This window comes from Marinobacter sp. SS5-14b, assembly GCF_030541005.1.
Classification (GTDB): domain Bacteria; phylum Pseudomonadota; class Gammaproteobacteria; order Pseudomonadales; family Oleiphilaceae; genus Marinobacter.
The window spans coordinates 230,220-345,562 of record NZ_JASSVM010000001.1 but is presented as its reverse complement, the minus strand read 5'-3'; the positions used below and the strand labels follow the sequence as shown (position 1 = coordinate 345,562).

Genomic DNA, 115,343 nt, shown 5'->3' with positions numbered 1-115,343 from the left:
CAGCCAATCCTGAAAATAAAGTGGCCAACAGTGTATCAGCCCTGGAGCAACAGGCCATAACCCTGATAAAAATGACATTGGAGCGAGCAATGTATTACGCCATCATGAGCGAAGACATCACCGACAGCCTGCCCCTGCGCAAACAAGCCAGGCCTGCCCATATCGCCCGGCTCGAAGCCCTCAAGGCAGAGGGCCGTTTGCTCGTCGCCGGCCCTCACCCGGCGATCGATTCGGAAGACCCGGGCGAATCCGGCTTTACCGGCAGCCTTGTGATTGCCGAGTTTGATTCACTGGAGCACGCCCAGGCCTGGGCCGATGAAGACCCCTACATCGAGGCGGGCGTCTACAAGGCGGTCGTCGTGAAACCCTATAAAGTGGCTCTACCCTGAACAACCAGAGACTGGCGCTTTTTTTGCGTCAGATCAGTCAGTATGAGCGGATTGTAACCCGCCGCTGCTTGAATACCGGTCACTCTGTGACAAAATTGCTGCCTTGTAAGATCAAACAACCGCCTAAACCGGGGAACGCAATCAGTGACACCGCTTCGTCTTGCTCTAAGCTTTCTGCTTATCATCAGCTCTATTTCCGTGGCACAGGCCCGAACCGTGTGGGTAGACGACCAGCTTTACCTTCCCGTCAGGTCCGGTGCCGGCACCCAGTTCCGGATTATCGAGAACGCCGTGCCCAGTGGAACACCACTGGAGGTGCTTGAAACGGGCGAAAGCTATACCAAAGTTCGCACCCCGAAAGGCACTGAGGGTTGGGTTTCCACTCAATACCTCAGCAATACCCCGATCGCCAGAGACCAGCTCACCCGGGCAACCCGTGAACTGGAACAAGCCCGTGAAGACCTCACTTCCCTTCGCCAGCAGCTTTCATCGGTTACCGAAGAGCGGGACAACCTCCAAAATGCAGAGAACAACCTGACAGGGCAAACCGAAAACCTGCAGGATGAGCTGCGCAAAATCAAATCCATTGCGGCAGATTCCATCAACCTGGAACGCCGTAACCGGGAACTACGTGAAGAAAATCAGAGGCTGCACAACGATCTGGAAGTGCTTACAGCGGAAAATGAACGACTGGAAGCCAGTAAAGAATCCGACTTCATGCTTTTGGGTGCAGGACTGGTTCTTGGTGGCGTAATGTTGGCGCTGATCATTCCGATGCTCAAGCCAACGAGAAAAACCGACAACTGGGCGTAAACATGAAAGACTATTCGGAAAAGCGCGATTTTTACCGGATGCAGGTTAACAGCCAGATCGAGATTACCGGCAGCAATGGTGAAACCATCACCGGCATCTGTCGAGATCTCAGCGCGGCTGGCATGCAGTTACATGTTGATAAAGCCTTCCCGCTTGGTGAAGAGCTGAAAACCAGAATGGAGGCTGCGGGCGACCAATTCCCGCCTCTCGAAACGGTTGGGGAAGTCCTGCGCTGCGAACCGGACGGCGACGGCTACCTGCTTGGCATCAATATTATTGAGGTTACTCAGTAACAGACAACCCCATAAAAAAACGGCGGCTGAATAGCCGCCGTTTTTTTATGTCTGCTGCATGCCAGACCCCGGAATTAAACCAGGGGCTTCTCGGACACAATGATGCCGTTGTTGTCGGCATAGACGTACTGCCCCGGGCGGAACGTTACGCCGTGAAAGGTCACGGGTACATTAAGGTCGCCAATACCGCGTTTGTCTGTCTTACGCGGAACGGTTCCCAGCGCCTGAACGCCCAGGTGCGTCTTCCCGATCTCATCCACATCGCGAATACAGCCATAGATGATCAAGCCTGCCCAGCCGTTCTCAGCTGCCTTCTCCGCCAGCATATCGCCCAGCAGTGCATTACGCTTTGAAGCTCCGCCGTCGACGACCATCACCCGGCCATTGCCCGGAAGACCCACCTGCTCTTTAACCACAGAGTTGTCTTCAAAGCACTTTACGGTCACGATCTCGCCACCAAACTGGCGTACGCCACCGTAGTTATTAAAGCCAGGCTCTACCACCTGAACTTCCGGAAACTCGTCACACAGATCCGGAGTAATAATGTTACTCACGTTGCTACTCTCCTTTTTCCGAAATGCTCGCGCTCAATCAATCTTTTCATCGGCCAGGAAGAACCAGGTATCCAGCACGGAGTCCGGGTTCAGCGAGACCGTATCAATACCTTCATCCATCAACCATTTGGCCAGATCCGGGTGATCAGACGGCCCCTGCCCGCAAATACCAATGTACTTGCCCGCCTTCTTACACGCCTGAATGGCATTGGACAGCAGCGCCTTGACCGCGTCATTACGCTCGTCAAACAGATGAGCGATGATACCCGAATCCCGGTCAAGGCCCAGCGTGAGCTGAGTCAGGTCATTAGAGCCGATAGAGAAGCCGTCGAAGTGCTCAAGGAACTGCTCTGCGAGAATCGCATTGGCCGGCAGTTCACACATCATGATGACCCGCAGGCCATTCTCGCCCCGTTTGAGACCGTTCTCTGCCAACAGGCTCACCACCTGCTCTGCTTCGCCGACGGTACGTACGAAAGGCACCATAACCTCAACGTTGGTCAGGCCCATGTCGTTACGCACTTTTTTGAGTGCCCGACACTCCAGCTCGAAGCAATCACGGAAAGTCTCAGAAATGTAGCGGGACGCACCCCGGAAGCCCAGCATCGGGTTTTCTTCGTCCGGTTCGTACAGCGTGCCACCAATCAGGTTAGCGTATTCATTGGACTTGAAATCCGACAGGCGAACAATCACCTTCTTAGGGGCAAATGCGGCTGCCAGTGTGGAGATACCTTCAACCAGCTTGTCCACGTAAAAGTCCACCGGTGACTCGTAGCCGGCTATCCGCTTGTCGACCGTCTGCTTGATGTCACGAGGCAAACCTTCGTAATTCAGCAATGCCTTCGGATGCACACCAATCATCCGGTTGATGATGAACTCCAGTCGGGCCAGGCCCACACCTTCGTTGGGCAACGCCTGGAAATCAAAGGCGCGGTCCGGGTTACCCACGTTCATCATGATCTTGAACGGAATATTGGGCATGGAATCGACGGTATTTTCACGCAGTTCGAAGTCCAGGGCACCTTCGTAAATCATGCCGGTATCGCCTTCGGCACAGGACACAGTGACATTCTGCCCGTCACTGAGAACTTCGGTGGCGTCACCACAGCCGACTACAGCCGGGATACCCAGTTCACGGGCAATAATGGCCGCGTGACAGGTACGGCCACCACGGTCGGTAACAATGGCGGAGGCTCGCTTCATGACCGGTTCCCAATCCGGGTCGGTCATGTCGGTGACCAGAACGTCACCCGGCTGCACACGGTCCATTTCGTTAATGCTGGTGATAATCTTCACCGGGCCGCTGCCGATTTTGTGGCCGATACTCCGCCCTTCCACCAGCACCTTGCCGGTCTCTTTCAGCAGATAACGCTCCATCACGTTGGCCGACGCACGGCTCTTGACCGTTTCAGGGCGGGCCTGAACGATGTAGATCCTGCCGTCATCACCGTCTTTGGCCCACTCGATATCCATCGGGCGCTGATAGTGTTTCTCGATAATCATGGCCTGTTTGGCCAGCTCTTCCACTTCGGCATCCGTAATGGAGAAACGGTTGCGTTCTTCGTGGTCCACCTTGACGGTCTCGACAAATTTACCTTCGCCAGGCTCTGAGTGGTAAATCATCTTGATGGCTTTGCTACCCAGGTTGCGGCGCAACACGGACGGGCGACCGGCTTCCAGGGTGGGCTTGTGAACATAGAATTCGTCGGGATTAACAGCACCCTGAACAACGGTTTCACCCAGGCCGTAGGACGAGGTAATAAACACCACGTCACGGAAACCGGATTCGGTATCCAGCGTAAACATCACGCCACTGGAGGCGGTCTCGCTGCGAACCATTTTCTGGATACCGGCAGACAGTGCCACCAACTTGTGGTCAAAGCCGTGGTGAACCCGGTAGGAAATCGCGCGGTCGTTGAACAGAGACGCAAACACTTCTTTAACCGACGTGCGAACCTGCTCCAGGCCCACCACATTCAGGAAGGTTTCCTGCTGCCCCGCGAACGAAGCATCCGGGAGGTCTTCGGCCGTCGCAGACGAGCGCACGGCCACAGCCATAGTCTCGTTACCGTCTCTCAGTGTCGCATACGCCTCTTTCAGAGCATTTTCGAGCACATCGGGAAACGGCGTGTCGATCACCCACTGGCGAATTTGTGAGCCAACCCGGGCCAGCTCGTTAACGTCGCTGACATCCAAGGCATCCAGAGCTTCATCGATGCGGTCTTTCAGACCGTCGGTCGCCAGAAACTCCCGGTAAGCGTGCGCAGTTGTGGCAAAACCGCCAGGGACGGTAACACCTGCGTTGGCGAGATTACTGATCATTTCACCGAGGGAAGCGTTCTTGCCCCCGACACGGTCAACATCGGACATTCCCAGGTGGTCAAACCAGATAATGTAATCTTCCAAAGCGTGGTCTCCCTTGTATCTGTGTGGCGCGGAGTCTCGAATCTGGCGTGTATGATACTGTAAGCTGCGGGAATTACCTAGGGACTCGCCTTAAACCAGAGTGGATGACACCATGAAAAGAACCGCTTTTTTTATCTCTGACGGCACAGGCCTGACGGCCGAAGCACTGGGCCACGCACTGCTGGCACAATTTGAAAAGATCGACTTCGAGCGCATTACTGTGCCCTACATCGATGATGAAGAAAAAGCCCGGGAGATGGTCAAGCGCATCAACAAGGCAGCCGAGACAGATAATGAACGTCCGCTGATATTCGACACGATCGTGAACAGCACCATCCGGGAAATCATCAGCGACGCCGAAGGGTTTATGGTCGATATCTTCGGCACCTTTCTGAATCCCCTTGAGCTGGAGCTGAGCTCATCATCTTCTTACTCGGTAGGCAAATCCCACGCAATCAACAATGCAGGCAGTTACGAACGCAGAATACATGCGGTCAACTTTGCTCTGGACAACGATGATGGCGCCAGAACCCGCCATTACGACGAAGCAGACCTCATTCTGATCGGTGCTTCTCGCAGTGGCAAAACCCCTACCTGCCTGTACCTCGCACTGCAGTATGGTGTCAAAGCAGCGAATTACCCCATCACCGAAGAAGATCTGGACGACCAGAAAATGCCTGCGGCCCTCCGGCCCCACAAAGAAAAACTGTTCGGCCTGACCATCGAGCCCGAGCGCCTGGCCACCATTCGCAATGAGCGGCGGCCAAACTCGCGCTATTCCTCGATGCAGCAATGCATGCACGAAATCGAGGAAATCGAGCTGATGTACAAACGGGAACGCATTCCCTACCTGAACACCACCGCTTATTCCGTTGAGGAAATTTCCACGCGGATCATGGTCACAACCGGACTGAAACGCCACCGATAAACAAACACAAAAAAGGGCGGAAGATCTTCATCTTTCGCCCTTTTTTGTGGTTCACAAAGCTCGTCAATGCGACCGCGTTAAAGCTCCTGAATACTCAGGCCAAGCTGCTCCGCCGTTTCGCGATTGTCAGGACTGGTCACCACGGCAATACTGGCACTCTCTGGCTTCAGCCAGGTATCGGCCACCCGGCGCAGCTCATCCATGGTCACCCCGAGAACGCGCTCACGGAACCTTGCACGCTGCTCGGGCGAACGGCCAAACAGGTTGTTGTGGAACGCATGGCGGGCCGCACCCGACGGTGAGCGGGGCCGGTCCAGCTGACCGATCACACCGAGAATGGCTTCTTCCAGCGACTGCTCATCATGATCTTCGGTACGCAACCAATCCAGAGCTGCATCAAAATCATCCAGCGTTTCAGCAAAGCGCGGATCACGATAGGAGAAAAAGCGGAATACGCCGTTCACGCTGTCCTGCCCGGCTCCGCCGCCATAGGCGCCGCCCTTCTCACGAATCGCACGGTGCAGATAGCCGTTGCGGAGAAAACCACCCAAAACCGTGAGTGCCCCAGCATCCGGGTGATCCACGGCCACCGTTGGGTAGGCTTTCGCACAGAAATTCACCTGAGTTGAGGTAAGCCAGGCTTCGCGCGTGCTGTAGCTTACAGGCTCCATCGACCAGACACCGTCAGACCGCCCTTTATCCCCCTGCCAACAATGCTTCAGATCTTCCAGCATGGGCGCCAGCTGGGCGTCCTCAGCGATCAACAGGAACTGACGGTTTTGATTGCGAATCCTGTTGTGCAATGCTGCCAGGCTCGCACAGAAATCGGTCAGGGCCTTGTCATCCTTCAAAGACTTGTCCAGCTCCTTCGTGCCCCGAATACCAGCCAGACCGCCCAGACGGAAGCTCAACCACGAACCCGCACTCAGGCCCTGGGCCGCAGCACCCATAGCCAGGCCGTGGCCGCTGCCCGTCACCGCCTGCTCACGACGGGCGCGCACCTGAGCAATAATTTCACGAATGCGCTCTTTTTCATCAAACCGGGCACCGGTGTAAACATCTTTCAACAATTGGGTCAGCGCCTTGCTGTTGCGCGCCAAAGCCTTGCCGCTGAAGATCAGGTAGCCCGACATGGCCTGTACATCATCAATGCGCCCCTTGGCACTGAACGAGGCACCAATTCCACCAGACTCTGCTGAAATACGGTCCTGCATCTGCAGATAATCCAGCTCACCGCAGCCTACCTCTGAGATCAGCGTTGTGTAGTAAGGCAGCAACAGCAATTCTTCTTTACTCAGTGCCGGAACCGGTAACACAACCTGCTGATAAATCAGACCATTGGTGCCACGGGCGTAGAGCGTTGCGCCTGTCTCGGCATCATAAGTGCCTTCTGGCTCCGGCATCTGCAAGGGCACGTCTGAAAGACCGACTTTGGGCAGGATGGAGTCGTCATCCTTGCGCAATTGCCTCTCCTCAAGCGCCGCCGCCCGCTCAACAATCGCTTTCACCTCATCGTCCGTCAGGCTTGCCTTACGCTTGGCCAGAGCCTCCCGAACAGCGGCCTGGTGATGGCCTTCCAGTTTTTCATCCGGCCTCAGGGTCAGGGTTACACGGTGCGGATTCTCCAGCAACTTCCGGCGAATCAGGTTCGGCACATAGGCCGGGTCTTTGATTTTTTCTCTCAACGTTGCCAGAACCGGCTCGAGATCCAGCAGTTCCACCGGGTCACCGCCATGAACCATGGGCGCGATCGCGTGCATGATCAACTGCAATCCATAAGGGAAACTGTCCCCGGCAATCTCTCGCTGGTGCAACTCCAACTGATGCAGAATCGCTTCCAGCCGCTCCTGACTCACGCCCTCTTCAACCACCTTCTGCAAGGTGGACTCGACGAGCGCCTCAAGGTCCTCTCGGCGCGCCGGCTCGGTACCTTCAATACCGCAAACAAAGGTCATTTCCCGGTTAGAGTCTTCCAGGCCGCACATGGGCGACGGCGCATGCCCGATATCAGTCGTTTCCAGGGCCCGCATCAGCGGTGACGCACTGTTCTCAAGCAGAACGGAAGACAGCAGCTGCCCCTCAAGGTTCTCTTGCAAATCAAAGCTGTGGCCCAGCAACCAACCCATCACGATGTGGGTTTTATTTTCGGTGCCTTCGCCCTCACTCACCGCGTAACCCTGTTCAACCCGCATCGGGGCGAACAAGCGCTTTTCATCACGCACGGGCAGTTCAATCTCCAGGCGATCAAAGCGCTTGAGAGCCAAAGTCTCAAACTTTTCATGATGCTCGTAAGCGGGAATATTGCCGTAGGTGGCAAATATCGCGTTGCTCGGGTGGTAATGATGACGATAGAACTTCACGAGGTCGTCGTAGCTCAGATCAACAATGTGATCCGGCTCGCCACCACTGTTGTAATGGTAAGTTGTGGTCGGAAACAGATGGCTGGTCAGGTTCTGCCATAACTGAGACGTCGGTGCGCTCATGGCACCTTTCATCTCGTTGTAGACCACACCGCGGTATACCAGATCGCTCGACGGATCGTCCGGCTTGTCAAATTCCAACCGGTGCCCTTCCTGAGCAAAGTCCAGCGGGTCAAGTTTGGAGAAAAACACCGAATCCAGATAAACCGACAACAGGTTATCGAAATCTTTTCGATTCATGCTGGCAAATGGATAGGCGGTCCAGTCACTGCTGGTAAAGGCGTTCATGAAGGTGTTCAGTGATCGCCGGATCATCATAAAGAATGGATCGCGGACCGGATAACGCTCACTGCCACACAGGGCGGTATGCTCCAGTATGTGAGCAACCCCGGTAGAATCCATCGGGAAGGTTCTCAGGGCCACAAAGAAGACGTTTTCATCGTTATCCGCCGCCAGGTGCAGATGGCGCGCACCGGTTTTCTTGTGGCGATACTCTTCAACCTCAAGGTTAAGGGTACTGATCCGGTGACTGCGAATTTTCTCGAAAGCCGGATGGATTGCGTTGTCAGTCACTGCAGCCATTAAAACGTTCCTGTGTATTGAACAATTGGAGAATTACAGGGTAACACGTACTATCAGATATGATGCATGGAACGGATCCAACAAGGTAGCCTGCCGATCAATGACAGACAAAACCAGCAACTCAAAGCACATAGACGCCCCCGAAGTCGCCGCCTGGTGGGCCGAACGCCGCCAGTATCTGGAGCGTATCCGCCGGGTTCCGGAGATTCGCCAGCGCTTCTGGCGGGAAGTGGCCGTTTACCTTCTTCGGCGATTGTTATGGTCTTACGGCTTTTTCCCGATATTCATTGCCTTCTGGCTGCCATTCGTGATGTCCAGCTTCAACCCGGTTGTCATGGCAACCGACCTGATCCCGGTGCTGCAAGAGTTTGTCGATTCCAATCCCGAAGAACAGGCCACCGCCATCAGTACGCTTATGATCGCCTGGTTTTCAATCGGTTCCTTTTTTCTGGTCTTTGATTTTGTGTTAACGCCGTTCAGGTCGCCCTATCAATATGAAGCGGATGTATACATGAAGTCCTGGGAGCAGCTCAATCATGACCAGCTTCCGGACAAAGTGTGATTTGGCCAGCATTCTGGCCAACTTCAGTGACTTTCTGTTACATAACGTTGCAGACAGTGGTTAAGATGAATCCATAACAAAAGTATCCGGGAAGTTGGGATAAGAGGTTTTACCATGGTCGATTTCAGACCGCTGCTGTTCGTCAACGCGCTTGCACTTATGTTACTGGTTACCGCCGGCTTTGCCTCGGTCCGTCATGACCTGACGATACCGGAAGCCGCCGAGCCTGCTATTACCGCAACCATTGAAGAAGCTGCAGCCCCAAAAGAAGCACCCGCAGTCCTCGAAGAGCCAGCCCCTGCTCTGGTTCAGGCTGAGGCTGAAGTCGCCACCAACACCCCTGAACAACCCCCAATGACCGTGCAGGCCGAAACACAGGCACCCGAGGCCGAAACCTTTGAGGTTGAGCCCATGCCTGAGGAACCGGAAGTGCTCGCTTTTGCCGAGCCGGTATCTGCCATCGCCAAAACCCGAGACGTGCCACCGGTAAAACAACCTGAACAGCCAAAAACAGGCACCCTGGTGCTGCGCTCCAACGTGGTGGATGATCAGGTAACCATCAATGGAAAAGCCTACGGCGCCACAAGACTGGACCTGGAACTCAACCCGGGCCGCTACGAAGTCACCATAGAAAAGCCCGGCTATAAGCCCTGGACCAACGCTGTTGCGCTGGAAGCCGGCCAGGAACTGACTCTGGTAGGCAAGCTGGAAGAATACACCACCGTTAACTATCGCGACGGGGAATGGATTGGCGGCGTCAAAACCGGCGACGGAACCTGGCAGGACAACACGGGCCTGCGCTATGAAGGCCACTTTGTCAGCGGTGAATTCCACGGCAGCGGCACCGCCTGGTATCCGGACGGCAGCCGTTACGAAGGCGACTGGGAAGCCGGGCAGCCGCACGGCGAAGGTCAATGGCGAAGCGCAGACAGCACCGAATACACCGGCCGCTTTGAGCGGGGCGAATTCCATGGCAAAGGCACACTCACCAAAGCCAACGGCGACATATTGACCGGCAACTGGGCGCAAGGGCGCATGCACGGCCATGGCTCACTGACAACCGCGGATGGCATGCTCTACGTTGGCGGCTTCCGCAATGGCGAATTCCATGGTCAGGGTGCCCTAACCTACCCGGACGGCCGGTCTTACAAAGGCGAGTTCTCCAGCGGTACATTCCATGGAAAGGGCTCGGAAGTCTTTGCCGACGGAAAGAAATACGATGGTCAGTATATGGAAGGCAAATTCCATGGCAGCGGACTGCTACGCAACCCGAATGGCAGCTCCATCGAAGCGACGTTCCGCCATGGCGAACCCTACGGACAGGTTCGCCTGACGACAGCGGCCGGTGAGGTATTCACAGCCCGCACCACAGAGCCCGGCGTGTGTTATCGGGACAAGAGTTACAGGGCAACACAATGCCCGCAACTGGAAGGCTGGTAATGACAACCCGGTCGCCGTACCCACGAGTTTTGCAGTAACAGGTTGAGGTAGTGACATGGCAATCAAAAATGCTCTGCTGGTTGACGACTCCAAGGTAGCCCGGTTTGCACTGAGCAAACTGCTTGAGAGCCGGAACATGGAAGTGAACATGGCAGGCTCTGCCGAAGAAGCCCTGGATTTTCTCAAAAGCCACAATCATCCGGATGTGATCTTTATGGATCACCTGATGCCCGGCATGAACGGCGTTGAAGCAACCAAGGCCATCAAGGGCAACCCGGATACCGCGGGCATCCCGATTATCATGTGCACGTCCAAAAAATCCTCGTCCTTCATGGAAGAGGCAAAGAACTTTGGCATTTACAGCATTCTCACCAAGCCACCTCAGACCGACGGCCTCAGCCTCATGCTGGAGCAACTGGCCACCGACGTGGAACACGGCACCCTGCCAGCATCCGAGGATATGCCCGAAGGCTTCGCTCTGGCACCCGACGAAGACGCCATGGATCTGCCGGCCGACGTTTCGGTCGAGATGTCGGCAAAATCGGAAAGCGGCCTCAACGGTCACTCAGGCCCACAGGTTGTTCCGCTGACCAGCGATCTAATCGAGCAGATTGCACGTTCGGCGGTAAAGACTCACATCAACAACCGCCTGCACGAGCTGTTGAGTGATCTGTTTGATGAGCAGTTCGACCACCTCAAGCGTGCACTGGATGAAACCAGAAACAAGCAGGATGCCGCCATTGAAGAGCGTCTTGACGCGGTATCCCGACTGATAGACGAACGTACGAGCAACCTGAGAGACGAAGTGGCGGCTGAGGTGAACATGAACCTTGGCCGAGAACTGGCCCACCTTAAGAAAGAACTGGCAAAGAGCTCCGGCTTTACGGCTGACCATATGGCCGAGATGAAAGACCACATCACCAGCGTGCAAACCATTGACACCGAGTTCTGGCAAACGCTGCAGTCGGAAGCCATCCAACAGGCCCACGAAATCTCCCGGGAAACAGCCGAAGACATCGCCCAGCGCACGATCGACCTGTACGTTTCGCAACAGAAATCGGCCAACTCCCGCATTTACACTCTCGGGCTGGCCCTGAGCCTGGGCATATTCAGTGTTGGCATCGCCTGGCTGTCAGGTCTGTTCGGCTAACATCCGCTTTATCTTCAGCCAATCGCCGGGGGTGTCAGCATCCAGCTCCACCCCCGGAACATGCAACCGGTTTGCCCCGGCCCGGTTCAGAATTCTCCCTGCCCCTGCATCCCCTTCAAGCCTGAAAACCTCTGGCCATAACGCTCTCGGTATCCACGCTGGCACACCGGCCCGCTTGCCATACTCCGCCGCCCACGGCCGCCCGGGCTCACTGCGCGCACGAAAAGCCAGCTCAGAGAGGCCTTCTCTCGCCAGCAATGGCTGATCACCAAGCATTACAAACACACCCAGAGCCCGGGGGCCAAGCGCATCAATACCGGCCTTCAACGATGCGGACTGGCCCGTTCTCCAACCGGTGCAATAGAGCCAGCGTGAGGGCTGCCTGGCACACCGGAACCGCACCAATGGATAACCTGCACCCGCAACCACCAGAACATGGCCCGACAACACTCTCGCCTGATCAACAGCAGCGCCAAGTAAGGTGTCACCGCACGGCAGCACCAGTGTTTGTTTAGCGCGCCCCATGCGGAGGCCGCAGCCAGCAGCCAGCACCAATGCCGGAAACTGCTGATCGAGCTGAACACTCTTCGTGGTTATGATGCCGCCTCCTGTTCGCGGTTCGCTGCAGTAAACTGCTGAATGTCGCGATTTTTGCTAGAATTCCGCCACCATGCAACCAAATCAGCCAGGCCGATCATGAACCATCTCTTCGTCGACAACCTCACCGTGATTGATTTCGCCTATCTGGACCCCAAGCGGGGCCTGGTGGGTGAAAGCTGGATTTCCGACGTGGTACTGGGCGGGGAGCTGGACGACCAGGGCATGGTGTTCGATTTCAGCAATGTGAAACGCACCATCAAGCGCATCATCGATGAACGCGTTGACCACCGCCTGGTGATCCCCCGGGGCTACGAAGGCCTGCACTGGAACGAAGAAACCCCGGACACTTTCGCCTGGGATCTGACCGACGGCAGCCGTATTGAGCACCGCTCACCTGACGAAGCCGTGGTGTGGTTGTCTTCAGACCGGGTCATGCCTTCCGCAGTGGCTGCCCTGCTGGAAAAAGAACTGATGGCAGTGCTGCCGGGCAACGTCACCTCCGTGGAAATCAACCTGCGGGAAGACATTATCGAAGGCGCTTACTACCACTACGTACACGGTCTGAAGAAACACCTGGGCAACTGTCAGCGCATCGCCCACGGCCACCGCTCCCCCATCCGCATCGACCGCAACGGCCACCGGGACTACGACCTGGAAAACCGCTGGGCCAAACTGTGGAAGGATATTTACGTAGGCACGGAAGAAGACGTAACCCGCCGCTTTGTAGGCGATGACGGCGTGGCCTACATCACCTTCGAATACGAAGCCAACCAGGGTGAATTCACCCTCACCCTGCCGGAAAACCGCGTGTACATGCTCGACACCGACACCACCGTAGAGCTGATTGCTGCGCACATTGCCAACGTGCTGAAGGCGGAGTTTCCGGAGGACGAGATTCGTGTGAAGGCTTATGAGGGTGTGGGCAAGGGAGCCATTGCCGCCCGCTAGGGGACTAGGGGGCAGCCCCCAGGGGTCAGACTCCCCAACGGGGGTCTGACCCCTTTTAACTCGGAGAATCGGGCGAACCGGGGAGTCACTTCAGAACTGGGGGTCAGACCCCCGTTGGGGAGTCTGACCCCGGGCCTAAATTCCGGACACAAAAAAACCGCCCGAAGGCGGTTTTTTTGATGGCTATCCGGTGGACTAAACCGTCAAGCCGTATTGGCGTCCCCTAGGGGGTTCGAACCCCTGTTGCCGCCGTGAAAGGGCGGAGTCCTAGGCCACTAGACGAAGGGGACTAGAAATTGGTGGAGCCAAGCGGGATCGAACCGCTGACCTCAACACTGCCAGTGTTGCGCTCTCCCAGCTGAGCTATGGCCCCTCAACGGATGCGTATATTAAGGATCCGCCCTTGGGGCGTCAACACTTGCATCCGCTTTTTTTAAAGTTTTTTGAACATCCCTGTCCGTGTCGTTCAATTATCCAGCAAACCGCTTACTAAATATCCAGGGCAGCGTATTCCTTCTCCACTTTCTTGGTTTCCTTCTTGGAAAACCCACCCATCACATCCAGCGCGGTGCGCAAACGGGCGCGGGTCATATCCGGACCAAGCAACGCCATGGAGTCCATAACGGACCAGGAATTCGGTGTGCCGGCAATTGCCACAAAGATCGAGAACATGAAATCTCCCATCTTCAGGTCCATGGCTTTGGCCAGGGCCTTGATGTCGGCAAAGATGGTTTCCTTGCTCCAGTGGCGCTGGGCTTCCAGCTTCCAAAGGGTGAATTGCAGAACACGCCGAACCTGGCTTTCATCCAGTTTATTGTGAGCGAAATCTTCCGGCTTCAGGTTCAACATGCCGCTGAACATGAACTGGGCCATGGGGGCTACGTCAGAGAACACCTCTGCCCGGCCCTTGATGTGCGGCACCAGAGCTTGCAGGTCATCACGGTTGAACCACCACTGGTGCATGCGCTCCATGAACTGCTCGTCGCTCAGCTCATCGCGAATCCACTGGCCGTTCAGCCAGCGCAGCTTCTCCACATCAAACACCGGGCCACCGAGGGACACACGCTGGATATCGAAGTTCTCGATCATCTCATCCAGGGTGAACTTCTCGCGCTCGTCCGGCATGGACCAGCCCATGCGGCCCAGGTAGTTGGTTACCGCCTCCGGCAAAAAGCCCATGCGCTCATAGAAGTTGATGCTGGTGGGGTTCTTGCGCTTCGACAGCTTGCTCTTGTCCGGGTTGCGCAGCAGCGGCAGGTGACACAGCTCCGGCATGTCCCAGCCGAAGTACTGGTACAGCAGCTTGTGCTTGGGTGCGGAGTTGATCCACTCCTCGCCGCGCAACACGTGGGTGATCTCCATCAGGTGGTCATCCACCACGTTGGCCAGGTGGTAGGTAGGCATGCCATCGGATTTCAGCAGAATCTGGCAATCCACCTGGGCCCAGTCGATTTCGATGGTGCCCCGGAGCATGTCCTGAATCTCGCACACACCCTCATCCGGCACATTCATACGGATGACGTAAGGGTCGCCCGCTTCCAGGCGGCGCTTCACTTCTTCCTGGGATAATTCCAGATCACCCTTGATACCCGGATTCAAACCCTGGGCCTTGCGCTCTTCGCGAATCGCATCCAGCTCTTCCGGTGTACGGAAGCAATAGAACGCATGGCCGGCAGTAACCAGGTCTTCGGCATACTGGCCGTACATGTGCTTACGCTCGGACTGGCGATAAGGGCCATGGGGGCCGCCCACATCGGGGCCTTCATCCCAGTTCAGGCCAAGCCAGCGCAAAGCTTTGAGAATATCCTGCTCGGATTCCGCTGTGCTGCGGGCCTGGTCGGTGTCTTCAATGCGCAGAATGAACTGGCCACCGTGCTGGCGCGCGAAACACAGGTTGAACAGAGCCACGTAGGCGGTACCAACGTGTGGATCGCCAGTAGGCGACGGAGCAATTCGGGTGCGTACTGTCATGAAACCATCCTGAAAATATGTGGCCGGTAAATTAGCCACGCATTATAGCGGCCCTCAACCGGTTTCGCATGAACAGGTTTTGCACCGCGATCACTTTATGTAATATTATAACGTTTCAGTAAATCATCAGGACGCACCGCACCATGAACTTCAGCACCTCTGCCTTTACCCTTGGCTTGACCGCAGCCATTGCCACATTTCCTGCGTCAGCCGCCAACGTTGTCACATCGATCAAACCGCTGGAGTTGCTGGTGAAGGCGGTCGCAGGCGACAGCGTCAGTGTGTCCACGATCGTCCCTCCGGGGTCCAGCCCCCACAACTACAGCATGAAGCCTTCACAACGGCGGGCACTGGAGCAAGCAGAAGCCATCTTCTGGGTTGGGCCGGAGATGGAAACCTTCCTCAGCCGCCTGCTCGGTGGCCATGAATTTGACGGCAGGGTGGTGGCCTTTACCGAAATATCGGAAGGTGAAGACAATCATCGAGAAGACGAACACAGTGGCCACGACGACCATGGCCACGACCACGGAGACGGCGAAGACCCGCACATCTGGACAGACCCGCAACTGGCCCTGAACATGGCACGGGACATCCACGCCAGGCTGATCACGCTGGAGGATATGAAGAAAGAAGAACTGGACGCCAACCTGGCCCGGTTCGAGCAAGACCTGAATGCGGCAGAACGGGACATCAAAGCCAGCCTGGCACCGCTTCAGGGCATCAGCCTGTTCGCTTACCATAGTGCCTTCGAGCGCTTTGCCGAGCACTATGAACTGCAGCTGGATGGTGTGCTCACCCTGAACCCGGAGCTGTCCCCCGGCGCACGGCACATTGCCGAAGTGCAGGACAAACTGCGCCAGGCCAACCAGCCCTGCCTGCTGACCGAACCCCAGTTCAACCGCCAGTGGTGGCGTTCCATCACTGAAGGCCTGAACGTGACCTTCAGCACCTGGGACCCGCTGGCCACCGATATCGAATCGACCAGCGAAGGCTACATCCAGTTCCAGCAATCCATTGCGGACGCTGTACTGGAATGCCTACCAGAACAGGCTCAGCATTAACGGAATGGTGACCATCGCCAGCAAGGTCTGCCCGCTGATGATACCCGCCATCAGCGGCGCGTCACCGCCCAACTGGCGTGCCAGGATGTAAGCCGAGGTGGCGGTAGGCAACGCTGCCAGCAACACCGCTACCTGCACCAGCAAACCACTCATTCCCAGCGCCCAGGCCAGCCCCACCACCATGGCGGGGAAGGCCAGCAGCTTCAACCCGGACGACACCAGGAACGGTGCCGAAGCTCCTCGCAAGGCACTGAGCTGTAAGCCTGCGCCGACTGTCATCAAGCCCATGGGCAGCGCCAGGTTACTCAGGGGTGCCAGAATACCCGCCAACAGCGGATGGAAACCGATCTGGAACCAGCTCCACAACACCCCCAGCACCGAGCCGACAATCAGCGGATTGGTCACAATTGCCCGCAACACCTGAACTACGCTGACCTTATCCTGCCCCGCCACCAGCGAGAACATCAGAATGCACAGCAGGTTCAGCAACGGCACCATAATGGCCACCGCGATGGCCGTCAGCGACAGCCCATCATCCCCCAGCAGCATTCCGCCCGCCGCCAGGCCCACATAGGAGTTAAAGCGAATAGCGCCCTGATACACCGAGGAAAACACCGGCCCGCTCCAGCGCCAGAACATCTGAACCGCCACCAGCACGGCCGTCATCGCCAGCAGCATGGCCACAATCAACAACGCGGTGTCGGCATAGGCCGAGGCCGGCAACCTGGCCTGCCCCAGCTTGAACACCAGCATGGCCGGGAAAAGAATGTAATAGGTAAAGCGCTCCGCCTGGGGCCAGAAATCCCCGCCCGGGAAGTTCAGCCGCCGTAAAACATGGCCCAACATGATCAATACGAAAACCGGAAACAGGGCCTGTACAACTACCGGCATGCCATCATCCTTTTAACCGTTGCCATTTTGCTCTTTGGGGGTTAGATTCAGCCTATAGCATCCTATAACGGACTGATTCGAACAACGTGAACAGCCAGATTTCCTGTATTCACACATCCTCTTTGGCACTGCGGTCTTCCTCTGCGAATACCGGCAGGGCTGCTATCCGCCTCTGATTTCGCTGAATCCACCTTACAACCCCTCCGGATTCAGCGCTTAAAACCAAACATTGTTGAACCATTTTTCCGGAGATTTCTATGTCTGAATTACCCTCTATTACTGTTGCCGAAGAAGATTACAACCGCCTGAGCACGCTGCTCGAGCGTATGGCCGGCAAGTCCGACGTCGCCGACGGCCTGGAAGACGAGCTCAGCCGGGCAGACCTCGTGCCCCTGGCAAAAATGCCCGAAGGCGTGGTCACCATGAACTCGCTGGTGCGCTTTGTGGATGAAGACGCCGGCAAAGAACACGAAATGATGCTGGTTTACCCACACGAAGTGGGTGATGCAGACCACAAGGTGTCCATCCTGGCGCCGGCCGGTGCCGCCATGCTGGGCCTGAGCATTGGCGACAGCATCGAATGGCCCATGAAAGGCCGCAAGCCCATCCACCTGAAGGTGGTGAGCGTTACCCGCGGCGCATAAGCAATTTCCTTTACAAATGTCATAAATTGACATTTCTCCAAATGGCCAGCGGCCTCCGGTGTTAGCCTGAAAGCAAGCTAACGAGACCATCAGGAGGCCGTATGACCGAACAGCGCCACGAAGACTGGGACCCAAGAGCCGCCAGCGTACAGAAAGACCAGATCGGCGCGTACGACGACATGCGCGAACGCTGCCCCGTGGCCTGGAGCGACTACCAGCAATGGACGCTGTTCCGCCATGCAGACGTCATGGCCGTACTGGAAGACCACGACACCTTCAGCAACGCCGTGTCTGCCCACCTGTCCGTTCCCAACGGCATGGACCCGCCCGAACACACCCCCTATCGCAAAGTGATCGAACCCTACTTCGCCCCGGAACCCATGGCCCGGTTCGAACCAATTTGCCGTGAGATTGCCCGTGGGCTGGTAAGCCAGTTGGCCAAGGGGGAAACCGTGGATGTGGTCGATGCCCTTAGCCGCCCCTTCGCCCTGCATATCCAGTGCGCCTTTATGGGCTGGCCTGAACGCCTGCACGAACCCCTGGCGGAATGGGTACGCAAGAACCACCGCGCCACCCTCGCCCGGGACCGGGACGCCATGGCCGCTGTGGCCCAGGAATTCGACGGCTACATTACCGACATGCTTGAAACCCGCCGCCTGGCTGGCGACCAGGCACCGGATGACGTCACCACCTCGCTGATGCGTGAACAGGTGAACGGCAAGCCCATGACCGATGACGAACTGGTCAGCCTGATGCGCAACTGGACCGTGGGCGAACTGGCCACCATCTCGGCCTCCGTCTCCATACTGCTGAACTACCTGGCCCGGCACCCGGCCTTAGTGGCCGACCTGAAAGCCGCACCGGAGCTGCTGCCCGAAGCCATCGACGAAATCCTGCGTATGGACGCCCCGCTGATCTCCAACCGCCGGGTAACCACCCGCGAAGTCGAAATCGGCGGCCGCACCATTCCTGCCGGCGAGAAAATCACCATCCTCTGGGCCTCCGCCAACCGGGACGAAGCCGAATTCGGCAACCCGGACAGCTACTGCCCGCACCAGAACGCCAGCAAAAACCTGCTCTACGGCGCCGGCATCCACATATGCCCCGGCGCCCCCCTGGCCCGCATGGAGCTGCAGGTATTCATGGAAGAATTCCTGAAACAGATTGACTCAGTTCAGGCTGTCGAAGGCCAGCAGCCCGAACGGGCCATGTTCCCCACCGGCGGCTTCAACCACCTGCCCCTCCAACTTGTGGGGTCAGACCCCAATAAAAAGCCGCGCCAGGCTTGAGACCGGGCACGGCTTTTTGAGTTTTGGAGCGGTGATCAGTCTTCGATGAACACCAGACTCTCTTCAGAACCGGCAGCTTCCAGACGACCCAGCGGCTGAAGCTCAAGCCCTTGTTCACGGGCGATCGCTTCAAAAGCTTCGCGGCTGCTTTCCGCCACGCTCACCATCAGGCCGCCACTGGTTTGCGGATCGCAGAACAGCAGCTTGTCGGCCTCGGTCATGCCGGAGATGGCCTTGCCGAACGCCGCAGCGTTGCGGTGGGTACCGCCCGGAATGCAGTCAGCATCAATGTATGGCTGCAGGTTTGGCAGGGTGGGAATCGCCTTGCGGCTGACGATAGCTTTCAAACCACTACCCCGACAGATTTCCAGCAGGTGGCCAGCCAGACCAAAACCGGTGACGTCAGTCATGGCATTCAAGCCGTCTACTTGAGCGAATACCTCACCCACCTTGTTCAGGGTAGACATGCTCTCTACAGCAACGGCCAAGTCTTCCGGCGTCACTTTACCTTTCTTGGAGGCACTGGTCAGAATGCCCACGCCCAGCGGCTTGGTCAGATACAGCAGGTCGCCCGCCTTGGCAGTGTCGTTGCGGATAATGCGGTCTACCGCCACCTGGCCGGTCACCGCCAGCCCAAAAATCGGCTCCGGGGAATCAATACTGTGGCCACCGGCCAGGGCAATCCCCGCCTCGGCGCACACCGCACGGCCGCCATCAATCACCTTCGCCGCAATCTCCGGCGCCAGCTCATTCACCGGCCAGCCCAGAATCGCAATCGCCATCACCGGCTTGCCGCCCATGGCATACACATCACTGATGGCGTTCGCCGCCGCAATCCGGCCGAAATCGTACGGATCATCCACCACCGGCATAAAGAAATCGGTGGTGCTGATCACACCAATACCGTTACCGATATCCGCCACTGCGGCATCATCCCGGCTGCTGTTACCCACCAGCAGTTTCGGGTCATGAAAATCCGGCATATCGGTGTGCAGAATCCGGTCCAGAACATCCGGCGCAATCTTGCAACCACAGCCCGCGCCGTGGCTGAATTCAGTCAACTTGATAGACAAAGCGTCTTCCTTCTTTGGGGTGAAGCAACTTGGTTATCCTCTCAATACGCAACAGTCTACAATGCGGCCTACTCCCCGGCCAATAAAACCACCGGGGTCTGACCCCGAACTTTTTATCCCGCCAAGAGGATAAATGGACTTTATCCTCTGCAGGGTATATGGTTAAGAAAATCCGCTTAAGGGGATAAGTGTGAGAATCACATCACCGGAAATGCTGGCGCAGGCATTGAAGAACATCAGGAAGGAACGTCAGCTCAGCCAGAGCGTGGTTGCTGATAATGTTGGCCTGAAGCAGGCGACCCTATCTGGCTTCGAGAACAAGCCGGAGGCGTCTCGGGTTGAAACGCTGTTCAAGCTGCTTACCGCCCTCGATCTGGAGCTGCACCTGAGCGAGCGCGATGCAAAAAATGCCGAGGCTGGCTGGGACCAGGAGTGGTGAGATGTCACAACTGCTGGTAGCCCTCAACGGAATTGAGGTTGGCATTCTTGAAAAGGCCCGCTCCGGCGCGATGACTTTTCAGTACCTAAAAGAGTGGGTAAACCGGCCTGGCGCGCGGGCTATCTCGTTATCCTTACCGCTCACACTCGCCCCCTACAAGGGTGAGAAAGTCTATAACTTCTTCGACAACCTGCTGCCGGATTCCGATACCCTTCGAGCCCGCATGCAAGCCCGCTTTCGTGTTGCCAGCAGTCACCCCTTCGATCTCCTTGCCAGCGTTGGCAGGGATTGTATTGGAGCCATCCAGCTTTATCCCAATGGTATGGCACTGCCTGACGTTACACAAACCAGAGCCCGGCCGCTAACCAACCGGGACATCGAGAACCTTCTGGAAGGCTACCAGGACGCACCGCTGGGCATGGCCAAAGATCACGATTTCCGCATATCACTGGCCGGCGCTCAGGAGAAAACCGCACTGCTGTGGCACCAGAATCAATGGCAACTCCCTCTGGGGTCGACGCCTACTAGCCACATCTTCAAACTACCGATTGGTTTTCTCGAACACAGCAACATTGATCTGCGCGAAAGCAGCGAGAACGAATGGCTCTGCCTTCAGATTCTCAAAGCCTTCGGCCTGCCAACCGCCAATGCAGACCTGGCGCGTTTCGGGAACCAATGCATCCTGATTGTCGAACGTTTTGACCGGAAATGGTCAAGCGATGGTTCCTGGCTGATGCGTCTGCCACAGGAAGACTTCTGCCAGGCACTGGGCATTTCGCCCGCGCTGAAATACGAAAGCGATGGCGGGCCAGGCCTTCGCCAATGCGTGAAGATTCTTGAAGGCTCGCAGAATGCCAGCCAGGATCGGGACACGTTTTTCAAAACCCAGCTGGTGTTCTGGCTTCTGGCGGCCATCGATGGCCACGCCAAGAACTTCAGCCTGTTCCTTGAACCCGGCTCGGCCTACCGCATGACGCCACTGTACGACGTCATCTCAGCCTATCCGCTGATAACTCAAGGAAGCCTGGCACCGGCACGCGCCAAGATGGCCATGTCTCTTAAAGGCCGAAACCGGCATTATCACTGGGCCAGAATGCTTCCCCGGCACTTTCTCTCAACTGCAAAGGCCATGGGCTTTTCGCCGACGCGGGCCGCCGCCATAATGGAAGAAACCGTGGCTCAAACCGAAGCCGTCATCGAATCCGTCAACGCGCGGCTACCCGATGGATTTCCGGCGAAAGTGGCTGACCCGATTCTCTCCGGCCTTCGAGCACAAGCCCAGAAGCTGGGGTCTGACCCCAATCATTTTATCCCTTTCAACGGATAAGCCGAATCTCCTCCGCACAAACAGGAACCACCATGAACCACAAAGGCCCCGCCACCCGCATCATCCACAACCGACGCCACAAGGATCAGTTCGGCAGCCCCTACTCGCCGGTGTACAACACCACCACCTACCGGTTCGAGAACACGGCGGCCTTGCTGGATGTGATTGAAGGGCGCAGCGAAGGCAACCTGTACACGCGCTGGGGCACCAACCCGAGCATTCGTGAAGTGGAACAGGGACTGGCCGGGCTAGAGCAGGCGGAAGCGGCACTGGCGTTTGGCTCGGGCATGGCGGCGATTTCCGCGACCTTGCTGGCCCACGGCCGCAACGGCATTGTCTGCGTGGGGGACCTGTACGGCGGCACTCAGGAATTGCTTAAGAATCACTGCATGGCACTGGGCATTCCGGTCACCTTCCTGTTCCGTGAAGAACAGAACCGGCTGGCACACGAGCTGGGCGAATCGGGCAAACTGGTGTATTTCGAAACCCCGGCCAACCCGAACATGGCCATTCTGGACATTCGCGCCATCGCCGAAACCGCCCACCAACACGGCGCCCTGGTGGCGGTAGACAATACCTTCGCCAGCCCCATCAACCAGCAACCGCTGGAACTTGGAGCAGACCTGGTACTGCACAGCGCCACCAAATACCTCAGCGGCCACAGCGACATCACCGCCGGCGCCCTGATGACCTCAGCCGAACTGGCCAAACCGGTCGCCGCCTGGCGCAAAAACCTGGGCCAGCTGATCGCCCCGGAAACCGCCGCCCTGCTCTCCCGCAGCCTGCGCACTCTGCCGGTACGAATCCGCCAGCACAACGAAAACGCCATGGCGGTAGCTGAAGCCATGGAACAGCACCCGAAAATCACGAAGGTCTACTACCCCGGCCTGCCCTCCTTCGAAGGCCACGACCTGGCCAAGCAACAGATGACCGGCTTCGGCGGCATGCTCAGTATTGAAGTGGAAGGCGGCCAGCAAGCAGCTGAAAAAGTGGCAGATTCCCTGAACATCTTCCTGCTCGCCACCAGCCTGGGCGGCGTCGAAAGCCTGGTCAGCCAACCCAGCGCCACCAGCCACCACGGCCTGAGCCGTGAAGAACGCCTGAAACGCGGCATCGGCGACGGCATGCTGCGCCTGTCCGTCGGCCTGGAAGACGCCGAAGACCTGATCGCCGACCTCAACCAGGCCATCTCCTGATTCGGGGTCTGACCCCAGATTGCGGAATATCGACTACGCTTTAAGAAACCCTTCAACGGACGAAAGGGGAGCCCAATGAGGCCCACAGCCATTATCACGTTTGTTTTTGCCTTTTTGGCACCACCAACCAGCTTTGCGGACACCCACTCGAGCACCCTTAAGGTGGCGGTCATCGACGACGTTCCCAGCACTCAAATGGCTACCCAGCTGATGGAAACCGCCTACAAACAGCTCGGTATCGACATGACGACCATTGTGGCCCCGTCGCGCAGAGCATTGCTGCTGGCTGACTCTGGCCAGGTAGACGGGGATCTTTTCCGCATCCATAGCGTTGCCGAGGAATACCCCAACCTGGTTCAGACTCCCTATCCGCTGCTGCAAGGCAAGCTCTATGCTGTCGTTCACGATCCCGGCATTCGTACTTTGCCGAAAGCCAAGGACGCTCCGCTGCTGGTCGCCGTGCGAAGAGATATCATCATCTCGGAAATAACGGCCAAGTCCCTTGGCATGGAACCTGTCCCGGCAGAAGACTATGAGCAGATGCGCAACATGCTGGAACAGAAACGGGTAGCCCTGGCACTGGTGGCCGATGTTGAAGGCCTGTCACCGCTGACCCGAAGCGACTGGAAGCACCTGACAGCACTTCCGGAGCCGGTTGCCGAGTTCCAGCTCTATCATTACCTCCACCGACGGCACGAAAAACTCGCACAATCATTAGCCGAGGTGTTGGAGCGATTGGACCGGGAGGGTGTAAAAGAGGAGATTCGGGAGCGCGTTGTCGGAGATTTTCAGCAGGCAAACAATTGAGGCCGGGCTGCCCTGAGGCGGCCCGGCACTACACACTACATCAGGAAGCTTTCTTCAGCTTCTTCTTGAGAGACTTGATCTTGCTCTCATGCTTCTCGACCTTTGCCTTACGGGCATTGATCTTTTTCTTCAGATTCTTCGCATCTTTCTTGGACATAATCTGCCTCCTGGGCATTATCGCGGCTAGTCCTTGGGCTTATGCTTTTTGATAAACCCACGAATGAACTGCCTGATTTCGCGAGCAGCGCTGGTATCCAGCTCTTCACACAACTCAATGAACTGCTCGCGCTCGGTGCTGCTGATACGGATCAGCAACTGACTATCTTTCTTGTTGGGCTTCACCTTTTTTGGCTTATCGGACACTGCGGATACTCCCGAGAAAAGTGAATCTCAAAACTGAAAGATATTTACATTGTATATACGTTTTTGAGGAAAGCAAGGTGGCTTTCGGCTACACACCCAGCCACTCCGCCAGCTGCAGATTGGTCTTCAACCGCAAACGCTGCTGCAGCATACTCTCAAAAACGCTGTCCACCGTGCGACTTTCCCCAAGCAACGGCAGTGCGGCTTCTGCTTCAGAGAAGAACTGTGCTTCGCGCTCAGTATTGATAATGGCTCGCTGCCACCACTCGATCCGCCTCATTGCGAATAGTCACTCTGCTGGCGCCACCCTCGAAAACCTGGCGATTGGTGCCCGGCCACGTGGTTAAATGGGCGGGATTCTTGAGAATGTTCGAAGCCGCCAGTTTGATCGCCCGCATAACCACAGGCGCAAACTCCGCCGATAGTGACAAACCAACCCGGAAATCCAACGGCGACAGTTTACCCAGCTCGAAGAAATCATCCCCGGCAAAGCCCAAACCACGGGAACCCGGAGCCTGCCGTAAATGATGCTTCAGCACCAGCGGGTGGTACAGCATGATCCAGAACAGCCCCACTGCCCCAAGCGGCAGCTCTACCCAGTCATCCGAGCGGTGCAACACCAGTCCCGGCGCACTGTCTGCCATGCGCACCAGGGTTCGCAGCAAGCCCAATTTGTACGTGGAGGATTTGTTGTCATTGATGATGATATGCCGCAGCGTGGGCAATGCTCCCGTGCCATCATCCGGCAGACGGTATACGGCGGTTTCCCACCACACATCCTGGCGTTTCAGCTGATCCGCGCGCGGCGTATCCGGCAGAGGCACAGGCATAACCGCCCGGTGGCGGGCAAAGCTGTCCAGCTCGGATTTTGAGACTTCATAGAACTGCCGCTCGCCATCACCCGGCCCATGGCGAAGGGTAATCACGAGCATGCCAGACGGTGCCAGCAGCTCCGTTAAAATCCGGAACGCCCGCTCCCTGGAAGTTGGAGGAAGGTGCATCCACACCGCCGACACCAGAACCAGATCAAACCGGTAACTGAGTTTGCGGATCTCGCTCAGATCCGGCAGAGAGTCATCTATCCACTGGATACTGCGATGTGCCGTTGCCGCCTCACCCAAGCGACGCAATTCCGCCGCGGGCTCAACCGCCACCACATCCCAGCCACGCTCTGCCAGGGCAAGTGCATCTCGTCCACTGCCGGCGCCCACGTCCAGCGCGAGGCCCGATTTCTTGTCCAAATGAGGGAGCCAATCCTTGTGGACCTGTTCGAAGGTCAGGGACTGGTATTGGGTGAAGAATTTTTCGGCGTGCTTGTTGTAGGGGCCGTAACTCATGCCACCGCCAACTTAGCCGCTTGCTGCCACATAAAGTTCGGCATCGGCGTTCGGAGTTGCCAGGTAATACTCATGGGTTGGGAACCGGTGTGAGACACGTAGTCCACCTCACCGTAATTCACAAACCCCATCGTGCGACCATATTCGTCTTTCGCCTGCTCTCTTACAAACAGGAACAAACGTTTGTTGATGGCTTGGTGTTGAATGTAGTCCTTACCTTTGCCGCGGTCAGGCCGCGCGCTGTTCTGCGACTGCCAGTGGAATAACTGCTCGTTGATGGCGTAGTCGTGGTACATGGTGGTCGGAGAGAACTGCTTTTCGTTTTTTTCCAGGGTGACAAACAGCAGCTCGATATTTTGATCCTGAATGAGATAAACACCTTCCCTCGATGGTGGCTGGTGCTCGAACGTCATGGCACCAAAGCCAACCAGAATCTGCTCTCGGGAATAACGGGCGTGTAATCGCAACGGTACGCCATGTAACTCCGGCATGGCCGGCTGTTCGTGCTTGGTTTTCGCCAGTTTCCAGTCGAGAACGTCCACCAGCTCCTGTTCCAGCCCCAACTTGCTGAGTTCTGCCAGGCTTTGTGCCAGCGAACCAAACTCCAGCTCCGGTCCGGCTTTCTGCCAGAAGTCGTAATGGCACATCAGGGCTTGGCGATTGCTGGCGTCGCCCCAGCTAAACCCGGCCTGGCATAGTTTCTTGAGGAACAGCAGGTACTGGTGATCGTCGCAGATCAAAATCCGGTTATAGATGGCCTTCTTCGCTAGTTTGAATGGCGAGTCATCGGCGACGTCTTCATCTTTCGCTTTGCTCACCAATTCGGCCCAGCTGCCCCGTTTGTATAGCTCGTTCAGGTCGATATGGGGATGATGGGTTATAAAATTCTTCAGCGTGAGTGGCTGAGTGGAGTGCTGTGGGAACTGCCGAACAAGTGTCACCAGCCGCTTCATGGTCAGCGTGGCTTGCCGGATGTTGCTCAGCACCATTTCCTGGGTTTTCTTGGTGAGCTCAATTCGGCAACCCAGTGGCGCATGGGGAAAGCCCTGCTTTAGTTCTTCCGTAATTGAGCGTTCTGACTTACCCACCAGTGCCCGGAATTTATTGGCGAAATCATACTCAGGCCGGGAGTTGCCCACGAAATCCAAAACCGTGCAGCAGTCTTTGTCGTCTGCCAAGCGCAGTCCACGGCCGAGTTGCTGCAGGAAGATGGTCAGGCTTTCCGTTGGGCGCAGGAACAGCAAGGTATCCACTTCCGGGATATCGACGCCTTCATTGAAGATGTCGACCACACACAGAACATTAATTTGCCCGGAACGAATGGCTTGCTGCTTTTGTTGGCGCTCGTGGCTGTTGTCACTGGTGAGCACATCGGCCTTGATGCCGTGTAACAGGAGCTGCTCCACCATGAAGGTCGCGTGTTCACGGCTCACGCAGAAAGCGAGCGCCTTCATGCAGGTTATGTCGGTGACGATTTCCCGCAGGCTGCGCAGGATCTTATCTACCCGGCTCTGGTTGTGGGTGTAGAGGTTGGTGAGCTGAACCACATCGTAACGGCCACGATTCCAGGGAATGGTGCGCAGGTCGGTATCGTCATCTATGCCAAAGTATTGGAAAGGGCAAAGGTGGCGTCGGTTGATGGCCTCCGGCAACCGGAGTTCGGCGGCAATCACGCCTCCAAAATCACTGAGGATATCGCCACCGTCGTGCCGCTCTGGCGTCGCGGTCAGGCCCAGAAGTATCTCAGGCGAGAAGTGCTCCAGTACCGCCCGGTAACTGGAGGCGGCAATGTGGTGCACTTCGTCAATTACGATGTAGTCGTAATAGCCTTCCGTCAGTTTCAGCTGATCCAGCTGGTTGTTCAGGGTCTGAATCGAGACGAACAACTGGCGGTAGTGTTCCGGCAACTGGCCGCCTACCCAGAGTTCTCCGAAGGCGTTATTACGCAGCACGCCACGATAAGCTTCGCGGGCTTGGCGCAGAATTTCTTCCCGGTGCGCCACAAACAGAAAATGGGCGCTTGGCTTTGCTTTCAGGAACCGCTGGAAATCAAAAGCCGAAATCAGCGTCTTGCCAGTACCGGTGGCGGCCACCACAAGGTTACGGAAACGCTGGTGAACGCCCCTTTCCACAGAGAGCTGCTCCAGAATGTCCTTCTGGTGCGGGAACGGCGTGATTTCGAAATAGTGTGAGACGCCTGGTGCATCCAAGCCTTTTTGCTGCTTCAGAGCTCGATTGAGCTTTTCGGTACTCTCAGCCTGACCATCAAACCGCTCAAAATCATCTGAAGCCCAATAAGTCTCAAAAGTGCTGAGAGATTTGTTGATGATGTGGGGAATTTCCTGAGAGGTGATTTTCAGGTTCCACTCAAGGCCGTTGGTCAGCGCCGATCGGGACAGGTTGGATGAACCGATGTAACCGGTGTGAAAGCCTGTATTCCGGAGAAACAAATAGCTTTTGGCGTGCAGCCTTTCACGCTCTGTGTTGTAGCTCAGTTTCACTTCCGTGTTTGGCAGGCTCGCCAGGTACTCAACGGCTTTTGCATCCGTTGCCCCCATGTAGGAGGTGGTGATGATTTTCAGCTCACGGCCACTGGCGGTGAAGGCTTCCAGCTCTTTCCGGAAAATGCGGATGCCGGCCCATTTGATAAACGACACCAGCCAGTAGATTTTATCTGCCGACAAAATTTCGCGCTTGAGTTCCGATTCCAGCGACAGGCCGGCATTGCTGCCTGAGAACAGCTCGCTTTGGGTTAAGCCCGTAAGAGGGAAGATATCTTCAACGTACTGTTTCAGGTTGGCAGCAACCGGGTTTTCCAACTCGTAGAGCGCTGTGAGGATTTTGCCTTGACTATCGAGCAGGTTCTCTTCCAGAAAGCCCTCGTCTGAAATCTGGCTCTTGAGCCACATCAGCAGCTGGTTGGAGAGTTCGATTTGCTGCTGAAGCCGGTCGTCTCCCGACGGCACGGCTTCAATGGCGAATTCCAGAATGTTGGAGAGGAATCGTGACAGCCACACCGAGGCTTCGGCGCTGTTGAGCTGGCGTTCACCAACGTAAAACTTGTCTCTGTCGAGGCGGCTTTCGATGAGCTTGGTGATTAGCTGTTCGTAGATTCCGGTTTGTTGCATTACCTACGTTCCATGTTGATGGCACATCTGGCAAGAACCGTAGCGTTCAACGTCCCGGTTTCCAAGGAAATCTTAAGACTTTCTATCCGGCTCGGCTGAATTTTGCATTTGTTTACGAACCCCACTCCCTACTCACACACTAAATTCCCCAACGCATCCTCCCTGCACCGCCGCCCTTCCCGGTCCCGCCAGTTCCCCAGCGAATCCTTGCGCCACACGTCTTCGCCATCGGAAGACCGATAGTTTCCAAGGCTATCTTTGCGGTAGCGGTTGCCGGTGCGGTTGTCGTTCCAGTTGCCCAGTGCATCTTTGCGCAGGGTGCCCTGTTCGCCGCTGTCGCACTGGTAGCGCATGTTGCCCAGGGCGTCTTTGCGGTAGGTGCAGTTTTCCTGTGCGGGCAACCAGCCGGAGGCCAACACCAATAGTGCTATGGCCAAGGCGATCATCAGGTGTTTCGCCATGGTATTCGCTCGCATGGTGCGCCCTCCTCTGGCGTTGGCTTTCTTCCAGTGTAGTCACGGGGGCGACAGGTAGCGTCGTGCGGTGGTTTTTTTGTGAGTGGGTTCAGGTATTGGCCAGCCAGGCCGCACCGCGCACGCCGCTGGAGTCGCCGTGGGCGGCTTTTACGATGGGTGTGTCGCATTCGCCGCCGAAGACGTAGCCGGGCAGGCGGGCGGGGAGTTCCTGGTAGAGCTGTTCGGCGTTACTCATACCGCCGCCCAGTACGATCACGTCTGGGTCAATCACGTTGATGATGGCAGCCAGGCCCCGGGCCAGGTGTTCCAGGTATTGGTGCAGGGTTTCGGTGGCTTGCGGGTCGCCATCCCCGGCATGCTCAACAATGGCATGGGCGGGCAGTTGCTGGCCGGTGCGCAGTTTGTGGGTGAGTGAAAGCCCGGTTCCGGACAGGAAGGTTTCGTTGCAACCGTGGCGGCCGCAGAAGCAGGGGCGCTGTTGCAGTTCAGCTTCCGGCGTCCACGGCAGCGGGTTGTGGCCCCATTCGCCGGCTACGCCGTTGGGGCCGGTAAGCAGCTGGCCGTTCACGCTTATGCCAGCGCCGCAGCCGGTGCCCAGTATGGCGGCGAATACGGTGTGGTGGTTGCGCCCTGCTCCGTCTGTGGCTTCGGAGAGCGCCAGGCAGTTGGCGTCGTTAGTCAGGGTTACGGGCCGTTGCAGTAATTCTTGCAGGTGTTGCTGCATGGGTTGGCCGTTCAGCCAGGTGGAGTTGGCGTTTTTGATACGGCCGGTTTTGCGGGAAATGCTGCCGGGTATGCCTACGCCTACCGGTATGCCGGTGGTGCCGGCGTGGGCTTCGGCTTGTTGTACCAGGGCGTGGATGGTGTGCAGGGTGGCCTGGTAGTCGCCGGCTGGGGTGGCTACCCGTTTGCGGAAGTGTTCGTTGGATTGGTTATCCAGCAGGATCACTTCGGTTTTGGTGCCGCCCAGATCTATGCCTATCAGCCAGTTTTCCATGAGGAGTGTTTCTCGCGTTGTGGTTACGGGCGCCCAGGCACAACGCTAAAGGAGAGCCGTCCATGGAGCAATGCTAGCTGCCATCAATCTACAGCAGCGCTGCCCGTCAGAATCATATGAGCACCCTTCTCGGCAATCATAACCGTCGGGCCATGGATGTTGCTGCCGGTAATGGTTGGCATGATCGACGAGTCGATAACACGCAAGCCCTTCACGCTATGCACCCGCAGTTCCGGATCCACTACGGCCATGGCGTCCACCCCCATCTTGCAGGAACCTGCGGTGTGGTAAACGGTTTCAATCCGGTTTCGGAGAAAAGTCTGCAGCTGTTCGTCGGTCGTTACGTCTGGCCCCGGAAGTTCCTCGCGGCCAAGGTACGGCTTCATGCCTGGCTGTGAAAGTATCTCTCGGCCAATCCGGATACCTTTGACCAGCGCCGTCCGCTCCTTCTCAGCAGCCAGATAGTTGGCTTCAATTCTGGGTGGGGAGAATGGATTGCTGTCTCTGAGCAGCACCCTGCCCCGGCTTTGTGGCCGCAGATGGCAAATGTGCAGAACATACCCGAACCGGGCCGGTGTGAAGAGGCCCCGGCCGTGCGGTTCCATTCGCAACGCCGCAAACTGAAGTTGCAGGTCGGGAATGGGCTCTTCGGGATCCGATTTGATGAACCCACCGCAGTCGGTCGGGGTGAAGACAAACGGTTCTTTGCGACTGAAATATCGCTGCAGGAAGGTCTTTGTGTAGGGGCCAGGAATGGTAGCGAAGGAGGTTTTACTTGGGTCAAGGCAGCGGATCATGATGTCTGGGTGATCCTGAAGATTCTCGCCAACACCCGGCAGGTCTTTGACGACCGGTATGCCATGTTCTTCCAGCTCCTGCCTGGGGCCAATACCAGACAATTTGAGCAATTGCGGCGAATTGATCACCCCGGCGCTGAGAATGACTTCTTTGCGCGCGAGCAGTGTCTCCGGAGAGCTGCCCGCAGGCCTGGCGCCTTGATATTCCACGCCTGTGGCCCGATTGCCCTCAAACAGAATTCGGGTAACGTGCACGCCGGTCATTACCGTCAGGTTCGGGCGTTCCAGTGCTTCGTCAAGGAAGGAGTATGCAGCGTTACACCGGTGGCCGTCCGGGGTTTGGGTAACCTGGAAGAAAACACAACCCTCCTGGCTGACGCCATTAAAGTCAGGGTTAAACGGGTAGCCGGCCTGCTGGCAAGCTTCGACGAAGGCATGGCTGACCGGAAACCGGAATGTGGTATCCACCACGTGCATGGTGCCCTGATCACCGTGATAGGCATCGGCACCTCGCTGCTGGCGTTCAGACACTTTGAACCAGGGCAGAACGGAGGCGTAATCCCAACCTTTATTGCCCAGCTCTGCCCAGTGATCATAATCCCGAGGGTGACCGCGGGTGTAGATCATGGCATTGATGGAGCTTGAGCCTCCCAGTGCTTTGCCGCGGGGCCAGAAAAAACCCCGCTGGCCATTGGCAGGCTCCTCTTCGGTTCTATACAGCCAGTTGTACTTTCGGCTGTTCATCAAGTACAGCATGTTCAGCGGGTTACAGTTGCGTATCCAGTAATTGCGGTCCGAAGGGCCTGCCTCCAGCAGGCATACCCGGTTGGCAGGGTCTGCCGATAAACGATTGGCCAGCAAGCAGCCTGCCGAACCTGCTCCAACGATAATAAAATCATACATCTGCAATTACCCGGAAGCCGTGAACACCATTATGGCAATCCTGAAGTCTGCCCCAGCGCACTTTCTGTTGCTATTGCATAATTTGCTGCGGGCCAGTGCGTTTCAGTCAACGGGTTATCCAGAATGCTCTTAAGCCTTATCGAATATACCTGTTTGCCTTGATATTGATCAGTGTTTACTATCGCGCACCTTTCAATGCACCAATTCAGGGCGCTTAACCGGTTATGGGATTCAGGAACGAACAACTGCGCTGGCAGTTGGCGAAGGGGCTTCTGCGCGCACTGCACCTGGAGCGCCTGGCTAGCCGATACAGCCGAACCACGGTTATGGCGATCTTCAATCTGGTCAACGGTGGGTTCAGCATCGCCCTGGTGTCGTTTGTGGCACTGGTTACTCAGGAAGCGTTTATTTTTCCGTCACTGGGGGCAACCGCGTTTATTCTTTTTTATGTGCCACTGGCCCAACCCGCATCTCCGAGGAATACGTTGTGCGGGCACCTGATCGGTGCGCTTACGGGCCTGCTCAGCTTGTACCTGTTCGGTCTGCAGGAGCAGCCTTCGGCCTTTATGACCGGGGTTGATCTGCCAAGGGTTGGCGCAGCATCGCTTTCGCTGGGGCTGGCAGGGTGCCTGATGGTGCTCCTCAAAGTAGCCCACCCGCCGGCTGGCGCAACGGCGCTGATCGTCTCGCTAGGTTTGATGCCAGACCCGGCACAACTACCGGTGTTGATGGCCGGTGTCGGCTTGCTGCTGGTTCATGCGTTTCTGATGAACCGCCTCGCGGGCATTCCCTACCCGCTGTGGTCGGTTAACTCTACTGCACCTCAGGGCCAAAAGGTGGCCGCAGCGGACTGAGAAACGTAACGCAGGCGCTATTTCTTCACCCACTGCCCGTCAATCAACACGAACTGGCCACCGGGCGTTTTTTCTATCGCTTTTTTACCCGCCACTGTCTCTACCTGAGTGACCGGGATATCGTGTTTTTCAGCAATGCGGGTGTATTCTTCCCGGCGGGCGCTGTTGATGGCTTCTACCACGGCGCGGGCGTCGCCTTCTGCACGCACGACGTCCAGGTAACCGGTTGGCGTTTCACCCACCAGCCCTTGCTGTTTCGCAGGCTCGAGTTTCTGTTTGGCTTCATCCAGTCCCATGGCGAGTGCTGGCAGCGCCATCGCCAATGCCAGCATAAAAGCACTCAGTTGCATCAATCGTTTCATCGTCAACTCCTTGATCAGCCTTTGGTCATGCCTGGTTCCATTCAGAACAGGCCCTTCTCGCTGAACAGTTCATCCACGTCTTTATCCACTTTCACATAGATTTCGTGCTGAATCTTGACGTTCAGGTTTACCGTAATCGGTTCTTTCGGTGCCGCCATCTGCACCGTTGGTGTACAGGCAATCAATGCCAACGGAAGCATCGCGATGAGCAATGCTCTTATCACAAGCGGCCGGCGCGACCGCGATACATTCGTCATGGCTCTGCCTCCTGTCCGGATTGCTTCAGTCGTTCCTGAACACGTTCAGTCACGGCTTCGTTTACCCTGCCACTGAGCTGCAGGCTGGTTAACAGGGCGGGGATATCTTCTTCAAGATTGATGTTGAGCACCACAGGCCGCCCGCCTCTAACCTCCGGGTTTTGCCCCTCAAGCCTCAAACCCAGTATCAACCTGCCCTTATCATCGTAGTCTATCGTGCTGTCGAGCACCGAATAGTGAAAGTTTTGCAAAGCATCGACCACCTGCGCCATGGCTTCGCTGCTGCCGAGCATGGCCTGCAAGCGTTCCGCCGGCAACCGCAACAAACCTCCGGGAGCAATGGCCGAGATCGTCCCCTGATGAACCTCTATACCGGCACTGCTGACCTGGATGGGAACGAGGCCGGTGAGTTCACCCGTTCCTGAGAAGCCCTCGGCCGGGTATACCTGCAGTAATCGCTCAAGGGAAACTTCGTAGACATCAACAGGCAATGTCCAGGGTTCTGCGCCCAGGTCTATGGCTCCAGGTGCTACACGTAAACGGCCATCAAGAAAATCTGCGTTTGCCTGTTGGACGCTGAGAATTCCGCCGAATACATTGCCCCGGGGAGCACGGTAATCCGCAAGAAAACGAATGGGGCCAATTCCGATGCCGGAATTGATCTGGGCAACTGCCAGGTCACGAAAATGAGCGGTCAGAGTGTCATCTTCCAGGTTAACCAGCAGCCGCCCATTGAGTCCGGTCAGGGCCGTTCGATCCATCAGGCCATCAACGCCGTCCGCATTAAAACTGGCATCCAGCACTAGCGGTTCGTCCGGCTCGATGCGCAATGATGCTTCAGCTTTTACCCGCCCTGCGGTCAGCTCCAGTAACTCAGGCCAATCGGCCAGCGTGCTTGCCAAAGCCTTGCCTCCTGCCCCGCCAATAACCTCCGTGGCAACCCGGGCCGCGAGGAAGTTCCCGAGGACATTATGTATGACGACATCGGCTGCGAGCCCGGAGGCGGATTGCGCCCGACCCTCAATGGTCAGATCGGTAAAAGCGCCAGCTACTTTCCCCTCAAAACGCCAGCTCTGGGGTTTCAGGTACGGATGTCGAACTTCGCCAACGTCGATGATGACATTCCCGGTTACCGTGCTCCGATCTGCCAAGGAACCGGTGCCACCGAGGTTTATCACCAGAGTGACAGCGGACAATTCCACTTGCACTTGCGCAAGCTGAGTGGGCTCGCCATTCGCGTTATGAACCAGGCTTTCAGCCTGCAACACGGAGCCGGTTTTGAAGTGAACGGTAATATTTCGGTTATCCGCCTCCACGGCGTTCACCAGGTCAGCCCGAATGCCAGTGACTTGCCAGTCCCCGGACTGGATATCCGGGAGCGCCAGGCCAATCCGGCCCTGCTGCAGCGCCAGCGACCAACTGAAGGCCAAGGCCGACTGCGACAACACGGAGGATGCCAACAGAATGGCCAGACTGGTCCATCGAACCCACGAAAGAGCGCGGAGTGAGCGCACAACGGGAAACCCAGACCACTCTGGAGGCACTTAGTTTTCCGGTAGTCGCTGAGGCAAGCGAATGAACTCAGCCAAAGGCACTGGCCTGGAGAAGTAGAAGCCCTGCAGCAATTCACAGCTGCGTTGAATCAGATCGCTCTGCTGGGCCTGGTTTTCTACACCCTCTGCCACAACTTGCAGGCCAAGGTGATGCGCCATGGTAATAACGCCCTGAACAATCGCCGCGTTGTCGCGATTGGTATCGATTTGGTTGATAAAACTGCGATCTATTTTCACTTTGGTGATGGGTAACTGGCGCAGGTAACTGAGGCTGGAGAATCCTGTACCAAAATCATCAATAGCAACTTTCACACCGAGGTTGCGCAGGTTTTGCAGTAAGTCGATCGCTTTTTCAGTACCAGACATCAACAGGCCTTCAGTCACCTCCAGTTCCAGCAGGCATGGAGTGACCCCACTTTCCTCGAGTGCCTGGCGAATTTCCTCAAAGAATCCGGTTCGGCGGAAATGCACGGGAGAGATATTCACGGCCACGGTCAGCGGCTCGGTGCGGCCTGCGTTTATGGCTGGCAGGTCTTTGCAGGCCTGCCGGAGCACCCAACGGTCGATATCAATGATCTGCCCGGTTTGTTCGGCCAGCGGAATGAACACCCCCGGTGGCACCAGGCCCCGCACCGGGTGTTGCCATCGCACCAGGGCTTCCATTGCTTTCAGCTCTCCGGTGCAGGCGTCGACAACAGGTTGGTAATGGAGAACCAGTTGGTCGTGCTCGACGGCTTCGAGCAGTTCCCGGCGAAGCGCGATGTGTTCACGCACGGAGGTGCTGGCATCGCTGGCATACCACTCCCAGGTGTTTCGGCCCTGAGCTTTGGCTTCGCGCACGGCGATGTGGGCATGCTGAATCAGCTCACTGCTGCTCTGGGCGGTTCCGCTACCAAAGGCTATGCCAATGCTGGCACTGATGTGCAGGACGTATTCACCTATCTCGAACGGGCGGGATAACACGCCAAGCAAGCCTTCCGCGGCCTGAAGCACCTGCTCTTCCGTAACCTGACCGCTCAATAGCACGCCGAACTCGTCGCCTGCGAAGCGGGCAAGGAAATCGCCGGGTTGAAGCCAGTCAGATAACCTGTTTGCGACCGCCTGAAGCAGCTGATCACCGACTGCATGCCCCAAACCATCGTTGATAGAGGTGAAGCCGTCCAGGTTAACAAGCAAAACAGCAACGCGCCGTTTGGACAGCGGGTAATCCTCTGCCAACCGGGCCTCAAAGCCGGAGCGGTTGGCAAGCCCCGTAAGAAGATCGTGGGTGCGCTGAAAGCGCAGTTTTTGCTCGTTTTCTTTCTGGCGGGTTACGTCCCTCGCGATGCCGTATACCCCCACAATTTCATCATCAACCACGATGGGCAGGTTGGTTACTTCCATCCGGTACTGTTCGCCGCTGGCATGATAAGCGCCCACTTCGTAAGTGTGCGGCAGGCCCTTGCGAGCCTTGCGGAACGCCTGGTGGGTCATTTCCAGGTCTTCAGGGCTGACAAAGCGAGAGTAATGCAAGCCCAGGATACTCTGCTCGGAGAACCCGGTTATTTTTTCAACGCTTGGATTGGCCGCAATGAAGCGACCCTCGAGGTCAAGCTCATACACCGCATCCGGATGGTGCGTGAACAGTGACTGGTATCGTTGCTGGTTAACTCGCAGTGCGTGGTGATCACGCTGTCTTGCCAACGCCAGAGCCAGAAGGCCCGCGGCCCGTTGTGAGAGCACCAACTGGCTCTCCTCCGGCGTATAGGGATAGCGATGGTAGGTCGCAAAGGTTCCAAGCAGTTCATCATCGGTGGTGAGCACCGGAATAGACCAGCAGGATGCCAGGCCTTCCGCAAACGAATAGTCCCGGTAGGGCGCCCAGTTTACGTCGTCTGCAATGCTTCTGGTAATGATGATCTTGCGGAAAAAGGCTGCGGCACCGCAGGTGGCCACTTCGGGGCCTATTTTTCGCCGCTGCATGGCCAGTTTATAGGCCTCTGACAAGCCCTCTCCGGCCACCAAACTGATCGTGTCGTCCGCCGGATCATAGAGCATGAAAGTGACCAGTGCGTCCGGCATTTGCCGGGCCACCATGCCAGTGACGGCTGCGAGAATGTCACTAAAGGGCGCATGATTGGCGATCATGTCCTGAATTTTTTGCTGGTCTGCCAGCTCGACAAGTGTGTTGATCATGCGGTTGCCTGAGAATAAAGCGTTTTGATTTGAGACTATCTTTGGTTAAGGGAAAATGCCAGTTATTCGTGCGAGCCACTCTGGTAAACTACTGCCTTTAGAGCCACTTGATCGTCAGTCCACGCAATGCACCACTGTTGTATACAGGTAATAAACTGAATGCCGACCTCCCCCTCACTGGATGCCAAAACCGGCCACCAAGGCCCCTCCCGCCGCTTTTGCGTGGCCCCGATGATGGACTGGACCACCAGTCACTATCGTTATCTGGCGCGGCAACTGAGCCGGCACACCCTGCTCTACACCGAGATGGTGACCACTGGCGCCTTGATTCATGGCGATACCGCGCGATTTCTGCGCCACGACGAGACCGAATACCCGTTGGCACTTCAACTGGGCGGCAGCGATGCGAAAGAGCTGGCTTATTGTGCAAAGCTCGCACAGCAATACGGGTTTGATGAGGTCAACCTGAACGTGGGTTGCCCCAGCGACCGGGTACAGAACAACATGATCGGTGCCTGCCTGATGGGCCACCCGGACAAAGTGGCCGAAGGGGTAACGGCGATGATCGAGGCCACAGAGCTGCCGGTCACCGTAAAGCACCGCATTGGCATCAATGGCCGGGAATCCTGGGAAGAGCTCTGCGAGTTTATCGAGAAGGTGTCAGCCGCAGGCTGCAAAACGTTCATCGTGCATGCCCGCATTGCCATTCTCGAAGGCCTGAGCCCGAAAGAAAACCGGGACATTCCACCCCTGAAGTATGATTGGGTGTACCGTTTGAAACAGGCCTATCCGCACCTGGAAATCATCATCAACGGCGGCATTAAAACCTTCGATGAGTGCCATGACCACCTGGCCCACACCGACGGCGTAATGTTAGGCCGGGAGGCGTACCACAACCCCTGGCTGCTGGCTGGTGTGGACAACGAATTCTTTGGCCAGCCAGCTCCGGTTGCCAGCCGCCACGAGGCTTTACAAGCCATGTTTCCGTTTATTCAGCAAGAGCTGGATCGTGGTGTGTACCTCACCCACATTACCCGCCACATTATGGGTTTATTTCTGGGCATGCCGGGTGGTCGACAATTTCGCCGGCACCTGAGCGAAAACGCCAACAAGCCGGGCTCCGGCCTTGAAGTGATCGAACAGGCTCTAGCTAAAGTCCGTGAGCCGGTCGGCATCACTGAAAGCTGAGGGCCTACAGACCTTTGGTTGTCTTGTTCCCGCCGTAAGCTGCCGTTATTGTAGTGGGCAGGAAGGCATTCGGGAGCTGGGTGCCGCGATAACATCTGACAACCGGGACGACACAACGAATGACGAGCAAGCTGGACCAACTGAAAACCATGACCACCGTGGTGGCCGACACCGGCGATATAGACGCCATTGCCCAATGGCGGCCGGAAGATGCGACCACCAACCCTTCTCTGCTTTTGAAAGCCGCCGCCTCGGAAGCCTATCGCCCGATGCTGGACAAAGCCGTTGCCTTTGCCGCCAAGCAGGGTGGGTCCCGTGCAGAACAGTTGACCGTCGCCACCGATATGCTTGCCGTCCTGGCTGGTAAAGAAATACTGAGCCTGATTCCCGGTGTGGTTTCCACCGAAGTCGATGCTCGTTTGTCATTTGATACCTCAGCTACATTGAAGCGTGCGCGCCGGCTGGTGGAGTTCTATGACCAGCAAGGTGTCGATACCAGCCGTGTGCTGATCAAGATTGCGTCTACCTGGGAAGGCATTCGGGCGGCCGAGCAGCTGGAAAAGGAAGGCATTCGCTGCAATCTCACCCTGCTGTTCTCATTCGTGCAAGCGGTGGCCTGTGCCCAGGCTGGGGCGCACCTGATCTCACCGTTTGTTGGCCGCATTCTGGACTGGCACCTTGCCAACTCGGGCCGCGACAGTTACCCGCCGGCCGAAGATCCGGGCGTACAATCCGTCACCCGCATCTATAATTACTACAAGGCCAACGGCTACAACACCGTTGTGATGGGGGCCAGTTTTCGCAATATCGGCGAGATTGAGATGCTGGCCGGTTGCGACCGCCTGACCATCAGCCCTGCCCTTTTGCAGGAACTGAAAGATGACCAGGGCGAGCTGACCCGGCAATTGAATGCCGATACAGCCGCTGGTAGCGACAGGCTGGGCACTGTGGATGAAAAGCTGTTCCGCTGGGAGTCCAATGAAGACGCCATGGCTACAGAAAAGCTGGCCGATGGTATTCGCCGGTTTGCGGCGGACCAGATTGAACTGGAACAGCGGGTTCGCCAGATGGCAACCGCAGCCGCGTAATTCACAACCGCATTGAGGCACTGGTTACTGAATGATCGATCGCCTGAAGAAACTCTTCGCCACACCGGCTTCCGAGCCGGTAAAACCGGATTCCCACCAGCTGGCTGTTGCTGCGACGGCGCTGATGGTTCAGTTGTCCCGGGTGGATAACCACGAGGACAGCAGTGAGCTGCAAACCATTGTCGACTGCGCCGTTAAAGCACACCAGGTAACCCGGGAAGAAGCCAAAGAGATTCTTGAAGATGCGCTGTCCCATGCTGAAGACGCCACGTCCATGTATGAGTTTACCGGCCAGATCAACGATCACTTCGATCAGGACCAGAAACAGGCTCTACTGGAAAGCATCTGGCGAGTTGCCTTGGCAGATGGCCGCATCGACAAATACGAAGAACACCTTATTCGCCGCATGGCAGACCTGCTGCATCTTAATCACCGTGAATACATGCAGGCTCGGCACCGGGCGGAAGCCGCCGCCAACTAACTTCAAGGAGACGCCATGTTAGCCATTCTTCACCCCAATACCTCACTGGACAGCGAAGCCTACCGCCAGACCCTGCACTATCTTGAAAACCTGCCAGGGGTCACCCTGCGTGTTCATGAGATTCAGGGTGCCAGCCAGCGACTGACCGAAATCTACCTTCTGGGCGACACCAAGACCCTCGATAAAGAAGAAATCGAAGCCTTGCCAGCGGTGGAGCGAGCCATCCGGATCTCCGAAGACTACCGGATTCTGGGCCGCCATAAAGACGACAACCGCCAGAGTGGCTTCACCTACAACGGCGTGGAGTTCAGCCAGAACAACCTGAACATATTTGCCGGGCTGTGCGCAGTAGATGTGCCAGAGCATGTTGAAATCATGATGAAGGCGCTGGAAGACAGTGGCGAAGTCTGTACCCGCATGGGCGCCTACAAGCCCCGCACCAACCCCTACTCATTCCAGGGGCATGGCAAGGGATGTCTGCCCTGGGTATTCGAAAAGGCCGGGAAACATGGCATCAAAGTGATTGCCATGGAAATCACCCACGAAAGCCACATCGAAGAAATCGACACCTGCCTGGAAAAACTGGGCCGGCCAACTGGCGTGATGCTACAAGTGGGCACCCGCAACACCCAGAACTTTGAACTGCTCAAAGCCATTGGTCGCCAGAGCACCTACCCGGTGCTGCTGAAGCGAGGCTTCGGCATTACCCTGAACGAATCCCTGAACGCCGCCGAATACCTGGCGAGTGAAGGCAATGCCAACGTGATTTTCTGCCTGCGTGGCATGAAAACCGAAGCGGGCCAGCCACACCGTAACATGGTGGATTTTGCCCACGTACCAGCGGTTAAACGCCTCACCCGAATGCCGGTGTGTGTCGACCCCTCCCACTCTGTAGGCACCCGGGAACGCTCACCGGACGGTATTCTGGATGTGATGCACGCGACCGCTCAGGGCGTGATAGCCGGCGCTAACATGGTGTTGGTGGACTTCCACCCGAAACCGGAAAAAGCCCTGGTCGACGGCCCACAGGCACTTCTGATGAACGAGTTGCCAGCCTACATGGAAGATATCAGGCTGTGTCACGACACCTGGAAGAAGCGCCAGGCCATTTATCAACGCTTGAAGGGTAGCACTGCAGAATGATCGTTTATGGTCACCGGGGGGCCAAAGGTGAGGCCCCCGAAAACACGCTACCGGGATTTATCCATGCCTACCGGCATGGGATACGACATTTTGAGCTCGATCTGGTGCTTTCAAAAGACGGCATTCCCGTGCTGGTACACGACCTGACGGTAGACCGTACCACCGGGCAGAAAGGCAGCGTGGCCCGCTACACCGCCGCTGAGCTCGAAAACATGGATGCCCGGCGCAACACCAGTGCGTGGCCCAGGAAGATCGGCATTCCAACGCTTGAAACCCTGCTTCAGCAGTTTGATGACATCGAACACCTGCAACTGGAAGTGAAAAAAGACTCTCGCTCCCGGCTGAACGTTCTTTGCAACCGGCTTACCGAAATTATCCAACGCCGGAATCTGTACCAAACCGCTGCGATAACCTCGACCGACCCCTGGTTTCTCCGGGAAATCCGCCGGCGCGACAAAAACATCCGGATTGGCCTGGTGGCAGAGCGCAGGTTCCCAAAGCCGCTGAATCTGGCGACCCGGCTGGGCTGTGAATACTTCTGTGTAAACTGGAGGATTCTCAACAAGGAAATGGTGGATATGGCGCATAAGCGCAACATGCATGTGTCGACCTGGACGGTCAATCGCATTCACGACATGCTGGCGCTGGAAGATATGGGCGTAGACAGCATCATTACCGACTACCCGACCAGCACCCGGATGTATTTTGATAACCGTGCAAGGTCGCTGCTGAATTTACCCATCAAAGAAACCCCGGAGCCAGCCTGACGCCTGGCCCCCCGGGAGAACGCCTGAATCAGAAAATCCGGTTCAGGCCATTCAGTGCGGCTACCCGGTAGGCTTCCGCCATGGTCGGGTAATTGAACGTGGTGTTTATGAAGTAGTTAAGGGAGTTGGCCTCCCCTTCCTGGTTCATGATGGCCTGCCCGATGTGTACAATCTCGGCAGCCTGGTCACCAAAGCAGTGGATACCCAGAATTTCCCGCGTCTCCCGATGGAACAGCAGTTTCAGCATGCCCACCGCCTCGCCAGTGATCTGCGCACGAGCCAGATCTTTGAAGAACGCCTGACCAACATCGTAAGGCACCTTGGCTTCCGTCAGTTCGCGCTCGGTTTTACCCACTGAGCTGATTTCCGGGATGGTGTAAATGCCGGTCGGCACATCGTTCACAAACCGGAAGTACTGATCCTGCACGATATCAGAGGACGCAGAGCGCCCCTGGTCGTATGCCGCACTCGCCAGACTGGGCCAACCGATAACATCGCCTACGGCATAGATGTGCTCGATATCGGTACGATAATGTTCATCCACAGCCAGCTGGCCTCGACCATTGGGCACAAGACCAATGTTGTCCAGCCCCAGGTTTTCCGTGTTGCCGCTGCGGCCGTTACACCACAGGAAGGCATCCGCACGGATCTTCTTGCCAGACTGAAGGGACAGCACCACCCCGTGGTCGTCGCCCTTGACCGACTCGTACTGCTCGTTGTGACGCACCAACACACCATTGCTGCGCAAATGGTAGCTCAGAGCGTCCGAGATTTCGTCATCAAGGAATGACAGCAGTCGATCACCCGGGTTAATCAGATCAACCTTGACACCCAGCCCGGCAAATATAGACGCGTACTCGGAACCGATAACGCCCGCACCGTAGATGATCAGGGTGCGCGGTGTGTGTGACAGGTTCAGGATGGAGTCGGAGTTATAGATGCGATGGTGCCGGAAATCGACATCGGGTGGCAGGTAAGGCCGGGAGCCCGTCGCGATCACCGCCTGTTTGAAATGAATCGTTTCAACGGACTTGTTTCCACGAATCTCGAGGCGATTCTGGTCGACAAAGGCCGCTCGACCGGTGATCAGATCCACCCGATTTCGGGAATAGAACTGGGTGCGTAACTTGACCTGTTTACCAATCACCTTCTGGGCATTTTGCAGCACCCGCGGAAAAGAAAACCAGCGGGGCTCGCCGATGTCCCGAAACATTTGATTGGTATTGAAGGTGATGATCTGTTTAACGGAATGCCGCAGCGCCTTGGAAGGAATCGTGCCCCAGTGTGTGCAGTTACCACCGACTGCGGGCTTATCCTCAATGATCGCAACACGCTTGTTGTGTTTTGCCGCGTTCATTGCTGCCCCTTCACCGGCTGGGCCGGCGCCGATAACAACTACGTCGTAATGATGCTCTGCCATGCGCGCAGTGACTCCTTATCTACGTCTCTTGAGCGTAGCTTTAGTTATTGAATGTGTGACCGCTTGCGGTTATTGATCTGTTTTGCTGGCGTCGTAGGCCAGATCTTTTGCCTGCTCGGCGTCTCCCGATTCACTCCGGCTTTCTTCACACTTCTGGGTGTTGCCACCACAAATATCACAGGAAGCGCTAATACCCAGAGCACCAATGCCCCCGCAGGTACCGCTGATGGGCTTTCGACCGAAAATCACGCCAACCGACATGCCGGCAATCAGCAAAACAACTATGAACAAAACTAAAAGAAAGGTGCTCATGATGGCCCTCCTTTACTGGACAACGTAAGACGAGAAAGCTGGCGTCTGGTGTACTTCAAAGCCCATCTCCCCTCTTACAATGAAATATGCGGGAATGTTTTCCCGGGTAGCCAGGCTCATCGCCCGCTCAAACCCCATAACATTAAAACCTGTCGCCAACGCATCGGCTGTCATGCAGTCATCGGCGATTACGGTAACCGATGCCAGATTATGACTTATCGGCCTTCCCGTATCAGGATCAATTGTATGGGAATACCGCTGCCCTTCCGATTCGTAATAGTTACGATAGTCACCGGAGGTCGCCATCGACCGATCATCCATCGCCACGATCTTGTTCACCTGCCGCGCCTGCTCGGACGGCTCCTCAATCGCCAGGCGCCACGCTTCGCCACCCGGCTTGCGGCCCCTGGTGCGAACTTCGCCCCCGATTTCCACAAGGTAAGCCTGGACGCCTTCCCCGTCGAGGTATCGGGCAACGACATCCACCCCATACCCTTTAGCAATGCCGGACAAATCGATGTACTGCGGGGGCGCACTGCGAACAGAGCGGGTATCCGCATCGAGTTCCAGAAACTCCCAGCCGGTCACCGCCATCAGCTCAGCCAGCTGAGCTGTCGAGGGAGTGGATTCCGGCCTCGCTTCCGGGCCGAACCCCCAGAGATTAACCACTGGCCCAACCGTAACGTCAAACGCGCCGTCCGTCAGGGCGGACACATCCTGTGCGCGACTGATCACCTCAAACAAGGGAGCTGACAGCTCCATCCAGCTGGACTGATCCTGCTTTCGGTTCAGCTGCGAAAGCTCGGAATCGGGCTTCCAGGTCGACATTGCGCCGTCAACCCGTTCCAACTCGTTCTGAATCCCCTGAGCAAGAGTCTGCAGCTTCGATTCATCTTCTGGCAATACGACGTTTATGTGATAGGTCGTTCCGAAGATCCCACCGGAGATCTCCCAGATTTGTTCATCGTCCTGAAACGAGCAACCCGCCAGGGCAGCCACAGCCAGCGCCAAAAAGGCACTGGCCACAACCACCCTGACGGGTTGATACACGCGGAATGTCATCTGAGTTGATTAACCTCCGAAGTCATCCAGCATGATGTTTTCGTCTTCGACACCAAGGTCTTTCAACATCTTGATCACAGACGCGTTCATGATTGGGGGCCCACACATGTAGAACTCACAATCTTCAGGCGCCGGATGGTCCTTCAGATAGTTTTCGTACAACACGTTGTGGATAAAGCCGGTCGGGCCTTCCCAGTTATCGGTTGGCAATGCGTCAGACAAGGCCACGTGCCACTCGAAGTTTTCGTTCTCTGCAGCCAGACCATCAAAGTCTTCAACATAGAACATCTCACGCACACTGCGCGCACCGTACCAGAAGCTGATCTTGCGTTTGGAGTTCAGGCGCTTGAGCTGGTCAAAGATGTGGGAACGCATGGGCGCCATACCGGCACCACCGCCAACAAACACCATTTCAGCATCGGTCTTCTTGGCGAAGAACTCACCGAACGGCCCCATTACGGTCACCTTGTCACCAGGCTTCAGGTTGAACACGAAGCTGGACATGATTCCTGGCGGATGATCGGTGCCAGGAGGCGGTGTCGCAATACGGATGTTGAACTTGAGAAGACCCCTTTCTTCCGGGTAGTTCGCCATGGAATAGGCCCGGATGGTGTCTTCCTTGTTGATCGCCTTATAGCGCCAGATATCGTGCTTGTCCCAGTCTTCGTGGAACTCTTCCTCGATATTGAAATCTTTGAAATCAATTTCGTAGGGAGGGCACTCGAGCTGAACGTAACCACCGGCACGGAAATCGACTTCCTCACCTTCTGGCAGCTTCAGAACCAGTTCTTTGATGAAGGTAGCCACGTTGTGGTTGGACACCACTTCGCATTCCCACTTCTTCACACCGAAGAACTCTTCCGGCACTTCAATCTTCATGTCCTGTTTCACAGGCACCTGGCACGACAAACGCCAGCCTTCCTTCTCTTCACGGTTGGTGAAGTGAGTTTTTTCGGTGGGCAGCATGGCGCCGCCGCCGTCGAAGACTTTGCACTTGCACTGGGCACAGGTACCGCCGCCACCACAGGCAGAGGACAGGTAAATACCACTGTTGGCCAGGGTACCCAGCAGCTTGCCACCGGCACTGGTTTTCACCGTGTGCTCGGGGTCATCGTTGATCTCAATGGTCACATCACCGGTGCTTACCAGCCTGGAGCGGGCCGCGAGGATAATCGCCACCAGCGCCAGAACGATAACGGTGAACATGACCACGCCGAGAATAATTTCTGTATTCATGGTCTCGCCTTTTCGTTAAACCGAATCACCGGGTGAATTACAGGGAGATGCCCGAGAACGACATGAAGCCCAGAGACATCAAACCAACAGTCACGAAGGTGATGCCAAGGCCACGCAGTCCGTTCGGGACATCGCTGTATTTGAGCTTTTCACGGATACCTGCCAGGGCGATGATAGCCAGGGCCCAGCCAATGCCGGCACCGAAGCCATACACCACACTCTCACCAAAGGTGTAGTCACGCTCAACCATGAACAGTGACGCACCCATAATGGCGCAGTTAACGGTGATCAGCGGCAAGAACACACCCAGGGCGGAATACAGGGCCGGGATGTATTTATCCAGCACCATTTCCATGATCTGTACGATCGCTGCAATGACACCGATGTAGGTCAGCAGACCCAGGAAGCTCAGATCCACGTTTGGCAGGCCAGCCCAGGCCAACGCGCCTTCACGTAATACGCTGTTGTACAGGAGGTTGTTCACCGGCACGGTGATCGTCAGCACGACCACCACGGCAATGCCAAGACCGGTTGCGGCCTCGATCTTCTTGGAGATGGCCAGGAAGGTACACATCCCCAGGAAGAAGGCCAGCGCCATGTTTTCAACAAAAACAGCCTTCAGAATCAAGCTGATATAATGCTCCATCAGAAGGCCTCCTTGGCGACATGGCGAGACATTTTATAGTCCGGCTCTTCAACCTGCTCCGGCTTCCAGGTCCGCAGACCCCAGATCGCCAGGCCGATAATAAAGAACGCACTCGGCGGCAGCAGCAACAAGCCGTTAGGAATGTACCAGCCACCTTCGTTCACCACCGGCATCAGGGAGACACCGAACAGTGAGCCGGCGCCCAGCAATTCACGGAAGAAGGCAACGAAGATCAGGAGTACCGAGTAGCCCAGACCGTTACCAACGCCGTCCAGGAAGCTCAGCCAGGGGCCGTTCTTCATGGCAAAGCCTTCCGCGCGGCCCATAACGATGCAGTTGGTGATAATCAGACCAACGAACACTGAGAGCTGCTTGGAAATCTCGTAGGCATAGGCCTTGAGCACCTGGTCAACCACGATTACCAGGGAGGCGATAATGGTCATCTGCACGATGATCCGGATACTGCCCGGAATCTGGGTGCGTACCAGGGACACGGCCAGGTTGGAAAATGCGGTAACGGCAATAACCGCCGCGCACATAACAAGTGTAACGTTCATGCTGGTGGTAACCGCCAGCGCTGAACAGATACCCAGGATCTGCAGGGCAATCGGGTTATTGCTGAAGATCGGTTCGAAGAGAACCTGTTTGGCTGATGCATCTGCCATGATCAGACCTCCCCTTCACGAAGTTTTTGCAGGAACGGCGCGTATCCGCGGTCGCCCATCCAGTAGTTAACCAGTTGCTCAACGCCGCGACTGGTCAACGTTGCCCCGGACAGAGCATCCACTTTATGCTGCCTTTTTTTTGCATCAACGTTTACGCCACCTTTAACCAGTTTGATCTGCGGTTCAGTGCGATCACCATCATAAACTTTCTTCCCCACCCACTGCGACTTCCAGCGTGGATTGTCTACCTCCCCACCGAGGCCCGGAGTTTCGGCGTGGGAGTAAAAGCCAAGCCCTTCAATGGTGTTCAAATCACCTTCCAGCGAAATGAAGCCATACAATGTAGACCAGAGGCCATAACCATGAATTGGCAGTACCACACGCACTAGCTCTCCGTTCTCGCTCAGCGTATACACCCTGGCAACATTCGGCCGGCGCTTGATGCCAGCCTTGTCTTCCGAGGAAGGAATATCCGTAGACAACTGAGGGTCCGAGGCAGCCTTGTACATATCATATTTCATGGGCTCAGCAACACCAACGGCGGAAGGCTTTACAAATTTACCAGTATCCAAATCCACCAGGCGAACATCGAAACTCTCGAATTTCTGCAAAATCTGCTCTGCAGTATCGCCTTGATCCAGCATACCTGCGGCAGAGAGAATGTTCGTTGTCATATCAAGATGCTGATTCTTGACCTGGGCAGGTCTGAGCATGACCGCCGCGGTGGATACCACGACAGAGAACACGATACTCAGCACCAGCGCAACGATCAGCGTGCGGGAGACGGTTTCTTTAGCTTTAGCCACGAGCAAGCCTCCGTTTGATGTTGGCCTGAACCACGTAATGGTCCATCAATGGCGCGAACAGGTTTGCGAACAGGATGGCAAGCATGATGCCTTCCGGGAACGCCGGATTGATCACGCGGATCAGCACAGTCATCACGCCTACCAGAATACCGAAACACCAGCGACCCGTGTCAGTCATCGCGGCGGACACCGGATCCGTCGCCATGAACATCATGCCAAAGGCAAACCCGCCCATGACCAGATGCCAATGCGCCGGAACCGCGAACATCGGATTGGTCTCGGAACCTATGATGTTTAGCAGCAGCGACATGCCGATCATACCGATCAACACACCTCCGACGATGCGATAGGAGGCAATCTTCATCCCCAACAGGATCAGGCCACCAATCAGAATGGCCAGTGTCGAGGTCTCACCCATCGAGCCCTGAATGGTGCCCATGAAGGCGCTCATCCAGCCAATTTGAGCTTCCAGAGCTTCCAGACCACCACTGGCGGCCCAGCTCAGCGCCGTGGCGCCACTGAAGCCGTCAACCGCAGTCCAGACGGTGTCGCCGGAAATCTGCGCCGGATAGGCGAAGTACAGGAAGGCACGACCGGTCAGGGCCGGGTTCAGGAAGTTTTTGCCGGTACCGCCGAACACTTCCTTACCGATCACCACACCGAAGGTGATACCCAGGGCCACCTGCCACAGCGGGATGGTGGGCGGGCAGATCAGTGCGAACAGTACGGAGGTCACAAAGAAGCCTTCGTTCACTTCGTGCTTGCGCACGGTGGCGAACAGGACTTCCCAGAAGCCACCCACAATAAAGGTAACCGCGTAGATGGGCACAAAGTACGCCAGGCCATATACGAAGTTATCCCAAAGGCCGGCTCCGGCTCCGGTTACCGCCAGGGCGGTAATGAAGGCTTCACGCAGGCCGCCGTCGGCAATCTGGGCGCCGGCATTTTCTGCCAGGAAGCTGTTGGCCTGGAAACCGATGTTCCACATACCGAAGAACATGGCCGGGAAGGTACACAGCCACACAGTGATCATGATGCGCTTGAGGTCTACGCCATCACGCACATGGGAGGTGGTCTTGGTTACGCTCGCAGGCGAGTAGAAAATTGTATCAACGGCTTCGTACAGGGCGTACCAGCGCTCGTACTTGCCGCCTTTTTCAAAGTGATGCTCGATTCCATCGAGAAACTGTCGGATTGCCATCGTATTAGCCCTCGATCTCGATTCGGGTCAGGTTCTCGCGGAGAATCGGACCGTATTCATATTTGCCGGGGCACACGAAGGTGCACAGCGCCAGATCTTCTTCGTCCAGCTCCAGGGCACCCAGTTTCTGTGCCATTTCAGTGTCGCCCACAATCAGTGCGCGCAGCAGCTGGGTTGGCAGGATATCCAGCGGCATAACCTGTTCATACGCACCTACCGGCACCATGGCTCGCTCACTGCCATTGGTGGTGGTGGTAAAGTTGAACAGCTTGCCCGGGTTAAGCTTGGACAGATAGATATTCAGCACCGAGAACTTGTTGGGGCCCGGAGACAACCAACCCATGAACTCACGCTTGCTCTGCTCTTCCAGCACGCTTACCTGGTTGGCAAAGCGGCCGAGGTAGGCGCAGGGGCCTTCGCCGCGACGGCCACCAAACACAGAACCGGAAATAGCACGAACCTGACAGTCAGTCGCCACTTCGCCGTCCAGCAACTCCTGCAGGCTGGCACCCAGACGGGTACGAACCAGGCGGGGCTTGGAGGCTTTCGGGCCAGCAATCGCCACAATGCGGTCTACCGGCACTTCACCGGTTTCGAACAGCTTGGCGATATCGATGACGTCCTGGTAGTTGATGGACCAGACAGTCTTGCTGGCAGATACCGGATCCAGGTGATGGATATGGGTACCTACGTTGCCGGCCGGGTGCACACCGTCAAACTGGTGTACTTCGATATTGTCAGCCTTGGGCACAGAAACATTCGCGCCGGGCTTGCCGGTTACAAATACCTTGCCGTTGGTCAGGCGGGAGATGATGGTCAGGCCTTTTTCAAAAGCCTTGCTGTTCTCGCCGATGATAACGGTGGGGTCTGCCGCCAGGGGGTTGGTGTCCATCACAGACACGAAAATGGAATTCGGTGCGGAATCGATTTCCGGAACTTTGCTGTATGGCCGCGTGCGGAAAGCTGTCCACAGGCCGGACTCTACCAGGTTGTCGACCACCTGCTGGCGTTCCAGGCCGGCAAGGTCCGAATCGTTGTAACGGGCATAGGTTTCCGCATCGTTGCCATCGATTTCGATAACAACAGACTGGAATACACGACGCTCACCGCGATTGATTTCTTTCACCACGCCTGCGGCTGGTGAAGTATAACGAACGCCCTCGGTCTTCTTGTCCGTGAACAGCAGCGTACCGCGCTTGACACGGTCTCCCTCTTTCACAGCCATGGTCGGCTTCATGCCGTGATAGTCAAAACCGATCAATGCCACGTGGCGAATCGGCTTGCCATCTGTAATGGTCTGTTCGGGAGCGCCGCTGATGGGAAGATCCAGGCCTTTTTTGATCTTGATCATTAGCCTCATCCAATCATCAGAAACTATTCTGTGGATTTTAACGTCCGGCCCCCAGTGGCCCAGGAAAGGTGAGAAACGGGGTGCCAGACATACCCAAAATCGCGCTAATTATAGAGATTAAGGAAACCTATTTCCACCGGTAACCAAAATGGTTTTGTCACTCGAAAGTACGAAAAAACCCCGGTAACTCGCGTTGCCGGGGTTTTCTTGAGCATACTGCCCGAGGGCAGCCTACGACTCTAGTCGCGAGCGCGTTTCGGAAAAATCGGATAGGTCACGCCAGCCATCTGGTTAACACAACGGATAACCTGAGCACTGTAACCAAACTCGTTGTCATACCATACGTACAGGATCAGGCGCTTACCATTGGCGATCGTAGCCTGGGCATCAACAATACCGGCATGGCGGGAGCCAACAAAGTCGGTGGAAACCACTTCCGGCGAGTTCACGAAATCGATCTGCTTCTGCAGCTCGGAATGCAGCGCCATATCGCGCAGATAGTCATTAACCTTCTCCACTTCAACCTCTGATTTGAGGTTCAGGTTGAGAATGGCCATGGATACGTTTGGCGTCGGTACGCGGATGGCGTTGCCGCTCAGCTTGCCTTTCAGCTCTGGCAGAGCCTTGGCTACCGCTTTGGCCGCACCCGTTTCGGTAATCACCATGTTCAGTGCGGCACTACGACCACGACGACTGCCCTTGTGGTAGTTATCAATCAGGTTCTGGTCGTTGGTGTACGAGTGTACGGTTTCAACGTGACCGTCCTCAATGCCGTATTCGTCATTGATCGCCTTCAGCACCGGGGTGATGGCGTTGGTGGTGCAGGAAGCGGCCGACAGGATCTTGTCCTCGTCGGTGATCCAGTCATTGTTGATTCCATAAACAATGTTCTTGATATCGCCTTTGCCCGGCGCTGTCAGGATCACCCGGCTGACACCTTTGGACTTCAGGTGCAGGCCCAGGCCAGCTTCGTCACGCCAGATGCCGGTGTTATCCACCACAATGGCGTTGTTGATTCCGTACTCTGTGTAATCCACCTTGTCCGGACCGTCAGAATAAATCACCTTAATGAAGTTACCATTGGCAATCAGTGCGCTGTTTTCCTGATCGACCGTGATACTGCCATCAAAAGGACCGTGTACGGAGTCACGACGCAGAAGGCTCGCTCGCTTTTCCAGATCATTTTCCGCGCCGCCCTTGCGAACAACGATAGCGCGCAGGCGCAAATCATTACCGCCACCGGCCTTTTCCACCAGAATACGGGTCAGCAGACGACCGATCCGACCAAAACCGTACAAAACAACGTCTTTGGTTTCGTTGCGGGCATCACGCTCCGGCTGGCTCGAATATTGACCAACTACCGGTCCGATTTCACGCTTGAGGAATTCGGTCAGGTCGCCGCCTTCCGCCTTGAATTTAACCGCCAGCTTGCCAATATCGACGTGGGCACGACCCAGTTCCATTTCGTCCATTGCCTGCAGGATGGGCAGGGTGTCGTGAACGGACAGCTCGCTATTCTCAACCTGACGAACAAAACGGTGGGCGCGGATAATATCAATGACCGACTGATTAATGATCGCCCGGCCGTAAACAGACGTAACAACGTTGTTCTTGCGGTACAGACGGCCAATCAGCGGGATCATGGCTTCCGCAGTGGACTCTCTATCCATCCAGTTGGACAGGTGCTCGTTGATTTGTTCGTGACTCACGGTTGGAACCTCGTATAGCACTGGGAATAATTTGAGGCGCACATTATCCAACTTAACAGGCCCGACGGCAAATAGGTTTCTGACCCACCTTTGGCTACCCGGCCATGACACTGGCACCACCGGGCGCTAGAATAACGCCGCTGTCGATCCCAGATACGCTAACTCAGGAGATGTCCCCGCCCATGCCCCAAGGTTCAGCCCGCCCGTTTGCAACCAAACCCCTGATTGCACCTGCGGCACCGGAACAACCTGCGGACCACAAAAAGTGGGGGCAACTGCACGGTTGCAGCGATGCGCTGGCCGTTTGCGAAAGCGCCCGTGTGCACAACGGGCTGACACTCGTGGTTACCCGAAGCACAGCGGACGCCATCCGGCTGGAACAGGCCATACGGTTTTTCCTGAACCTGCCCCCCGAAGAAGACGGCGCCACGATCAGTGAAGACGGCCTGGAACTGCTGTCCCTGCCCGATTGGGAAACGTTGCCTTACGATCTGTTCTCGCCTCACCAGGACATTACCTCCCAGCGGATTCGCACGCTTCATCGATTGCCGTCCACCCGTCACGGCATCCTGGTAGTACCGGCCCGCACACTGATGCACCGGCTGGCACCACCCAGTTACCTGCAAGGCAACACGTTGCTGCTGAAAACCGGCCAGACCCTGGACATCGAAAGTTGGCGCCTGCAGCTGGAGGCTGCCGGCTACCATCACGCCGAGAACGTATACGAGCACGGGGAATACGCTGTTCGCGGAGCGATTCTGGACATCTACCCCATGGGCTCAAACCTGCCCTACCGGATCGACCTGTTCGATGATGAAATCGACACACTGAGAACGTTTGACCCGGAAACCCAGCGTTCGATAGACCGCATTGAACAAGTTGAACTGCTCCCGGCCCACGAATTCCCCTGGCACAGAGAAGCCCGATCCGGTTTTCGCAACCGGTGGTTCGAACACTTCCCCCATTCGGACAAGGACTCACCTGTTTATCAGGACGTGAGCAACGGCATCACGCCGCCAGGCATCGAGTACTACCTGCCCCTGTTCTTTGATGAAACAGCCACCCTGTTCGATTATTTACCTGCATCAACACTCCTGTTTACCGCCGACGGCCTGAACGATGCGGTCGAAGCCTTTGACGCAGAAACCCGGGCCCGGCACGAAGACCGCCGGCACGACCGCCTGCGCCCTATTTTGCCGCCTGGCAAACTGTTCCTGCAGCAGGACGAAGTGTTCGGACAATTCAAGCGCTACCCCCGCGTCACCTGCACGCCTGAGCCCATGACGGGTGCAGGCACGTCCAATTGCGGCACCGATACGCTTCCGGACATCGCCATGGATGGCAGAGCAGCCGACCCGGCCGGTCGACTCAAACGCTTCATCACCGAGTTTCCGGGGCGCGTATTGATCTGCGCGGAGTCGTCCGGGCGCCGGGAAGCTCTGATCGAGAATCTGGGTGATCACAAACTGAAACTGGCCACCGTAGCAAACTGGCAAGCCTTTCTGGAGCAAGACAAGACCACTCTGGCGATCACCATTGCGCCGATGGAACAGGGCATGGTGTTACCGGAACAGAATCTGGCGCTGATTACCGAAACCGCATTGTTTGGTGAGCGGGTACTGCAGCGCCGCAGACGAGACAAACCCACCGAGGTGGACGACGCCGGCTACCGGGACCTGTCAGAACTCAGGGTTGGCTCACCGGTGGTTCATATCGACCATGGCGTAGGCCGCTACAAAGGCCTTGAAACCATCAGTGCCGGTGGCGAATCAAACGAGTTTCTGACCCTGGAGTACGCCGGTGGCTCCAAACTCTATGTGCCGGTATCCAGCCTGCACCTGATCTCCCGCTATGCCGGGACAGACGAAGAACACGCCCCACTGCACAAACTGGGCACCGATCGCTGGAGCAACGCCAAACAGAAGGCGCTGGAGAAAATCCGCGATACCGCGGCAGAGCTGCTGGATGTCTACGCCCGCCGTGAAGCCCGCAAAGGATTCCAGTTTGAAGACCCGAAAGAGGCTTACCGGGCCTTTGCCGCCGGTTTTCCATTTGAAGAGACTCCGGATCAGCAGGTCGCCATTCAGTCTGTGTTCGAAGACATGACCAGCGAACAGCCCATGGATCGCCTGGTGTGTGGTGATGTCGGCTTCGGCAAAACCGAAGTGGCAATGCGCGCCGCGTTCCTGGCCACCTGGTCTGGCAAGCAGGTGGCTGTGTTGGTGCCCACCACCCTGCTGGCACAGCAGCATTACGAATCCTTCCGGGATCGTTTCTCCGACACACCGGTATCGATCGAACTGCTCAGCCGCTTCCGCAGCAGTACCCAGACCAGCAAAGCCATGGCCGCTATTGAAGAAGGCCAGGCCGATATCGTCATCGGCACTCACAAATTGCTGCAGGGCGACGTGAAGTTCAAAAACCTGGGCCTGGTGATCATCGACGAAGAACACCGGTTTGGCGTACAGCAGAAAGAAAAGCTGAAATCCCTGCGCGCGGAAGTCGACATGCTTAACCTCACCGCCACGCCGATTCCACGCACCCTGAACATGGCCATGGGTCACCTGCGGGACCTGTCCATCATCGCCACGCCACCAGCCCGACGTTTGTCGGTCAAAACCTTTGTGCGCCAACGCGACGATGCCATGGTCAAAGAAGCCATTCTCCGGGAGATTCTGCGGGGTGGTCAGGTGTACTTCCTGCACAACGATGTGTCGACCATCGAGAAGACCGCCGAAGACCTGCGCCGACTGATTCCGGAAGCCCGGGTGGGCGTGGCCCACGGCCAGATGCGCGAGCGCCAGCTGGAACAGATCATGTCGGACTTCTACCACAAGCGCTTCAATGTGCTGGTGTGTACCACCATCGTGGAAACCGGGATCGACGTACCCAGTGCCAACACCATCATTATCGAACGGGCGGACAAATTCGGCCTGGCCCAGCTGCACCAGCTCCGGGGTCGGGTTGGTCGCTCGCATCACCAGGCTTATGCCTACCTGCTGACACCGCCACCGAAGAGCATTTCAGCCGATGCAAAAAAACGTCTGGATGCCATTTCGGAAGCTCAGGACCTGGGCGCCGGCTTTATGCTGGCCACCCACGACCTGGAAATCCGGGGTGCCGGGGAGCTTCTGGGCGAAGAGCAAAGCGGGCAAATCGAGAGCATTGGCTTCACCCTGTACATGCAGCTTCTGGATGAAGCGGTCAAAGCCATTCGGGAAGGCCGCACACCCAATGCAGAGCTGCCGTTAAGCCACGGAACGGAAATGAATCTGCGTATTCCTGCATTGATTCCGGATGACTACCTGCCGGATGTGCATAACCGACTGATGCTGTACAAGCGCATTGCCAGCGTCAAAGACGATGACGCATTAAAAGAACTTCAGGTTGAGATGATTGACCGCTTCGGATTATTACCGGAGCCGGCCAAGAATCTGATCCGGCAAACCCAGCTGCGATTGACAGCCGAGGCTCTGGGCATCGTAAAAGTGGACGCTGGCAAGGAATGGGTGCGCCTGGAATTCGGTGCGACCACACCGGTTGACCCCCTGGTGCTGGTTAAAAAAGTGCAATCCGCACCGGACACCTATCGGCTTGAGGGGGCCAACAGCTTTCGCTTCCGGCTGAATGATGACTCAACCGGTGGTAAACTCGACGGCATCGCAGCCATGCTCACGGAACTTGGGCCCCAAGGCAAAAAAGCCAAGGCCTCCTGAGCCAACCAGATTCAGCCGGAGTGAAACACTTGCACGCCATCAATTGCTGTTCAAGACCAACCTTGTTGGCAGCCCTGAGCTTTGCACTCGCCTTCATGCCTACCGGTGCAGTACTGGCCCAGAGCAACCCTGATGACTTCTATCGTGCCGAAATTGTGATACTGCAACGGCTGGTTGACCCTGCGGCCATCGACGAAAAGATGACGGGGAAGCCGGTCACTCCGCCCGACGCATCCGCCAAAGCCATGTGGGTTGAAGACGCCAGCGGCAACCGGAATTCAGACCTGAAACTCACCGCCAGAAGTGAACTGCACCTTGGCAACGCAGCCAGCCGCCTGGAAAACAGCGGCAACTATCGTGTGTTGGCTTCCGCAGGCTGGTATCAGAGTTTCCCGCCGAATTATGACGGCACCCCCTTGCGGGTTGCGATCGGTGACTGGCTCGAAGGCGCAGGCCAGAGGGCCGTCGAAGGCCATATCGAAATCGACCGGAAGCGCTACCTGCACGTAGGCGTTCACCTGAACCACTGGCAGCAGGGTGAGGTTCCCGCAGCCAGCAACCCGGTCGCGGACGAGGCCATCACAGCCACAGACGTGCCAGAGGCATCGGGCGCATTACCCCCGGAAACAGCCACGCCCGACCCATCAGCAGCGTCTGTTGATACCCTGCCGGTTATGACAGAGCCCGTACCGGTGGAGCTGGTAACCTGGATAAGAGAAACCCGGCGCATGCGCAGTGAGGAAATTCACTTTATTGATTCCCCCACAATCGGCGTGCTGGTGTTTTTCAAGAAGATGTAGGCAAAGGCGACAGCTGGCCCAGGCCGGCCATTGAGCGTTCCAGAATTCGCTTTATACCCGTCATCCCCTGCTCGATGGCCTCATCAATCTCGGCCATGGTGATGATATGGTCGGATTTACCCGCAGCCCAGTTCACCACAAGCCCAAGGCACAAGTACCGCATCCCCAGTTCCGCAGCAAGGACCGCTTCGGGCATACCGGTCATTCCCACCAGATCACAACCGTCGCGCTCCATGCGGGCAATCTCGGCAGCGGTTTCCAGCCTCGGGCCCTGAGTTGCGCCATATACGCCGAAATCCGAAAACCCTAGCTGCAGCTCACAGGCGGCCGCAATAAGAAGCTCTCGACCTGCCAGGTCATAGGGGTGGGTAAAGTCGATGTGGGTAACGTGCTCCAGATCCCCCTCAAAGAAGGTACTTGCCCGCCCCCAGGTGTAGTCAATCAACTGATGAGGAATCACCACATGGGCCGGGCCCATCTGGTGGTGGATACCCCCCACCGCATTCACACCAACCACGGTTCTTGCTCCGGCGTTATAGAGCGCCTGCAGGTTGGCCCGATAGTTCACCTGATGCGGCGGAATACGATGTGGGTTGCCATGGCGGGCAAGAAACACCACCGCCTGATCACCCAGGCGGCCGTGCACCAGCTTGTCTGACGGCTCGCCCCATGCTGTGCTCACCGACTCTTCACCCACAATCGTCAGCTCGCTCAGGCTGGTCAGCCCGGTGCCACCGATGATGCCCACGGGGTGGCTGCTGGCGCTCTGTGTCATGCTTTCTCTCCGGATTGTTCGTTGTCGCTGTTACCGTCTGACCCGGCGCCCTCGGGCTCAGCGCCCGAGGGCTCGGAGCCGTCTTTCGCAGTGTTGCGGGCAGCATCCCGGCCATCAACCTGCACACCGTTGGGCAAGTGCAGCGTACGCGTTGGGAAGGCCACTTCGGCACCGTGGCTTTCGATAATGTCACTGATCTTCAGCAGCACATCTTCTTTGATCTCATGGAAGCGCACCCACTGAGTGGTCTTGGTGAAGGTGTACACCATGATGTCCAGCGACGAGGCATTGAACGCCAGAAAGTTAACAATGAGTGTCTGGTTGGCGTCGATTTCTTCGTGATGTTTCAGCATCTCACGGATTTCATCGACGATTTTGGTCATGGAGTGCACGTCGGCATAGCGTATGCCGATGGTTTCCGAAATCCGCCGGTTGGTCATGCGGGAGGGGTTTTCCACGGCAATGGTGGTAAAGGTCGCGTTAGGAACGTAGAGCGGCCGCTTGTCGAAGGTGCGAATGGTGGTCAGGCGCCAACCAATATGTTCAACCGTGCCTTCTATATTCCGGTCGGGAGAGCGAATCCAGTCACCGACCTTGAACGGGCGGTCCAGGTGGATAATGAAACCACCAAAAAAGTTGGCGAGGAGATCCTTGGCAGCGAAGCCAACCGCGATGCCCCCCACGCCGCCAAACGCCAGCACACCGGAAATACTGAAACCGAGCGTTTGTAGCGCCGTAAGAACAGCGGTAATGACAATCACTGCCCGCAGCAGCTTGCTGATGGCATTCACGGTGGTGAAATCCATCGGCTTGCGCATCTTCACTGGAGACGTGAGGATCTTCTCAACCTGCTTGACCAGCCCGAACAGCACCCACACCAACACCCAGACGAACCCAACCTGCAACAGGGTGCCATTGGCTTTGAAGACTTCAGCTTCCGAAAAATGATGGGCTACTTCGGCCGCCCAATACACGCCCTGCAACCACACAAACGCCACCAGAGGCTTGCGAGAGGCGTGCAGGATGGCGTCGTCCCAGAGGTTTTTGGTACTGCCGAACTTGTTCTCAAGAAACAGAACCACTCGGCTGACGACAAAGGCAACGACAGCGGTCCCTAACACCAGCAAGAAAATCAGAACGCCGGCACGCCAGCCTTCAGACAATAACCCAAACTGCTGGATCCAACCGTTCACCACTGCCAAGAAATCCCCGATCATCCTGTTCCTCTAATTCCGTCAGCTCATTCAATGACGACGCGCGTACCTGCCTGCACGCGCTCGAAAAGTTCTGCGATATCTGTGTTGCGCATCCGAATGCAGCCATGAGACAGGGCCTCACCCATGGGCTCAGTGTCTGGCGTTCCGTGAATGTATATGAAACGCCGGAAGGTATCGACACCCGGGCCGCGGTTTCGACCCCATTCCCGGCCGCAGAGCCAGAGAATCCGCGTCAGAATCCAGTCACGTTCCGGGTGTGCCCTTGCCAATTCGCTGGAATACACCTCGCCGGTCGGCCGCCGGCCCCGAAAAACCGTATTCAAGGGGCAGCCATCACCCATCCTGGCCCGGATATAGTGCTCGCCTCTGGGCGTGCAGCCGCTGCCGCTGTGCTCACCGGGGCCGTTAAATGCTGTAGACACGGGATATCCGCGCACAACCTCATCGTCAGCGGTCCGCAATTCAAGCAGCTGTTTGGCAATACTGATGGAGATATACGCCCCTGAGGGGCATGAGGTGTTCAAAAGCAGACTCCCTCCGGCGAAATCCAGAGGGAAGCCTACCCGAGGCCGGGGAGATCAGGCAACTGTAACGCCTTTGATGGAGGGTGGCATCAAGATTTTATCCGGTGCTTTCATGCCTGCGGCCAGGAACGGCACCAACCGGGCTGCAATTTCTTCCACCGAGGTTTCAACGCCCAGCTTGTTCTCAAGAATACCGATCAAGGCATCACTGCTGGACATGGTAAAGGCGGTTGCGCCCAGCATGAATTGAATGCGCCAGTATCGATCAACCGATGACAGCTCAGGCGTTGCTTCTTTAAGAAGCCGCATAAACCGCCCGAAAGGCTCATTATATTCCTGCTCGAGGAATTTGCGCAGATGACCCTGTGACTGGGTGTAGGCAAGGCCCAACAAGCGCATAAAAATGGAAATGCCTTTTTCATTACGCTGTGGCATGCGCACCGCACTTTCGGTCAATGCCCAAAGGGTTTGGTTCAGTGTCGGCGGATTGCCCTGGCACTTTTCTTCGAGTTCATCGAAAGCGGTCTCGAGGGTTGCCGAGAAAGGCGAAAGAAAGCGCGCAAACACCGCATGGATGAGTGCGTTCTTCGATCCGAAGTGATAATTGACAGCGGCCAGATTTACTTTAGCCTTACTGGTGATCATACGAAGGGATGTTTCCGAGAACCCCCTCTCGGCAAACAGTTCCTCTGCGGCATCCAGGATGCGATCAACGGTATCAGACTGCGCCATGTTGTTGTCAGTGCCTCTAGCAAACGTCTGTTTGAAACATACGTTTGAGTGCAGGCAATGTCAAGTGCGCGGTTCTGGTGCAGCGGCAACACCTTGCCAGCCTTTGTCTATGGCTTCCTGATTGCCATCGAAAAATGCCTGCTGAACCCGGTTGTAGGCTTTTTCAGCCTCCAGCAAATAAATCAGATAAAGGCGCAGATGCTCACGCCGGGTCAGATAACGCGGCAACACTCTCTGTTCCGATAACTGCAGCAAATCGCTGAATCGGCTATGGCGAAGACCATTATTGTATTCAGACATTCTTGCGCACTGCCAGATCAACCCATCTTTGCCTTCCAGGTGTTCTACATGCTTGCGTGCATCCCGCAACATGCGCTGTCGTTGCATGACAAGATCCAGATAGGAAGGCTTTGACGTGTAGATGCGCCGAACAACAGGGACACCCAGCAACAGAATAATCACAAAAGCACCAAAGCCACCACCGGCCACCCAGGCCGGCACAAACCCCGTCAGGCCACTGAGAAAGATGGTTGCGGCAACCATGGCTGAAAGTGCCCACAGGTCCCGACTGCGACGGGCGGCGGCAAGCCGATAGTTGTCGGGCCAGTCCGACATCGATAGCAAATCAAAATCTATCAGCAACACCCGGTCGCACTGGCGCAACATCAGCCGTAGCTTGCGCTGCCGGGACTCAGCCATCGCCAGCTCAATGTCAGCTTCTGACGGAGCCTGTTCACCGTCTTCAGCCTCACTCACATCCGGCGTACCCGGCGACTCAGGTTCAGACGGTTGACTGACCGCTGGCGTATTATCGGCCATATCGTCAGCACCCTTGCCTTGAGCAGCAACGCCCGGCATCGGGTCTGCGGCTCTGCCGGGGCGGAGTTGAGCAGCAGGCGCATTGGTGTCAGCGGCCTTTGCTTTAATGGAGGTTTCAGCCATGGGGCTCCCTGTCTGAATGGCTACTTAATTGTGTAACGGCCCTGCCGGATGTTTCTTGAGCCCATCAAGATTACAGGCTTTGTTGGCAACCGCTACCGCCAACGGTATCCTTGCGGCATTCACGACGCATCAGGAGACGGGGTATGTTTACCGGTATTGTTCAGGGTATTGCCAAAGTGACCGACATTATTACGGCACCAGGATTGAACACCCTGGTCATCGAATTCCCTGATGACAAAGTTCACGGTGTGACCATTGGCGCTTCGGTGGCCATTAACGGTACCTGCCTGACCGTTACCCGCCAGGAAGGCGCAAAGCTGTGCTTTGATGCCATGCAGGAAACCCTGCGGCTGACGACTCTGGGCGCCCTGGCCAGTGGCGATACCGTCAATTTCGAGCGGGCCGCCCGAATTGGCGATGAAATTGGCGGCCATCTGCTCAGTGGCCACGTACACACAACAGCCCGTGTAGTGGACATCATCCGGCCGGAGAACAATGTCACCCTGTGGTTCGAAGTACCCGACGCCTGGACAAAGTATGTTTTCGCCAAAGGCTACATTGCCATCAACGGCGCAAGCCTGACGATTGGTGAGGTAGACGGAAATCGCTTTAACGTACACCTGATACCCGAAACCCTGAGGGCCACCACGTTCGGCACAATCAAAGAGGGTCAATGGGTCAATATCGAAGTCGACAGCCAGACTCAAACCATTGTCGACACTCTGGCGCGAATGGGCTATGACCGCCCTGCCCCAACGGTTTAACCCTCACCCGGGCGCGATGCTTCAAACACCACGAAGCGCGGGCTGGCAGCCCGCTGCTCGAGGTGCCCGAAATAGCGTTTCAAGGTTCGGTGGTACCCGAGATGTCGGTTGCCCACCATCAGCAGCCGCCCACCCGGTGCCAGGTGCCTCGCAGCATCCCTGAACAGCCTTTGAGCAATGTGATCGCCCACCACACCCCCCTCATGGAAAGGTGGATTCAGCAGAACTAACTGATATTCCCCACTCTCCCGGGCAATACCATCACTGTGATGTAGCTGCGCCCTCGCCAGATGCCCGCTCCGCTCGAGATTGTGTTTTACACTGACCACGGCCTGACTGGATACATCGCTGAAATCGACCGTGATATCGACACGGGTTTCCAGTGCCACCAGCCCGAGAACACCGTTGCCACAAGCCAGGTCCAGAACCCTGGCACCCTCTGGCAAAGCGCTGATGGCAGGGGCCACCAGCGGCAATAACTCCCGCGTGCCGATATCCAGCCGGTCTCGGGCGAAAACTGCGGGCATCGCCTCCACCGGAACGGTGAGCGGAGGCACTTCGTAACCTTTCCAGGTGTCAGGCCAGCCAGACAACTGCCCCGAGCCTCTGCGACACACCACCACCCGGGCTTTTTTTCTTGCCGGTAGCACGGCCTCTGTGCGCACGGCCGCCGAAAAGACATCAACGCTCCGGTCTGGCAGGTGTTTGATCATCCCACCCGCCAGCAAACACCCACTCTCCGACAGTGCGCCATTGATCCAGCGCAACAACCAGGCCAGGTAATCCGCTTGCCGGGGGATGCGCATAACAACCAGATCGAACAGCCCTGACGGCGGATTGAGCCAGCTGCAAGCCGGCAGAGGCGTGGCCCTGTCCGGGTTGCTAGCGCCGTTGATCTCGATGGCACGGCCCAAAGTGGCACTGTCCGCCACAGAAACCGGGGCGTATTGAGCCAACCCGAGGGTCAGTGCGCCGAACTGGTCGTCCACAATCAGCACCCGATCTCCTGACGACAATCGCGTTAGCGCCTCCTCCAGAAGCAGCTCGTCAGCGGCATCCCATGCCCTGAGCGCCTGACCGTCGCCGCTCGGCCGGGTCAGCACCAGCCTTGTGGCAGCGAACTCGAGTATTTCGGTTGTCATTTCGGGCATCCAGTCTCAGCTTTCCTAAAAATCACGGATTTTAGGCTGATTACTCTAGAAATTAACCCTAAGTTAACCCTGTTCACGCCAAAAACCCTTTTTTTGCCCCTAACCCCAGGGGCTTTTTTTTGCCCGAATGTCAGCGAGGCATTCGCTGAAAGGCACGATATACCGTAAACCGGTTGTCCTGGGCCAACTTTTGAACCGGACCAATAAACCTCTGAAGCAGCGACTCGTAGGGTAAAAAGGTGTTCGCCACCAGGCGCAACTCGCCGCCCGGCACCAAATGGTGAGCCACCTGCCTGATGAACTGCTCAGTCATGGAAGTATCGGTCTTCACGCCACTGTGGAACGGCGGATTGGTCACAACGGCCTGCCACCGCCCCTCCAGGCTTGCCAGGCCATCGGCGGCATAAATCTCTCCACGGGCACCGGCCTGGGCATAAGTGGCTCGGGCGCAAGCAACCGCCTGAGCCTGCACGTCCAGGCCATCAACCACGCCGACTTCAGCCCCAGCCAGTTTTCGGTAAGCTTGTAGCCAGACACCAATCACCCCTGCACCACAGGCGAAATCCAGCACCTTCTCGCCGGTCAGCGGCTTTTCCGCCAGGTTTTCAAGTAACAGGCGAGTGCCGTCGTCGAGCTCGCCTTCGCTGAACACTCCGGGAAGTCCGGCAACGGCGACTTCAATTCCGGCGCAGGCCACGGGTGTCCATGCCAGATAATCCGCCAGGCTGAACGCTTCTTTCGGCTGAGTATTGGTGCCGGCCCATACCTGGCAGTGCCGAGCGCTATCGACTTTCAACCCGTCCGGCACCATGGCCAGAAACTGCTTGGCACCCCCTGAAATCCCCTCCTTCTTCTCACCGATCACAATAAGGCTGGCGCTCTGGCGGCCAAGAAAACGAGCCAGCGCCAATCTCAAATCCAGTTCTGCACGGGCTTTGGGCAAAAACACCACCACAGTATCGAAGCTGGCCGGCTGCAGCCCTTCAGGCTCGTAGCCAAAACAAGCTTGCCAATCGGTGTGGGCGGCCAGCGCCTGAAATACACCGGCATGCTCAGTCATGGCCAACCCGTTTGAGGGGCATAGAGGCAACAAACCGGGATCTGAAATACCAAGCAAGGCGATGCGGCCGTTGAGCAGCGATGAGTTGCGGAGCAAAACTTCGTGGGTATTGGGAAGTGAAGACATAGAGAGCCGGCCCATAGATAGCGCTGAAACGGCGTATGCTAACCGGAAAAGGGCCCTGCGTCTGCCTGCCGGCACGGGTTCGATGCCAATGACCGGCAGTTCAGGGCTTTTAGGGTGCTGATGCGGCCACCAGGGGCCTGACAGGTAGAGATTCCGAAGGGTTACTTGTATTGGGCGACCGTGCCAACCCGAAGCGCGTCTTCCGGAGACATTCCCCAATCTTCAGCTGGCCTGGCTTCAGAGCGCTTCTGCTCTGACCTGGAACCGTCCATGGCAGAACCTTCATTCCTGTGAGCCGACAGCGCGCTCAGAGCTTTTTGCATCAGTTCTTTCATGGTATCACCTCCCTCACGTTTACAGTACCTACTGTATCAGAGAGGGAGGCAGCCTTCTGTGATGGGGTTGGGCCCGACAGGTGACGCCCATCACGATTTTTTGACAGTTTTTTACAAATGTTGCCCGGCAGGGTCACCCAGCCTTAACTGTCGACCAGGTTTGCCGAATCTTTTTGCTCCGGATGCTGGTGCATCGTGCTTTGCGCCAAATCCAGCAGCTCCCGCAACGCCACCGAGTACATGGCGTACTCTGGCTCCCGAACACCTTTGAGCTCGGCCAGCATGGCGTTCCATCGTTCAATCATGTGCTGGTTCTTTTGTTGCCAGTTTTCGACGCTCTCTGCCACTTTCTCAGGCTTGCTCGCCAACTTCAGAACGCCCGTCGTCAGCGCTCTCTGCTGCCAGTCCAGGTCCTCCCGGAAGCTTTCCCGGGCCAGCGCCTGCCAATGAGAGCTGGGCGTCAGGATCGCAATGGAGTTGGCAAACCACGTGAGATCCAGCCGGTCGCCCAGATCATAATAGAGGTTGGCAACCGTTTTGAGCGGCATTCCCGTGGCCTCTCGCGCTTCGATAATGCCCAGCGAAGAGTACAAATAACCGGTGCCGGCCAATACCGACGCCAACTCTCTTGGCACGCCGGCATCCACCAGCTCCTGGTTGCGCTTTTCCCAGTGAGTTCTGGCCTGTTCGCCGAGGTACTCCGGCAAGTTAGACGTAATGGCCCAAACGCTGTCGGCGAACCGCTCCATGTGGCTCTGAATGTTGAGTTCTGCCCGGCGATTGCGCAGCAGCCAGCGCACCGAGCGTCTCATCAGGCGCATCAGGTCCTGCATCAAGTCCAGTTGCAGTTTGGCCGGTACGTGATAGTCCAACGCTTCGATCTTGTCCCACCAGTTATCGATACGGAACACGTCACGGGTGATGATCCAGGCCAGTGCAATAGAGGCCGCATCGGCACCGGTTGACTGGGCCAGGCGTTCAACAAAGGTAATACCCATGTGGTTTACCATGTCGTTCGCAATTTGAGTCGCAATGATTTCCCGGCGCAACTGGTGTTCACCCAGTTCTTTCTTGAACTTCTGGGTAAGATCTTTCGGGAACACCTTGTACATCTCACCTTCCAGCAACTCGTTATCCGGGAGACTGCTGTCGATCAGGGTTTGCTTGAGATCACCTTTCACGTAGGAAATCAGTACCGAAAGCTCCGGTCGGGTCAGGCCTTTTTTGGCAAGCTTGCGCTCGGACAACGCCTCATCATCCGGAAGGAATTCCAGGCTCCGGTTAAGTTTCCCCTCGCTCTCGAAGGTATTCATCAACCGACGATACTCTTCCAGGCGCGGCGCGGTATCCAGGCTGGCAATGCTGATGGCCTGGGTCTGGCGATAGTTGTTCTTCAGCACCAGGGCGGATACGTCTTCGGTCATGTCTTCAAGCATCACGTTGCGCTGCTTGCCTGTCAGATCGCCCATGGCCACCGCACGGTTGAGCAAAATCTTCATGTTCACTTCGTGATCTGAACAATCCACCCCACCGGCGTTATCGATGAAGTCGGTATTCAGGCGACCACTCGTCAGTGCATATTCGATTCGCCCTAACTGGGTAAAGCCGAGGTTACCGCCCTCACCGACCACTTTACACCGCAGTTCACGGCCGTTGACCCTCAAGCCATCGTTGGCTTTGTCACCCACATCAGAATGACTCTCGGCGGCCCCTTTCACATAGGTGCCGATGCCGCCGACCCAAAGCAGATCAACCTCGGATTTCAGGATGTGGCTGATCAGCATGTTCGGGGGAACACGATCTGCTTTAATGCCCAGCAGTTTTTTCATCTCCGGGCTGACCGGGATGGATTTTGCGCTGCGACTGAAAACTCCGCCACCTTTGGAAATCAGCTTGGGATCGTAATCGGTCCAGGCTGAACGCGGCAGTTCGAAGAGGCGCTTTCGCTCTTTATAGCTTTTAGCCGCATCCGGGCTCGGGTCAATAAAGATGTGAATGTGGTTGAAGGCCGCAACAAGTCGCGCTTTCTCGGAGCAGAGTAACCCGTTGCCAAACACATCACCCGCCATATCGCCGATACCAATGACGGTAAATTCGTCTTCCGCCGGATTAATGCCCATTTCACGGAAGTGCCGCTCAACAGACACCCAGGCGCCGCGGGCGGTGATGCCCATTTTCTTATGGTCATAGCCATTGCTGCCGCCGGAGGCAAACGCATCGCCCATCCAGAAGTCGTACTCGGCCGCCAGGCCGTTGGCAATGTCGGAGAAGGTCGCGGTGCCCTTGTCTGCCGCGACGACCAGATAATGGTCGTCTTCGTCATGACGAACGACGCGGGCGGGCGGCTGAATGCCGGCATCGACCAGGTTGTCGGTGATATCCAGCAGCCCCCGGATAAAGGTTTTATAGGCGGCAATCCCCTCCGCCTGGAAGGCTTCCCGATCGGAAGGGTCTGGCAGCCGTTTGGCCACAAAGCCGCCCTTGGCTCCCACCGGCACAATAACGGCGTTTTTCACCTGTTGGGCTTTTACCAGGCCCAACACTTCGGTGCGGTAGTCCTCAAACCGGTCTGACCAGCGCAAACCACCCCTTGCGACCTTGCCGCCACGCAGGTGCACACCTTCCACCCTGGGTGAGTAGACAAAAATCTCAAACATCGGCATGGGCAGCGGCATGTCCGGAATCCGGGTCGGATCGAACTTCACGCTGATGTAGGGCTTGGTCTGGCCCTCTGCATCCGGCTGGTAATAGTTGGTTCGAAGCGTAGCCTGCATCAGCTCCAGATAGAGCCGCAGCACGCGATCTTCACTGAGGTTGTCGACGTCATCCAGGCCGGCATTGAATTCTATTTCGAGTTTCTGCTGGGCTGCTTCGCACTTGCCCTTGCTCTTGTAGCGGTCCGGGTTGAAGCGAACTTCAAAGTATTCGAGCAGAATTCTGGCCAGATTGACGTGGTTTACCAGGGTATTGGAAATAAACGTCTGACTGTTGGAGAACCGAATCTGGCGCATATACCGGGCATAGGTCCGCAGCAGCGCAATCTCACGCCACCCCATGTAGGAGGACAACATCATCCGGTTGAAGGCGTCGTTTTCCGCTTCACCGTGCCATACCCGGCGGAACAACTCTTCGAAAATAGGGCGAATACGGTGGATATCAACCACATTACCGGTGTGAGCCTGCAGTGTGAAATCGTGAATCCAGACCGTTTTCCCGGTGCGATCAATCACTTCGAACGGGTGTTCGCCAATCACCCGGAAACCCAGGTTGTCAAAAATAGGCATCACGTCAGACAGGGGCAGCGGCTCATCCGGGTAGAAGAGTTTGAAATGCAGAGTACTTTCGTCCTCTTCCAGAGCGCGATAGAAGCTCATGGCCAGGTCATCATTGCGGGCAGCGGCGGTAATGTGCTCCAGATCGATGGCGGCCCGTCTGGGTGAAAACATTTCGGTGTAACTGGCCGGGAAACCGCCCGCCCAAACCCGAAACAACTCGTTGCCCTGTTCCTCGCCGAACGCTTCGTTCAACGCTTCATTGAGCCCGTCACGCCAGGACTGGGCAAGCTCAATGACCTTGTCGCGAATCTCAGCCAGCGGCAACTTGCGATTTTCCACCTGTGCCGCCCGTATCGTGAACTGGACCCGCGCCAGCGGTGATTCAGAAAAGTGGGTGACAAATTCAATGTCTTCCGCATCCAGCGTTTCTTTTAACACTTGCTCCACCTTCAGGCGCAGCTCGGTGTTGTAGATGTCCCGTGGGAAGAATGCCAGGCAGGTGACGAACTGACCGTAAACGTCCTCCCGCATGAACAGCTCTATGCGACGACGCTCCTGAATGTAGAGTATGCTTTTGGCGACCTGCAGCAGCTCTTCGGTTTCAATCTGGAACAGCTCGTCTCGCGGGTACAGCGTCAGAATCTGCTCAAGCTCCTTTCCGGCATAGTCATTGCGCATGAAACCGGAGCGCCTCATGACCGCCTGGAACTTTCGACGCAGCAGCGGAATTTCATCCGGGCGCTCGTTATACACTCGTGCGGTGTAGAGCCCCAGGAAGCGACGTTCCCCGACGACTTCGCCCTTGCCATTGAATTTTTTGACCGCAATGTAATCCGGGTACGCCGGACGATGAACACGAGACCGCTGCGCCGATTTCGCGAAGATGAAGATATCGTCCGTACGGGTCATCTCATGGCGAGTGCGCTGAGGCAGTTCATTCAGGCGCACTTTGTCCGGGCGCTCATTATTGACCCGGAAAATACCGAGTTCAGAATTCTCCACACGCTGCACCACCAGGCCCTTCTTATCTTTAACGAAATCGTATTCGTCGTAGCCCAGAAAGGTGAAATGATCCTCCGTCAGCCAGCCCAGAAACGCCCTGGCTTCTTCCTTGTCCTCTGCGCTGATACCAGCCGAAGTGGCATCCAGCTCTTTGGTAATTTCGCTGACCTTGTTCTGCACAATCGGGAAATCATCAACGGCGATGCGGACTTCATGCAGCACATTTTGCAGGGTTTGCTCCAGGCTACCGAGATCCTCAGGAGCACTGTGCCGGTCGATCTCGAGCACGATAAAGGCTTCATAACCCGCAGCCGCCGATTTTTTTGAGCCGTGCAGCTTTTTGAGCTTGCCCGATTTCTCCCGCTCAACCTGCAGAATGGAATGCTGAATGGAGTGGGTGCCGATCTCTCGCTGATTGATGGCCATGCGCAGAGAGTCGATCAGAAAGGGCATGTTCGGGTGCAGAATAAAGATAACCGTGTGGGTAGACTGCCACCCATCGCTTTCAAGATCCGGGTTAAAGACCGAAATCGGCGTTTCTTCAGCACTGCGCTTCTGCAGAAACTGCCAGGCTGCCAGCACTGCACCATAGGTATCCGAAAATCGACGGCTTACAAGTTCTTCCAGCGGGATGTGGGCATAATGAAGCCGCGCAAATTCGGCAACCTTTTTCGCTTCGGTTTTCACCATTTTGCCTGCGAAAGCCTCTGCCAGTTGTTCGAAAAACTGCTCTTTGCTGGCAATTGTCAGCGCATTCATATCCGACCTCTGGGTATTTGTGTGAAAGAAACGTAATCAGGGTATCGTCACATAAGCATAGTCAACCCCTTGATTTTTGCCGGTCAGACCTCAAAACTTCGGCAACTACTTAGGCGCAATTCTTTGGTGCCACAGGACCTTCAGAAACCAAGAGCAGTAGATCTCATGTCGTTACAGCAAACATTCGGTGCCCTCAGAGCACAACTGGCAAAACGCATCATTGGCCAGGACAAGCTGGTAGATCGCCTTTTGATTGCCCTGCTGGCCGATGGCCACCTGCTGGTAGAAGGCGCCCCCGGGCTGGCCAAAACCACCGCCGTGAAGGCGCTGGCGGACCACCTTGAGGGCGATTTTCACCGCATCCAGTTCACGCCCGACCTCTTGCCATCCGACGTAACCGGCAGCGAGATCTATCGGGCTGAAACCGGGCTGTTTGAATTTCAGCGTGGCCCCATCTTCCATAACCTGGTACTCGCCGACGAAATCAACCGCGCCCCCGCAAAGGTACAATCTGCCCTGCTCGAAGCCATGGGCGAGCGCCAGATCAGTGTCGGCATGCAAACCTTCCCGCTGCCCAAACTGTTCATGGTAATGGCCACCCAGAACCCGATCGAACAGGAAGGCACCTACCCGCTGCCGGAAGCTCAGCTCGACCGTTTTCTTATGCATGTGGTGATCGATTACCCGAGTGCCGATGCCGAGCGACAGATTCTGCACCTTGCCCGCAGCGACTACCGTCAGGGAATCCCGAACGTAGACATTCGTCTAACAGAGGATCAGGTGATGGAGGCCCGAAAGGCCATCTCGGATATTTATATGGCCGAACCCGTTGAGCAGTACCTGCTGGCACTGATTCTGGCCACACGGGATGCGGCAGCACTCGACCCGGAACTGGCCCGCTGGACCGCTTTTGGCGCAAGCCCCCGGGGCACCATTGCACTCGACCGATGCGCACGGTCCCTGGCCTGGCTGGATGGTCGGGATTACGTGACGCCCGACGACATCCGTGCCATGGCATTTGATGTGCTTCGACACCGTATTCTTCTGACCTTCGAGGCTGAGGCCGAAGGAATGACTGCCGATGCTGTGCTCCAGCGTCTGATTGACCGGGTTCCGGTAACGGCCTGACACCATGGGCGATACCGGCGCAGGCACACACGTTTCGTTGCAGGACCTGGTTCGGCTGCAAGCCGATGCCCGAGCCCTCAAGTTGCCCTCTGTTCGCCAGGTGCGTGGTCGTCAGGCAGGCCTCCGGCAGTCACGCCAACGTGGCCGGGGCATGACCTTCGCTGAAGTCAGGCAGTACCAACCCGGCGATGACATTCGCAGCATTGACTGGCGAGTGACGGCCCGGCGCCAATCACCCCATACCAAGCTGTATGAAGAAGAACGTGAACGCCCGGTTCTGCTGATTGCAGACCTTGGGCCAACTCTGTTTTTCGCCAGCGCCGGCGCCTACAAACAAGCGCGCTGCGCGCAGATTACCGGGCTTCTGGCCTGGCTGGCGCTCTGGGCCGGAGACCAGGTTGGCGGCCTGGTTTTCAACAACCAGTCGCTGGAAGTGTTGCGGCCGGCCCGACGCAAGAAATCACTGCTACGGCTGCTGGACACGCTGGCCAGGCAACAGTACCAACCTGAGTCGCCTCCTTCGCTCTCGCTGCCCGACGGCCCAGGGCTGAACACTGCGCTGGCCGAGGCCCGACGAGTTGCCCACACCGGCAGCCGAATTTTTATCATCAGTGACTTCATGACGCTCACTCCGGACACCACCAGCCTGCTGGGGGCACTCGCGCGACACAACACCGTTAGCGCGTTGAGAATCATGGACCCACTGGAAAAGGAGCTGCCCCGCAGTGGCCGGTTTGCCGTGGCCGGGCCGGAAGGTCCGGTCTGGTTCGATGCCGCCAACCCGGATTTCCAAAAAGCCTGGCACGACAAAGTCACCAGCCATGAGCAGCAACTCTCGAACTGCTTCCGAACCTCCGGTGTGCAGGCGGCCACCATCATGACCGACGACAACCCGGCCGAGGCTCTACGACTTCAGCTCGGGCCGGGAGGACGGATAGGATGAACGGCCAGGATCCATTAGCACAATTGCGCGACATACACTTGCCGGCAACCGGCGGCTGGTGGCCGCCAGCGCCCGGATGGTGGGTAATCGCGGCCCTGGCGCTGATCATTCTGGCGGCGCTGATCTGGTGGTTCCGCAACCATCACAAACGCAATCAGTGGAAGCGGCAGGCCAGAACGGAACTGGCTGAGCTGGCCAGACAGGCGGAGCACGCCCGTCATGAGCCGCGCTGGTTCAGTGAACTTAACAGCCTTTTAAAGCGCGTTGCCCGCAAAACCCACGCCAGCCGACACCCGGAATCCATGACGGGTGATCAGTGGATCGATTTTCTGCTCGAAACACTTCCCAAAGACCGCATTGCCTCAAGGGACACAGCCGAAGCGCTGGCGGCAGCCCCGTGGCAGCCAGAACCGAATCTGGAACCGCGTGATGCCCTCGCCTTTGCCTCTCTGTGGCTGGAGGCCCAGTTATGATCAGCCTTGCTTACCCATGGGTGTTGCTGCTGACACTGGCGCCCCTTGTTTTGCTGACGACAAGGAAAAAAAGCGAGCCCGTTGATGCTCCAGTGATCCCTGTCGGGCACTGGTTATCCGGTATGCCCGGCGTCACAAATACCGGTCAGTCCACTCCTCGCTGGCGCCAATTGCTGGTTCTGCTCGCCTGGCTGTGCCTGGTTCTGGCCCTGGCTCGACCCCAGCATGTGGGCGAACAGATACAGATGCCGGTCACCGGTCGGGACCTGATGCTGGTAGTGGATATTTCGCCCAGCATGGAAGAACAGGACATGGTGTTTATGGGCCGCAGCATTAACCGGCTTCAGGCCGTTAAACGCGTGCTGGACGATTTTATTGACCAGCGCGAAGGCGATCGGCTGGGATTGATTCTGTTTGGCACAGAACCCTATGTTCAAGCCCCCCTGACCTTTGACCGGGAAACCGTGCGAACTCTGTTGAATGAAGCCGGGCTGGGCATGGCCGGCAGGGCAACCGCCATCGGCGATGCCGTCGGCCTGGCCGTTAAACGGCTGCGGGATCGTCCCCAGGAGCAACGGGTGGCCATCATGCTGACTGACGGTGCCAACACGGCTGGTGAAATCACTCCCGACAAGGCCACAGAAATAGCCGACGCCGCCGGTGTACGGCTGTACACCATCGGTATCGGAGCTGACTCCATGCTCCAGCGAGGGCTTTTTGGTTCCAGCCGGGTGAACCCCTCCCGAGATCTGGACGAAGAGTTGCTGACCCGCATGGCCGAGCAGACCGGTGGTCGTTATTTCCGGGCCCGGAGCCTGCCAGAACTTGAAATGATTTACGACAGCATTAACCAGCTGGAACCGGTGGAGCAAGACGGGCAGTACTTTCGCCCGGTAACGGAACTCTATGTCTGGCCCGCCGGGATAGCCATCGCCATCTGGCTGATATTATTAGCCAACCGGCTGGTGAGCGGCCGTTACCACCCGACTGATGCTCTGGGGGAGGTTGACCGTGGCTGACTTTCATTTCCTGCGCCCGCTCTGGCTTTTTCTGATCCTCACATTGCCGCTGCTGTACCTGGCGCAACACCGGTTAAGGCAAGGCAATACCGGCTGGGCTCGTTACATTCCCCCCGCACTGCTGCAGCCGCTGATTCGACGCCGGGGGGAGCAGGCAGGCCAAAAACCCTCGTCCCCTCTGTTGGCGGTGAGCCTGGCGGCCGTGATCCTGGCTCTTGCCCTTGCGGGGCCAAGCTGGCGCCAGGCACCTACGCCCCTTAAACAGCCGGAAGACAGCCTGGTGATCGCTCTGGACCTTTCACTCTCCATGCTGGCCACTGACGTAGAACCGGACCGCCTGACCCTAGCCAAACGCAAAGTGCGGGACATTCTTGCTGAACGCCAGGGCGGCTTGACCGCACTTCTGGTGTACTCCGGCGATGCCCATGTTGTCACGCCCTTGACCGAGGATCACCGGACGATAGAGGCGATGTTGCGAGTGCTGGAGCCCACCATTATGCCGGCCCAGGGCAACCGCACAGACCTGGCAATCGAGCAGGCTGTTCGATTGCTGGAGAACGGTGCGCCCGGTCGCGGCCGCATTCTGCTGATTGCCGACGACGTACCGGCAAAATATCAGATACCGGTAAGCAACCGGCTCAACGCCACGCCTTACACTCTCAGCACGCTGACCGTGGGAACCGAAGAAGGTGGCCCCATCCCCCTTGCTCGCCGCGGTTTTATCCGGGACGGCAACAACATCGTCATCACCAAGGCAGACCCGACTGGCCTGGCCGACCTGGCCCGCAGTGCGGGCGGAAAAAGCCATGAACTGACCCTGAATAATACCGATATCCAGGCCCTTGAACTGGAACCCGATGTGACCGGCGAGTGGGCCGAAACCCGGGACGGGCTGACCATCAACCGCTGGCAGGACGACGGCTATTGGCTGTTGTGGCTTGCTTTACCACTGCTCCTTTTGGGCTGGCGCCGGGGTGCTTTCGCGATACTGGCACTGTCACTTCTGCCCCTGACTGTGGGCTCGCGCCCCGCACTGGCACTGGACTGGGGCAGCCTGTGGCAACGGGAAGACCAACGGGGGCCGGAGTTGATTGAACAGAACCCGGCACAAGCGGCAGAACTTCTCGAACAACCGGGCTGGCGGGGCTCGGCGCTGTATCGTTCCGAACGCTATGACGATGCCATTAAGGCATTTTCTGAACTCCCGGGCGCCAACGGCCATTACAATCGCGGCAACGCCCTGGCTAAAGCCGGAAAACTGCGGCCAGCCCTTGAGGCTTATCAGAAAGCGCTGGCGGAAAACCCGAACCATGAAGATGCCCGGTTCAATCAGGAGCTGGTGCAGCAAATGCTGAACCAACAGCAACAGCAGCAGAACCCCGGGCAGGAGGGTGACCAGAACCAGGAACAGAATTCTGACCAGCAGAACCGCTCCGACAGTCAGAACAGCCAGTCGCAACAGAGCAATGACGGCCAGCCCGGCGACAACCGTGAGAGCCAGGACAGCAACCCGCAAAACCAGCAGCAACCCCAGGATACACAGAACGCCGAACGTCAGGACGATCCCGGCCAGGCATCCTCTGAACCACAAGCCCCGGAACCAGCCGAAGGCGAGCAACCCACCTCTGGCCAACCATCCGACCCGCAAGCCGAGGCTCAGCCCCGTGCCGAAGCACCGGTACCGGTTACCGAGCAGCCCTTAAGCCAGGGTCAGGAGCAATGGTTGCGGCGCGTGCCGGACAACCCCGGAGGACTGCTGCAACGCAAGTTCCTGCAACAATATCAACAGCGCCAGACTCAACCCGACGAGGGCGATACACCATGGTAAAACACGTTCTGTCATCCCTCTTCTTTTGCCTGCTCCTGTTGGCGGGCCAGGCTTCTGCCAATGAGCTTATCGTCGAGCCGGATCGCACGCAGCTTTATGAAGGCGAAGTGCTGACCCTCACCGTCAAAGGCTCCATGGAAATCGAGATCAACCTGAGCAACCTGTTCAGTTTTGATCTGTCACAGCTCCCGTCCCCGGATATTGAAAAAGTAGAACCCGACTTCGAGATTCTGGCCCGTAACCAGCGTTACAGTGTGCAAACAGTCAATAACGACATGGTCGGTGAGATCACCTGGACCTACCAACTGGCCCCTGCCCGCACCGGCAAGCTCACCATACCCTCACTGACGTTCAAGGACTCCACCTCAGAACCCGTAACGATCGACGTGGTTGACGACACGCCCCCTGATCAACCCGCACCCAGTCGGGACAGCTTTATAGAGCTGTCTGCAGACAAGGCTGAAATGTACGTGCAAGAGCAACTGGTTCTCACGGTGCAGCTGTATTTCTCCGGCAACCTGATTCGCGGAGAACTGTCTGATCCGGACCATCCGGACGCCATTATCGAAGGTCTTGGCAAACAGCGGGAATTTACCACCCAGAGGGATGGCAGGCGCTACCGTGTGGTAGAGCGGCGCTATGCGATATTTCCGCAAAGCCACGGTGAGCTCAGCCTGCCCCCGATCCGGTTTGAAGGTCAGGTTCGGGATGCCTCCGGCCAACTGCGCTTCCTGCGGGATACACAACAACTGTACAGCGTCCCTGTCAAACCGGTGCCTGCCAACTACCCGGACAATCACCCCTGGCTGCCCGCGACCAGCCTGGCGCTCTCGGAAGAAGGACTGCCGTCTACACAGGAACTCACCTCCGGCAGTAATCTGAACCGGAAAATCACGCTGCAGGCGTCCGGTTTGCCTGCTGAAGCACTGCCCCCGCTGCCCATTGAGTATCCGGCGGCGATCAGGCACTACCCTGAGCAACCCCAGCGAAACACCGAGCCCACACAAGACGGCTTGCGATCCACGCTGCAGCAGGTGTCGGCACTGGTACCGGTGAATGCCGGTGACATCGTTCTGCCAGCCGTCCGTATACCCTGGTGGAATACCAAAACCGATCAGTTGGAAGAGGCCATCCTGCCAGAAAGGCGCTACTTGATTGACGGTGAGAACGTTGCCGCCGCCGAATCTGTCGCCGATGAATCGGCAATATCGGATAACACGATCAATGACGTCTCGGGGCCAGAGCCCGTTTCACCCACGGACACCCGCTCCCCCTGGTTGTGGAGCACCTTGGTACTGGGCAGCTTGTGGCTGGCTACACTGGTGCTCTGGTGGCTGTACCGGAAACGTCATGGCAGCAAGCCGGAAATGGCAGAGCCTCATGACGACAGTGAAAAGGCAGCGTTCGAACAGCTGACCGCCAGCATCCACCGGGGGTCACCCGAGGTCTCCCGGATGCTGCTGCGCTGGGCACGGCTGAAATTCCCCCGTCAGGGCTTTGTAACCGCCGAAGAGGTGGCAAGATTCAGTCACGATCAGGCTCTGGAAAAAGCGCTCAGAGAGTACCAGAGGGACCTCTACGCGTCGGGCAGTACCAGCAACGGGGGTATGGATAGAACGCTGAAAGGATCGCTGCTAGAAGCCGTCTCTCGGCTGAGGGAGCACAAAGAGACGGTTAGCCGGGAGGATGGACTGGCGCCGCTCTACCCGTCCGGATTATCAGGATAATCGGACGGGCCCGAAATAGTACTGACGGTCAGTTGGTGAGCTGCTGATTAATTACCAGCTCCACCCGCTGGCTTTCAGCCCCCGGTGACAGTACCTCGGCTTCGACCTGGCCCTGCCAGTCGCCCGGCTGCGGGTTGATGGTGCCACTCCGGCTCAACCTGGCCACAATCACCACCTCTTGCGCTGAAGAAATCGTCGCCTGCGGTGACATGGCATAGCTGTCGTCCAGGCGAATATCCGCAGGCAGAGCGCCCGCATTCAAACGGGCAACCGCAACCGGTGCGCCGCTCGAGGTTCCGGCGGCGCGGGCAAAGATAAACAACGTGGTATCGGCCGGCACCTGATCCAGGAAGGCATCGTCCAGTGACACCCGGAGGTCAACACCCGCTGACGGCTCAGCGGCTTCAGCGCCGGGCTCTGCGGGTGGTGTTTCTCCCAGGCGGGTGTAAGCTTCGGCGATGCCCCCGCGAATAGCGGCAATTTGGGGGTGATCTGGCGCAACGTCGACAATGGCCCCCCAATACTCGATCGCTTCCCGATAGTTCTGCTGGCTGAAGGCGTGTATCCCCAGCAGCCCCAGCGAATTAACTTCGTCCGGGTTCAATGCCCGGGCGTTGGAAATCGCCTGCTGAACATCCGCAGTCATCTGCCCTTCGGTATCAAAAAACAGCGCCTGTGCCGACAATCCATAGGCAACCGCACTGGCACTGGGGTCTTCAGCAACCACGCCGGCCAGTCGCTGATAGGCCTCAGCTGCATCCCGGTACTTTTCGATCCGCATGTACGTTTGGCCAAGCATGGCCCAGCCGTCGGCATTATCCGGGGCAGCCTCCAACCGCTGTCTCAACTGGTCGGCCAGTTCCGCCATACGAGCGACCTGGTCATTACCCGATGCGTCCATCTGCTGCATGGTGATGAACTGTTCTACCTGATCCATCGAGCCCCACTGCTGATACGCATAAAAAGCAACGGCCGGAATCAGCAGAATGGCCAGCAAGCCCACCGCCATGGCGCTGCGCCGGCCGGGCACGTGCTTCTCCGGTACTGCATGCTCAGGTACATCATCGAGCATGGAGCCCGCCAGTTCGTCTTTCAGCTGCTCGTAGGTTTCATCATCAAGAACTCCGGCTTCATGCTCCTCGTCCAGTTCCCTGAGGCGCGATTTATAGGCCAGCAGGTTCTGGTTTCGGAGATCAGACTCAATTCTTGATTTCGGCCGGTGGAAAAATACCGGGTAAAGTACAAACGCGAGGGCAAACAGAATGAGTACCGCTGCGGCAATCCAGAATGTTTCGGTCATGGAGTCATTGTCACCGTTAGAAATGTGTTGCGCGGATCAACTTAAGATTGCTGATCCTTGTCTGCCAGCATCTGTCGAACCCGAGCCTTTTCTTCCTGGCTCAGGGCAGGCTCTTCCTGATCTCGCTTTCGGGAGCGCATCGCCACCCCGGCAACAATCAGAACACCACCTATGACGGCAATGGCAGGAAATGCCCAAAGTACAATCGTGCGTTTGTCGACCGGTGGTTTGTATTGGACAAACTCTCCGAACCGGTCGACCAGATCGCCAACAATTTCATCGTCTGAAGCGCCCTCGCGCATCAGGCGGTAGACCTGATCGCGCATATCTTTCGAGATCGGGGCGTTGGAATCGGCAATGTTCTGGTTCTGGCACTTCGGGCAGCGAAGCTCAGCAATCAGATCCCGGTATCGCTGCTCTTCTGCCCGGGTTTCGAAGTCGTAAACTTCTGCTACCTCAGCGCGGGCAACGCCCGCCAACGCAAGCAAAAACATCAGGGCAGTCAGGTAACGCATCAACTTTTCCCCCTGGCCTTGTTGATCACGGGCAGCAGAATTTCTTCCCACACCTGCTCATTGACGACGCCCACATGGCGGTACTGAACCACACCCTCAGCGTCAATTACGAAGGTTTCCGGAGCGCCGTAGACCCCGAGATCAAAGCCGAGTGAGCCCTGCGGGTCGAAGATGATCTGCTGGTACGGATTTCCCAGGCGCCCGAGGAAACGGAATGCCGTTTCCCGCTGATCCTTGTAGTTGAGCCCGATAATGCGAACGCCTTTCTCGTTTGCCAGCTGCATCAGGTATCCATGTTCATCCCAGCAAGCCGGACACCATTCCGCCCAGACATTCAGCAGCGACACCTCACCCTTGAGCAGCGACGCATCCAGCAGCTGCTCGGGGTCGTTCAGGCTCTGCAAACTGAAGTCCGGTACCGGCTTGCCGATACGCGCTGATTCCAGCTTGGTTGGATCCTTACCGATACCTGCGGCAAGGAAAACACCGACCGCAACGGCAAAAACCAGAGGCAAAAAAAGCAGCACACGCTTCATGACGAAGCCTCCGCGTGCTTGCCGGTCACAAGGTTGCCCGCCCGTGCCTTATCCGCGGCTTCGTTACGGGCTTTAATCCGGTAACGTTTGTCCGCAATTGCCAGGAAACCACCTATCGCCATGATCAAGGATCCTAACCACAACCAGCGCACCAGAGGCTTGTACTGCACACGAATCGCCCAGGCCTCATCCGAAATACGCTCACCGATGGCCACGAAGATGTCCCGGAACAACCCGGCGTCAATGTCCGCCTCGGTCATCACGCTCATACCCACCGGATAGTTACGCTTTTCCGGGTGCAACTCAGACACCTTCTTGCCGTCCAGCAGCACATCGAAACTGCCGTATTGAGCCGTGAAATTGGCACCCCGGCGGTCTCCGATCTCTTTGAAGAGAATCTGGTAGTCACCCACCATCGCTGAGTCGCCCGGCACCATGCGCACATCGCGCTCAATACCGTAGTTCGAAACCACCGTCGCACCGGCCATCACCATCGCAACGCCCAGATGGCCAAGCACCATGCCCCAGTAACTCCGGGTCTGGCGCTTCAGACCATGCAGTCGCCCTTTACGGGATGACGACTTGTCCCACAGGTCCCACAGGGTGGCAACCGTCACCCATATGGCCGTGAACACACCGGCAAAGGCCCAGGGCTTGAAGTCGCCGTACATCTTAATGACCGCGACACTGGCAACCAGACTTACCGCGAGGGGCCACAGCAGTTTACGGCCCAGCCATCCGCCATCGGTCTTCTTCCAGCGCGAGAAGATGCCGGTACCCAACAACAGGCCCGCAGCGATTGCGAGCGGGCTGAAGGTGGTATTGAAAAAGGGCTCGCCAATCGACAACTTGCCCATATCCAGATAATCCAGAACCAGCGGGTACAAGGTGCCGATGGCCACCAGAAGCGTTGCGGTAACCAATAGCACATTGTTCAAAAGCAGGAAGATTTCCCGTGACAGTGAGCCATAGCGGGACCGCACGTGCACCACAGGAGCCCGGAACGCATAGAGCGCCAGACTGCCGACCACGGTGATACCCAGCAGCATCAACAGGAACGAGCCACGCTCAGGGTCCGAAGCGAACGCATGTACCGAGGTGAGAACGCCGGAGCGCACCAGGAAGGCGCCCAGCAAGCTCAGTGCGAAAGTCACGATGGCCAGCAATACGGTCCAGCTTTTGAACACGCCGCGTTTTTCGGTCACCGCCAGCGAGTGCATCAGCGCGGTGCCGGACAACCAGGGCAACAGGGATGCGTTTTCTACCGGATCCCAGAACCACCAGCCGCCCCAGCCAAGCTCGTAGTAAGCCCACCAGCTGCCCAGCGCGATGCCGATGGTCAGGAACGACCAGGCAATGGTGGTCCAGGGCCGGGACCAGCGGGCCCAGGCCGCGTCCAGTCGGCCATTGATCAGAGCAGCGAGAGCAAAGGCGAAGGCCACGGAAAAGCCGACATACCCCATATACAGCATAGGCGGGTGAATGATCAGCCCAATGTCCTGGAGCAAGGGGTTGAGATCCTGACCGTCAGTCGGAACGTTCGGGAGCAACCGATCAAACGGATTCGAGGTAACGATGATGAACAGGAAGAAGCCCACGCACACCATGCCCATGACCGACAAAACCTGCGACACCATGGTCGAGGGCAACTTGCGACTGAATACAGCCACTGCCAGCGTCCAGCCCGTCAGCATCAGAATCCACAACAGCAGGGAGCCTTCGTGACCACCCCAAACCGCACTGAATTTATAGAACCAGGGCAGCATGCTGTTGCTGTTGTTGGCCACGTAGGCCACAGAAAAATCATCGACGATGAACGCGTGAGTCAGTATGGCGAACGCCAGTCCGGTGAACACAAACATGCCGGATGCCAGTGGCCGGGCAAACGCCTGCAGACTGTCGCGCCCGGTCAAAGCGCCCGCCAGCGGCACAACAGAAAGCAGCACCGCCAGCAACAGTGCAAGAATCAGTGCAATTTGTCCGAGTTCCGGATACATCAGGACTCTCCTACGTCAGAAATAAATTGGGGCTCAGTAGGCCGTAGTTTCTGCAGCTTTATCTACGTCTGCCGCTTTGTTCTGTGCTTTTGAAGACTTCTCCAGAGCGTCCGCCACTTCCGGAGGCATGTAGTTCTCGTCGTGCTTGGCCAGTACCTGATCCGCCACGAAGACACCCTCATTGTTCAGGCGCCCCATAGCAACCACGCCCTGCCCTTCGGCAAACAGGTCTGGGAGGATGCCGACATACTCAACCGGGACAGACGCCGAGAAGTCCGTCACCTTGAACTCTACTTTCAGGGTCTCGGTGTCACGTACCACACTGCCGGCTTCAACCATACCACCCGCACGGATGCGCACATCCACCGGCGCATTGCCGGCCGCAATTTCAGTCGGATCGTAGAACAGATTGATGTTCTGGCGCAGCGCGTAGGTTGTCAGGCCCACCGCAATGGCCAGGCCGGCAACGAGGAAAAGCACAATAGTCAGTCGTTTTTTGCGAATCGGATGCATGGGTTACCTGCTGGTCAATCCTGGGAAACTTCTACTCGGGTAAACGTAGCCGGTGCCTTTGGCTTCGGCTGGCCAACCTTGCTCTGCTGTTCGTAGCCGCGTTTGCAAATCTGATAGATATCCTGATGGGTCCTGAACGACCAGAACATCATCCCGGCCAGCAGAAGCACGAACACGCCATAACAGACCCATACATAGGGGCCGTGTCCTTCCATGACAAGAAAGGCTGAAAAAGAGTCGAATGCCATGGGTTACTTCCCTCCCGCCAGTACCAGGTCTCTTACCCACCGGGTGCGTTGCTCACGTATCAGAATCTCCGTTTTCATCCTCAGGCACGCCAGCCAACCGAACAGTAAATAGAGACCAAGAATCGCCAGCACCAAAGGCACCCACATTTCCACCGCCATGGAGGGCTTTTCAGTCAACTTGAACGTCGCCGGCTGGTGCAGTGTATTCCACCAGTCCACCGAATATTTGATGATAGGGATATTTACTACCCCCACCAGTACCAGAACCGCAACGGCGCGGGCTGCGGACTTTTCATCGTTGATGGCTCGGTCCAGTGCGATGACGCCACCATACAGGAACAACAGGATCAACATGGAAGTGAGACGGGCATCCCACACCCACCAGGTACCCCAGGTAGGTTTGCCCCACACAGCGCCGGTAAACAGCGACAAAAAAGTGAACACCAGACCGACTGGCGCAACGGCCTTCACGAACACATCGGCCAGCTTCATGCGCCAGACCAGAGTGACCACGGCAGAGAAGGCCATCATGATGTAGATAGACTGGGCCAGAAAGGCAGCGGGTACGTGAATAAAGATGATCCGGTAACTGTTACCCTGCAGATAATCTTTCGGCGCAAAGGCCAGCCCCCACACAATTCCCGCCACTAACAGGAGCAAGCCACTGGCCAGCAGCCAGGGCATGAAGCGGGTTGCAATTCCATAGAACCACTTGGGGGAACCCAGCTTGTGAAAAAATTGCCACATCAGTTGGTCACCGTCTTGCTAATAACTGTTCGTTGTTGCCCTGCTGAAAAACCGTCAGCTGTTGGACAGGCTGATTCTTAACGCTGCTGCGGCGGCAAACGGCGCCAATGTCAGCGCCAGAAACAGAAAAGCGCCCATTAATGCCAGATAGCCGGCTACCGGAGAGCCTTCTGCCGCTGCCGCCACCGTTCCGGTACCGAAAATCAGCACGGGAATGTACAGCGGAATAATCAGCAGTGACAAGAGCACCCCCGCTGAACGCAAGCCCAGTGTCAGGGCCGCACCTATGGCGCCTACCAGGCTCAATACCGGTGTACCGATCAGCAGCGTTAGACACAAAGTTGCGACGGAGTTCCCGTCCAGATGCAACATTAGCCCTAAAACCGGTGTCAGCAGCACCAGCGGCAGCCCGGTCAGCATCCAGTGCGCCATGGTTTTTGCCAGGACCAGCAGGAACAAAGGCTGCGGTTGAAGCATCAGTTGTTCCAGCGTGCCGTCATCAAAATCGTGACGAAACAGATGATCCAGGGACAAAAGCACTGACAACAGTGCCGCCACCCAAAGGATACCGGCTCCTGACTGTTTCAGAAATGCCACTTCCGGGCTGACTCCCAGGGGAAAAAGGGTTACCACCATGGTGAAAAACAACAGTGGATTGAGCAGGTCCTGCCGTTGCCGGAAGGCCACCCGCACATCTCTGGCGAACACTGCAATCATCGCCCGAACCGGACCAATGGCGGCATCCTCAGCCTTTAACGACAGTTGCACATCAGCATTCATCGTTTTCTCCCGCCCCCAGCGTGATGAACTTCATGCCTGGCAACTGCAGATCGTGATGGGTAGTAACTATCACGGCGCCACCCTCGGCAGCACGCTGCTGCAGCAACGCCTCAATGGCTTCTACACCGGCCGCATCGATGGCGGTGAACACCTCATCGAGCAGCCAGAGTGGCTCATCGGCAATGAGCAAGCGAGCCAAGGCTACCCTTCGTTGCTGACCTGCAGACAGATTGCGGCAGGCCACGTGCTCGAAGCCCGAAAGGCCGGTACCCGCTAACGCTTGCAGCAACACTTCGTCACTGACGGGCCGGCGGCCGGCCATCAGTGCACGCAGGTTTTCCAGTGGCGTAAGCAACGGCTTGATACCCGGACGGTGGCCAAGGTAAAGCATGTTACGAAGATAGGATTCGCGATTCTGCTCACGCGGCTTGCCACACCAGTGCAACTCTCCGGACCAGGCATCATTCAAACCTGCGAGAATTCGCAGCAGGGTAGTTTTACCGGAACCATTCGGACCCTCGACACGGGTTACCGTACCGGGCAGTATGGAAAAGGACAGATTCTGGAACAGCAGGCGCGAATCGCGCTCACACTCAAGACTGACGGCCTGTAGTAACGGCTCGGGCATCTGGGTTCCGTTTCAGAGCGATGGATGCACAGCGGGCATCGGGTGTATGTATGAAGGCCACGCAGGTGCCAACATGAAATCCGGGCAGTCACTGCCAACGCGGCGTATTATAACGAAAGCGTTCGCGGATTACTCTTGCCTGACATCAAAACAATGCCAATGAAACTGAACCCAGGACAACCACCTGTTCCAACGGCAGACCCGGCCAGCAAGCAGCCGGTGCAGGGCCAGAGTGCTACGGCCCGACAAACGGCAATGCCAGACCTTGCCTTGTCTGCCCAACAACAACTGACCCAGATCAAGCTGGCGAACCGGGAAACCGCGCTGGCGAGAGTGGCCGAAGTGCTGCAACAGAAGGGTGGCGGTCACGAGCTGATTCTGGAGTTGAAAGGCCGCTCTCTGGCGGTGGCCGTTGGCAACCGGCCACCGGACCTGACAGCGGGCGATCTGATCAAAGTGAGGCGCGCCGGAAATGAACTGCAGCTGCTGGGAAAACTGGCGCCCAACCAGGAAGCCGGCATTGCCCGGGCACTGGCACAGCGCTTACCCTGGCAACAAAATCTGCAAGCGGGACTGGCTCAGTTGCTGACGAGCCTGACAACCGGATTGAAACCCCAACCCCAGCCTGGCCAGCCTCCTTCGTCCAGCAGCGTGCAACCACTGCCCGCAGCAGCCAGACAGGCGCTGGAAGGGCTGACTAGCCGCCTGCCAACCGCCAGCAGTTTGTTGCCCGGCGCAGGAAAATCCGATGGCAGCGCGGCTCTGGTTAAACAGTGGCTGGCCGAGAGCGGCATGTTTGCAGAGTCCCGGCTGCTTCAGACCACACCCGGGCAACCCGCGCCAACAGACTTCAAGTTGGCACTGGCCCGTATCGTTACCGCTTTACTGGCCAGCCAGGGACAAGCTCCGGAAACCTTCAACCGTTTAACGCCGCTGGCCAGCCCGGATCTGATGCACGCGCCACTGCAATTCCCCCGGTTGAGCACTACGCCAGCCCAGGGCAGCGCAGAACCCGCCAGCGTTGCCCAGACCCTGCGCATGCTCGCCGGCATGCTAAACCGGATTACCGTGAACCAGCTACACAGCCAGACCCTCACCGCCCGTGCCGGCGCGGAACCCGGCACCCCAGCCACGACCATGCTGATAGAAATTCCCTGGCTGACGCCCCAACAAGAACCGAGAATGGCGCAATTGCGAATGGAGCAATACCCTCAAGGCGGGGATACCAGAAACCGGCCTGAACGTGCATCGGTCAGCGAATGGCGGCTGAGCCTGGCGATGGACCTGGACCAGGCCGGCCCGCTGCATTTTGAGGTTGCGTATCGCCACCCCAGTGTCAGTGCGCAGATCTGGGCCGAGAAGCAATCCACCCTGCGCCAGGTGCATCAGGAGTTGCCGTTACTCAGGCAAAGCCTGACCGACATCGGCCTTGATGTCGCGGATCTCGAGTGCCGGAGGGGAAGCCCGCAGCAAGCCCAGACCCGGCTGGAACATCGCCTTGTGGATACCAAAGCATGACTCAGGAGCACACAGCAAAGAACCGGCCCGGCTCAGAAGCACCGGCCGCCGTTGCCTTGAAATACGACGGCGAGCGGGCCCCAATTGTTTCAGCCACGGGTACCTGGGAGTTGGCGGAGGAAATCGTTCGCATCGCCAGAGAGCACGATGTTCCGCTGTATGAGAACGCCGAACTGGCCGGCATTCTGGCCAGGCTGTCACTGAACGAGGAAATTCCCGAAGAACTGTACCGGGTGATTGCCGAGATTCTGGCATTTGCGTTTCACATCCGGGGCAAAACGCCAGGTGACGCCCGCCCCAGCGGTGACGACCACTCAGTTGATCAGTGACCGCAGCGCCCAGGCTTGCTGCCAATGGTCGCCCTTTCGTTGTGCCACTACCGTCTCGAAGTAGTGCTTGAGGCGCCGGCGGTCATCTGGCTGGTCTTTCAGCGCCGAGCCGATGATATGGTGAATCATGTGCTCCACCGTCATCGCGCCACCGCCATAATACCAGGCATTCAAACTCGCGGCATGGGCGACCGATACAGCCTCGGCCGTTGACAACGCGGCGCCCGCAAGACGATCGGTGCTCCGGCCGTCCAGAGTCTGGCCATTGCGGAGTTCGTGGAACAGGGTGACCAGAATTTCCACAACCGATTGATCCAGGGCCACGTCAATGCCGGCCCGGAGGTTGGCTTTGCGAACTTCTTGCATCACCACGTCCATCTCATCCGTCAGACTCCGGATCGGCCGAATCTCTTCAAAATCCATCCTGCGCTTGAGGGCCGCGCTCATTTTGTGCACGCCTTCGTCCACACTGTTGGACGTGGCCACGAGGTTAAAACCTTCCCGGGCCAGAATCACACCGTCTTCGCCGGGCAGTTCCGGTACCACCACAACCCGGTCAGATAATACGGAGAGGATGGCGTCCTGCAACGATTGCGGGCATCGGGCGATTTCCTCAAACCGGACCAACCGCCCTTCCATCATGCCGCGAAGTAAAGGCGACGCCACCAGGGCGTTTCTGGTCGGCCCCTCGTTACGCAGAATGGACTCGTTCCAGCTGTATAAAAGCTGACTCACCTGACTGATCGCGCCCCCCTGCAGAGCCAATGTGGAGTCCCCGGAAATGGCCGCCGCCAGCAACTCTGACAACCAGGATTTGGCCGTTCCCGGCTCACCGACCAACAGGCAGCCGCGACTGGTACACAATGAAATGATAATGCGTACGACCATCGCCCGGTCGGCTACAAACTTGCGTTCAATACCAAGCTTTTCATCACCCAGCAGAAATTTTTCAACGCCCCTGGGCGATAACTTCCAACCCGGTGGGATCGGGCCGGGATCCGTCGACATCAGCTTGTCCAGCTCATGGCGGTAGGTAACCTCCGCCGGCTCACGCTGCGCGGCCTTTTTCGCCTGTCTGGTATTTTTCATCCGTTACTCCTCCGGCCGCCGCGTACTTCCGGAGCCATACGCTCCCTGGGGAGAATTCTCGGCAGTTCCGACATCGGGATAATCCCTTCAATCACATGATCCAGCGCACTGTCTCTCATGGTCACCAGGCCGGCATCCAGTGCTCGCCAGCGCAGCTCGCCAATCGGTGGCTGGCTGGAAATGGCGTTGCGGATATCGGCGTCGACCTCCATGTATTCAACGATGGCCACCCGGCCGTGAGTACCTCGGCCATTGCACTTATCGCAGCCCTCTCCCTCAAAGCACCGGAAATCCGTCGGTGCGCCCTGGGGGAAAACTTCCGCCAGAATGGCTGGATCTGGCTTTGCGGGCTTCACACAGTGTTTGCATATGCGCTTGGCGAGGCGCTGCGCGATGACCGCCAGCAGCTCACCCGCGATGGAATTGGGATGAATGCCCAGATCGTAAAGGCGCTGGAGTGAGTCCACGGCGTCGTTACAGTGCAGCGTCGACAGCACGACGTGGCCGGTTTGCGAGGCCCGAATCGCTTCCAGAGCGGTTTCCTGATCCCGGATCTCACCCACCAGAATGACATCCGGATCCTCCCGGACAAACGACCGCATGGCGTCAGCAAAGCTGAAGCCGATCTCCGACCGCACCCGGGTTTGTTGGATGTTATCGATAGAATACTCGATCGGGTCTTCAACCGTGATCACCTTTCGGCGGCCATCATCTGCCAGGGTCTGCAGTCCGGCATACAACGTTGTGGACTTACCCGAGCCCGTTGGCCCGACCACCAGCACCAGCCCGGCCGGGTTATCCAGCAGTCTCGTGTACCGGCTGCCAATGGTCGGTGACATACCCAGCTCGGCAATCGTCATGGCCCGGCCCGTCTGGGGCAACAAGCGGATGATGGCGTTTTCGCCGTGCAGAGAGGGCTGTGTCTGAATCCGCAGATCGTAGCTGGTTTCGCCTAACTGCAGTCGCGAACGGCCACCTTGCGGCAATCGGTGCTCGGCAATGTTCAGCTCCGCGCGCAATTTGATGACGTTGATAACGCCCCGGATTTCCCGGGCCGAAAGCTGGTATTGCGGCAGGTCATGCAAATCACCGTCTACCCGCAGGCGGATGCGAACCCGGTTTTCATATTGCTCCACATGAATGTCGCTGGCTTTTTCGCTGACGGCATCGAGCAGAATGGCTTCATACACAGACACCAGATATGGGCTGATACTTTTGCCACCGTGTTCCTCACCCAATAGATCCCGCTTGCTGGCACCTTCGTCCTTTTCCTGAACCGTTGTGCCGTGCTCTGCGACAAAGCGACTGCCTTTAACCGTAAGGTCAAGCGCTGACCAGACCCGACGAAAATCGGTCGGGGTGACCAGAAGGCAGGTGATCTGCTGGTGGGGCGTAAGTCTCTCGAGTTGATCAGTGTGGGCATCCGGGTCGTCAGTGACGACAGTCAGCATGCCATCGCTCTCGGCCACCGGAATCATCCGGGACAAATCGAGAAAGGTTCTTGAGAACCGGCGGAACAATTCGGATTGAAGGCTGCTCAACACTTCATCGGCATCGGTGAACACCATGCCCCGTTGCTGGGCAAGCGAGCGGTACAAATCGATTTCTTCAAGGTTCAGCTTGCGGCGCAGAACATCCAGCACCCGCTCATTTTTGGTCGCGGCCTCGGCCCGTGCCTGAGCGAGCGCCGCCTCAGTCACCACCCCCAAATCGATCAGGATCTGTTCGGCATTGCGGTTGAAGTCTACCCAACCCAGGGTTCTAACCCGCTCTAGCCGAGCCCCAGTGCGCTGAAACATGGCAAGGCTGGGGACCGGGCCCGCGCGCCCTTCGAGGCAGACAAGACTGCCACCCTCCCGCAGGCTCTGCAGCAAAACCTGCGGGTCCGAAATGAAGGTGGTGCAGAGTATCAGGTCACAGAGTTCGTCGTGATTAACGCCACTGTCTACCGACGCTTCAATAATATCGATGTTGTGCATGCCGTAGCGGAAAAATCGCTCGCGGGCCTTGTCGGCCAACACCGGGTTGCGATCGACATAGATTACCCGGTGGGCCAGCTCGGCGAGAACGGCCGTCAGGTAACCGGAACCGCCACCAACATGCATAACCAGATGATCCGGTTCAATCTCCGGCAGCAGGCTGAGCAGGTGGTGTACGGTTTCTTCGCGGGGAATCGAGTGGCCGGTAATCGAGGGAACAATATCAGCTCCCGCCACAAAATCCGGACGGGAGACGGAACGGAGGGCGTCAACGGCCCTCGGATACAGTTTTTTCATTCAGCAGCATCCGTAGCGACATCGGACCTCAGGCCGCCTGACGTTTCTTTAACGCTGACACCAGTTCGGCCTCGGGGCGGGAAATTCCGCACGTATTCATAAGATCGTCGATATCAGCGCCAAGATCAACCAGCCGTGCGGCTTCGTCATAAGAAATTCTGAGGGGGTCGTTCTGGCGCATTTCGTCCAGCGAGTTACGCAGCTCATGCAACTGGCGTTCGCAGGCAACCAGGCGTTGGCCAACCCCCATGCTGCCGCTGGTTGTGGCGTGCAGTTCTCGGCCGAGGGTATCACACCGGTTTTTTACAGAGGCTTGCAAGGCCCGGATACGACGACCATGGATAACGCCCTGCACGAGTACCAGGGCGATAGCCGCAGCGGTCAGGCACCAGGGAAGCCAGGAAGGAATGGTAAAGCTCATAGTGGACGTCTCCGTTGTTTGTGGCCACGGCAGACGTCCATCAATAGCGCTGAGAGGTTACCCGGTTACAGCGCTGCGATTTCAGCCCATTCGTGGTCTGACAGCATTTTGTCGAACTCGACGAGAATAATCAGCTCGCCATTCTTGTTGCACACACCCTGGATGAACTTGGCACTTTCCTCGTTCCCCACGTTGGGCGCGGTTTCAATTTCACTGGACTTCAGGTAAACCACCTCGGCAACCGAGTCCACCAGAACACCCATAACCTGGCTGGCAGATTCCATGACCACGATGCGCGTTGCATCGGTGACTTCCGCATCCGCCAATCCGAAGCGCCTGCGAGTGTCGATCACCGTAACCACATTGCCCCGCAGGTTGATGATACCCAGAACGTAATCCGGGGCTCCCGGCACCGGCGCAATCTCGGTGTACCGCAGCACTTCCTGAATCTGCATGACGTTTATGCCGTAAGTCTCATCATCCAGCCGGAAGGTCACGTACTGCAGTACCTGATCGTCCTGGGCCTGATTTTGCTGTCCGCTCGGGGATGCCATAACGCTTTCTCCTTCTCGGCTGCCCGGCGGGCAACCTGATCGTCAAAAAATCATCATCAGTGCCCAATACTATAGTTAAGGGCACAAACCGTGCCAGCATCACACGGTTTCATTCGGTAACTGTTCTGTTCAGCTCAAGTCCAGATGGTGCTCACGCTCTGCACGCACCAAAAGATTTGCCATGGTGCGCACATCAATCAGCGCACACATGTGGTCAATAACGGTACCCGCCAGCCAGGGCCGCTGGCTTCTGGCGGTGCGCCAACGCACCTGTTCCGGGTCCAGCGTAAACGACTGCGCAACATTATCGCACGCCAGCCCCCAGTCACTGTCGTCCAGGCGGATCACAAACCGGTAATTTTCCCGAGCGTTTGGCGGCACACGGCCGGCCATGATCCACTCCGCCGTATCGACCACTCGCAAGTTGTGGTCACTCCCCGGCCGGATGCCCATGTACCAACGGGGACTCCCGGGAATGGGCCGGATTTCCTCTTCAATACGGTGTATAGCACCCAGAAGTACCAATGGCACCGCTAATTGCAACCCGGCCACCGTAAAGATCAGGCACTCGAAAGGCTGTCCTGACCAATCCGGCCTGGTTGGCGGTTCATCGGAAGCCGGCGGTGCCGGTTTTTCGACAACCGGCGCGGGCGTGGCTGCAACAACCTCCTCACGGACAACCGCAGCAACCGGTGCAGGTGCAGGTGCAGGTGCAGGTGCAGGTGCAGGTGCAGGCTGAACCGGTTCTGCCCGAACTTCAACGACGTCTTCCTGTTCCGCAGTGCTGGTTGCCGTGTGAAGCAATTCATCAAGGTAGCTGGCAATGGCGGCTTCCGGCGCAGCCAGATTCGCCAATTTTTTGTCAGCCATGCTGACGCTCCTTCACCGCACCGGTCCGGGCCAGAAGATCGTCCAACAAATGATTGTAGGCCCTCACCCCGTGAGTAGACGGGTCCAGTACCGAGGGCACTACCCCACTCTGGCTGGCATCACGGAACTTTGTGTCCACCGGCACCGCGAATCGCCAGAGCGTATCCACATACGTTTTACGCAACAGGTTGAGGCTCTTTACCGAAGCCTGGGTACGCCGATCATACAGGGTTGGCACAATGGTATAAGGCAGCTCGTTTTTCTGGGACCGCATAATCATTTGCAGCGTGTGCAACATGCGTTCGAGACCTTTGATCGCCAAAAATTCCGTTTGTACCGGAATTACCAAGTGCTGGGCGGCCGCCAGCGCATTGACCATCAACACGCCCAGCGAAGGCGTGTTGTCGAGAATCACATAGTCAAAATCATCCCAAAGTTGGGCCAGGGCCCGGGACATGATCAGCCCCATACCCTCAACCCCCACCATTCTGCGCTCAAGGGTAGCCAGCGCTGTGCTGGCCGGCAGCAAAGAAAGCCCCGGGCAGCTGGTGTCGGTAATGAGCTGGGCGGGGAGGCCCTCCGGCACCTTGCCCTGGTTTTGAAACAGGTCAAACACACTGTGGGCAATGGTATCGGGGTCATATCCGAACCAGGAGGTAAGAGAGCCATGAGGGTCCAGGTCAACCACAAGCACCCGCTTGCCGCGCTGAGCAAGCAGGCCGCCCAAAGCAACCACCGAGGTTGTTTTGCCCACACCGCCTTTTTGATTGGCTACTGCCCAGATACGCACGCTTGATACTCCAGTTACAGGCCAGCGCAGCGAAAACACTGCACGCTGATGATGTTATCGGCAAAGGTTCCGGCAACTTGAAAACAAAGCCACCCCATAAGCGGCAAACCGTTGCCGATCCGGATTATGAGAAAGAGTTAATACAGGAAGCGTGCCAGGTCAGCCATACGCATGTGCCACCAGAACCCACCGGCACAACCGGAAAGGTTAGCGCACAGCACCGCGAATACTGGCGTCTCGCGAGATCAACAGCACAACCCGCCGGTTGCGGCGCCGGCCCTCTTCGGTGTCGTTCCGTGCCAGAGGCTGGTACTGACCGTAGCCAACCGCTGCCAGCCTCTCCGGCTCGACACCTTCCATCATCAGCATACGTGCAACCGCCGCTGCCCGGGCCGTGGAGAGCTCCCAGTTTGAAGGGAACCGGTTGGTGCGGATGGGTTGGTTATCGGTAAACCCTTCCACTTTTATGGCGTTGTCCCGATCACGCAGCACGTTCGCTATTTTCTCGATGACTTTGAAGGAGTCGTAATGGGGCTCGGCATCACCACTGCTGAACAACATGCTGTTCGGCAGGTTCAGTTCAATCCACTCATCATTGCGCTCAAGACTGACCACCCCCTGATTGATCAGGTCATCAAACTCCATGGCGAGCTGGTCAGCCATGGCCCGCAACGCTTCCGCCCTGTTCTGTTCGCTGACATCGGGATTTCCCGGCGCCTCCGTAACCGCAGGTGGGATAACCTCTTCGCGGCTTTGCTCCGGCGCACTCAACAACGGGTCACCCACCGTCACTGGCTGCAGAGAGCGCTGAGGTGCATTGAAGACACCGGAGAAGGTTTCCGAGAGAACTTTATACTTGCCTTCGTTCACTGAGGAGACCGAATACATCACCACAAAAAAAGCAAACAACAAGGTAATGAAGTCTGCATAGGAGATCAGCCAGCGCTCTTTGTTGTGAAGATCATCCTGTGGGGGCTTTCGACGACGCATGGGCGACCCGGCTCCTGGTGATTGCTTACTGCAGGAAGCCCCGCAGCCGCAACTCGATGGATTTGGGGTTCTCGCCTTCAGCAATGGCAATAATGCCGTCAATCATCATGTCTTCGTATCGCGTGCGCTCTTTGACGATGCCGCGCAGCTTGCTGGCCACCGGGAAGAACAGCAGGTTCGCCAGCGCAACGCCGTAAATGGTTGCCACGAACGCCGTTGCAATGCCGCTGCCCAGAGATTGCGGGTCTTCAAGATTGGTCATGACCTGGATCAGCCCCATCACCGCGCCAATGATACCAATGGTGGGCGAGTAGCCACCCATGGCCTCGTAGACTCTGGCCGATTCGATATCCCGCTGCTCCCGGCATTCCAGATCCACTTCCAAGGTGCTACGAATGGTTTCCGGCTCTGCGCCGTCGACCAGCAATTGCAGCCCCTTCCGGGCAAACTTTTCCGGCTCCCGCTCCGCCAGCCCCTCCAACCCCAACAGGCCTTGCTTACGGGCTTTAACGCTCCAGTCAATGACCTTGCCGATACCGTCTTCAAGGGAGATGTAGGGCGGAATAAAAACCCAGCGCCCCTGACTGAACGCCCTCTTGAGCATTGGCCAGGAGGTCTGAAGAATGGTCGCCGCCAGAGTACCGCCAATAACAATAAGCGCTGCAGGGCCGTTGAACAGTGAGCTGATCGCCCCACCTTCAAGCAGATTGCCGCCCAGGATGGCAACAAACGCGAGAATAATGCCCAACAGGCTCAGAATATCCATCAGCTAACGCCTTCAACCAGCCGCGGGCCAACTTCATCAAGCGGCAGAATCTCATCAGACAAGCCCGCTTTGGCCACCGCCATGGGCATGCCATAGATCACCGAGGTTCTTTCGTCCTGAGACCAGACCACCGAGCCACTCTGCTTCATCATGCGGCAGCCCTCTTTGCCATCAGCACCCATGCCGGTCAGGATCACACCCAGCGTTTTGCCAGGAAAGCTCCGTGCCAACGAGCCAAAGGTTACATCCACACAGGGCTTGTAGTTCAGGCGCTCGTCGCCGGGCAGAATTCTGGCTCTTGCCTGCCCACCCCGGCTTTCGATCATCATTTGCTTACCACCCGGGGCCAGCAAGGCGAGGCCCGGCTTCAGTACATCACCATCCTCCGCCTGACGGACTTCGATCTTGCAAAGTTTGTTCAAGCGTTCGGCAAAGGCCGGAGTGAAGCTTGCAGGCATGTGCTGAACCAACACGATCGGCGCCGGGAAGGACGCCGGTAAAGCGACCAGAACTTTCTGCAGTGCAACCGGGCCACCGGTTGAGGTACCGATACCCACCACACTGTAATGACGAGTCGGGGTTTTGCGCCCGTGCCGGCGCGGCGGTTCGGAAGGCGCAGGCTCATGGCGTGTGTCGCCGCCAACAGAAGGCCGGGCTACTGGCCGGGCCGGACGTTCCGGAGTCTCTCTGCGAGGCTCTGGCGCGGGCGATGCCGGTCGCGGTGCCGGTGTCGGGGTTCTCCCACCCGGCCGGCTTTTTGCCACGTCCAGGATGCGCTCGATCAGAATTTTCTGAAGCTGGCTGGTGTCCCTGGCAATCTCTTCAAAATTTTTCGGGAGGAAATCGACCGCACCGGCTTCCAGTGCATCGAGCGTTACCCGGGCACCTTCGTAGGTGAGCGACGAGAACATGAGCACCGGAGTCGGGTGCTTTTTCATAATCTCCCGGAGCGCCGAAATGCCATCCATAACCGGCATTTCGTAGTCCATGGTGATCACATCCGGCCGTAATTTCTCCGCCAGTTCTACGCCTTCCCGACCGTTGGTTGCGGCTCCGACCACTTTAATCTGACCAGAGGCCGTCAGGATTTCCGTCAGTCTTTTCCGAAAGAAGCCTGAATCATCCACGACCAGGACAGAAACTGTCATCAAGTTCTCCTAAACAGTCCCGGCTATGCCGGTGTTATCCGTAATGCTGAAGCAGGCTGGGAACGTCAATAATCAACGCAATCCGGCCGTCACCGGTAATGGTTGCACCGGCCATGCCGGGCGTACCCTGCAATGCTCGGCCCAAAGGTTTAATAACGACCTCTTCCTGGCCAACCAGCTGATCCACCACAAATCCGACCTGCTTGGTGCCCATGGCAACAATCACCACATGGGCATTGTCAGGCTCTTCCTGGCCCGCCGCACCGTGAACCAGCCAGCGCTTGATGTGGAACAGCGGAAACACCTTGTCGCGCACCACAATACACTCCCGGCCGTCCACAATATTGGTTTTTGTGAGGTCGAGGTGGAAAATTTCCACCACGTTGACCAGCGGCAGTGCAAATGACTGGTCGCCCAGCATGATCATCAAGGTTGGCATGATCGCCAGGGTGAGCGGTACCTTGATGATGATGCTGGTACCTTTACCCTGTTCGGACACAATGTTGATCTGCCCGTTGAGCTGGCCGATCCGGGTTTTCACCACGTCCATACCGACACCTCGACCAGACACATCCGAGATCTGCTCTTTGGTCGAGAAGCCAGCCGCGAAAATCAGGTTAAAGCATTCGTTGTCGGTCAGCCGGTCTGCGGCATCCTGCTCGTACAGGCCCTTTTCAACGGCTTTACGGCGGAGTACGTTCGGGTCCATCCCGGCACCGTCGTCGGTGATGGAGAGCAGAATATGGTCCCCTTCCTGCTCTGCCGACAAGGTCACCGTTCCGGCTCGGGGCTTTCCGCCCTTTTCACGCACGTCGGGCCCTTCAATACCGTGGTCGACGGAGTTTCGAACCAGGTGAACGAGCGGATCGGAAAGTGCTTCCACCAGGTTCTTGTCGAGATCGGTGTCCTCGCCATGCATCACGAGGTTTACTTCTTTTTTGAGGTTGCGGGCCAGGTCACGCACTACCCTCGGGAAACGACCAAACACCTTTTTGATAGGTTGCATTCGGGTTTGCATGACCGCCGCCTGGAGATCTGTGGTCACCACATCCAGGTTGGAGACGGCCTTGTGCATGTGCTCGTCTTCGCTTTCGGAGCCCAGGCGCTGAAGCCGGTTTCTCACCAGTACCAGCTCGCCCACCATGTTCATGATGTCATCCAGGCGCTTGGTATCAACCCGGACCGTTGTCTCTCCGGCAGGCGCCGGTTCCCGGGCCGGTGATGCCGGAGCCGCCGGTTTTTCAGCCGGTTTGGGTTCCGGCATCGACGCTGCCTTTGCTACCGGCTTTTCAGGTTCCGGGGCAGAGGATGAGCTGGCCGCGGGCTGGTCAGCGCTTACGCCCGGGCTGCCGCCCTTCCCATGCAGCTCATCCAGCAAGCTTTCAAACTCATCGTCGGTAATCAGATCCGGGCTGTTACCGGCCGCCGATTCGGTGCCCTGGCCTTCAGCGCTTTCGGTCGTTTCGGACTCAGCCGGGCCGGTGAACTTACCCTTGCCGTGCAGTTGATCCAGCAGCGCTTCAAACTCGTCGTCGGTGATGTCATCACTGCCTGAGCTCGCCGGGGCATCATCAGCTGACGCAGGCTCGGAGCTGGTACCTTCAGCCGGGGCTGCCGAGGATTTTTCATCGGCCAGTGCATCCAGCAATTTCTCGAATTCTTCGTCTGTGATGTCACCGCCATCACCCTGAGCAGCTGTCGGCTCCGGCTGTTCCGGTACAACGGGCTGAGGAGGCGCTTGTGGGGTTTCGGATTCGGGCCGGGCAAGCTCGTTCAGGGCCGCAATCAGCTCATCCGGCGCTGGAGTCAGCTCCTCACCGTTGCGGACTTCCTCAAACATGGAGTTAACGTTGTCGAGTGCCTGTAGCACAACGTCCATCAGCTCTGAGGTCACCTTGCGCTTGTGGTTGCGCAAGATATCAAAGACGTTTTCCGCCGAGTGGCAGCAATTGACGAGGGCTTCCAGCTGCAGGAAACCGGCTCCACCTTTCACCGTATGGAAGCCACGGAATATGGCGTTAAGCAGGTCGCTGTCATCCGGATGCTGCTCCAGATCAACCAGCTGCTCCGACAGCTTTTCAAGAATCTCGCCGGCTTCTATCAGGAAGTCCTGCAGGATCTCTTCATCGGCATCAAAGGCCATGGGTAACCCTCTTTATTATTCAGAAACCGAGACTGGACAAAAGATCGTCAACGCCGTCCTGCCCCGATACTACATCTTCCCGCTCATTTGCCTTGATCTGAGGCCCTACTCCCTTTTCGGCCGATTCTTCCCTTTCTTCAATCTGATGTACGGTGCCCGTCAGTTGATCCACATGGCTTGCCATCACCACCAGCCCGAGAAGGTTCTCTTCGACTTCTTTGACCAGGGCGGTAACTTTCTGGATAACCTGTCCGGTCAGGTCCTGGAAGTCCTGAGCGAGAAGGATCTCCGACAAGTTGTTGTACAAGCTGTCCGATTCTTCGCTAAGGGTACCGAAAAACGTGTCTATACGGCCGTAAAGTTCGCGAAATTCCGCAGGCTCCATTTCCCGCCGCCGTAGCTTCTTCCACTCAACGCTCAGGGCCTGCGCCTCATCGCGCATGGCGTGCGCAACCGGCATGCTTTCCTCGACCAGGTCCATAGTCCGGTTGGCGGCCTGGCCGGTCATCTGAACCACATAAGCCAGACGATCGGATGCATCCGACATCTTGGAGAGTGCTTCTTGCTGCTCCGCATTTCGGGGATCGATCTGGAAGTTGCGGATAGCCTCGTGAAGGCTCCGGGTAAGCCTGCCGACCTCCCGGTACAGACTCTGATCACGAACTTCGCTGAGTTCATTGATCACGGTCATCGCCCGGGCGAAATCTCCGCTATTAACGCTGTCTACCAACTCCGAAGTCTGCTGCTGCAGCTTTTCCGTCACCTCAGGATCGAGGCCGTGGCGGGTCTGTTTGCTGTCACTCATGTGAGCCATCCGACCTCTGGTTACTGGATACGTTCAAAGATTTTCTCAATTTTTTCCTTGAGAACTGCAGCGGTAAAGGGCTTGACCACATAGCCATTTACGCCAGCCTGTGCTGCCGCCACAATCTGATCCCGTTTTGCCTCTGCTGTGACCATCAGAACCGGCAGGTTCTTCAGGTTTTCATCAGCCCGGACGGCTTTGAGCAAATCAAACCCTGACATACCAGGCATGTTCCAGTCCGTCACCAGGAAGTCGTACTTGCCGCTTCTCAGCATCGGCAAGGCCGTGTTGCCGTCGTCGGCCTCATCCGTATTGGTGAAACCCAGATCCCGTAGCAGGTTCTTGATGATTCGTCGCATTGTGGAAAAATCATCCACAATGAGTATTTTCATGTTCTTGTCCAATGGGACCTCCAGTCAGTAACACCCGGATTTAATTCAGTCTTCCCGAAGTCTAGCAGGCTGTGCATCGCACGGCATAGCCAGCTTCCAGATCAGTTATCATCATGTTCGTGCCAGTCCGACAGCCGCCCCCTCAGGCGCAAGGCTGCCTGGCTGTGGATCTGGCTTACCCGGCTTTCGCTGACCCCAAGCACCGCTCCGATTTCCTTGAGGTTCAGTTCTTCCTGATAGTACAAGCTCAATACCAGTTTTTCCCTTTCGGGAAGACCTTCAATGGCTTCCGCAAGGCTTCGCTGGAAGGCACTGGTTGAAATGCCATCCAGCGGGTTATCGCTGGCGTCTGATTCGTCTATCGGCAGCTCGCCGGATTCATTGAGCTCATCCAGGCTAAAAAGTCGGCCGCTGTTGGCATCGGCCAGTGATGAGTGATAGTCGGTGAGGTCCACACCCAGTTCCCGGGCAACGTCTGCATCCTGGGCTTCGCGGCCGGTACGGTCTTCAACGGTTTTGATCGCAGCCGCTATCCGGCGGGCGTTCCGGTGCACAGAACGGGGCACCCAGTCACCCTTCCGGATTTCATCCACCATAGCACCACGAATACGAATACCCGCATAGGTTTCGAAGGTGGCGCCCTTACCCGAAGAATAACGCTGGGCGGCCTCAAGCAAACCAATCATGCCAGCCTGCATCAGATCTTCAAGCTGAACGGAGGCCGGCAACCGGGCCATCAGATGAAGGGCAATTTTCTTGACCAGGGGCGCATGATCTTCGATCAGCCTCGAAGCACTTTTCGCATCCGCCTGGTGATAGATTCCCAGATTTTTCGCCAATGTCATGTATCCGGTTTCTTATTGGACTGGATTCAAATCAGACTTCGACGAGCCGCTCCACGAAAAACTCGAGGTGCCCCCTGGGGGAGGAGGGCAAAGGCCAGCTGTCCACCTTGTCAGCCAGAGCGCGGATAGCCAGAGAGGCTTTTGCCCTGGGATACGCATCCAGAACCGCTCGCTGCCGCTGGACGGCTTTTTTTACAGCCTCGTCGTAAGGCACGATACCTACGTATTGTAGTGCCACATCCAGAAAACGCTCGGTGACTCTGGTCAGTTTTTCGAACAGATGACGGCCTTCCTGTTCACTGCGCACCTGGTTGGCCAGAATTCGAAAACGGTTGGTGCCGTAATCCCGATTCATCAGCTTAATCAGCGCATAGGCGTCAGTGATGGAGGTAGGCTCGTCGCACACCACCAGGAGCAGCTCCTGGGAGGCCCGCAGAAAGCTGACGACGGCTTCAGAAATACCCGCCGCGGTGTCGACAATCAGTACATCAATCTGATCACCCAACTCACTGAACGCGTTGATCAGCCCCGCATGCTCCATCGGGCTTAGCTGAGTCATCCTCTGGGTGCCGGATGAAGCAGGTACGATCTTGATACCACCGGGGCCGTTCACCAGCACCTCTTTCAGCCCGCACTCGCCGCTCATCACATCCTGCAGGTTCCGGTTGGCCGTAATGCCCAACAGCACGTCAATGTTGCCAAGCCCGAGATCGGCATCCAGCAGCACGACTCTTCGGCCCTTTTCAGCCAGCGCGATGCCCAGGTTGACCGATACATTACTCTTACCGACACCGCCTTTGCCGCCGGAAACCGCAATCACCTGAACCGGATGTGGTTTGCTCATACTGTTTCTTGTCTCTTACTGCGTTCTTGTACAGGCATGACGCCGGCGTCTGTTTTTGCTGTCTATACTCAGGCTCCTTCAGCCACAACCTGAGCGTGATGCATGCCCCTCAGCCGCTCTACCCCCATTCGAACCAGGGGAACGGCCTCTGCCCGGTGCAAATCTTCCGGAATTTTCTGGCCATCTGTAAACCAGGCCACAGGCAGACCGGTTTCCATGACAAACCCCAGAGATTCACCCAGCGTAAGAGCCTCGTCAATCTTGGTAACGATACAGCCTGCAAGGTTTGCCATCTTATAGCAATGCCACACGGATTTCATGATACGCGGCTGGCTGGTAGCAGACACCACCAAATGTGTATGAATATTGTGATCGCTGCGAACCAGCTCTGCTAACTGCTCCTGATAGCCACGGTCTGCACTGGTCAGGCCGGCGGTATCAATCAGCACAAGGTGTCGGTCCGACAGCTCGTCCAGAATATCGTCCAAAGAATGACTTTCGTCCACCACTCTTACCGGTACGTTCAGGATACGTCCGAATACAAACAGCTGTTCGTGAGCAGCGACCCGATAGCGATCGGTGGTGACCAGCGCCAGGGAGTCCGGGCCATGCTCCAGCACATAGCGTGCGGCCAGTTTACCGATCGTTGTTGTTTTGCCAGAGCCGGTCGGACCGACCAGCGCATACACGCCACCAGACTCCAGCCAGTTTTCCCGGGCGGTTCTGAGGCCGGTCGCGAGCATTTTCAGGGATTTCTTCCAACCCTCTTCCAGCCGACCGTTACGGTGCTGTCGTGACAGCGACGTGGCCAGCTCTGCCCCCAGGCCAAACTCCTGCAACCGCTCGGCCAGCCTCTGCTGGACAGCACTGTTAGCATTGGTGGCGGTAGCAGCGGTGACCGTTGCAGCACTGTTAGCGCCAGCGGCCTGGCCACTGATCAATTCACGCAGGGAACTGATCTCGGCTCTCATCGTGGCCAACTCACTTCCGTAGCCACCCTGCTGCTGGCCGGAGGCAACCGACTGAGCGGCCGCAGACTGCTCCGGGAACTCCAGCTCATCCTGCGACAAATCCTGCAAGCCCATCTGCGAGTATCGCGCGCCCGAGGCGGCTCGTTTCTCTCGAACCTCCTGAATACGGCTCCGGGACCGGTTCAACTCATCCTCAAGCCGACGGTGCTGGTCAGCCTGCATCTCGGCGAGACGGGAACCGTTGGTCGCTTCAGCTGCACTCTCACCCAGGCGCTGGCGCGCCATGTTTTCGTCGTAATCCAGAGCCGTCACAATTTCGACACCTCCGTCCACCCGGCGATTGGACAAAATAACGGCATCCGGCCCCATTTCGTGACTGACCTGTTTCAGGGCTTCGGCCATGGACTGAGCAAAAAACCGTTTAACTTTCATAATGTTTCATCCTCCACCGGCAAGCTGACACCAGCTGACCGCGTTACTCTGCCCGCCATTACTGGCCCACAGAGGCGACTATCGTGATCTGTTTGTTATCTGGAATTTCCTGGTACGAGAGCACATGCAGGCGCTCTACCCCATAGCTGGCGAACTTGGCCAGGCCCGGCCTCAAAGGGCCGGAAACCAGCAGGATGGCAGGTTTGCCCAGCATTTCCTGGCGCTGAACGCTGTCCTGGAGAGAGCGCTGCAGCTTTTCCACCATGTTGGGCTCCAGCACCATACCAATGTCATCCTGTCCGCCAGATTGTTGACTTTGCTGAACAGACTTTAGCAATAACTGTTCCAAGTCTGGGTCCAGGGTAATAACCGGAATTTCGGCATCGTTGCCGCAGATGCTCTGCACGATCATTCGGCGCAAGGATTGACGGGCCAGAGTGGTCAGCACCTTCGGATCCTGACTCTTCGGATGAACGTTCACGATCGCCTCGGCAATCGAACGCATATCCCGAACCGGCACCTCTTCTTTCAGCAGGTTTTGCAGCACCTTAAGCAGAATGCTGATGGAGATGGTTGTGGGCACCAGCTCTTCGGCCAGCTTGGGTGAAATCTTTTCCAGCTGATCCAGCCACTTCTGAGCCTCTTCATGACCGATTAACTCGTGGGCATGTTTCTGCAGAATCTGATTCAGGTGAGTGGCCACCACGGTACTGGCATCCACCACGGTGTAGCCCAGTGTCTGGGCCTGATCCTTCTTGTCCGGCTCTATCCAGATAGCATCAAGACCAAACGCCGGGTCTTTACCGGCAATACCGTCCACTTTGCCGAACACCTGGCCGGGATCAATCGCCAGCTCCCGCTCAGGGTGAATCTCGGCCTCGGCGATGGTGACCCCCATCAGGGTAATCCGGTACACATTCGGCATCAGATCCAGGTTGTCCCGGATGTGCACAGACGGCATCAGAAAGCCCATATCCTGTGACAGTTTTTTGCGAACGCCTTTGATACGACTCAGTAGCTGGCCGCCCTGGGATTTGTCCACCAGAGGAATCAGACGGTACCCGACTTCCAGCCCGACAATATCGACGGTCGCCACATCGTCCCAGCCCAGTTCCCGGGTTTCTCCCGGAGCCGGCAGAGCCTTACCCTCGCCGCCCTGATCCGGGATCACATCGCCGCCCTGACGAACAGCCCCGCCGGACACAGCGCCACGGCCTGCCCAGGAACCTTCTTCTTCAATGATCTGACGCTGTTTCTTCCAGATCATCCATGCCGCACCAGCCGCCAGAGAGCCCAGGCCAAGAAAGGCCACATGCGGCATACCGGGAATCAGGCCCAGCAGAATCAGAATACCGGCGGCAATGGCCAGAGCCTTGGGCGCATTGAACATCTGCTCAAGAATCTGCCCGCCCATGTCCTGGCTCGAAGTAACCCGGGTCACCATGATCGCCGCTGCCGTAGACAGCAACAGTGACGGGATCTGTGCAACCAGGCCATCACCGATGGTCAGCAGCGCGTAGCGCTCCATGGCCAACGTGAAGTCAAGACCGTGCTGCATCATACCAATGGCGACACCGCCAATGATGTTGATCGCCAGAATCAGCAAACCGGCGACGGCGTCCCCTTTGACGAATTTTGAAGCACCATCCATTGAACCGTAGAAATCCGCCTCCTGCGCAATTTCCGAACGCCGCGACTTGGCTTCGTCCTGGTTAATCAGCCCGGCATTGAGATCAGCATCGATGGCCATCTGCTTACCGGGCATGGCGTCCAGGGTAAAACGCGCACTGACCTCAGATACCCGGCCAGCACCTTTGGTAACAACCAGAAAGTTGATGATCATCAGAATGGCAAACACCACCAGACCGACGGCATAGTTACCGCCAATCAGCACGGCACCGAACGATTCGATCACCTTACCTGCGGCGTCGCCCCCCTCATGGCCATTGAGCAGAACAATCCGGGTGGACGCCACGTTGAGGCCAAGGCGCAGCAGCGTGGCAACCAGCAGCACCGTGGGAAAGGACGCAAACTCCATGGGCCGGAGCGCATAAACACACACCAACAGGATGACAATGGACAGCGTGATGTTGAACGTGAAAAACACGTCCAGCAGAAAAGCCGGCATGGGCAGAATCATCATGCCCAGCAAACCCATCAGCATCAGCGGAACACCCAGGTTGCCCCGCGTCAGGGTTTTGACGTTACTCAGAACTAACGCTCTGTCCATACTGCCCACTTCTCCGCTTCACTGTACTTTCGGGTCATTCCGGGCGATACCGGGGTCGAAAATCTGACGCGCGGCGCCTGTTTGAAGTGGTTATCGCAAGAACCGTACCAGCCATGACAACTTTTGATATTCCAGAGCCTGAGAGCGCCTGACGCGAGGCCCGAGATACGGTATCCTTGCGCCATTTAGTTGATCAGAATCCACGCCAGACCATCCGAACACACAGGTGACCCCAATGCCTATCCACGAAGTGAAGCACCCCCTGATCCGCCACAAACTCGGACTGATGCGCCGCTCCGACATCAGCACCAAGAATTTTCGTGAACTGGCTCAGGAAGTTGGCGCACTGCTGACCTACGAGGCAACCAAGGATTTCACCCTGCAGGAAAAGACCATCGAAGGCTGGGCCGGCCCGGTCACGGTTGAGCAGATTCACGGCAAGAAAATCACCATCGTTCCCATTCTGAGGGCGGGCCTGGGCATGCTGGACGGCGTACTCAGCCTGATCCCGGTCGCCCGGGTCAGCGTAGTGGGCCAAATCCGCAACGAAACCACCCTGGAAGCGGAAACCTATCTGGAAAAACTGGTGGGCGAACTGGACCAGCGTATGGCGTTGATCATCGACCCGATGCTGGCAACCGGTGGCTCCATGATCTCCACCATCGACCTGCTCAAAAAAGCCGGCAGCACAGAAATCCGCGCACTGGTGCTGGTTGCCGCTCCGGAAGGTGTTGAAAAGGTCCTGGAAAAACACCCGGACGTGTCCATCTACACGGCGTCTGTTGATGAACGTCTGAACGAAAAAGGCTACATCCTGCCTGGCCTGGGCGATGCCGGCGACAAAATCTTCGGCACCAAGCAAAAGGACGTCTGACCATGCAGGACCACACCAACGACCCGGTCTGGAAACAGGCCATCGCCGGCTCCCAGATGCTGCTGGTTGCCTTCGGCGCCCTGGTACTGATGCCGCTACTGACAGGCCTTGACCCTAACGTCGCCCTGTTCACCGCCGGCATCGGCACCCTGATTTTCCACCTGGTTACCGGCGGTCAGATCCCCATCTTCCTGGCCTCATCCTTTGCCTTCATTGCCCCGATCATGGCCGCCAAAGGCCAGTTCGGCATGCAGGAAACCATGGGCGGCCTGATGGCTGCAGGCATTCTCTACATCATTCTGGCTGGCGCCATACGCCTGCGCGGCACCGGCTTTGTTACCCGCCTGCTGCCACCCGTCGTCATTGCCCCGGTCATCATGACCATCGGCCTGGGCCTCGCGCCGCTGGCCGTGCACATGGCCTCCGGCCGAACCGGTGACGGCAGCGCCCAGCTGGTGCCCTACGACACCGCCATCTGGATTGCCATGATGTCGCTGAGTGTCACCATCGTGATGTCGGTCTGGGCAAAAGGCATCTTCCGGCTGATCCCGATCATGTTCGGCATCATCGTGGGTTACATCCTGTCGGCATTCGCCGGCATTGTTGACACCACCGCCGTCCAACAAGCCGCCTGGTTCGCTGTACCGAACTTCGTCGCACCCGCCTTCAGCTGGGGCGCCATCCTGTTCATGATCCCCGTCGCCATAGCCCCCGCCATCGAACACATCGGTGACGTACTCGCCATCGGCAACGTAACCCGCAAGAACTACCTGGAAAAGCCCGGACTGCACCGCACATTACTGGGCGACGGCCTGGCCACCAGCGCCGCCTCACTGCTCGGCGGACCGCCCAACACCACCTACTCCGAAGTGACCGGCGCCGTCATGCTGACCCGCAACTTCAACCCGAAAGTCATGTGGTGGGCAGCCGCCACTGCCATCGTCCTGGCCTTCGTAGGCAAATTCGGCGCCGCGCTGCAGACCATCCCCGTCCCCGTCATGGGCGGCATCCTGTGCCTGCTGTTCGGCTCCATCGCGGTCGTCGGCCTGAACACCCTGATCCGCCACCAGGTAGACCTGTCCCAATCCCGCAACCTGGTGATCGTGGGCGTGACTCTGGTGTTCGGTATCGGCAACATGGTTCTGGGTACACTGGAAGGCATTGCGTTGTGTGCCGTAGTGGCCATCATCCTGAACCTGATCCTGCCGGGCGAGAAAGAAGCCTGGGGTAAAAGGATTCAGGAGCCAAAGGTTTAAGCAAGAAAAGTGGTCAGATCGGCATCAAGCGCGGCCAGGCCCGCCTGACTTACCAAGACTTATTGATTCCTATACTGACCAAGCTTGCAAAGCAGTGTTGGGTGGGCCTCCCAAAAATCTCGTAGGCCATGGACGGCCGGAGCGAAGCGCACAGGACGTGCTTGTAGCGTTTTTTGGGAGGCCCACCCAACACTGCGAACGCCATGACTAACAGGCTAAAAAGAGCCAAATTCCAACATCAGATATCCCGCCGCATCTCCGGCGGAATCGGAAAGTCAGGCATGCCCGGTTTGGGCCCACGCCCCTTACGGAACTGACGCAGCTGGAACACATAAGCCAGCACCTGAGCAATTGCCATATACAGCCCGTCCGGAATCTCCTCGCCAATCTCCGTATTGTGGTACACCGCCCGAGTCAACGGCGGCGTACGTAACACCTCCACCTTGTACTCCCGGGCAATCTCCATAATCTTGAACGCCACCTCATCCGCGCCCTTGGCCACCACAACCGGCGCCCCCATCGACTTCTGATCGTACTTCAACGCCACCGCATAATGCGTCGGGTTGGTAATCACCACATCCGCCTTGGGCACATCCTGCATCATCCGCCGCTGCGCCATCTCCCGCTGCAACTGACGGATCTTGCCCTTCACCTCTGGCTTGCCCTCCGAATCCTTGTACTCATCCTTCACCTCCTGCATCGTCATCTTCAGCTTCTTGTGGTGATCGAAAATCTGAAACGGTACATCAATGACGGCAATAATGATCGTGGCACAGGACAAAAAGAAAAAACTCCAGCCCAGCGTCCAGAGCACATGCTCCATAGCCGGCACCGCCGGCTCCTCCGCAATGCTCAGCAAATCCTCCGTACGCAGATTCAGAATCAGAATTGCGATCGACATAACCAGGCCCACCTTGGCGATCGCCTTTACCAGCTCGATCAGCGAACGCATGGAAAACATCCGCCCCAGCCCTTTGATCGGATCCATACGATTGCCCTTGGGCGCAATCGCTTTGGCGCTGAACAGCAACCCGCCAATGCCGATAGAACCTGCAATCGCAGCAATCAACAACAGAATCAGAATCGGTGCCAGGGCGAGCGCAGCTTCCTTGGCGGAGAGAAACAACTGCACACTCATATGACGGGTATCGAAAATCGCCGAACGCTCAATCACAAAGGCATCCCGCATGATGCCTTCCAGAGCCGCAGCCAGCGACGTACCAAACAGCAACAGACCGCCCGCCCCCGCCAGCAAAACCGCCATGGTTGCCAGCTCCTTGGAGCGAGCTGTCTGCCCCTCTTCCCTGGCCTTCTCAAGCCTTCGTGGGGTAGGTTCTTCGGTTTTCTCCTGACTGTTGTCGTTTTCCTCAGCCATCGCTAGCGCCCCTGCAATTGACGCATAAAATCGAAGGTTTCCCGGGTGTACTGATCAAAGTGCGGAAGGAAGTTGCCGTGCAACACCCAGATGGCAAACAAACCGAAAATCAGACCAATAGGGAAGCCCAGAGCAAAGATATTCATCTGCGGCGCTGCCCGGGTCATCACACCAAACGAAATGTTAACAATCAACACCGCCGTCACGGCTGGCAACGCCAGCAGCATGGCCGACGCAAACATCCAGCTGATGCGATGGGCAAGCTCCCACACACCGCTCTGCCCCAACCCGTCCATCCCGATCGGCATGCTGTGAAAGCTTTCGATGAACACCTCAAATGCCACCAGGTGGCCATTCATAAGCAGAAACAACAGCGTGATAGTGATGGTATAAATCTGGGCAAGTACCGGAACATTCACACCATTGGCGGGGTCCACCATGGAGGCAAACCCAAGGCCCATCTGCATGGCGATCATCTGACCGGCCACCACAAACAACTGCCACAGCGCCGTCAAGGCAAAACCGAGGCCCACACCAATGAGGATCTGCTGCAGCGTAATCACCACCGCATCGGCACTCAGCGCTTCCACCCGGGGCACATCAGGAATCATGGGAACAATCAATATGGTCATCAACAACGCCAGCCCCAGGCGCACACGCGCAGGCACCAGCTGGGTACCGAAAATCGGAATAACCATGAGAAAGCTGGCCAGCCGGAACAGCGGCCAAAGGTGCTGCCCCACCCACTGGCCAAGCAGGTCTGCACTGAACTCCGCCGGTATCATGGGTCAGCCGATCAGGTAAGGAATGCGGGAGATAAGCCCGTTGGCGTGGTCCAGCAAGGTACTCAGCATCCAGGGGCCGGCCGCGATGATCACGATCAACGTGATCAGCAACCGGGGCAGAAAACTCAGGGTTTGTTCGTTGATCTGGGTAGCGGCCTGAAAAGTACTCACCACCAGGCCAATCACCAACCCCGGGCCAATGATCACCGCGGACAGAAGCACAATGAGCCACAGCGCTTCACGAACGATATCGATAGCGGTTTCAGGTGTCATGTCCGGCCTCCTATATGCCGTAACTGGCGGCAAGGGTACCCATGATCAAGGCCCAGCCATCCACCAGAACAAAGAGCATAATCTTGAACGGCAGTGAAATGATAATGGGTGACAGCATCATCATACCCATGGCCATCAAAACACTGGCCACCACCATATCGATGACCAGAAACGGGATAAACAGAATAAACCCTATCTGGAAGGCGGTTTTCAACTCGCTGGTGACAAAGGCCGGCATCAGCACCCAGAAAGAAACGTCCTGAGGGGTTTCGTATTGAACGTCGGCCAGCCGCATGAACAGTGCCAGGTCCGACTCCCGGGTCTGTTCCAGCATGAACTTCCGAAACGGCACACTCGCCAGTTCAACGGCTTCCAGCGAAGTCACTTCTTCCTGGAGATAAGGCTGAAGGCCTGCTTCATTGGCCTCCTCCAGCACCGGTTTCATGATGAAAATGCTCAGAAACAGCGCCAGCCCGAGCAGGATCTGATTTGAAGGCGTTGCCTGCAAACCCAAGGCCTGGCGCAGGATGGCGAACACCACGATGATGCGTGTGAATGACGTCATCATCATCAACATGGCCGGCAGGAAGGTCAGCGCCGTCATCAGCGCCAGAATCTGCAGGGTCACCGAGTACTCTTCTGTGCCGTTCTCGCCGGGCTGTACCGAAAACGCCGGAATACCGGGCAAATCTGCCAGGGCCAATGCCGGAGCCAGCAGGCCCGTGATCAGGGCCAGAAATGGAAAGTAACGTTTCATAACTGCATTGACCATAGCGCTACTCTTTGTGTTCGGGCGCGGCCCGAGACTTGCCCATCAGGCTCTGCAGCTTGCGCGCGAAGTCGCCCGATGCCGCGCTGCTGACATCGACCACCGGCTCATCAAAAACCTGGAGTGTTCGTATGCTGCCGGGCGTAATACCCAGCAATATCTGCTGCCCGCCCACTTCAACCAGGGCAATGCGCTCCCGGGTGCCAATAGCCAGCACAGAAACCACGCGAATGGCGCTGTTGTTCATGCCGGCCATACCGGTCATTCTGCGAATCAGCCAGGCACAGCCGTAAATCACCGCGATCACGGCCACCAGCCCCAAACCGAGACTCATAATGGTGCCGACCGTATCCGGCGTATTGCGGGCCGGCTCTGCTGCAGGCTCGGCGAAGGCACGCACACTGACAAGGGCAGGCAGAAGCCCACGCAGGATAAAACCCACGTTACTTCTGCAACCGCTTGATACGTTCGCCCGGGCTGATCACGTCGGTCAGCCGGATGCCGAACTTCTCGTTCACCATCACCACTTCGCCGTGGGCAATCAGGGTGCCATTAACCAGAACGTCCAGAGGCTCACCCGCCAGCCTGTCCAGTTCGATGACCGAACCCTGGTTCAGCTGGAGCAGGTTGCGAATAGGAATCTGCGTGTTACCTACTTCCATCGAAATGGTGACCGGAATATCCAGAATAACGTCAATGTCAGGCGCTTCACCGGAGCCTGAAAAGCCGCTATCTTCGGCAAACTCTTCCATCGGCGCAGCTCGCACGTCCTTGCCGGACGTTTCCAGGGCTTCTTCACCTTCAGCCTCGGCCATGGCCGCCGCCCATTCATCCTCCCGGGCATCATCCCCGTCGGCATCCCCTGACTCGCCCATTGCGGCCTCCCACTCAGCGGCAAGCTTTTCGTCTTCACTGAGTTCTTTTTCGTCTTTCTTGTCGTCGTCAGCCATTGCGTCCCACCTTCAGTTGTTTCTTCACCTTGGGCAATACAGCCCTTTCATGAATTCTCAGCGCGAGCTTGCCGTCGCGGGTTCCCATGGTCGCCTTGTAGATCGGAATACCGTTGGCTGTCACCGTCAGGTGTTCCTGGATCTCAACCGGGATCACATCACCGGCTTTGAGCTTGGCGATGTCCCGCAGGGAAATCCTGCGCCGGCAAACCGTCGTATTGATGGGCACGCTCACTTCTTTGATGTCTTCCTGAAGCGCATTCACCCAACGTTCATCAATGTCATCAATGTCGCTCTGAACACCGGCGTCCAGCACCTCACGAATTGGCTCGATCATGGAGTACGGCAAGGCAAAGTGAAGCTCGCCGCCACCGCCGTCCAGCTCGATATGAAAGGTACTGACCACCACCACTTCACTGGGGCTGACAATGTTTGCCATGGCCGGGTTCACTTCAGAACTCATGTACTCGAAATCAACATTCAGTACGGCGTGCCAAGCTTCCTTCATATCCTGGAACACCTGGTTCAGCACCATCTGGACAATACGGGTTTCCGTTGGCGTGAATTCGCGCCCTTCGATCTTGGCGTGGCGCCCTTCCCCCCCGAAGAAATTGTCGACCAGCTTGAATACCAGCTTGGCATCCAGAACAAACAGCGAGGTACCACGCAGCGGCCGAACCTTGCACAGGTTAAGGCTGGTGGGCACGTAAAGGGTATGAATGTATTCGCCGAACTTCATGATCTGAACGCCACCGGTTGAGACGTCGGCGTTGCGGCGGAGCAGATTGAACAGGCTGATCCGGGTATAACGGGCAAAACGCTCGTTAATCATTTCGAGCGTGGGCATCCGGCCACGAACAATACGGTCCTGACTGGCGAGATCGTAGGTCTTTACGCCCGCTTCGTCAGTTTCATCATAGGTATCGATGTCACCATCATCCACCCCGTGGAGGAGGGCATCAATTTCGTCCTGTGACAGTAAATCCTGCATACCTGGTCCTGCCCTGAATGTGGCTTATTGCACTACGAAGTTCCGGAACAACACCCGCTCAATGGCAGGCTCTCCTTCCTGCGCAAGCACCTGATTCACCGATTCCAGCATTTTTTCCGCAAGCGCAGTGCGCCCCCCGGGAGTTTGCAACTCGGTAAAATCACTGCCCCCCAGCAACATGACCAACTGGCTCCTGATCAGAGGCATGTGCACATCTGCAGCAGCCAGTGCCGCCGGATCTTTCGCTTCCAACGATACATGAACCTGCGCATACCTCTGCCGCCCCTGGGCCTGAACGGTTGTCACCAGGGGTTTTTCGATATCGGTGTAGCTGCTGGGCACAAACGTCGGTGTGGACGACTCAGGCTCGCTTGCCTCACCCATTCCGGGCAGACTGCCATTTAAAAACCAGAGCGTGCCTGCCACTGACAGCCCTACGGCCAACAGGATAATGACCACAAGGGCGATAATGGCCTTCAGCTTGCCCTTTTTCGCGGGTGCTTGTGCGGTGTTGTTTTCTGCCATGGTGTCCGCTTTGTCAGATTATCGTCACCCTGAAGGATTCAGGGGGCGTTTATCAAGAACAATGCAAAGGACGGGCCAGAAGCACCATCCCTCCTGCTCAAACAAGCAGTTTAGCGTTGCGCGGAGGGATGGGCAAAGACGTTTATGAAAGGCAGGCAAATCGCCCCCGTGTTAGCGGGGTATCAGGCGAAAATATCGACTTCTCCCTTCCAGGCCAGATCAAGCTGCCCAGACTGAGGCCCTTGATCTTCGGCTTCATGAGTCGCCAAGGATCCACCTGCATAGCCAGAACCGGCGTTTTCGTCAGAGTCCCCGCTCTGCTCACCCGTTTGCCGGCCGGGCTGATCCGAGACATCGAACTGGCTGAGCGACAACCCCTGCTCCCCCAGCATATCCCTGAGCCGGTGGGAATGCTGCTCCAGTTGCTCACGAACAACCGGATTGGCCGCATGCACGGTAACGGCCGCCTGATCATTCTGCACCCGTACTTTTACTTCCATCGGGCCCATGTCAGGCGGCGTGAGGTGTATTTCGGCCACCTGCATGTTTCTGGCGGTCAGCCAGCTCAACTTGCCCATAACCTTATCACCCCACTCCGCCTGGCCAACCGGCACATCCACGGTAGTGGCATAGCCACGCAGAGGGAGTGCAGCATCCGGTGTCAGCTTGCCCTGCTGCAAAGCCTGCTGTGCGGCCAGATCCATAGATGCCTGAAACCTGGGGGCGGCCAGCAAGCTGGCAGGGTCTGCCGGTCGTACGGTTTCAGTCGTGACATTCGCCGCCAGCAAATCCGATAACTGGCTTGCAGGAGTCATACCCGGAGTACTGGCGCCCTGACCGTTGATAACCCCCGCCAGCATTGGCTTTCCAGGCAGACCTCCGTTCATTAATGGCTGGAAGGCTGCCGCTTCGCCATTCACGGCTGCATTCGCCGCAGCGCTGGCTGGCAGCACCAAGGACTGGAGATTGGCAAAGGTAAGCGGTGCAACGGCCTCAGTCTGCGCCTCAGGCGGGTGATCAATAGCTTCCTCAGCGGCCGCCACGGCATCGTTGCTTGCCTGTGCCTGATCGGTGCCAGGCTGACCGACCGCCTCGCTGGCGTCATTTGTTCTGGTATTACGGTTATCGGCTTCCGCTTTCGCGTCAGCTTGACGGGCCTGTTGCTTATCCCGGGCGGACTCTGCCTGGTCCCGACGTTCAGCACGTTTTTGCTCCAAACGGTCCTGCTCCGAACGGGATACCTGGTCAAAGCGGCTTTCGCCGTTGTCTGCACTGCGACTGCCAGTGGCAGCCTTTGACCCTGCGGCGTCCTGTGGCATGCCGGGGCCTGAAGTCTGGGGAAGAATTGTCTGTTGCATGGCAACCTCTTGCCGCTTTAAGTCTCAGAGTCACCCATAAGGGGAGGCTTAATCTGAGTTTGCAAAAGTGATGCCAAACAAGGTTTTTGCCGCTATTGATTAAAGTGTTGCAGGCGCCAGGCGACGTCTTCGAATTCCTTTTCAATCCTTGTCATGACGCCCGGCGCCTGATCAAGCTGGTCATTTTTACCCAGCTTTTCGGCATCAAAGCACAGCTCACCGAGTCGTGGCGCGCCAATGTTGACGCAGCTTCCTTTGAAGCTGTGAGCCGCTTTTGAAAACTGATCTGAATCTGCATCGGCAAGGGCATCGCGCAGGCTTTGAATTCGTGTGCGCGAATCCTCCAGATACGTCTGGATCAGCACGTCGAACTCATCTTCCATCACATCCTGCAGCTCCGCCAGAGCTTCTTCATCAAGGTGAGGTTTATCGTTCATTACTTATCCTCGCGTTTGCTGTCTGATCCATCATGAGCGCCGAGGGCGTTATCTGGAAACGTCCAATCATAGACTATTTCAACGCAGTTACCCGGCCCATGTACGGTCAATTCCTTCGTCATACGCTTCAGTATCTCAAGACCACGGCCCGCATAACCATTACCGGGGCCGGTTTTGGCCGGCGACCTGGCACCCTGGACATCAATGTCAAAGCCCCGGCCACTGTCCTCACACCGAATTCTGAGCCTGCCCGCCCCGGGCCGGGATTCATGGCTCAGTGAGAACCGGATGTAATGGCCATCGATTTCAGTCAGGCGGCGTTTTCGCTCCTGATAATAGAGACTGAAGCCCTTGGCCGAACTTTTCCACTCGGAGGACAGCTCCAGCACGCCATGCTCCAGAGCGTTGTTGTAGAGCTCAGACAAGAGGGTATAGATCTCGCCGCTCCTGCGCCGCAAGCCCGGTACTTCCATACAAATATGCAGCAACAACGGCAGCGGATTGAAGTCCGCCAGGGTGCGTTCGCGAATCTCGTACACACAGTGCCATTCGCCCGGGCCGGACAAGGAAGATTCAGGAGACTTTTCAAAGGACTCCGCCTGCACGCTGCCGGCGATCACTTCGAGGCTACACAAGGTTAAATCGTCCGCCGGCTCCGGCCGACCGGTAAACTGACGCAGGTGCATCGTTAACGCATCAAAGGGGTGTTCCTCCGCCTTCAGGCCTGCCAATACCCGGCGCACACCCTCTTCACCAAAACACCGGCCCTGATCATCGCAGGACTCCGGGAAACCATCGGTCATCACCACCAACCGGTCTCCCGGCAACGCGTCCAGCACGTCCATTGACGCAGTGAAGCGATCCGGCGCCAGCACACCCAAGGGCAGATGTCTGGAAGGAATCGCCACCCGTTCGCCGTTCTTTCGCACCAGCCAACCATCTGGCAGTCCGCCGTTCCAGGCCCTGAGGGCATTCTGCTTACCGTCGGCCTCAACCATGACACCACAGCAGAACATGCCAGTGGGCAAGATCCGGCACAACTTGCGATTAATCTCGCGCAGGATATCCGCAGCGCCAAAGCCTTTTTCGGCCATGCCGTAGAATACCTCTGCCACTGGCATGGCACCAATCGCCGCGGGCAAGCCGTGGCCCGTGAAGTCACCAAGGAAAATAACGATTCCTCCACCGGGGCGCTGAGCAGCAAACAGGACATCGCCATTGAACACAGAGAGTGGTGAAGCGTGATAACGAATATTCGGGGCATCCAGGCACCCGGTGTGAGCCACATTGTCAAAAACGCGCCGGGCTACTTTTTGCTCCGATAGCAACTGCTCATTCTGACGGCGGATCTGATCCCGCTGCTCGGAGAGCGCATGGTGCATGGAGCGCATTCGGTTGAAGGCGTTGATCTTGGCTTCCAGGATCACGCGATTGTAGGGCTTGACCAGAAAATCGTCGCCACCCGCTTCCAGGCACCGGGCGAGTTCGCCGGCATCGGAGAGCGAGGTCAGGAATATCAACGGGACCAGGCGCTCGCCCGCCAGGGCCTTGATCTGCCGGGCGGCTTCCATGCCATCCATTCGGGGCATGAGCGCGTCCAGCAACACGATATCCGGCTGAAACTCTGAGAACCGGGCTACGGCCTCAATGCCGTCAGACACCTCAACGACCTGATGTCCCAGGCGACGCACCAGAGTCGCGAGAATCAGCCGGTCGCTGTCGCTGTCTTCCGCAATCAGTACCTTCAAGGCAGGAGCCTCAGCGGATGCTGAAAAGTTGCTCAAAATTCGAGATGGAGAGAATGCGCCGGACATCGCCGTTGCAGTTTTCGATCACCACACTGGCGCTGTCACCGCCGGCATGATCCCTCAGCAACAACAGCATGCCCAATGCGGAACTGTCCAGATAGGTTGTATCGGAGAGATCAATAACGTAGTTTTTTACCGACGGATCGCTGTGCTCATAGGCGTCACGAAACGCCTGATGAGTACTGAAATCAAAACGGCCCTGAACCCGGATTGTCAGAGTGTGGCCGTCATCACTGCGTCGCGTATCTATCGGCATTCGCGAACCTCCCTGCATTTACCGCTAACGATCATAGCTGATCCTTACTGTCCGCTGAGCTGCTTGTTTGTCTAAGGATAGACAAATTAACGGAAATTGCATCTGTCGTTTGGGGCGGGATGACAGGCCGGGAAAGGCGGTCTCAGCGCGGCCTTCGAGCAAAGGCCCTGCCAGCTGCTTCGTCCGCCAGTTTCTGCTCTTTCGAGTCCTGCTCACGCTGCTCTTGCTGCCGGCAGGATTCAATATACTTTTCCATGCCCCGTTTACGCTCCCAGGCCTGCTGCCATTCCCGTCGCCGGGCTTCAAACAACTGCTCGGCCTGCAGGAGCTGACGCTGCTGCTGGGCGATCACCTGGTCAAGCTGTGCAATAAACGCCTGCCAGGCCTGCAAACGGGCAACAGGTACTACGCCCTGCTGGCTTGCGCGAATCTGATTTCGGTACTCCTGCTGGTAGCGCTCCAGGTTTTCTACCTGTTCTTTGTGCGCGTCTACCTGTTTGCGGGCCTCGCCCATCAGCTCCAGCGCCGCCTGCTCCTTGCGCTCCTCCAGGGTAAGTACTGCTTCAAGGCGCCGGGAACGCAGCATCAGCCTTCTCTCCGCTCAGCGTTGGGGCCGGGTACGGCGTTTTTCTGGCGTTCGGGCGACCGGCGCT

At 57.2% G+C, this 115,343-nt stretch carries 111 protein-coding genes and 2 tRNA genes (2 of these 113 cut by a window edge); 34 read left to right on the top strand and 79 right to left on the bottom strand.

Annotation, left to right across the window (positions count from 1 at the left end; genetic code table 11):
- Window position 1, bottom strand: a 1-nt sliver of a protein-coding gene (locus QPL95_RS01565) for a PHP domain-containing protein (protein ID WP_303289256.1). 866 nt of this gene lie to the left of the window's left edge; only 1 of the gene's 867 nt is visible here; the start codon is cut by the window's left edge — 1 of its three bases falls inside, at window position 1; its stop codon lies beyond the left edge, outside the window.
- Between the two features lie 88 nt (window positions 2-89).
- Between QPL95_RS01565 and QPL95_RS01560 the strand changes: the two genes are divergently transcribed.
- The 3 genes from QPL95_RS01560 (at window position 90) to QPL95_RS01550 (ending at window position 1,495) form a co-directional block, all read left to right on the top strand.
- Window positions 90-389, top strand: a complete 300-nt coding sequence (locus QPL95_RS01560; protein WP_303289715.1) for a YciI family protein — start codon at window positions 90-92, stop codon at window positions 387-389.
- Between the two features lie 144 nt (window positions 390-533).
- Complete coding sequence (locus QPL95_RS01555) at window positions 534-1,202, top strand: TIGR04211 family SH3 domain-containing protein (protein ID WP_303289255.1); 669 nt, start codon at window positions 534-536, stop codon at window positions 1,200-1,202.
- 2 nt (window positions 1,203-1,204) lie between these two features.
- Window positions 1,205-1,495, top strand: a complete 291-nt coding sequence (locus QPL95_RS01550; RefSeq protein WP_303289254.1) for a PilZ domain-containing protein — start codon at window positions 1,205-1,207, stop codon at window positions 1,493-1,495.
- A gap of 74 nt (window positions 1,496-1,569) precedes the next feature.
- On the opposite strand, the gene rraA is transcribed toward QPL95_RS01550, so the two are convergent.
- Both rraA and ppsA read right to left on the bottom strand, forming a co-directional pair.
- On the bottom strand, window positions 1,570-2,049 hold the full coding sequence (rraA, locus tag QPL95_RS01545; protein WP_303289253.1) for a ribonuclease E activity regulator RraA: 480 nt from the start codon (window positions 2,047-2,049) through the stop codon (window positions 1,570-1,572).
- A gap of 33 nt (window positions 2,050-2,082) precedes the next feature.
- On the bottom strand, window positions 2,083-4,455 hold the full coding sequence (gene ppsA, locus QPL95_RS01540) for a phosphoenolpyruvate synthase (RefSeq protein ID WP_303289252.1): 2,373 nt from the start codon (window positions 4,453-4,455) through the stop codon (window positions 2,083-2,085).
- Between the two features lie 112 nt (window positions 4,456-4,567).
- On the opposite strand from ppsA, the gene QPL95_RS01535 reads away from it, so the two are divergent.
- Entirely contained in the window at window positions 4,568-5,383 is an 816-nt protein-coding gene (locus QPL95_RS01535; protein ID WP_303289251.1) for a pyruvate, water dikinase regulatory protein, read from the top strand.
- A gap of 77 nt (window positions 5,384-5,460) precedes the next feature.
- Here the strand turns inward: QPL95_RS01535 and QPL95_RS01530 are convergent, their stop codons facing one another.
- Entirely contained in the window at window positions 5,461-8,385 is a 2,925-nt protein-coding gene (locus QPL95_RS01530; protein WP_303289250.1) for an insulinase family protein, read from the bottom strand.
- 100 nt (window positions 8,386-8,485) lie between these two features.
- Between QPL95_RS01530 and QPL95_RS01525 the strand changes: the two genes are divergently transcribed.
- The 3 genes from QPL95_RS01525 to QPL95_RS01515 all read left to right on the top strand — a co-directional run bounded on the left by QPL95_RS01525 (window position 8,486) and on the right by QPL95_RS01515 (window position 11,537).
- Window positions 8,486-8,947 carry a hypothetical protein gene (locus QPL95_RS01525; protein ID WP_303289249.1) on the top strand — a complete coding sequence of 154 codons (462 nt, stop codon included), beginning with the start codon at window positions 8,486-8,488 and terminating at the stop codon, window positions 8,945-8,947.
- Window positions 8,948-9,061: 114 nt separating this feature from the next.
- Window positions 9,062-10,387: an MORN repeat-containing protein gene (locus QPL95_RS01520; protein ID WP_303289248.1), complete on the top strand. Its 1,326-nt coding sequence runs from the start codon at window positions 9,062-9,064 to the stop codon at window positions 10,385-10,387.
- Window positions 10,388-10,442: 55 nt separating this feature from the next.
- The gene (locus tag QPL95_RS01515; RefSeq protein WP_303289247.1) at window positions 10,443-11,537 is read left to right on the top strand and encodes a response regulator; all 1,095 of its coding nucleotides are present in this window, start codon (window positions 10,443-10,445) and stop codon (window positions 11,535-11,537) included.
- On the opposite strand, the gene QPL95_RS01510 is transcribed toward QPL95_RS01515, so the two are convergent.
- Window positions 11,520-12,134, bottom strand: coding sequence for a nucleotidyltransferase family protein (locus QPL95_RS01510; protein ID WP_303289714.1), 615 nt, complete (start codon window positions 12,132-12,134; stop codon window positions 11,520-11,522). The genes QPL95_RS01515 and QPL95_RS01510 overlap by 18 nt on opposite strands.
- A gap of 99 nt (window positions 12,135-12,233) precedes the next feature.
- Here QPL95_RS01510 and QPL95_RS01505 point away from each other — a divergent pair, with 99 nt between their 5' ends.
- The gene (locus QPL95_RS01505; protein ID WP_303289246.1) at window positions 12,234-13,085 is read left to right on the top strand and encodes a 6-carboxytetrahydropterin synthase; all 852 of its coding nucleotides are present in this window, start codon (window positions 12,234-12,236) and stop codon (window positions 13,083-13,085) included.
- 214 nt (window positions 13,086-13,299) lie between these two features.
- On the opposite strand, the gene QPL95_RS01500 is transcribed toward QPL95_RS01505, so the two are convergent.
- The 3 genes from QPL95_RS01500 to gltX form a co-directional block, all read right to left on the bottom strand.
- Window positions 13,300-13,375 (bottom strand) — tRNA-Glu (locus QPL95_RS01500).
- 7 nt (window positions 13,376-13,382) lie between these two features.
- A tRNA-Ala gene (locus QPL95_RS01495) sits at window positions 13,383-13,458 on the bottom strand.
- A 116-nt stretch (window positions 13,459-13,574) separates the two neighbouring features.
- Window positions 13,575-15,056, bottom strand: a complete 1,482-nt coding sequence (gene gltX, locus QPL95_RS01490) for a glutamate--tRNA ligase (protein ID WP_303289245.1) — start codon at window positions 15,054-15,056, stop codon at window positions 13,575-13,577.
- Between the two features lie 143 nt (window positions 15,057-15,199).
- On the opposite strand from gltX, the gene QPL95_RS01485 reads away from it, so the two are divergent.
- A complete protein-coding gene (locus tag QPL95_RS01485; RefSeq protein WP_303289244.1) occupies window positions 15,200-16,117 on the top strand; it encodes a zinc ABC transporter substrate-binding protein in 918 nt (305 codons plus the stop codon).
- Here QPL95_RS01485 and QPL95_RS01480 read toward each other — a convergent pair.
- Window positions 16,094-17,008 (bottom strand): AEC family transporter, encoded by a 915-nt coding sequence (locus QPL95_RS01480; RefSeq protein ID WP_303289243.1) that lies wholly within the window; start codon window positions 17,006-17,008, stop codon window positions 16,094-16,096. The genes QPL95_RS01485 and QPL95_RS01480 overlap by 24 nt on opposite strands.
- 257 nt (window positions 17,009-17,265) lie before the next feature.
- Between QPL95_RS01480 and rnk the strand changes: the two genes are divergently transcribed.
- Together rnk and QPL95_RS01470 are read left to right on the top strand one after the other, a co-directional pair.
- The gene (gene rnk, locus QPL95_RS01475; RefSeq protein WP_303289242.1) at window positions 17,266-17,652 is read left to right on the top strand and encodes a nucleoside diphosphate kinase regulator; all 387 of its coding nucleotides are present in this window, start codon (window positions 17,266-17,268) and stop codon (window positions 17,650-17,652) included.
- A 101-nt stretch (window positions 17,653-17,753) separates the two neighbouring features.
- Window positions 17,754-18,941 carry a cytochrome P450 gene (locus QPL95_RS01470; RefSeq protein ID WP_303289241.1) on the top strand — a complete coding sequence of 396 codons (1,188 nt, stop codon included), beginning with the start codon at window positions 17,754-17,756 and terminating at the stop codon, window positions 18,939-18,941.
- A 35-nt stretch (window positions 18,942-18,976) separates the two neighbouring features.
- Here QPL95_RS01470 and selD read toward each other — a convergent pair whose 3' ends face one another.
- Window positions 18,977-20,014 (bottom strand): selenide, water dikinase SelD, encoded by a 1,038-nt coding sequence (gene selD / locus QPL95_RS01465; RefSeq protein ID WP_303289240.1) that lies wholly within the window; start codon window positions 20,012-20,014, stop codon window positions 18,977-18,979.
- Between the two features lie 190 nt (window positions 20,015-20,204).
- Here selD and QPL95_RS01460 point away from each other — a divergent pair, with 190 nt between their 5' ends.
- The 4 genes from QPL95_RS01460 (at window position 20,205) to QPL95_RS01445 (ending at window position 23,783) form a co-directional block, all read left to right on the top strand.
- The gene (locus tag QPL95_RS01460; RefSeq protein WP_286816890.1) at window positions 20,205-20,453 is read left to right on the top strand and encodes a helix-turn-helix domain-containing protein; all 249 of its coding nucleotides are present in this window, start codon (window positions 20,205-20,207) and stop codon (window positions 20,451-20,453) included.
- Between the two features lies 1 nt (window position 20,454).
- Window positions 20,455-21,780 (top strand): type II toxin-antitoxin system HipA family toxin, encoded by a 1,326-nt coding sequence (locus tag QPL95_RS01455; protein WP_303289239.1) that lies wholly within the window; start codon window positions 20,455-20,457, stop codon window positions 21,778-21,780.
- 32 nt (window positions 21,781-21,812) lie between these two features.
- Window positions 21,813-22,976, top strand: a complete 1,164-nt coding sequence (locus QPL95_RS01450) for a PLP-dependent aspartate aminotransferase family protein (RefSeq protein ID WP_303289238.1) — start codon at window positions 21,813-21,815, stop codon at window positions 22,974-22,976.
- Window positions 22,977-23,051: 75 nt separating this feature from the next.
- The gene (locus QPL95_RS01445) at window positions 23,052-23,783 is read left to right on the top strand and encodes a hypothetical protein (RefSeq protein ID WP_303289237.1); all 732 of its coding nucleotides are present in this window, start codon (window positions 23,052-23,054) and stop codon (window positions 23,781-23,783) included.
- Between the two features lie 183 nt (window positions 23,784-23,966).
- Here QPL95_RS01445 and QPL95_RS01440 read toward each other — a convergent pair whose 3' ends face one another.
- From QPL95_RS01440 to QPL95_RS01410, 7 genes are all read right to left on the bottom strand, one after another.
- Window positions 23,967-24,146 carry a hypothetical protein gene (locus QPL95_RS01440; RefSeq protein ID WP_303289236.1) on the bottom strand — a complete coding sequence of 60 codons (180 nt, stop codon included), beginning with the start codon at window positions 24,144-24,146 and terminating at the stop codon, window positions 23,967-23,969.
- 88 nt (window positions 24,147-24,234) lie between these two features.
- Window positions 24,235-24,426 (bottom strand): hypothetical protein, encoded by a 192-nt coding sequence (locus QPL95_RS01435; RefSeq protein ID WP_303289235.1) that lies wholly within the window; start codon window positions 24,424-24,426, stop codon window positions 24,235-24,237.
- Complete coding sequence (locus QPL95_RS01430; protein WP_303289234.1) at window positions 24,383-25,483, bottom strand: bifunctional 2-polyprenyl-6-hydroxyphenol methylase/3-demethylubiquinol 3-O-methyltransferase UbiG; 1,101 nt, start codon at window positions 25,481-25,483, stop codon at window positions 24,383-24,385. The genes QPL95_RS01435 and QPL95_RS01430 overlap by 44 nt, the downstream gene beginning before the upstream one ends.
- The gene (locus QPL95_RS01425; RefSeq protein ID WP_303289233.1) at window positions 25,480-28,611 is read right to left on the bottom strand and encodes a DUF3427 domain-containing protein; all 3,132 of its coding nucleotides are present in this window, start codon (window positions 28,609-28,611) and stop codon (window positions 25,480-25,482) included. The genes QPL95_RS01430 and QPL95_RS01425 overlap by 4 nt, the downstream gene beginning before the upstream one ends.
- A 128-nt stretch (window positions 28,612-28,739) precedes the next feature.
- On the bottom strand, window positions 28,740-29,087 hold the full coding sequence (locus tag QPL95_RS01420) for a hypothetical protein (RefSeq protein ID WP_303289232.1): 348 nt from the start codon (window positions 29,085-29,087) through the stop codon (window positions 28,740-28,742).
- Between the two features lie 88 nt (window positions 29,088-29,175).
- Window positions 29,176-30,084 carry an ROK family protein gene (locus QPL95_RS01415; protein ID WP_303289231.1) on the bottom strand — a complete coding sequence of 303 codons (909 nt, stop codon included), beginning with the start codon at window positions 30,082-30,084 and terminating at the stop codon, window positions 29,176-29,178.
- Window positions 30,085-30,167: 83 nt separating this feature from the next.
- Window positions 30,168-31,784, bottom strand: coding sequence for a GMC family oxidoreductase (locus QPL95_RS01410; RefSeq protein ID WP_303289230.1), 1,617 nt, complete (start codon window positions 31,782-31,784; stop codon window positions 30,168-30,170).
- 224 nt (window positions 31,785-32,008) lie between these two features.
- Here QPL95_RS01410 and QPL95_RS01405 point away from each other — a divergent pair, with 224 nt between their 5' ends.
- A complete protein-coding gene (locus tag QPL95_RS01405) occupies window positions 32,009-32,638 on the top strand; it encodes an HPP family protein (protein ID WP_303289229.1) in 630 nt (209 codons plus the stop codon).
- A gap of 17 nt (window positions 32,639-32,655) precedes the next feature.
- On the opposite strand, the gene QPL95_RS01400 is transcribed toward QPL95_RS01405, so the two are convergent.
- From QPL95_RS01400 to QPL95_RS01385, 4 genes are read right to left on the bottom strand one after another with little or no spacing between them, the layout of a single operon-like run.
- Window positions 32,656-33,000: a YdbL family protein gene (locus QPL95_RS01400; protein ID WP_303289228.1), complete on the bottom strand. Its 345-nt coding sequence runs from the start codon at window positions 32,998-33,000 to the stop codon at window positions 32,656-32,658.
- A 41-nt stretch (window positions 33,001-33,041) separates the two neighbouring features.
- A complete protein-coding gene (locus QPL95_RS01395; protein WP_303289227.1) occupies window positions 33,042-33,257 on the bottom strand; it encodes a YnbE family lipoprotein in 216 nt (71 codons plus the stop codon).
- On the bottom strand, window positions 33,254-34,801 hold the full coding sequence (locus QPL95_RS01390; RefSeq protein ID WP_303289226.1) for a YdbH domain-containing protein: 1,548 nt from the start codon (window positions 34,799-34,801) through the stop codon (window positions 33,254-33,256). Before QPL95_RS01390 ends, QPL95_RS01395 begins: the two co-directional genes overlap by 4 nt.
- Window positions 34,802-36,985: a bifunctional diguanylate cyclase/phosphodiesterase gene (locus tag QPL95_RS01385; protein ID WP_303289225.1), complete on the bottom strand. Its 2,184-nt coding sequence runs from the start codon at window positions 36,983-36,985 to the stop codon at window positions 34,802-34,804. It abuts the gene before it with no gap.
- Window positions 36,986-37,144: 159 nt separating this feature from the next.
- On the opposite strand from QPL95_RS01385, the gene dusA reads away from it, so the two are divergent.
- The 5 genes from dusA to QPL95_RS01360 all read left to right on the top strand — a co-directional run bounded on the left by dusA (window position 37,145) and on the right by QPL95_RS01360 (window position 41,652).
- Window positions 37,145-38,173: a tRNA dihydrouridine(20/20a) synthase DusA gene (gene dusA, locus QPL95_RS01380; RefSeq protein WP_303289224.1), complete on the top strand. Its 1,029-nt coding sequence runs from the start codon at window positions 37,145-37,147 to the stop codon at window positions 38,171-38,173.
- Window positions 38,174-38,292: 119 nt separating this feature from the next.
- Window positions 38,293-39,261, top strand: coding sequence for a transaldolase (gene tal, locus QPL95_RS01375; protein WP_303289223.1), 969 nt, complete (start codon window positions 38,293-38,295; stop codon window positions 39,259-39,261).
- Window positions 39,262-39,292: 31 nt separating this feature from the next.
- Entirely contained in the window at window positions 39,293-39,742 is a 450-nt protein-coding gene (locus QPL95_RS01370) for a TerB family tellurite resistance protein (protein WP_303289222.1), read from the top strand.
- 15 nt (window positions 39,743-39,757) lie between these two features.
- Window positions 39,758-40,885 (top strand): 3-deoxy-7-phosphoheptulonate synthase, encoded by a 1,128-nt coding sequence (locus QPL95_RS01365; RefSeq protein WP_303289221.1) that lies wholly within the window; start codon window positions 39,758-39,760, stop codon window positions 40,883-40,885.
- Window positions 40,882-41,652, top strand: a complete 771-nt coding sequence (locus QPL95_RS01360) for a glycerophosphodiester phosphodiesterase (protein ID WP_303289220.1) — start codon at window positions 40,882-40,884, stop codon at window positions 41,650-41,652. Before QPL95_RS01365 ends, QPL95_RS01360 begins: the two co-directional genes overlap by 4 nt.
- A 28-nt stretch (window positions 41,653-41,680) precedes the next feature.
- Here QPL95_RS01360 and sthA read toward each other — a convergent pair whose 3' ends face one another.
- The 10 genes from sthA to QPL95_RS01310 all read right to left on the bottom strand — a co-directional run bounded on the left by sthA (window position 41,681) and on the right by QPL95_RS01310 (window position 52,060).
- Window positions 41,681-43,072 carry a Si-specific NAD(P)(+) transhydrogenase gene (gene sthA, locus QPL95_RS01355; RefSeq protein WP_303289219.1) on the bottom strand — a complete coding sequence of 464 codons (1,392 nt, stop codon included), beginning with the start codon at window positions 43,070-43,072 and terminating at the stop codon, window positions 41,681-41,683.
- 69 nt (window positions 43,073-43,141) lie between these two features.
- The gene (gene nqrM / locus QPL95_RS01350; protein ID WP_303289218.1) at window positions 43,142-43,384 is read right to left on the bottom strand and encodes a (Na+)-NQR maturation NqrM; all 243 of its coding nucleotides are present in this window, start codon (window positions 43,382-43,384) and stop codon (window positions 43,142-43,144) included.
- A gap of 12 nt (window positions 43,385-43,396) precedes the next feature.
- Window positions 43,397-44,446 (bottom strand): FAD:protein FMN transferase, encoded by a 1,050-nt coding sequence (locus tag QPL95_RS01345; RefSeq protein ID WP_303289217.1) that lies wholly within the window; start codon window positions 44,444-44,446, stop codon window positions 43,397-43,399.
- A 9-nt stretch (window positions 44,447-44,455) separates the two neighbouring features.
- Complete coding sequence (nqrF, locus tag QPL95_RS01340) at window positions 44,456-45,682, bottom strand: NADH:ubiquinone reductase (Na(+)-transporting) subunit F (protein ID WP_303289216.1); 1,227 nt, start codon at window positions 45,680-45,682, stop codon at window positions 44,456-44,458.
- Window positions 45,683-45,719: 37 nt separating this feature from the next.
- Window positions 45,720-46,328, bottom strand: coding sequence for an NADH:ubiquinone reductase (Na(+)-transporting) subunit E (gene nqrE, locus QPL95_RS01335; RefSeq protein WP_303289215.1), 609 nt, complete (start codon window positions 46,326-46,328; stop codon window positions 45,720-45,722).
- A complete protein-coding gene (locus QPL95_RS01330) occupies window positions 46,328-46,993 on the bottom strand; it encodes an NADH:ubiquinone reductase (Na(+)-transporting) subunit D (protein ID WP_008175066.1) in 666 nt (221 codons plus the stop codon). The genes nqrE and QPL95_RS01330 overlap by 1 nt, the downstream gene beginning before the upstream one ends.
- Window positions 46,994-46,995: 2 nt before the next feature.
- Window positions 46,996-47,799, bottom strand: a complete 804-nt coding sequence (locus tag QPL95_RS01325) for a Na(+)-translocating NADH-quinone reductase subunit C (protein ID WP_053112423.1) — start codon at window positions 47,797-47,799, stop codon at window positions 46,996-46,998.
- Window positions 47,792-49,000 carry an NADH:ubiquinone reductase (Na(+)-transporting) subunit B gene (locus QPL95_RS01320; RefSeq protein WP_153740430.1) on the bottom strand — a complete coding sequence of 403 codons (1,209 nt, stop codon included), beginning with the start codon at window positions 48,998-49,000 and terminating at the stop codon, window positions 47,792-47,794. Before QPL95_RS01320 ends, QPL95_RS01325 begins: the two co-directional genes overlap by 8 nt.
- Window positions 49,001-49,004: 4 nt before the next feature.
- On the bottom strand, window positions 49,005-50,351 hold the full coding sequence (locus QPL95_RS01315) for a Na(+)-translocating NADH-quinone reductase subunit A (RefSeq protein ID WP_153740431.1): 1,347 nt from the start codon (window positions 50,349-50,351) through the stop codon (window positions 49,005-49,007).
- A 239-nt stretch (window positions 50,352-50,590) separates the two neighbouring features.
- A complete protein-coding gene (locus QPL95_RS01310; protein ID WP_303289214.1) occupies window positions 50,591-52,060 on the bottom strand; it encodes a glyceraldehyde-3-phosphate dehydrogenase in 1,470 nt (489 codons plus the stop codon).
- Between the two features lie 182 nt (window positions 52,061-52,242).
- On the opposite strand from QPL95_RS01310, the gene mfd reads away from it, so the two are divergent.
- The gene (gene mfd / locus QPL95_RS01305) at window positions 52,243-55,776 is read left to right on the top strand and encodes a transcription-repair coupling factor (RefSeq protein WP_303289213.1); all 3,534 of its coding nucleotides are present in this window, start codon (window positions 52,243-52,245) and stop codon (window positions 55,774-55,776) included.
- A 29-nt stretch (window positions 55,777-55,805) separates the two neighbouring features.
- Complete coding sequence (locus tag QPL95_RS01300) at window positions 55,806-56,576, top strand: CsiV family protein (RefSeq protein ID WP_303289212.1); 771 nt, start codon at window positions 55,806-55,808, stop codon at window positions 56,574-56,576.
- Here QPL95_RS01300 and QPL95_RS01295 read toward each other — a convergent pair.
- From QPL95_RS01295 to QPL95_RS01275, 5 genes are all read right to left on the bottom strand, one after another.
- Window positions 56,563-57,351 carry an S-methyl-5'-thioinosine phosphorylase gene (locus tag QPL95_RS01295; RefSeq protein ID WP_303289211.1) on the bottom strand — a complete coding sequence of 263 codons (789 nt, stop codon included), beginning with the start codon at window positions 57,349-57,351 and terminating at the stop codon, window positions 56,563-56,565. The two genes, QPL95_RS01300 and QPL95_RS01295, sit on opposite strands and share 14 nt — an antisense overlap.
- Window positions 57,348-58,568, bottom strand: coding sequence for a mechanosensitive ion channel family protein (locus QPL95_RS01290; RefSeq protein WP_303289210.1), 1,221 nt, complete (start codon window positions 58,566-58,568; stop codon window positions 57,348-57,350). Before QPL95_RS01290 ends, QPL95_RS01295 begins: the two co-directional genes overlap by 4 nt.
- Window positions 58,569-58,591: 23 nt before the next feature.
- Window positions 58,592-59,056 (bottom strand): L,D-transpeptidase, encoded by a 465-nt coding sequence (locus tag QPL95_RS01285; RefSeq protein WP_303289713.1) that lies wholly within the window; start codon window positions 59,054-59,056, stop codon window positions 58,592-58,594.
- Between the two features lie 90 nt (window positions 59,057-59,146).
- Window positions 59,147-59,824, bottom strand: a complete 678-nt coding sequence (locus tag QPL95_RS01280) for a TetR/AcrR family transcriptional regulator (RefSeq protein WP_303289209.1) — start codon at window positions 59,822-59,824, stop codon at window positions 59,147-59,149.
- Between the two features lie 60 nt (window positions 59,825-59,884).
- Window positions 59,885-60,766 carry a hypothetical protein gene (locus QPL95_RS01275; protein WP_303289208.1) on the bottom strand — a complete coding sequence of 294 codons (882 nt, stop codon included), beginning with the start codon at window positions 60,764-60,766 and terminating at the stop codon, window positions 59,885-59,887.
- A 143-nt stretch (window positions 60,767-60,909) separates the two neighbouring features.
- Here QPL95_RS01275 and QPL95_RS01270 point away from each other — a divergent pair, with 143 nt between their 5' ends.
- The gene (locus QPL95_RS01270; protein WP_303289207.1) at window positions 60,910-61,530 is read left to right on the top strand and encodes a riboflavin synthase subunit alpha; all 621 of its coding nucleotides are present in this window, start codon (window positions 60,910-60,912) and stop codon (window positions 61,528-61,530) included.
- On the opposite strand, the gene QPL95_RS01265 is transcribed toward QPL95_RS01270, so the two are convergent.
- From QPL95_RS01265 to QPL95_RS01250, 4 genes are all read right to left on the bottom strand, one after another.
- Window positions 61,527-62,672, bottom strand: a complete 1,146-nt coding sequence (locus QPL95_RS01265; RefSeq protein WP_303289206.1) for a class I SAM-dependent methyltransferase — start codon at window positions 62,670-62,672, stop codon at window positions 61,527-61,529. The genes QPL95_RS01270 and QPL95_RS01265 overlap by 4 nt on opposite strands.
- Before the next feature lie 139 nt (window positions 62,673-62,811).
- Window positions 62,812-63,867, bottom strand: coding sequence for a class I SAM-dependent methyltransferase (locus QPL95_RS01260; protein ID WP_303289205.1), 1,056 nt, complete (start codon window positions 63,865-63,867; stop codon window positions 62,812-62,814).
- Window positions 63,868-64,028: 161 nt separating this feature from the next.
- The gene (locus QPL95_RS01255; protein WP_303289204.1) at window positions 64,029-64,202 is read right to left on the bottom strand and encodes a hypothetical protein; all 174 of its coding nucleotides are present in this window, start codon (window positions 64,200-64,202) and stop codon (window positions 64,029-64,031) included.
- Window positions 64,203-64,345: 143 nt separating this feature from the next.
- Window positions 64,346-69,238, bottom strand: a complete 4,893-nt coding sequence (locus tag QPL95_RS01250; protein ID WP_303289203.1) for an NAD-glutamate dehydrogenase — start codon at window positions 69,236-69,238, stop codon at window positions 64,346-64,348.
- A gap of 165 nt (window positions 69,239-69,403) precedes the next feature.
- On the opposite strand from QPL95_RS01250, the gene QPL95_RS01245 reads away from it, so the two are divergent.
- Genes QPL95_RS01245 through QPL95_RS01220 form a run of 6 tightly spaced genes read left to right on the top strand, consistent with a single transcriptional unit; the run spans window position 69,404 to window position 76,356 of the window.
- Window positions 69,404-70,366 (top strand): MoxR family ATPase, encoded by a 963-nt coding sequence (locus tag QPL95_RS01245; protein ID WP_303289202.1) that lies wholly within the window; start codon window positions 69,404-69,406, stop codon window positions 70,364-70,366.
- A 4-nt stretch (window positions 70,367-70,370) separates the two neighbouring features.
- Window positions 70,371-71,309: a DUF58 domain-containing protein gene (locus QPL95_RS01240; protein ID WP_303289201.1), complete on the top strand. Its 939-nt coding sequence runs from the start codon at window positions 70,371-70,373 to the stop codon at window positions 71,307-71,309.
- Window positions 71,306-71,782, top strand: a complete 477-nt coding sequence (locus QPL95_RS01235) for a DUF4381 domain-containing protein (RefSeq protein ID WP_303289200.1) — start codon at window positions 71,306-71,308, stop codon at window positions 71,780-71,782. The genes QPL95_RS01240 and QPL95_RS01235 overlap by 4 nt, the downstream gene beginning before the upstream one ends.
- A complete protein-coding gene (locus QPL95_RS01230; RefSeq protein ID WP_303289199.1) occupies window positions 71,779-72,801 on the top strand; it encodes a VWA domain-containing protein in 1,023 nt (340 codons plus the stop codon). The genes QPL95_RS01235 and QPL95_RS01230 overlap by 4 nt, the downstream gene beginning before the upstream one ends.
- The gene (locus QPL95_RS01225; protein WP_303289198.1) at window positions 72,794-74,629 is read left to right on the top strand and encodes a VWA domain-containing protein; all 1,836 of its coding nucleotides are present in this window, start codon (window positions 72,794-72,796) and stop codon (window positions 74,627-74,629) included. The genes QPL95_RS01230 and QPL95_RS01225 overlap by 8 nt, the downstream gene beginning before the upstream one ends.
- Entirely contained in the window at window positions 74,623-76,356 is a 1,734-nt protein-coding gene (locus QPL95_RS01220; protein ID WP_303289197.1) for a BatD family protein, read from the top strand. The genes QPL95_RS01225 and QPL95_RS01220 overlap by 7 nt, the downstream gene beginning before the upstream one ends.
- A gap of 28 nt (window positions 76,357-76,384) precedes the next feature.
- Here the strand turns inward: QPL95_RS01220 and ccmI are convergent, their stop codons facing one another.
- The 9 genes from ccmI to ccmA are packed head-to-tail and all read right to left on the bottom strand — an operon-like array spanning window position 76,385 to window position 83,620.
- Entirely contained in the window at window positions 76,385-77,656 is a 1,272-nt protein-coding gene (gene ccmI, locus QPL95_RS01215; protein ID WP_303289196.1) for a c-type cytochrome biogenesis protein CcmI, read from the bottom strand.
- Window positions 77,657-77,697: 41 nt separating this feature from the next.
- On the bottom strand, window positions 77,698-78,171 hold the full coding sequence (locus tag QPL95_RS01210) for a cytochrome c-type biogenesis protein (RefSeq protein ID WP_303289195.1): 474 nt from the start codon (window positions 78,169-78,171) through the stop codon (window positions 77,698-77,700).
- Window positions 78,171-78,707, bottom strand: a complete 537-nt coding sequence (locus QPL95_RS01205) for a DsbE family thiol:disulfide interchange protein (RefSeq protein WP_303289194.1) — start codon at window positions 78,705-78,707, stop codon at window positions 78,171-78,173. The genes QPL95_RS01210 and QPL95_RS01205 overlap by 1 nt, the downstream gene beginning before the upstream one ends.
- Window positions 78,704-80,704, bottom strand: coding sequence for a heme lyase CcmF/NrfE family subunit (locus tag QPL95_RS01200; RefSeq protein ID WP_303289193.1), 2,001 nt, complete (start codon window positions 80,702-80,704; stop codon window positions 78,704-78,706). The genes QPL95_RS01205 and QPL95_RS01200 overlap by 4 nt, the downstream gene beginning before the upstream one ends.
- Before the next feature lie 33 nt (window positions 80,705-80,737).
- A complete protein-coding gene (ccmE, locus tag QPL95_RS01195) occupies window positions 80,738-81,217 on the bottom strand; it encodes a cytochrome c maturation protein CcmE (protein WP_303289192.1) in 480 nt (159 codons plus the stop codon).
- Window positions 81,218-81,231: 14 nt separating this feature from the next.
- Window positions 81,232-81,465 (bottom strand): heme exporter protein CcmD, encoded by a 234-nt coding sequence (gene ccmD / locus QPL95_RS01190; RefSeq protein ID WP_303289191.1) that lies wholly within the window; start codon window positions 81,463-81,465, stop codon window positions 81,232-81,234.
- Between the two features lie 3 nt (window positions 81,466-81,468).
- Window positions 81,469-82,212: a heme ABC transporter permease gene (locus tag QPL95_RS01185; protein WP_303289190.1), complete on the bottom strand. Its 744-nt coding sequence runs from the start codon at window positions 82,210-82,212 to the stop codon at window positions 81,469-81,471.
- Between the two features lie 54 nt (window positions 82,213-82,266).
- Window positions 82,267-82,992 carry a heme exporter protein CcmB gene (gene ccmB, locus QPL95_RS01180; RefSeq protein WP_303289189.1) on the bottom strand — a complete coding sequence of 242 codons (726 nt, stop codon included), beginning with the start codon at window positions 82,990-82,992 and terminating at the stop codon, window positions 82,267-82,269.
- On the bottom strand, window positions 82,982-83,620 hold the full coding sequence (gene ccmA / locus QPL95_RS01175) for a cytochrome c biogenesis heme-transporting ATPase CcmA (RefSeq protein ID WP_303289188.1): 639 nt from the start codon (window positions 83,618-83,620) through the stop codon (window positions 82,982-82,984). Before ccmA ends, ccmB begins: the two co-directional genes overlap by 11 nt.
- A gap of 159 nt (window positions 83,621-83,779) precedes the next feature.
- Here ccmA and QPL95_RS01170 point away from each other — a divergent pair, with 159 nt between their 5' ends.
- Together QPL95_RS01170 and QPL95_RS01165 are read left to right on the top strand one after the other, a co-directional pair.
- A complete protein-coding gene (locus QPL95_RS01170; RefSeq protein ID WP_303289187.1) occupies window positions 83,780-85,138 on the top strand; it encodes a flagellar hook-length control protein FliK in 1,359 nt (452 codons plus the stop codon).
- Window positions 85,135-85,467, top strand: a complete 333-nt coding sequence (locus QPL95_RS01165) for an EscU/YscU/HrcU family type III secretion system export apparatus switch protein (protein WP_303289186.1) — start codon at window positions 85,135-85,137, stop codon at window positions 85,465-85,467. Before QPL95_RS01170 ends, QPL95_RS01165 begins: the two co-directional genes overlap by 4 nt.
- On the opposite strand, the gene QPL95_RS01160 is transcribed toward QPL95_RS01165, so the two are convergent.
- The 16 genes from QPL95_RS01160 to flhA all read right to left on the bottom strand — a co-directional run bounded on the left by QPL95_RS01160 (window position 85,453) and on the right by flhA (window position 103,033).
- Window positions 85,453-86,556, bottom strand: coding sequence for an AAA family ATPase (locus QPL95_RS01160; protein WP_303289185.1), 1,104 nt, complete (start codon window positions 86,554-86,556; stop codon window positions 85,453-85,455). The two genes, QPL95_RS01165 and QPL95_RS01160, sit on opposite strands and share 15 nt — an antisense overlap.
- The gene (locus QPL95_RS01155) at window positions 86,553-88,832 is read right to left on the bottom strand and encodes an ATPase, T2SS/T4P/T4SS family (RefSeq protein ID WP_303289184.1); all 2,280 of its coding nucleotides are present in this window, start codon (window positions 88,830-88,832) and stop codon (window positions 86,553-86,555) included. The genes QPL95_RS01160 and QPL95_RS01155 overlap by 4 nt, the downstream gene beginning before the upstream one ends.
- A gap of 28 nt (window positions 88,833-88,860) precedes the next feature.
- Window positions 88,861-89,253, bottom strand: a complete 393-nt coding sequence (locus QPL95_RS01150) for a DUF2802 domain-containing protein (protein WP_303289183.1) — start codon at window positions 89,251-89,253, stop codon at window positions 88,861-88,863.
- A 65-nt stretch (window positions 89,254-89,318) separates the two neighbouring features.
- A complete protein-coding gene (locus QPL95_RS01145) occupies window positions 89,319-89,807 on the bottom strand; it encodes a chemotaxis protein CheW (protein WP_303289182.1) in 489 nt (162 codons plus the stop codon).
- Window positions 89,808-89,936: 129 nt separating this feature from the next.
- Window positions 89,937-90,677, bottom strand: a complete 741-nt coding sequence (locus tag QPL95_RS01140; RefSeq protein ID WP_303289181.1) for a chemotaxis protein CheW — start codon at window positions 90,675-90,677, stop codon at window positions 89,937-89,939.
- The gene (locus QPL95_RS01135) at window positions 90,670-91,467 is read right to left on the bottom strand and encodes a ParA family protein (RefSeq protein ID WP_303289180.1); all 798 of its coding nucleotides are present in this window, start codon (window positions 91,465-91,467) and stop codon (window positions 90,670-90,672) included. The genes QPL95_RS01140 and QPL95_RS01135 overlap by 8 nt, the downstream gene beginning before the upstream one ends.
- A gap of 207 nt (window positions 91,468-91,674) precedes the next feature.
- The gene (motD, locus tag QPL95_RS01130; protein ID WP_303289179.1) at window positions 91,675-92,457 is read right to left on the bottom strand and encodes a flagellar motor protein MotD; all 783 of its coding nucleotides are present in this window, start codon (window positions 92,455-92,457) and stop codon (window positions 91,675-91,677) included.
- Window positions 92,458-92,482: 25 nt separating this feature from the next.
- Entirely contained in the window at window positions 92,483-93,223 is a 741-nt protein-coding gene (locus tag QPL95_RS01125) for a flagellar motor protein (RefSeq protein WP_303289178.1), read from the bottom strand.
- On the bottom strand, window positions 93,223-94,371 hold the full coding sequence (locus QPL95_RS01120) for a chemotaxis response regulator protein-glutamate methylesterase (protein ID WP_303289177.1): 1,149 nt from the start codon (window positions 94,369-94,371) through the stop codon (window positions 93,223-93,225). Before QPL95_RS01120 ends, QPL95_RS01125 begins: the two co-directional genes overlap by 1 nt.
- A 34-nt stretch (window positions 94,372-94,405) precedes the next feature.
- Window positions 94,406-96,514: a chemotaxis protein CheA gene (locus QPL95_RS01115; RefSeq protein WP_303289176.1), complete on the bottom strand. Its 2,109-nt coding sequence runs from the start codon at window positions 96,512-96,514 to the stop codon at window positions 94,406-94,408.
- Between the two features lie 19 nt (window positions 96,515-96,533).
- Window positions 96,534-97,319 (bottom strand): protein phosphatase CheZ, encoded by a 786-nt coding sequence (locus tag QPL95_RS01110; RefSeq protein WP_303289175.1) that lies wholly within the window; start codon window positions 97,317-97,319, stop codon window positions 96,534-96,536.
- A 20-nt stretch (window positions 97,320-97,339) separates the two neighbouring features.
- Window positions 97,340-97,723 carry a chemotaxis response regulator CheY gene (gene cheY / locus QPL95_RS01105; protein ID WP_011785448.1) on the bottom strand — a complete coding sequence of 128 codons (384 nt, stop codon included), beginning with the start codon at window positions 97,721-97,723 and terminating at the stop codon, window positions 97,340-97,342.
- 89 nt (window positions 97,724-97,812) lie between these two features.
- Window positions 97,813-98,556: an RNA polymerase sigma factor FliA gene (locus QPL95_RS01100; RefSeq protein ID WP_303289174.1), complete on the bottom strand. Its 744-nt coding sequence runs from the start codon at window positions 98,554-98,556 to the stop codon at window positions 97,813-97,815.
- A 31-nt stretch (window positions 98,557-98,587) separates the two neighbouring features.
- Window positions 98,588-99,400 carry a MinD/ParA family protein gene (locus QPL95_RS01095; protein WP_303289173.1) on the bottom strand — a complete coding sequence of 271 codons (813 nt, stop codon included), beginning with the start codon at window positions 99,398-99,400 and terminating at the stop codon, window positions 98,588-98,590.
- Window positions 99,401-99,468: 68 nt separating this feature from the next.
- The gene (flhF, locus tag QPL95_RS01090) at window positions 99,469-100,803 is read right to left on the bottom strand and encodes a flagellar biosynthesis protein FlhF (RefSeq protein ID WP_303289172.1); all 1,335 of its coding nucleotides are present in this window, start codon (window positions 100,801-100,803) and stop codon (window positions 99,469-99,471) included.
- 58 nt (window positions 100,804-100,861) lie between these two features.
- On the bottom strand, window positions 100,862-103,033 hold the full coding sequence (gene flhA, locus QPL95_RS01085) for a flagellar biosynthesis protein FlhA (protein ID WP_303289171.1): 2,172 nt from the start codon (window positions 103,031-103,033) through the stop codon (window positions 100,862-100,864).
- Between the two features lie 235 nt (window positions 103,034-103,268).
- Between flhA and upp the strand changes: the two genes are divergently transcribed.
- A complete protein-coding gene (gene upp, locus QPL95_RS01080; RefSeq protein WP_303289170.1) occupies window positions 103,269-103,907 on the top strand; it encodes a uracil phosphoribosyltransferase in 639 nt (212 codons plus the stop codon).
- Window positions 103,908-103,909: 2 nt separating this feature from the next.
- Complete coding sequence (locus QPL95_RS01075) at window positions 103,910-105,163, top strand: uracil-xanthine permease family protein (protein ID WP_303289169.1); 1,254 nt, start codon at window positions 103,910-103,912, stop codon at window positions 105,161-105,163.
- A 238-nt stretch (window positions 105,164-105,401) separates the two neighbouring features.
- On the opposite strand, the gene flhB is transcribed toward QPL95_RS01075, so the two are convergent.
- The 14 genes from flhB to fliI form a co-directional block, all read right to left on the bottom strand.
- Window positions 105,402-106,538, bottom strand: coding sequence for a flagellar biosynthesis protein FlhB (gene flhB / locus QPL95_RS01070; protein ID WP_303289168.1), 1,137 nt, complete (start codon window positions 106,536-106,538; stop codon window positions 105,402-105,404).
- 2 nt (window positions 106,539-106,540) lie between these two features.
- The gene (gene fliR / locus QPL95_RS01065) at window positions 106,541-107,323 is read right to left on the bottom strand and encodes a flagellar biosynthetic protein FliR (RefSeq protein ID WP_303289167.1); all 783 of its coding nucleotides are present in this window, start codon (window positions 107,321-107,323) and stop codon (window positions 106,541-106,543) included.
- A 3-nt stretch (window positions 107,324-107,326) separates the two neighbouring features.
- Window positions 107,327-107,596 (bottom strand): flagellar biosynthesis protein FliQ, encoded by a 270-nt coding sequence (fliQ, locus tag QPL95_RS01060; RefSeq protein ID WP_303289166.1) that lies wholly within the window; start codon window positions 107,594-107,596, stop codon window positions 107,327-107,329.
- A 10-nt stretch (window positions 107,597-107,606) separates the two neighbouring features.
- The gene (gene fliP / locus QPL95_RS01055; protein WP_303289165.1) at window positions 107,607-108,368 is read right to left on the bottom strand and encodes a flagellar type III secretion system pore protein FliP; all 762 of its coding nucleotides are present in this window, start codon (window positions 108,366-108,368) and stop codon (window positions 107,607-107,609) included.
- Between the two features lie 4 nt (window positions 108,369-108,372).
- Window positions 108,373-108,765, bottom strand: coding sequence for a flagellar biosynthetic protein FliO (gene fliO, locus QPL95_RS01050; protein ID WP_303289712.1), 393 nt, complete (start codon window positions 108,763-108,765; stop codon window positions 108,373-108,375).
- 43 nt (window positions 108,766-108,808) lie between these two features.
- Window positions 108,809-109,315, bottom strand: a complete 507-nt coding sequence (gene fliN, locus QPL95_RS01045; RefSeq protein WP_303289164.1) for a flagellar motor switch protein FliN — start codon at window positions 109,313-109,315, stop codon at window positions 108,809-108,811.
- Window positions 109,308-110,306, bottom strand: a complete 999-nt coding sequence (fliM, locus tag QPL95_RS01040) for a flagellar motor switch protein FliM (RefSeq protein ID WP_303289163.1) — start codon at window positions 110,304-110,306, stop codon at window positions 109,308-109,310. The genes fliN and fliM overlap by 8 nt, the downstream gene beginning before the upstream one ends.
- 24 nt (window positions 110,307-110,330) lie before the next feature.
- Complete coding sequence (locus QPL95_RS01035) at window positions 110,331-110,831, bottom strand: flagellar basal body-associated FliL family protein (protein ID WP_303289162.1); 501 nt, start codon at window positions 110,829-110,831, stop codon at window positions 110,331-110,333.
- 182 nt (window positions 110,832-111,013) lie between these two features.
- Window positions 111,014-112,189 (bottom strand): flagellar hook-length control protein FliK, encoded by a 1,176-nt coding sequence (locus tag QPL95_RS01030; RefSeq protein WP_303289161.1) that lies wholly within the window; start codon window positions 112,187-112,189, stop codon window positions 111,014-111,016.
- 92 nt (window positions 112,190-112,281) lie between these two features.
- The gene (locus QPL95_RS01025; protein ID WP_303289160.1) at window positions 112,282-112,626 is read right to left on the bottom strand and encodes an Hpt domain-containing protein; all 345 of its coding nucleotides are present in this window, start codon (window positions 112,624-112,626) and stop codon (window positions 112,282-112,284) included.
- Entirely contained in the window at window positions 112,626-114,374 is a 1,749-nt protein-coding gene (locus QPL95_RS01020) for a fused response regulator/phosphatase (RefSeq protein WP_303289159.1), read from the bottom strand. The genes QPL95_RS01025 and QPL95_RS01020 overlap by 1 nt, the downstream gene beginning before the upstream one ends.
- A gap of 10 nt (window positions 114,375-114,384) precedes the next feature.
- Window positions 114,385-114,690 (bottom strand): STAS domain-containing protein, encoded by a 306-nt coding sequence (locus QPL95_RS01015; RefSeq protein ID WP_303289158.1) that lies wholly within the window; start codon window positions 114,688-114,690, stop codon window positions 114,385-114,387.
- 142 nt (window positions 114,691-114,832) lie between these two features.
- Window positions 114,833-115,276, bottom strand: coding sequence for a flagellar export protein FliJ (gene fliJ, locus QPL95_RS01010; protein WP_303289157.1), 444 nt, complete (start codon window positions 115,274-115,276; stop codon window positions 114,833-114,835).
- Window positions 115,276-115,343: the final stretch of a flagellar protein export ATPase FliI gene (gene fliI / locus QPL95_RS01005; RefSeq protein WP_303289156.1), read on the bottom strand. The gene runs 1,324 nt beyond the window's last position; only the last 68 of its 1,392 coding nucleotides appear in the window; its start codon lies beyond the right edge, outside the window; its stop codon occupies window positions 115,276-115,278. The genes fliJ and fliI overlap by 1 nt, the downstream gene beginning before the upstream one ends.

Coding starts and splice junctions, on each gene's coding strand:
- QPL95_RS01035 (WP_303289162.1), bottom strand. CDS start 110,831: ATGGCAGAAAACAACACCGCACAAGCACCCGCGAAAAAGGGCAAGCTG.
- dusA (WP_303289224.1), top strand. CDS start 37,145: ATGCCGACCTCCCCCTCACTGGATGCCAAAACCGGCCACCAAGGCCCC.
- flhA (WP_303289171.1), bottom strand. CDS start 103,033: ATGGACAGAGCGTTAGTTCTGAGTAACGTCAAAACCCTGACGCGGGGC.
- QPL95_RS01415 (WP_303289231.1), bottom strand. CDS start 30,084: ATGGAAAACTGGCTGATAGGCATAGATCTGGGCGGCACCAAAACCGAA.
- ccmE (WP_303289192.1), bottom strand. CDS start 81,217: ATGCATCCGATTCGCAAAAAACGACTGACTATTGTGCTTTTCCTCGTT.
- QPL95_RS01560 (WP_303289715.1), top strand. CDS start 90: ATGTATTACGCCATCATGAGCGAAGACATCACCGACAGCCTGCCCCTG.
- QPL95_RS01320 (WP_153740430.1), bottom strand. CDS start 49,000: ATGGCAATCCGACAGTTTCTCGATGGAATCGAGCATCACTTTGAAAAA.
- ccmB (WP_303289189.1), bottom strand. CDS start 82,992: ATGAATGCTGATGTGCAACTGTCGTTAAAGGCTGAGGATGCCGCCATT.
- gltX (WP_303289245.1), bottom strand. CDS start 15,056: ATGACAGTACGCACCCGAATTGCTCCGTCGCCTACTGGCGATCCACAC.
- QPL95_RS01275 (WP_303289208.1), bottom strand. CDS start 60,766: ATGGCTGAAACCTCCATTAAAGCAAAGGCCGCTGACACCAATGCGCCT.
- QPL95_RS01125 (WP_303289178.1), bottom strand. CDS start 93,223: ATGGATATTCTGAGCCTGTTGGGCATTATTCTCGCGTTTGTTGCCATC.
- nqrF (WP_303289216.1), bottom strand. CDS start 45,682: ATGAATACAGAAATTATTCTCGGCGTGGTCATGTTCACCGTTATCGTT.
- QPL95_RS01230 (WP_303289199.1), top strand. CDS start 71,779: ATGATCAGCCTTGCTTACCCATGGGTGTTGCTGCTGACACTGGCGCCC.
- QPL95_RS01120 (WP_303289177.1), bottom strand. CDS start 94,371: ATGACAGTTTCTGTCCTGGTCGTGGATGATTCAGGCTTCTTTCGGAAA.
- sthA (WP_303289219.1), bottom strand. CDS start 43,072: ATGGCAGAGCATCATTACGACGTAGTTGTTATCGGCGCCGGCCCAGCC.
- QPL95_RS01250 (WP_303289203.1), bottom strand. CDS start 69,238: ATGAATGCGCTGACAATTGCCAGCAAAGAGCAGTTTTTCGAACAACTG.
- QPL95_RS01210 (WP_303289195.1), bottom strand. CDS start 78,171: ATGCGTTACCTGACTGCCCTGATGTTTTTGCTTGCGTTGGCGGGCGTT.
- mfd (WP_303289213.1), top strand. CDS start 52,243: ATGCCCCAAGGTTCAGCCCGCCCGTTTGCAACCAAACCCCTGATTGCA.
- QPL95_RS01405 (WP_303289229.1), top strand. CDS start 32,009: ATGGGATTCAGGAACGAACAACTGCGCTGGCAGTTGGCGAAGGGGCTT.
- QPL95_RS01155 (WP_303289184.1), bottom strand. CDS start 88,832: ATGAAAAAACTGTATCCGAGGGCCGTTGACGCCCTCCGTTCCGTCTCC.
- QPL95_RS01395 (WP_303289227.1), bottom strand. CDS start 33,257: ATGACGAATGTATCGCGGTCGCGCCGGCCGCTTGTGATAAGAGCATTG.
- QPL95_RS01255 (WP_303289204.1), bottom strand. CDS start 64,202: ATGAAAGAACTGATGCAAAAAGCTCTGAGCGCGCTGTCGGCTCACAGG.
- QPL95_RS01205 (WP_303289194.1), bottom strand. CDS start 78,707: ATGAAGCGTGTGCTGCTTTTTTTGCCTCTGGTTTTTGCCGTTGCGGTC.
- motD (WP_303289179.1), bottom strand. CDS start 92,457: ATGCGTCGTCGAAAGCCCCCACAGGATGATCTTCACAACAAAGAGCGC.
- QPL95_RS01530 (WP_303289250.1), bottom strand. CDS start 8,385: ATGGCTGCAGTGACTGACAACGCAATCCATCCGGCTTTCGAGAAAATT.
- QPL95_RS01075 (WP_303289169.1), top strand. CDS start 103,910: ATGCAGGACCACACCAACGACCCGGTCTGGAAACAGGCCATCGCCGGC.
- QPL95_RS01110 (WP_303289175.1), bottom strand. CDS start 97,319: ATGAGTGACAGCAAACAGACCCGCCACGGCCTCGATCCTGAGGTGACG.
- QPL95_RS01525 (WP_303289249.1), top strand. CDS start 8,486: ATGACAGACAAAACCAGCAACTCAAAGCACATAGACGCCCCCGAAGTC.
- QPL95_RS01535 (WP_303289251.1), top strand. CDS start 4,568: ATGAAAAGAACCGCTTTTTTTATCTCTGACGGCACAGGCCTGACGGCC.
- QPL95_RS01270 (WP_303289207.1), top strand. CDS start 60,910: ATGTTTACCGGTATTGTTCAGGGTATTGCCAAAGTGACCGACATTATT.
- QPL95_RS01550 (WP_303289254.1), top strand. CDS start 1,205: ATGAAAGACTATTCGGAAAAGCGCGATTTTTACCGGATGCAGGTTAAC.
- rnk (WP_303289242.1), top strand. CDS start 17,266: ATGTCTGAATTACCCTCTATTACTGTTGCCGAAGAAGATTACAACCGC.
- QPL95_RS01330 (WP_008175066.1), bottom strand. CDS start 46,993: ATGGCAGATGCATCAGCCAAACAGGTTCTCTTCGAACCGATCTTCAGC.
- QPL95_RS01345 (WP_303289217.1), bottom strand. CDS start 44,446: ATGACATTCCGCGTGTATCAACCCGTCAGGGTGGTTGTGGCCAGTGCC.
- QPL95_RS01515 (WP_303289247.1), top strand. CDS start 10,443: ATGGCAATCAAAAATGCTCTGCTGGTTGACGACTCCAAGGTAGCCCGG.
- QPL95_RS01030 (WP_303289161.1), bottom strand. CDS start 112,189: ATGCAACAGACAATTCTTCCCCAGACTTCAGGCCCCGGCATGCCACAG.
- QPL95_RS01455 (WP_303289239.1), top strand. CDS start 20,455: ATGTCACAACTGCTGGTAGCCCTCAACGGAATTGAGGTTGGCATTCTT.
- QPL95_RS01115 (WP_303289176.1), bottom strand. CDS start 96,514: ATGGCCTTTGATGCCGATGAAGAGATCCTGCAGGACTTCCTGATAGAA.
- QPL95_RS01220 (WP_303289197.1), top strand. CDS start 74,623: ATGGTAAAACACGTTCTGTCATCCCTCTTCTTTTGCCTGCTCCTGTTG.
- QPL95_RS01445 (WP_303289237.1), top strand. CDS start 23,052: ATGAGGCCCACAGCCATTATCACGTTTGTTTTTGCCTTTTTGGCACCA.
- QPL95_RS01140 (WP_303289181.1), bottom strand. CDS start 90,677: ATGGCTGACAAAAAATTGGCGAATCTGGCTGCGCCGGAAGCCGCCATT.
- QPL95_RS01485 (WP_303289244.1), top strand. CDS start 15,200: ATGAACTTCAGCACCTCTGCCTTTACCCTTGGCTTGACCGCAGCCATT.
- QPL95_RS01360 (WP_303289220.1), top strand. CDS start 40,882: ATGATCGTTTATGGTCACCGGGGGGCCAAAGGTGAGGCCCCCGAAAAC.
- QPL95_RS01025 (WP_303289160.1), bottom strand. CDS start 112,626: ATGAACGATAAACCTCACCTTGATGAAGAAGCTCTGGCGGAGCTGCAG.
- QPL95_RS01265 (WP_303289206.1), bottom strand. CDS start 62,672: ATGACAACCGAAATACTCGAGTTCGCTGCCACAAGGCTGGTGCTGACC.
- QPL95_RS01280 (WP_303289209.1), bottom strand. CDS start 59,824: ATGGCGCAGTCTGATACCGTTGATCGCATCCTGGATGCCGCAGAGGAA.
- QPL95_RS01420 (WP_303289232.1), bottom strand. CDS start 29,087: ATGCGAGCGAATACCATGGCGAAACACCTGATGATCGCCTTGGCCATA.
- flhB (WP_303289168.1), bottom strand. CDS start 106,538: ATGGCTGAGGAAAACGACAACAGTCAGGAGAAAACCGAAGAACCTACC.
- fliR (WP_303289167.1), bottom strand. CDS start 107,323: ATGATACCGGCGGAGTTCAGTGCAGACCTGCTTGGCCAGTGGGTGGGG.
- QPL95_RS01480 (WP_303289243.1), bottom strand. CDS start 17,008: ATGCCGGTAGTTGTACAGGCCCTGTTTCCGGTTTTCGTATTGATCATG.
- QPL95_RS01245 (WP_303289202.1), top strand. CDS start 69,404: ATGTCGTTACAGCAAACATTCGGTGCCCTCAGAGCACAACTGGCAAAA.
- QPL95_RS01290 (WP_303289210.1), bottom strand. CDS start 58,568: ATGATCGGGGATTTCTTGGCAGTGGTGAACGGTTGGATCCAGCAGTTT.
- QPL95_RS01400 (WP_303289228.1), bottom strand. CDS start 33,000: ATGAAACGATTGATGCAACTGAGTGCTTTTATGCTGGCATTGGCGATG.
- fliN (WP_303289164.1), bottom strand. CDS start 109,315: ATGGCTGACGACGACAAGAAAGACGAAAAAGAACTCAGTGAAGACGAA.
- fliJ (WP_303289157.1), bottom strand. CDS start 115,276: ATGCTGCGTTCCCGGCGCCTTGAAGCAGTACTTACCCTGGAGGAGCGC.
- fliM (WP_303289163.1), bottom strand. CDS start 110,306: ATGCAGGATTTACTGTCACAGGACGAAATTGATGCCCTCCTCCACGGG.
- ccmI (WP_303289196.1), bottom strand. CDS start 77,656: ATGACCGAAACATTCTGGATTGCCGCAGCGGTACTCATTCTGTTTGCC.
- fliP (WP_303289165.1), bottom strand. CDS start 108,368: ATGGTCAATGCAGTTATGAAACGTTACTTTCCATTTCTGGCCCTGATC.
- QPL95_RS01100 (WP_303289174.1), bottom strand. CDS start 98,556: ATGACATTGGCGAAAAATCTGGGAATCTATCACCAGGCGGATGCGAAA.
- QPL95_RS01185 (WP_303289190.1), bottom strand. CDS start 82,212: ATGTGGCAATTTTTTCACAAGCTGGGTTCCCCCAAGTGGTTCTATGGA.
- QPL95_RS01450 (WP_303289238.1), top strand. CDS start 21,813: ATGAACCACAAAGGCCCCGCCACCCGCATCATCCACAACCGACGCCAC.
- QPL95_RS01170 (WP_303289187.1), top strand. CDS start 83,780: ATGAAACTGAACCCAGGACAACCACCTGTTCCAACGGCAGACCCGGCC.
- QPL95_RS01295 (WP_303289211.1), bottom strand. CDS start 57,351: ATGACACAGAGCGCCAGCAGCCACCCCGTGGGCATCATCGGTGGCACC.
- QPL95_RS01385 (WP_303289225.1), bottom strand. CDS start 36,985: ATGATCAACACACTTGTCGAGCTGGCAGACCAGCAAAAAATTCAGGAC.
- QPL95_RS01435 (WP_303289235.1), bottom strand. CDS start 24,426: ATGAGGCGGATCGAGTGGTGGCAGCGAGCCATTATCAATACTGAGCGC.
- QPL95_RS01160 (WP_303289185.1), bottom strand. CDS start 86,556: ATGAAAAATACCAGACAGGCGAAAAAGGCCGCGCAGCGTGAGCCGGCG.
- ccmD (WP_303289191.1), bottom strand. CDS start 81,465: ATGGCATTCGACTCTTTTTCAGCCTTTCTTGTCATGGAAGGACACGGC.
- QPL95_RS01365 (WP_303289221.1), top strand. CDS start 39,758: ATGTTAGCCATTCTTCACCCCAATACCTCACTGGACAGCGAAGCCTAC.
- QPL95_RS01505 (WP_303289246.1), top strand. CDS start 12,234: ATGAACCATCTCTTCGTCGACAACCTCACCGTGATTGATTTCGCCTAT.
- nqrE (WP_303289215.1), bottom strand. CDS start 46,328: ATGGAGCATTATATCAGCTTGATTCTGAAGGCTGTTTTTGTTGAAAAC.
- QPL95_RS01145 (WP_303289182.1), bottom strand. CDS start 89,807: ATGGCATCCCCGAGCGGACAGCAAAATCAGGCCCAGGACGATCAGGTA.
- QPL95_RS01150 (WP_303289183.1), bottom strand. CDS start 89,253: ATGAGCTTTACCATTCCTTCCTGGCTTCCCTGGTGCCTGACCGCTGCG.
- QPL95_RS01235 (WP_303289200.1), top strand. CDS start 71,306: ATGAACGGCCAGGATCCATTAGCACAATTGCGCGACATACACTTGCCG.
- QPL95_RS01430 (WP_303289234.1), bottom strand. CDS start 25,483: ATGAGTTACGGCCCCTACAACAAGCACGCCGAAAAATTCTTCACCCAA.
- QPL95_RS01165 (WP_303289186.1), top strand. CDS start 85,135: ATGACTCAGGAGCACACAGCAAAGAACCGGCCCGGCTCAGAAGCACCG.
- upp (WP_303289170.1), top strand. CDS start 103,269: ATGCCTATCCACGAAGTGAAGCACCCCCTGATCCGCCACAAACTCGGA.
- QPL95_RS01240 (WP_303289201.1), top strand. CDS start 70,371: ATGGGCGATACCGGCGCAGGCACACACGTTTCGTTGCAGGACCTGGTT.
- QPL95_RS01410 (WP_303289230.1), bottom strand. CDS start 31,784: ATGTATGATTTTATTATCGTTGGAGCAGGTTCGGCAGGCTGCTTGCTG.
- tal (WP_303289223.1), top strand. CDS start 38,293: ATGACGAGCAAGCTGGACCAACTGAAAACCATGACCACCGTGGTGGCC.
- ccmA (WP_303289188.1), bottom strand. CDS start 83,620: ATGCCCGAGCCGTTACTACAGGCCGTCAGTCTTGAGTGTGAGCGCGAT.
- flhF (WP_303289172.1), bottom strand. CDS start 100,803: ATGAAAGTTAAACGGTTTTTTGCTCAGTCCATGGCCGAAGCCCTGAAA.
- QPL95_RS01520 (WP_303289248.1), top strand. CDS start 9,062: ATGGTCGATTTCAGACCGCTGCTGTTCGTCAACGCGCTTGCACTTATG.
- QPL95_RS01015 (WP_303289158.1), bottom strand. CDS start 114,690: ATGCCGATAGATACGCGACGCAGTGATGACGGCCACACTCTGACAATC.
- QPL95_RS01370 (WP_303289222.1), top strand. CDS start 39,293: ATGATCGATCGCCTGAAGAAACTCTTCGCCACACCGGCTTCCGAGCCG.
- fliQ (WP_303289166.1), bottom strand. CDS start 107,596: ATGACACCTGAAACCGCTATCGATATCGTTCGTGAAGCGCTGTGGCTC.
- QPL95_RS01425 (WP_303289233.1), bottom strand. CDS start 28,611: ATGCAACAAACCGGAATCTACGAACAGCTAATCACCAAGCTCATCGAA.
- QPL95_RS01315 (WP_153740431.1), bottom strand. CDS start 50,351: ATGATCAAGATCAAAAAAGGCCTGGATCTTCCCATCAGCGGCGCTCCC.
- QPL95_RS01200 (WP_303289193.1), bottom strand. CDS start 80,704: ATGTATCCGGAACTCGGACAAATTGCACTGATTCTTGCACTGTTGCTG.
- nqrM (WP_303289218.1), bottom strand. CDS start 43,384: ATGAGCACCTTTCTTTTAGTTTTGTTCATAGTTGTTTTGCTGATTGCC.
- QPL95_RS01260 (WP_303289205.1), bottom strand. CDS start 63,867: ATGTCTTCACTTCCCAATACCCACGAAGTTTTGCTCCGCAACTCATCG.
- QPL95_RS01470 (WP_303289241.1), top strand. CDS start 17,754: ATGACCGAACAGCGCCACGAAGACTGGGACCCAAGAGCCGCCAGCGTA.
- QPL95_RS01095 (WP_303289173.1), bottom strand. CDS start 99,400: ATGAGCAAACCACATCCGGTTCAGGTGATTGCGGTTTCCGGCGGCAAA.